Genomic DNA, 109,380 nt, shown 5'->3' on the forward strand with positions numbered 1-109,380 from the left:
ACAGTTTCATCTTCGTCTAATGAGTTACCAACGAGTTCTAGTAGCCAAAGTAGCAATTCTTCTGAAACGACCACTACTTCTATGAATCCTGGAGTAACTGAAAGTAGCACTAGTTCTAGTAGTGAAAATAGACCAAACACCAGTACAACAAATAGTTCAGTGATCACTACACCAAGTACCGCACCTAGTATGAATCAGGAATCATCCCGAGAAAAAGAGCCAGAACTACCCAGTATAAATCCACCAACAGGAGCGAACTCAAACGTTCCAGCTTATCCAGCGCCAACAGTTCAAGCAACCGAAGTTCTACGACAAGAAGCTCCTACGGCTTTTGGTACTACGAGCACATTGAAACTATCCGAGGAATTAAAAATCAGCGAAGTAGCACCATCTGATTTAAAGGGGTATGAGTTACCGCTACTTTCAAGTTTTAGCAATAAAAATCAAGCTGCACTTATTTATGCAGCTATCCAGCAGTTAGGGGTTGAACAATCAAAAGACATGACGATCGAGCAGTTAATTACACAGTTGTATCGTGATCTGTTTGCTATTGAAATCATTGAGCAGGCTGAAAAAGCTGAAGAAATACCGAGCGGTAGTTTATTGTACAAACAAGAAAAAAACGACGTGCTTTTGCAAGGGATTTATCTAGGTCAAAATTATTATCTAACACTGATAGAAAGTGAGGTCGAAGATGATACGGGAGCTTTGAGCAGCCAACAGCAATTATCAGTTGAATCGCTTGAATCGCTTGAATCAGGTAGTGATTATCTAGCTCAGCCTATCCCGACCAGTGAATTGACAGATTATGGCAAACAACTATTAGCGGAATATCCAGCATCGATCAACTTTACAGAAAATGAGGCAGCTAAAAAATTTATTGCTACGATCGCAATGGATGCTCAAAAATTAGGTCAAGAATATGACGTGTTTGCTTCGGTAATGATTGCTCAAGCTTTATTAGAAAGTGGTTCTGGAACAAGTAGCTTATCTTTAGCACCAAATTATAATTTGTTTGGGATAAAAGGCACTTATCAAGGGCAATCAGTCTCAATGTCTACACAAGAAGATCGCGGAAATGGCGAACTCTATTCAATCCAGTCAGCTTTCCGTCGTTATCCTAATTATGTGGCTTCATTAGGGGATTATGTTGAACTTCTACGGGGCGGAATCAGCGGCAATGCTAATTATTATGAAAATACTTGGCGTTCAGTAGCTAAAAATTATTTGAAAGCTACGCAGGCATTAACAGGAAGTTATGCAACTGACAGTTCTTACGGGAAAAAATTGAGTTCAATCATTGCATTGTATCATTTGACTCAATATGATCGACCAAAAGAAACACAATCGTCAGGTGTTTTTATTAAAGGGAAAGCAGAGATTCCATCAGAATATCGGACATTGATGCGCTACCCAGATTATAACGGTATCAATTACAATTCCTCAGGGTCATATCCTATCGGACAATGCACATGGTATGCCTACAATCGAGTCAAACAATTAGGCAAAAGTGTGGATGACTATATGGGAAATGGTGGCGAGTGGGGAGTTAAAGGAAAACTTTTAGGTTATCAAACGAGCCAAGAACCGCAAGCCGGTTGGTTGATTTCATTTAATCCTGGTACGGCTGGTTCTGACCCGCGTTATGGGCATGTAGCCTTTGTTGAAGCCGTTCGGCCAGAAGGAATCTTAATCTCAGAAGGCAATGTGTATGGCGGTACGATAATTTCTTATCGAGTAATCGCTTCTGATTTAGCTCGCTCGCATTTAGTTACGTATATCAAAGCGAAATAAAGGAGTTTCTTAGAAATGGCTGTCACGAGCAAAAAGATGAATCAAAAAAAAGCTAGTTATTTACTCGTGATCCTATTCATGTTAGTCGTATTCATAATCACGTTGTTTATAAGTAGGCAAATGAATAAGCAGTATAGCATCCATTCGATTTCAGGTGAATCGATGATTCCTACCTTAATGGATGGCGAAAAAGTTTTGATTAAAAAATGTGTGCAGGTTAAACGTTACGATATGATCGCTTTTTCGTTGGCTAAGGAAAAAGGACTTTTTGTTAAACGGGTGATCGGATTGCCTGGTGATGCGTTGATTATCCAAAATAATCGTTTGATATTGAACTTGGGAGAACCGGCTGATTTTGAAACGGTCAGCGAATTTCAATTAACGCCAACGATTGCTGCAGAATTTCAACCACTGAATCAAATTCCTGAAGATGTTTATTTTGTAGTCGGAGATCATTTAGCTGTCTCTAAAGATAGTCGAACGTTTGGCTTCGTCCAGAAGAAAGCTATCAAAGGGAAAGTTCAGGCCAATTTCGCTAAATTTTAAAATCTTCCATTCATAGTAAAGGAGCGAAAAATAGTTGACACTTACAAACGTTATCAGTGTAGCCTTGATTTGTTTCGTTCTTTTTATCGGAGCCTATCGAATACTAGTCTTGATCAAATTGAAAAAAATTTCAGCAGCTGCAGTATCTTCACCTACTTTTCAGCGAAAATTAGATTATGTCAAACACAAACAACAAAAAAGACATGTTTCAGCATTATTACTGATTAGTATTTGTTTAGCTTTGGGAATGATAGTTGCTACGTATAATTTATTTCAGCTGCAAGTTCAATTGAATGATCTAACAAAGCAGATAAAAAGCACACAAAAAAATTTATCATTGGTAAAAAAAGAGCAACAAAAAATCAGCTATAAGTTTCCAATCAAAAACTATCCAGAATCAGGTGTCGGATTGGCTAAATATGATTGGAACGGCTTATTTGCTGCCGATAATCGGCAGCAGTACACTACAGAACACGAAATTTCTAATTCATTGAGTGCGTATTTTGGCTTACCAACTACGTTGATCGTACTAGATATTCCAACACAAACATTGAATATTGCATTAGCTGGTGAATGGGTCAACGCTGAAAATGAACGGCAGATCAAATCAAATCTTTCAGCGTTCGCGAAAGAAGCAGAAGCGATTGCGCAATTAACGCAAATCACTTTTCAGTTAAACGTAAGTGATGGCAAGAAGCAAAGTCAAAAGTATCGTTGTTTATTTTCACGTGAAAATAGTGACGAACAATTTTTAATAGTCCAAGAAGAATAAAAGAAAGAAGGGAAAGAAATGGTCGCGCAACAAAAAAAGAATGGCTGGTTTTTTAATAAAAACATTATCGATGAAATCAATTCTATTCCAGAAGAGAAAGTAGGTGGCGATATAAACCTAAAGTCAGCACCAACATTAAAAATGGTCTCTGATAATACGGTTGGAGATTTATCCAATTTTTCCACAACAGAGCCGCTGCCGGAAGAGGTCAAGGAATTGAAACGTCTGATCTTTGAAAAAGAACAGACATTGCAAAAATACAAAAAAGAAATGGAAGAAAAACAAGACCGTTTAACCAAAGAAAATGAAAACTATCGTCAGTCTGTTTTACAAATCGGTGATGAGAAGGCAGAGCAACGGCGCAAGATCCAAGAGTTGGAAAATGAGGTTCAACGTAGCCGCGAAGAGATTGACAAACTAAGAGAAGCACAAGAGTTGAATCAATTACGCCAACAGCTAAAACTAGTAGAAGAGGAAAATAAAAATTTGAAAGATTCTGTTGCACATTTAGCTACCGTAGAAGAAGAATTAGAAGCGATCCATGAACAACATCAAGCACTAGTAGCCCAGCAAAAAGCTGAAGAAATCCAGCGCTTAGAAAAAGTTCGTCAATTAGAACGTCAAATCGCAGAGTTATTGGAAGAGCTAAATGAAAAAGATGAACAATATACACAGTTAGATAAAGAAATCGTAGAAAAAGATCAAGCAATCGATAAAATGGCTGAAAAACAGGAAGCTAATGAATCACAAAAACAAATCTTACAAGAATTGAACCAACAAGTTTCGACACTATTGGCGGAAAATGAGCAACTGAAACAAGAAGCTATCGAAAATCAGCAAGAGATCGGTGAAGTATTGATTTCAGCGAGAAAACAAGCCAATCGAATGATTGAAAAATCAAAGGTTGATGCGTATCGAATCATCGAAGACGCAAAAAAAGAGTTGGTCTTAATCAATGAACAAGCAAAAGAAATTTCTGAAGAAGTTAATGAGTCTCGCAGTTCGATCTTGTCATTATTTGAAGAAATGCAGACGCGAACTGAAATGCTTTCAAAAACAAAAATGGCAACGACTGTATTTTCGACAGATAGTTCTGCTAATGACAGTTTGTAAGTGGACAGAGCATCCAAAATATTTGGATGCTTTTTTATTTTGTCTAAATAGATGAGCGCTTTTTTGCAAGCGTTTTTATTGTGCTGTATCTATGAGGCGCTTATAGTAGTTATATGGAAATAAGCTACTCGTTTTCTTTGGATCAAGAATATCAGGAAGAAGGTGTTCGTTATGGTAAAGACGATTGAACGAGAATCAATGGTGATTCACGGCTGGATCACTACTTTGGATACATCAGACTCTGCTGAGGGACTGATAGGGATCAGTCAGCAAAAAATGCGGGCAAAAGAGGAATACGCCTCAAAAATAGAAGAAGATTTGTTTGTTGTGAATGCATTGATCGATGGGGACCAATGTTATTTGATCGGAAATAAAGATTTGAATAAAACCCGTCCTTCAGAAATTTTATTGCCGGCTGGAACGTATGCATATTTTGATTTGGATTATCAGGATCAAGTAGAATTAGATCAGGAAATCAGCAACTGCTACGGTGAGTTGATGCAAGATGAGACCGTCAAGTTGTTGGGTAATTATAATTTAGAAGAATATACCGCAGTTGGAAAACTTACGCTCTATCTGCCAGTGCAAAAAAAATAGATTAAAAAAAAGCTGCCAATCCGATCGGATTGACAGCTTTTTAAATAATAAGATTGTTTTAGTTGTTGCCAAAGAACTCTGCGGCAATTTCTTGCCCTTGATCAATTTTTTTCCATTGTTCATCCACGGTTAGATTATTTCCGCTATCGCAAGAAGCAAAACCGCATTGGTGAGATAAGAAAAGGCGTTCTTTTGGAATGATCGTGCTAGCCTTTTCTAAGTAATGTAAGACTCGGTCAGCATCATCTAATGTATTGGTTTTACTTGATAATAATCCCAACACTACTTCTACTTGATCTTTTTCCGCTAAAACATTCAAAGCGGATAATTCACCGGCACGTTCATCATCCCATTCTAAGAAGAAGCGATCATAGTGTTGTTCGCCTAAGAATTTTTCAGCGATTGCTTGATAGGTTCCACCAGAGGCATGGCGTGATTCGTAATTTCCACGACAATTATGGGTCCAAATTTTCAATCCAATCTCATGACCAAAGTCGATGATTTCATTATTTACTGTCACAAATTCTTGTGCCAATCCAACAAGGTCAACATTTCCTTCAGCGAAAAAGCTGTCTTTATTGCTTGAATCAAATAGTTCCCACAAACAATCATCAAATTGCACGATTTCGCCGCCAGCAGCTTTGTATTCAGTCAAGAATTCTTTATACGCGTTGATCAAACCCGCTTTTAATTCTTCTTTTGTTTTGTAGACTTGATCTTCTCCATATAACCCGTTGAAGACAGAAAGTTCTGTAAAGGCATGAGCAACACTCCAAACAGTTGTTTTAACATCATTGCCTTGGTCTTGTGCTTTAACTTCTTTAAAAATATCGATGAAATGATGTTTTTTACCGGATAAAGGAGCAACGATCCGAATACCGATATCTTTGCGGGTTTCAAAATGATCGCCATCAAAATCTTTGAAACTGTAACCGTGGTCTGCGATAAAACGCTCGATTCCTGCAAGTCCCCAAATAAAATCCAGATGCCACATTGATTTTGAAAACTCGCCATCTGTCAGCACATCGATTTTATGATCGATTTGATCTTGGATGATTTGTGCGATGGCTTTCGTTTCAACTTCTTGATACCCTTCAAAGTCCTTGTAGAAAGGATAAGTGATATCATCACGATCTTGGATTTGATCTTTATAATCCAATAAATTTTGTGGACGTAATAGTGAACCGACTAACTGAAATTTTGATTTTGTCATTGAAGAATTCCCCCTACCAATTTTGTGCACTTATCGTATCAAAAATTGAGTATAATAAATAATACGTATTATCTTTAATTAACTATAGGTATTACCTATTAATAGGAGGGACTTTCTTGCGCATCCAACAATTGCAGTATTTAGAAAAAATTGCTGAGACTGGTTCAATGAATGAAGCAGCTAAACAATTATTTATTTCACAGCCTAGTTTGACACAAGCAATCAAAGAATTAGAAACAGAATATCAGATCCAACTTTTTTATCGCAGTAAAACCGGGATGACCTTGACGAATGAAGGGCGAGAATTTATCAACTATACTCGGGGGATTTTAGATCAAGTAAATCTATTGAATGCGAAGTTCAAAAACACAACGATTCGCAAACAGATTTTTAGTGTTTCCGCCCAACATTATGCCTTTGTTGTTCATGCCTTCGTAGAGTTAGTAAAAAAAGTCGGTGGAGAAGAGTATGATTTTACTTTGCGGGAGACTATCACTGAAAATGCGTTGAATGATGTCCAAACTTTCAAGAGTGAAGTCGGGATCATTTATTTGAATTCGTTCAACGAAATGGTTCTGAAACGCTTGATCAATGAAAAGGAATTAGAATTTATTCCGCTTTTTGAAGCCCAGCCGCATGTCTTTGTAGGGCGAAATAATCCATTGACTCAGAAGAAAAAAATTACTTTGGAGGATTTAACTGATTATACTTATTTGTCTTATGAACAGGGGGATACGAATTCTTTTTATTTTTCAGAAGAGATATTGAGTACGATGCATCATAAAAAACAGATCAAAATCAGTGACCGCGCCACGATCTTTAATTTAATGGTGGGACTAGACGGGTATACGATCAGTTCAGGAATCATCAGTAGTGAATTAAACGATGAAAAAATCGTAGCGATTCCACTAGCAGTCGATGATCGGATGACATTAGGTTATTTGAAGCAGAAAAAAATTGCCTTAAGTCCGGTGGGACAAGAATATATTGAATTATTAAAACAACATATCCGAAATTACGGATTTGAGATTTTTGAATAGAACGACGAAACGTAGCTACTTTTTCTAAAGTATATTTCTAGAGTTTTTTAATAAGTTTAATCAATAAAGTCAAGAAATCCTTTTTTCTTTAGCAGCCAGGTTAAAACGATGGCCTGAGCAAAGTAAATAACTCTTTTCATCGAACACTTCTCAGTAGACGTCATGTTCTTTAAGCATCAAAAAATGATCATAGCAAGCAATTACCAGGTCATTTTTTCGTGAACGTTTTCAATAACTCTTGCAATCTTTTTTAGAACATGTAACACTAGTTTTAAGGATGGAGTAAAAGCATAATGATCATTTAAGGAGAAAAAAATTGAAAAAGTTAATAGGTATTGGTTTGATCGGGCTTTTTTTACTGACCGGCTGTGGGGGTAAAGGAACAATAAGCAGTGAAGAAAAACCGACGACTTCGACGGAAAGTCAAAAAAATACACACGTAAAAATCAAATTTTCAGCTGTTGGCGATAATTTGATTCATGATTATATCTATGATCACTTGAGGCAAGCAGATGGTAGCTATCGTTTTGATGAGCTCTATGAGCCGACGCGTTATCTAGATCAAGATCGTGATATTTCCTATATCAATTTAGAAACACTTTGTGCGGGGGAAGAATTAGGTTTGTCAGGTTATCCTTCGTTTAATGGACCAACTCAAGTATTGGATTCGTTACATCAAGCTGGTTTTAATTGGTTATCAGCAGCTAGTAATCACAGTTTTGACCGTGGTGAAGAAGGTATTATCAAACAATTAGATTATCTTGAAAAATATCCCAATATTGCTGTGACGGGTTCACAAAAATCGGCAGATGCACCACGATTTAAAGTGAAAGAAATCGATGCGGTTAAAGTCGGATTGACGACATATACGTATGGATTAAATGGTCTGACTTTGCCGGAAGGAAAAGACTATTTAGTAAACCTGATCGATGAAGATCAAATCAAAAAGGATATGGATGTATTGAACCAAAATAGTGATATCCAAATTGTCAGCATGCATTGGGGTGAGGAGTACCAGTTCGTACCGAATGAAGAACAACTACGGATCGCACAGCTGCTAAGTGATTGTGGGGTAGATGTAATTGTCGGCGGCCATCCTCATGTGATCCAACCAATGGATTATTTAACAGGGACATCTGGCAATCAAACATTAGTGATATATTCACTGGGAAATTTTATTTCTTCTCAGGCCGAAAATGATCAAATGCTGGGTGGGATGGGACGTTGGACCCTTGATTATGATCAAAATAGCCAAGCTGTGACATTCGATCAAGTTGAGTTCTGGCCAACAGTTACCTACATTGGGGATAATTATCAAACATATAAAACCTATGCTTTAAAAGATTATACTAATGAACTTGGGGAGCAACACATGATCCATCTGAACCAAGGGCAAGATTTATCAAGAGATTATTTCATAGGGCGAACAAAACAAATTATGAATACCAAAGTACCTATCGTGTATTAAGGATGATTATTAAAGCGATAAAAAGAAGCTAGAACAAAAATAAGTGCAACTTTTGTTCTAGCTTCTTTTTTATTTTTGATTTGAATCGGAATTTGTGTTGATCGTACCTTTTCGTTCAGGGCTTTTCCAAGTTCCTGATCCTAGTCCGAGAATCGTTTTGACGGCGGGCACAAAAGTCGTAACGATGGTCAAGGCGTTCATGATCCAATAAAAAACCATGTACAGAGGAGCGAAAAAGAGGTATTTGATTTTCCTGCCACGGTCATCTACGATCAGCGAAGCAATCAATTGGATCGTACCTGAGATCATTTCAAAACAAACAAATAGCAAGGCCATCGTCAGCATATGATAGATCCGCTCGCCGTTTCCAGTGATCAAAAATCGTCCCAGTGTAAAGATGAAGATCACCGAAGAAATCCAAAAGAAAAAGGACCAGACGATACTAAAGGTTTGATCGACGAACATGACGGTATGCCCAATATTCCGAAACGGATGGAAAATAATTTTTTTGAAATTTGTCAGCCAAACTTCTGTCCCGCCTTTGGCCCAGCGTTTTCGTTGACGATAAAGCATCTTTAAGGATTCAGGCACTTCCATGAAAAACATGATCTGTGGGGCAAAAAGCGAGAGCCAACCATCCATTTGATGATCCCAAGCAATACTGATATCTTCTGTTGCCCGATCTTGCCGGAACAAGCCGACATCGATCAAAGCATCTTTTCGATAGATCGTATTGGCACCACTGTAAGCATAGATACTACCAAGTACACCGATTTGTGTCCGTTTGATGATCCCAACGATACTAGAAAATTCCACTGTTTGCGATTTAGCAATGAGTTTTGAACGATTCAAGACATCCATGTTGGCTGTGATGGCCGATATATTCGTAGAATCCGAGCGTAAGAAGTAATTAACATAACGATTCAAACAATCTGGCTCTGGCACAGTATCGGCATCATTGCTTAAAATCAATTTACCTTTTGCAAAACCTAAGCCGATATTGAAGGCATGGGCTTTACCTTTGTTCTTTTCGATGCGCAATACACGCAGATTTTTGTATTTCTCTTGTAAACGAGCTAAGATTTCTGGGGTACTGTCAGTGGAACCGTCATCGGTAACTAGGACTTCATAATGAACATAATTAATTTTTGTCATCAAGTATTCGATCGTCGTTTCGATGACGATTTCTTCGTTATGAGCAGGCACCATGATCGTAATAAAGGGCTCGATTTCTTCGGGAATCTCATCCCAATCTTTTTGCCGATAGTTGAATAAAAATGTGTAACACAATACACCAATAAACCAAGCAAAACCACCAATGATCGGATAAGTGATCAAAACTAAAAAGCCGATCGTTAGGATTACATCTACGATAGGAATTCCAGTATGAACTAAGGTGATCATAGCTTGACCCCGCCTTCTTTATACAAAGTACGAACGAAGTCAGTAGCTAAATTTTGTTCTTCTTTTACTGAATAGAAACGAACCTCTTTGCGAAATTCTTCTGGACCAAACCGTTGATCGTATTCATCATTCAATAATTTTCGCCGCTTTTCTAAACGTTCTTCATCGTATTGGATATTTTTTTGAAGCAGTGTTTTAAACCGATGATTATTCCAGAAAGTCAATGATACATATAATATAACAAGGAAAACGAAAATAATAGCTAAAAAAATAAAAAGAAAAGATAAAGTTTGCAGTTCTTCTTTGTAAACTAAAAAGTGCTCTCTCTTGGCAATATTAGGAAAGACGAAGGGGAGCGCGATCCAGAAAAAAGGCAACAACACCGCAGCCCATCCTAAAAGAGCTATTGCTGTTTGCCAAATTTTATTTCCATAATTTCCTTTTTGATAGTAACTATCGTAGACTAAATCTTTTTGAGCCTCTTCTCGACTGAGTGTTCGCTTCACTTTCTTGCCTTATTTCTGGTTTTTATTTTTAAAAAATGACTATTAACTTAGTTTAGTGTGCCATTAATATAATGAACATTCAAATAATAACTTCTTAATCTCTATCATCATTTTTATTTATATGTTATTTAAAATTCGCTATTATGCTAATTTCACTCAGGTTAGCTCGGTCTTCTGTTAAGATTATGGTAGACCCTATTTATGAAGAAATTTTAAAAAAAATACATGTTTTATTAGAAGAAACATTATATTAGAAAACGTTATCTCTTGATTTTAATAATAACAATAATATTACTGTTTTATCCAATAATTGAACTGAATAAAAGACCTAGAATCCTTTACTAGATTCTCGGTCTTTTGAAATACTATAAAAAAATTAACGCCAACCTAATTCTGGAGCAATCTCTTTGATGATTGTTTCTAGCATATGGACGTTGTAATCGACCCCTAACGTGTTGGGAAGCGTCAATAGAACCGTGTCTGCTTCTTTGATTGCTTCATCTTCTGCTAACTCTTTGACTAGTTTATCTGGCTCACCCACAAAGGTTTTACCAAAAATCGTCGGGTCTTGGTGATAGGCTAGGTAACCGACTTGATCTTGTTTTGTTTCGGCACCTTGATAGCCAAAAATTTGCCGATCAAAATCGGTAGTGATCGGTTGAATTGAACGAGTTACCAATGTGCGAGGTTCAAAATCATGTCCGGCTTCTTTCCAGGCTTCCTTATAGGCGCGTAGTTGTTTAGCTTGTTGAACATGGAAAGGTTCATTGGATTCATAGGTCACTAATGTAGATGATTGAAGATTCATCCCTTGTTGTGCCGCCCAAATCGCTGTTTGCTGTGAGCCAGCACCCCACCAGATACGTTGCCGTAAACCAGCAGAAAAAGGTTCTAAGCGTAATTTTCCTGGTTTTTGTGGGAACATCGGTTGAGGATTTGGTTCAGCAAATGGATTGCCCTCAATCAAAGCTAAAAATTCTAAGGTTCGATCACGAGCAATTTCTTTGATCTCATCTTCACTGTAGTCATAGCCAAAGTATTTCCAGCCATCCATTACTTGTTCAGGTGAGCCACGACCTACGCCTAGCTGCACACGACCTTGAGTGATGATATCAGTCAATCCGGCATTTTCTGCCATCATATAGGGATTTTCGTAACGCATATCGATAACGCCAGTACCGACTTCGATCTTCTTTGTTTTTGCACCGATCGCGGCTAATAAAGGAAAAGGGGAGCCACTTTGATCCGCAAAATGGTGGACACGATAATAAGCACCATCAATACCGATTTTTTCAGCTTCTACTGCTAAATCAATCGCTTGTAGATACGCATCGCTTGCTGTTTTGACCAATGATCCTTGATCCATCCAATGGCCAAAACTTAAAAAACCAAGATTCTTCATGTAGAAGATCCTCCTTGAAAGTTTTTACTTACTTTTAATAAGTTAAATTGATTGTACTAGATTTATTTAAAAAAGGCGAAGAATTGAGCTTAAAAAAGTGGCTAAGACAAAAAATAGAAATTATTTTTGTCTTAGCCACTTTGCTTAATGAGTATTTACGATTTTTTGGATCTTTTCAGCTAAACGACGAATCAAATTCGGTGCGCTAGTACGAAAATCTTCAATGAATGAACCAGAAAGACTGTCGATCGTACCGACTTCATTATCCATGATATCAAAAAAGGCGAGGGTAGTATCCTCTGTTTTCCAACTAGCTTTCCAATAAGGTCCTTCCAGATAACCGTCCAATATTTGCTGACTATTGTCTCGGACAGCTTGTCGGATGATTTCTTCTTCAGTGATCGGGGTACCTTTTTCTTTGAAATACGTTAATTTTTCTGCCACTTCATACATATTTTCAGGAACTAATGAATACATGTTACAGGACTTCCTTTCTTGAATTATCACCAGGGATAATTCACTTTTGTTATACAAAATTTTAGCAAAGAAAGCAATAAAAATTTCTCTTAGGCATTCCCTCTTTCTGCTGAATGAGAGACGGACAAAGAGTGTTTTCATTGACAGATAATTTTAGCTGTGTTATTTTTCTCGCAATACGAAAACGTTTTAGAATCGATTGGGAGGAAATAGAAATGACAATCAGCAATCATAATGTAACTGAATCTTGCTGTTGTTGTGTGGTGCGTAAAGCAGTACACCAATTTGTCATGCCTATTAACTGCCCAACATTCAGTCGTTTTTAAAACTAGAGAAAAAGATCAATTTCTAGTTTTAGTTTAACGAAGTGTCCAGGTGCTGATTAATAGTCAGCACCTTTTTTTGTTTTGCTAAAAAATTAATTGGAGGAGTTCATTATGATTATAGATTCGATCCAATCAGCGATTGGCCAAACACCTTTATTACGTTTCACAGCGAAAGATTTTGAGGAGATTCCTGAAGGTTCAGCGATTTATGCGAAATTAGAGTATTTGAATCCCGGTGGCAGCATCAAGGATCGCCTAGGTGATTATTTGATCAAAGAAGGCTTAGTAAGTGGAAAAATAAAACACACGACGACGATTATTGAACCGACCGCTGGAAATACGGGGATCGGGGTCGCTCTAGCCGCAGTTGATGCCGGTCTTCCGACGATTTTCGTCGTACCAGAAAAATTTAGTTTAGAAAAACAGGCCTTGATGCGAGCCTTAGGAGCGACGATTATTCACACACCGACGGAAGAGGGAATCACTGGTGCAATAAAAAAAGCTAAGGACATTCATACGGAGTTGACCGACAGCTATTTGCCGTTGCAATTTGAAAACCCAGCGAATCCGGAGGCATACTACCGAACGCTAGGGCCTGAATTAGCAGCAGATCTTGGTGAAAAAATCAGCAGCTTTGTAGCTGGCATCGGCAGTGGCGGGACATTTAGTGGAGTCGCTCGTTACTTATTAGAAAAAAATCCAGCCATTCGATTGATTGGTGTAGAACCAGAAGGCTCGATTCTTAATGGAGGGGAAAGCCATGGGCATGAAATTGAAGGTATCGGAGTGGAATTTATTCCCGAATTTTTGACTGATCTACCGATTACTCAGTATGCGACGATCAGTGATCAAGCAGGATTTACGATGACACGGCGTTTGGCAAAAGAAAAAGGACTCTTAATCGGCAGTTCTTCTGGGGCAGCGATGGTAGCGGCTTTAACAGAAGTTCGTCAGTTACCACGAGGCAGCCAAGTTGTTACGATTTTTCCTGATGCAGGGGATCGCTATCTATCAAAAGATATTTATACACGCGAAGACTATATGACCGCACAGCCATTAAAATAAGAAAGCGAGGATATTTGATGGGTTTAGAATTTATGCCGATTTTTGAAGAATGGGCGTCAGATTATGACAATGAAGTAAATGGAGGCAATCCGGAATACCAAGAAGTCTTTGCGGGCTATTGGCGGATTCTCGAGGAAATCACTACATTATCTGGTGAAATTGTGTTAGAGTTTGGTAGTGGAACAGGCAATCTCACGGAGAAATTACTTGCTGCAGGTAAGACTGTTTATCCGGTGGAACCATCACAAGAAATGCTGAACATTGCGCAACAAAAATCCGCGCTTAAAGACGTTACTTTTTTAGCTGGCGACATGGAAGATTTTCCAGTGCTTCCGGAAAAAATCGATACGATCGTTTCGAATCTCGTTTTTCATCATTTGACAGCTAGTGAAAAAGAACAGGCGATCCGACGGTATAATCAATTGTTGCCGATTGGCGGTAAGATTATTTTTGGTGATACGATGTTTTTATCGAAAAAGGATTATAATGAGATCGTGGCAGCTGAAAAAGCGCATAGCCGAACCGAGTTAGCGGCCGACCTCGAGCGTGAGTATTATCCACTCATCCCTGAGTTAGAAGCCTATTTTAGCACTAGCGGCTTTCAAACAAACTTTCGTCAAATGAATCGCTTTGTTTGGTTAGTCGTTGCAGAAAAATCAACGGAGGTAGAGAAATAAAATGAGAATGAACGTAGAAAGTTTCAATTTGGACCATACGAAAGTAGAAGCACCATATATCCGTGTAGCTGATAAAAAAACCGGCGCAAATGGTGACTTGATCGTAAAATACGATGTTCGTTTCAAACAGCCAAATAAAGAACATATGGAAATGGCATCATTGCATTCATTAGAACATTTAACAGCTGAATTGATCCGTAATCATGCGGACTATATCGTCGATTGGTCACCAATGGGTTGCCAAACAGGTTTTTATTTAACAGTTCTAAATCATGACAACATCGATGAAGTGATGGACGTTTTAGAATTAACCATGAAGGATGTTCTGACAGCGACTGAAGTACCTGCCAGCAATCCTGTTCAATGTGGATGGGCAGCGAGCCATACTTTAGAAGGCGCGCAAGAATTAGCACAAGAATTTTTAGCTAAACGTGCTGAATGGGGCAACGTTTATCCAGCCTAAGCAAACCAAAAGCCGATACTCTAAGTGAGTATCGGCTTTTTATTTACGCTAAACCTGATGTTATAAACCTAATTGTTCTTCTTTGTTCGTCAAAAATTTCGCTAACTCTGCTTCGATATCTACCTCTAAGCGATTAGAAAGTTCCATCAACCACCAGATATTCTCAGCTAATTTTTGTTCCAAAGTATAAGGTGTCTCATCGTAATAACGATCTAGTTTTGTCATCGTTAGCCGATTCAAATTTCCGATATCATTCGAAAGAGCCAGCAGATCTTCTTCAATTGACCATTTACTTTGATGATGTTTTACTTCTAACTCATGATAACGCGAACGAATCGCATTGCTGCGTTCAGCAAGTTCTTTGATGCCCATAAAATCAACTCCTTAAAATATTCTAATACCTAGCAGTATATCTAAGTAAAGAAAAAAAGCCAGTCAATATTGACTGGCTTTAAAGTATACTATTCCCACTCAACTGTTGCTGGTGGCTTGCTCGTAATATCATACACGATACGGTTTACGTGTGCGACTTCATTAACGATGCGGACAGAGATTTTTTGCAAGACATCCCAAGGAATGCGAGCAAAGTCAGCTGTCATGCCGTCGATAGAAGTAACGGCACGGATACCGATTGTGTAATCATACGTACGGCCATCGCCCATAACACCGACTGAACGGATGCCAGGTAAGACAGTGAAGTATTGCCATACATCGCGGTCAAGACCAGCGTTGGCGATTTCTTCGCGTAGGATTGCATCTGATTCACGGACGATTTCTAATTTATCTTCAGTGATTTCACCAAGCACACGGATACCTAATCCAGGACCTGGGAATGGTTGGCGCCAAACGATTGAGTCAGGCATGCCAAGTTGTGTTCCTAATTCGCGGACTTCATCTTTAAATAATGTATTTAAAGGTTCGATTAATTCGAATTGCATATCTTCTGGTAAACCACCAACATTGTGGTGCGATTTGATTGTTTGAGCTGTTTCAGTTCCAGATTCGATTACGTCAGTGTAAAGCGTTCCTTGGGCTAAGAATGAAATTCCTTCTTCACCGGCAAGTTTTGTTGCTTCGTCATCAAAAACATACACGAATTCGTTTCCGATGATTTTACGTTTTTTCTCTGGATCAGAAACGCCGGCAAGTTTGTTTAAGAAACGATCTTTGGCATCGACTTTGATGATGTTTAAGCCGAATTTTCCGCCTAATGCTTCCATTACTTGTTCGCCTTCGTCTTTACGTAATAGACCATGGTCCACGAAGATCGACGTCAATTGATTACCGATTGCTTTTTGTAAAAGCACACCGACAACGCTTGAGTCAACACCGCCAGAAAGGCCAAGTAAGACTTTTTTGTCGCCGACTTGTTCACGGATTTTAGCTACTTGCATGTCGATGAAGTTATCCATCGTCCAGTCGCCTTTACATTGACAAACATCTAGGGCAAAGTGACGCAACAAGTCATTACCGTATTCTGAATGGCGGACTTCTGCGTGGAATTGGATTCCGTAGAAGTTGCGGTTCGTATCTTGGATCGCTGCGATCGGACAATCTTTACTTGTACCAACTTTTTCGAAACCGTCAGGAACTTTAGTAACTAAGTCACCATGGCTCATCCAAACAGTTTGTTCTTTAGGTGTATCAGCAAAAAGAACGGCATTGTCAGAAAGAACTTCTAATGTTGCTTGTCCGTATTCACGATTTTTGGCAGGTTCAACTTTACCACCTAGGTTATAGGTGATCAATTGCATACCATAACAGATACCAAGAACAGGGATTCCTAATTCGAAGATCTCTGGATCGATCGAGAAGGCCCCTTCATCATAGACACTATTTGGTCCACCAGAAAGGATAATTCCTTTAGGATTGATGGCTTTGACTTCTTCAGCAGTGATGCGGTGGCTCATTAGTTCTGAAAAAACACCGAATTCACGGATACGACGAGTGATTAATTGGTTATATTGGCTACCATAATCAAGTACGATAATTTTTTCTACATTTGTTAATTCAGTAGAAATGTTTGTCACAATTATTACCCCTTTTCAAGTTATATTATAAAAGAAAGCAAGCTTTCTTTATAAGCTAGTATTTACGCAAATAAATTTCATCAATGATATGATGCTTTGCCTTGTGCAAGATGATATCAGCTCGGCCTCTGGTTGGCAAGATATACTCTTCCAGATTCTTTAAATTAACATTTTTCCAAACATCTTGTGCCATTGCAAGGGCTTCTTTGCGGTCGCCAATGGCGTAATCATAATAATAATTATCAGGAACTTTGAAAGCTGTGTCTAATAAAGACTCAAAGCGTTCTAAGTACCATCTTTCGATCATTTTTGGTTCTGCATCGACAAATATCGACAAATCAAAAAAGTCGCTGATATAGATTTGTTGGTTTGCCGGCAGCTGCAAGGTATTGATACCTTCCACGATCAAAATATCGGGCGAATCGATCAGTTCGTATTCACCTTCAACGATGTCATATACATCATGGGAATAAGTCGGGATCGGGATATTTTCTTTACCGGATTTGACTTCATTCAAAACATCGATCAAGTTTTCCATGTCGTAACTTTCAGGAAATCCTTTGCGGTCCATGATCCCACGTTCTTCTAAAATCGCATTGGGATACAAAAAACCATCGGTAGTAATCAATTGAACGGTTTGGTGTTTGAACAAACGGCTCAACAATGTCTGTAATAAACGAGCGGTGGTACTTTTTCCGACAGCTACACTACCAGCGATGCCGATAATGAAGGGTGGCATTTTTACATAACGATGTAAAAATAGGCCTTTACTTAATGTCAGAGATTCAAAATCTTTCATGTACAGATGGATCAAGTGACACAATGGAACATAAACATCTGCTACATCTTTCATAGAGATGCGGTCATTCAAACTTTTGATACTATCTAACTCAGCTTGGGTTAACGGGGTGTTTTCCGGGGTATAAAAATCTTGCCAATCATCCCGGGCAATCCGATAATAATTCCCTCTTTCGTTCATAGCAGCCTCCATACTCATATACTAAGTACTCATTTTTAGTTAAAATGAGTTTTTTCATCTCGTCTATCCATTCTGTAGGCAAATTCATCGGACTGATTTTGTGCTTTTTAGCCTATCATAAGAATTTATGAAAAGTGGAACAGATAGTCGTTGATAACTGCGCTTATTCTAACATAAAAAAGTTCTTCAAAGCGTGCTCGCTTCTCAAGAAATCCGAATAATTTCCATTTAAAAAGTACTATCTCTCATTCTATCCGAAAAAAAAGCCAAAAAGCTATCAGAATAGTAGGAGTTTCATCATTTTTTTAGATGAGAGCGGTAAAACTTTTAAGATATTAAGAAATCGGATGAAAGAAATAAAAAGGTCTAGACTAAATTAGAGTAATTAATAAAATTCAATGAGCAGTCTTTCAATTCTATTTAACTGAATGATCGTGACATTTCATGCTATGATAGAGAAGAATTCTTTGCTAAAAAAGAATAGTCGAAAATGATTATAAGCAACTAGAAAGTGGGTTGTAGTGATGAAAAAAATTGTTTTGTTTGGAGATAGCTTATTGACCGGCGCAATGAATGGTGAAACCAGTGATATTCTGGATCGCTATATTCTTGATGAACTCAGTGAGATGGGATTTCCAGGCTACCGTTTAATAAAATTAGGCCACAGAGGCGAGACTTCCTCTGATGGATTGAAAAGAATCGACGAAGCGGTGGAAGCAGAAGGTGATTTTGTGGTAATCTCCTTTGGTACGAATGATTCATTGAAACAAAAAAACAGTGTCGATCTTTTTGGTGAGAACATCGAGCAAATGCTTCGTTCGTTTGATGCGGCTAAGATTATTTTATTGACACCAGGTTATTTGAATACCAAAATCAGAACAGACGGCGACAATGAGCGCCAACAAATTTTTGCCGAAAGAGCAAAACAAGTGGCAGAAGTAATGGGCGTCGATGTGATCGATCTTTATCACCATATGACCGTCTATCCAGAACCAAACGAGTTTGTCCAAGCCGCAGATGGGATTCATCCTTCGATGGAAGGTTACCATTTCTTAGGGGCATTGATCGCTCGTGACATCAAAGAAAAATTATTAGCAGAAGGGTAAAATTATGGCAAACCATTATTATTCAGAAAATCCTGAAACAGCACACGACCTGCATCAATGGTCGTTTGAACTTGCAGGAAAGACATTTCAATTTGTTACCGACAGTGGTGTTTTTTCTCGTGGGACCGTCGATTACGGCTCTCGTGTTTTGATCGAACATTTTGATGCAACGGAATTACCGGAAGGGACGTTATTAGACGTCGGTTGCGGCTACGGCCCAATTGGCTTAGCGTTGGCTTATCAAACTAAACGCCCGGTCGAAATGATCGATGTCAATAATCGAGCGGTTGAATTGGCGCAAGGAAATGCCAAACGTAATGGCATTGAAGCCGATATTCATCAATCGAATATTTATGAAACATTGAATCAAAAAACATATGCAGCGATTATCAGCAATCCGCCGATCCGTGCAGGAAAAAAAGTTGTGCACCAAATTTTAAGCGAAGCAGCACCGCTGTTAAAAATTGGTGGCAGCTTAACGATCGTGATTCAAAAGAAACAAGGTGCACCTAGTGCCAAAAGTAAAATGGAAGATGTCTTCGGTAATGCCGAGATCATCGCCAAAGACAGAGGTTATTATATTATTCGCAGTGTTAAAGAATAAGTCTAGATCCTATCTACTCGATTTTTAGTGGATAGGATCTTTTTATTGCTTAAGATTATTTGTTCATTTTCTAAAAATCCTTTTAATGAAAAAAGCTTTCTTTCTATTTTTGCCTTTGCTACACTTAAAAAAAATGGGGGAAGAAGGGCCAAGATGAAAATTACCATCAAACAAATCGCTGAACTTGCAGGCGTTTCTGTGACGACAGTCTCGCAGATTTTAAATAATAAAGGCAGTCGTTTTAGCGAACAAACACGTAGAAGAGTCATGGAAATCGTAGACGAATACCAATACAAACCCGATTTTTTTGCAGCCAATCTGATCAATCGTCATTCGAAAACCATTGGGATGATCGTGCCAGATGTAACAGATTTCTTCTTTTCCAAAGTGATTGAAGGTGTCGAGCATTACCTAAATCCATTAGGGTATATGATTATTTTATGTAATTCTCGTCATGATATAGAACAAGAGAACCGCTATTTAAATGAACTTTCACATCGTTCAGTCGACGGTATCTTGATGGCTACACCGAATCGATTAGATGCAGATCATGAATTAGGAAGTGAGTTCTATCGTCGTCATCCTATCGTATTGATCGACCGGGGACTAAACGATCGTGACTGGGGTCAATTATTGGTGCAAGAATACGCAGGTGCACAGGAATTATTACGGATGTTAGTAAAAAAAGGTCATCGACATATCGGGATGTTGAAAGAAAGTGCAGGCTATTATCAATTGACGGAACGGGTCAAAGCCTATCAACAAGTTGTTTTTGAATACCAGTTGCCATTTGATGAAAGTTATATTTGTTCGGGCGAACTAACAATTGCAGGTGGTTATCATGCAGCCAAAGAAGTCTTGAAAAACAAAAAAATTACTGCGATTTTTTGTGGGAATGATGAAATGGCAATTGGCTGCTATCAGGCTATTTACGAAGCAGGATTAAAAATTCCAGAAGATATTTCTGTCGTCGGATTTGATGGGTTAGAAGTAAGCCAATATATGGTGCCGCCGTTAACAACAGTCTTTCAACCTAGTTTTGAAATCGGCTTCTCTTCAGCCAAATTCTTAGTAGATGCGATTAATTTCCCTTCTCAGCGAATCCCGAATAAAATATTCCAAACCAAATTAATTATTCGTGAGAGTGTGAAAAATATAAAGTAGGGTTGACAACGGGGTTTATACCCGTTATGATAGCAATGGTAGCGCTAACAGAAAGCGCTTCTCTGGTTAGTAAACTGTTTTACTAAAGTGGTTTACCTTTCGCCATTTTGTTGTATAATAAATTTGAAGCATGGAGGAAAACCTATGAGAATGGTAGATTTGATCGAGAAAAAAAGAGATGGTAAAGCCCTATCAAAGGAAGAAATTAATTTCATTATTGAAGGGTATACAGAAGAAAGCATTCCGGACTATCAAATGAGTGCTTTATTGATGGCTATTTTTTATCAAGATATGACGGATGAAGAAATTTCTCAGCTGACATTAGCTATGGCGAATTCAGGTGAGATCATTGATTTGTCTTCAATTGAAGGAATCAAAGTCGACAAACATTCGACAGGTGGTGTGGGCGATACGACAACGATCGTTTTAGCACCGCTAGTTGCGAGTGTGGGAGTTCCAGTTGCCAAAATGTCTGGACGAGGTTTAGGTTTTACAGGTGGAACGCTTGATAAATTTGAATCGATTCCTGGCTTCAAAATTGAATTATCCGAACAAGAATTTATTGATATCGTAAATAAAAGTAAAGTGGCAGTCATCGGTCAGTCAGGGAATTTAGCCCCTGCTGATAAAAAACTCTATGCCTTGCGAGATGTGACTGCGACTGTCGATTCAATTCCGTTGATCGCTAGTTCGATCATGAGTAAAAAAATCGCGGCTGGCGCAGATGCTATCGTGTTAGATGTAACAACGGGTGATGGCGCCTTCATGAAAGATATTGAAGATGCTAAACGTTTAGCTAGAACGATGGTTAGGATCGGTAAGTTAGCTGGACGTCAAACAATGGCAGTAATTTCAGATATGTCAGAACCATTAGGTGAGGCTATTGGAAACAGCTTGGAGATTGTCGAAGCCATTGATACATTAAAAGGAAACGGTCCTAAAGATTTAACTGAAATGTGTTATGTCCTAGGAAGTCAGATGGTGGTACTTGCTGGCAAAGCAGATTCATTAGAAGACGCACGAAAGATGTTAGAAGAGGCACTTCATTCTGGTAAAGCACTCGAAAAATTCCGTGAGATGGTTAGAGATCAAGGCGGGGACGAAACTGTTATTGATCATACAGACAAGATTTTGACCGCTAAATACGAAATCGAATTACCCGCAAAATCATCGGGGTATGTGACTAAGTTAGTTGCCAATGAAATCGGAATTGCGGCGATGATTTTAGGTGCTGGCCGAAAAACAAAAGAAGATGCTATTGACCATGCAGTCGGGATCAAGTTACACAAAAAAATCGGAGATCAAGTAACAGAAGGTGAATCTTTACTGACAATCTATGCGAATACGCAAGAAGTTAGTGATGTGGAGAAGTTACTTTATGAGAATATTTCAATTGGAAATGTTCCGAAAGAACCCATTTTGATTCATGATGTTATTACAGAATAGGTAATTAAAACTTTTTTATAACAATAAAAAGTATATTATAATAAAACAAAGTGAGGACTTAGCAATGGAAATCAATCGAATGATCGATCACACGCTTTTAAAAGCAGATGCAACGCAAGAAAACGTCATGAAAATAATCGAAGAAGCAAAAAAATATCGTTTCTATTCAGTTTGTATCAATCCTACTTGGGTATCATTAGCAGCCAAAGAATTACAAGGTGAACCAGTAGCAGTTTGTACAGTGATTGGCTTCCCTCTGGGTGCGACAACAACTGAAACAAAAGCATTTGAAGCAGCAAATGCAATTGAAAACGGCGCAGACGAAGTAGATATGGTTATCAATATTGGTGAATTAAAAGCCGGCAATACTGAAAAAGTTCAAAAAGATATCGAAGCAGTAGTTGCGGCGGCGAAAGATAAAGCGTTAGTTAAAGTGATCATCGAAACATCATTACTAACGGATGAAGAAAAAACAACAGCTTGTGAATTAGCAAAAGCAGCGGGTGCAGATTTTGTAAAAACATCCACTGGTTTCTCAACAGGCGGTGCAACTGTAGAAGACGTTCGTCTAATGCGTGCGACAGTTGGACCTGAAATGGGTGTCAAAGCTTCTGGCGGTGTCCATAATGCTAAAGAAGCGGAAGCAATGATCGAAGCTGGTGCTACACGTTTAGGTGCAAGCTCAGGAGTAGCGATCATGAATGGTCTTACAGGTACTGGCTACTAATCCTTAGAAGTAATTAATCAAAGAAGAATCAAAGAGTATGATGAACCAGGAGGACGGCACATGAATAAACAAGAATGGATCGATGTTGCGATCGATGCGCTCGATAAAGCATATGTTCCTTATTCAAAATTTCCAGTTGGCGCATGTCTTGTAACAAAAGACGGGAAAACTTATCAAGGATTGAATATTGAAAATGCTTCTTACGGCTTATCAAATTGTGCTGAACGAACAGCTTTTTTCAAAGCTGTCTCAGAAGGTGAAAGAGAGTTTAGTCATTTAGTGATTGCAGGGCATACACCAGAACCTATTTCTCCATGCGGTGCTTGTCGCCAAGTCATGGCAGAGTTCTGTGACCCATCAATGCCAGTAACCTTAGTTGGTGACGACGGTGTCGTAAAAGAGATGACCGTTGAAGGATTACTGCCATATTCATTTACCGACAAAGATTTATAAACCAAGTTCATTCAGTCATCGCACTGTTGAAAAAAATCATATTTAGGGGGCTTTACAGAAATGAAAAAAGCAAAATTATTTGGCCTAGGTACCGTGGCAATGGCAGCATTGTTAGCTTTAGGAGCTTGTGGCGGGGGCAGCAGTTCAACTGATTCTTCAGGCGGTTCAGGAAAAGAAGATTCAAAACATAGTGTTGCGATCGTAACAGATATTGGCGGCGTGGACGATCGTTCATTCAACCAATCAGCTTGGGAAGGACTTCAAGCTTGGGGTAAAGATCATGATATCAAAAAAGGGAACGGCGGATATAACTATATCCAATCAAATGATGCTTCTGAATATGAACAAAATATTTCACAAGCCGTTACTAATGGATTCAAAACAATTTTTGGGATTGGTTACTTGCTAGCTGATCCAATCTCAGCAGCAGCAGATCAAAATGCAGATACAAACTTCGTTATTATCGATTCAGTGATTGAAGGTAAAGACAATGTTGCTTCAGCAACATTTAAAGACCAAGAAGCAGCTTACTTAGCAGGTGTTGCAGCAGCTGAAACAACTAAGACTGGCAAAGTTGGTTTTATCGGTGGTGAAGAAGGTGCCGTTATCGACCGTTTCCAAGCTGGTTTTGAAAAAGGTGTAGCGGATACTGCTAAAAAATTAGACAAAGATATTTCTGTAGATGTTCAATATGCGGCTTCATTTGGTGACCCAGCTAAAGGTAAAGCCTTAGCTGCTAACATGTACAACAGCGGAGCAGATATTATTTATCATGCATCAGGCGGTACAGGCCAAGGGGTCTTTTCTGAAGCAAAAGCTCGTAACGAAAAAGCAGACGAAGCAGATAAAGTTTGGGTTATCGGTGTAGATAGCGACCAACAAAAAGAAGGTGAATATACTTCTAAAGATGGTAAAGAAAGCAACTTCTGTTTAACATCTTCACTTAAAGGTGTGGGTGCAGCGGTTCAAGATATCTCTACTCGTGCGTTAGAAGATAAATTCCCTGGCGGCGAACACTTAACTTATGGTTTGAAAGACGGCGGTGTATCTCTAACTGACGGATACCTTTCAGACAAAGCAAAAGACGCTGTTAAAGAAGCAAAAGATGCCATTATTGATGGTAGTGTTGAAGTTCCAGAAACTCCTGAAAAATAAATTTTAGGATTGACCATAACCTCATACGTATGAGGTTATGGTTCTCTTTTAAAATTCAATTTTCTTTTTTTAGACAAGTTTCACTTTGAGTGGGATTTGTCTAAGGGAAGAACGCCCTTAGCGTTGTAATACTTCGTCAGATTTAAAAAGCGATAGGATGTGAAAAAAAGTGGCAGAAGAACAAAATGTCATCGAAATGCGAAACATCACCAAGCAGTTTGGCACGTTTAAAGCAAATGACAACATCAACTTACAGATCCGTAAAGGCGAGATTCATGCGCTTTTAGGAGAAAATGGCGCTGGAAAGTCAACATTAATGAATGTTTTGTCAGGTTTGTTACAACCAACTTCTGGTGAGATATTAATGGACGGACAAAAGGTCGATATCTCAAGTCCGACTAGAGCCAATCAATTAGGGATCGGAATGGTCCATCAGCATTTCATGTTGGTTGATGCCTTTACCGTCACAGAAAACATTATCTTAGGTAGTGAGCCAAGTAAAAATGGCATGCTAGATAAAAAGAAAGCAAAAGCAGAGATCGTTCGTTTATCCGAAGAGTATGGGTTAAAAGTTGATCCAGATGCTTACATCCGAGATATTTCGGTTGGGATGCAGCAACGGGTAGAAATTTTGAAAACTTTGTATCGTGGAGCAAATGTCTTGATTTTTGATGAGCCAACTGCCGTATTAACTCCGCAAGAAATCGATGAGTTGATTACGATCATGGGCGGACTGATCAAAGAAGGTAAATCAATTATTTTGATTACCCACAAATTAGATGAAATCAAAAAAGTAGCAGATCGTTGTTCAGTTATCCGCCGGGGACAATATATCGGGACAGTTGATGTAAAAGATGTCAGCTCACAACAATTGGCTGATATGATGGTAGGACGCTCTGTTTCATTTAAAACAGATAAAGTACCAGCTGTTCCAGGTGAAGTGGTTCTTTCAATCAACGATTTAGTCGTAAAAGAAAGCCGCGGACTTGAAGCAGTCAAGCATCTATCATTAGATGTCCATCGTGGTGAAGTAGTCGGAATCGCCGGGATTGACGGTAACGGTCAGACTGAACTGATTCAAGCGTTAACGGGTTTGCGAAAAGTTGAGAGTGGGAAAGTAACTCTTAATGGTAAAGATATTACAGGTAAAGCGCCACGACATATTACTGAAGCGGGTGTCGGCCACGTTCCGGAAGACCGTCATAAATATGGCTTGATTTTACCACTGCCATTATCAGAAAATATCGCTTTGCAATCTTATTACCATGCACCATTCAGTAAGAGCGGGATTTTGAATTATGGAGAGATTGATCGCTATGCTAAACGTTTGATTGAAGAATACGATGTGCGGACAACAAGTGAGAAAGCTCCAGCTGCATCGCTTTCTGGTGGTAACCAACAAAAAGCTATTATTGCACGAGAAGTTGATCGCGATCCAGATTTATTGATCGTTTCACAGCCGACACGTGGGTTAGACGTTGGTGCAATCGAATATATCCATAAACGTCTAGTGGAACAACGTGACAAACAAAAAGGTGTCTTGTTAGTAAGTTTTGAGTTAGATGAAATTTTAAATGTCTCAGATCGGATCGCAGTGATCCATGCTGGTGAGATCGTTGGGATCGTTGATCCAAAAGCAACTTCTGAAAACGAATTGGGTCTATTGATGGCTGGTTATAGTTTAGAAGAAGCGCGCGCAGAATTAGCAAAGGCTGGTGAGACAAATGAATGATCGCTCAGAGCGTATTAGAAATATTTTAGTACCAATTATTTCAGTTGTTTTAGGATTTATTCTTGGAGCCATTTTGATGGCAATTTTTGGATTCAATCCAATCGATGGCTACAATGCGATGTTTAGCTCTGCTTTCCAAAGCACGATGTCGATCGGTGAGATTTTAGTAATCGCAGGTCCACTTATTTTTACAGCGTTGGGTTTTTCCGTAGCCAATTCGGCTGGCTTTTTCAATATCGGGCTTTCCGGTCAAGCGTTGTGTGGTTGGGTCGCAAGTATCTGGGTAGCATTAAGCATGCCAGATGCGCCTAAGATCGTTGTTTTACCATTAGCAATTATTGCTGGCGGATTAGCCGGAGCTGGTGCTGCTGCTATTCCAGGTGTATTACGGGCCTTCTTCGGAACGAGTGAAGTTATCGTTACGATCATGATGAACTATGTGATTCTTTATTTTTCAAATCACATCGTCAACCATGTAATGTCACCAGATGTGATTGCGAATAAAGGGGTAACCAAAGCAGTTGGTTTGAATGCATCATTAAGAGAACCTTGGCTGACTAATTTATTTGGTGGCTCGCGGGTCAATATCGGTATTATTTTAGCGTTAGTTTTCTTAGTCCTTGTTTGGTTCTTGATGAAACGGACAACCTTAGGTTTTGAGATTCGTTCTGTGGGACTTAATCCATTTGCTTCAGAATATGCTGGGATGAGCAGTAAACGTACAATCATTATTTCAATGATTATTTCAGGCATGTTAGCAGGTCTTGGCGGTGTTGTTTATGGATTAGGAACATTTATGAACTACTTTGTTCAAGGCTCTTCTATCAGTATCGGATTTGACGGTATGGCTGTTTCATTACTAGGTAACGGTAGTTCAATCGGTATCTTGTTATCAGCATTGCTATTCAGCGTCTTGAAACTTGGTGGACAAGGAATGCAATTCTCAGGTATCCCGAGCGAATTAGCAAACAGTGTGATTCCGTTGATTATCTTCTTCGTAGCAATCAATTATATTGTTCGTGTAGGACTTGCAAAAGTAATGGGCGGCAAGAAAGAAATTGAAAAAGTTCAAGAAGTAGAAACTGCTCCGAACGAAGAATCAGAAAAAGGGGGCAAAGTCTAATGAATATGGATTTGTTAGCTTCAATTATTGCTCAAACACTCGTATATTCGGCACCACTTATCTTGACCGCTTTGGGCGGCGTATTTTCTGAACGTAGCGGAATCGTAAACGTAGGTTTAGAAGGCATCATGGTTGTCGGTGCTTTTAGTTCAGTTGTTTTCAACTTAGCTTTTGCAGATCAATTTGGTGCGATGACCCCTTGGTTAGGTGTATTAGTCGGTGGTTTAGCAGGGATGGTATTCTCTCTATTACACGCTGTAGCGACAGTCAATTTCCGTGCAGACCATATCATCAGTGGTACGGTAATGAATCTATTAGCGCCGCCATTGACCATTTTCTTGATCAAAGTGATCTACGGTAAAGGACAAACAGATACGATCCAACAACAATTTGGTTATTTTGACTTTCCTGGTTTGAGTAAAATTCCAGTGATTGGCGAATTGTTCTTTAAAAATACAAGTTTGCCTGCCTATTTCGCTATTTTGATTGCAGTACTTTCATGGTTTATTATTTTTAAAACACGTTTTGGTTTACGTCTACGTTCTGTCGGAGAAAATCCGCAAGCGGCTGATACTTTGGGAATCAACGTTTATGCTTTGCGTTATGCAGGTGTTTTATTCTCAGGTTTCTTAGGCGGTATGGGTGGTGCAGTCTTTGCACAATCGATTGCCGGACGTTTTGCAGCAACAACGATCGCCGGACAAGGTTTCATCTCTCTAGCAGCGATGATCTTTGGTAAATGGAATCCATTGGGAGCGATGGGAGCAGCAATTTTCTTCGGTTTTGCACAAAACTTAAGTATTGCCGGTTCCAACTTACCAGTTATTTCACAGATTCCGGATGTGTATTTACAATCAGCACCATATATTTTGACGATTGTCGTATTGGTTCTCTTCTTAGGAAAATCAGCTGCGCCAAAAGCCGATGGTGTCAACTATATCAAAACAAAATAATTCTTTTGTAATTAAAGGGTGGGACTATGGGACAAGTTACTTAGTCACGCCCTTTTTCTTTTAAAAATCAGTAGGGCTGATTGGATTTTTATCAGTGATTGGTTCATTGAATGAATTGTAAAGGCTTTTAGTTCACAGGTTGGAAAGAAGCTTTTATACTTTAAATGGTTAAGTTATGAGTGGAATTCATTTCTACTTATTTGATAGATAAAATAGAAAGAGGGAATTGAAATGTTTAAGCGTATTCACTTAGTTGTCATGGATTCAGTTGGTATTGGAGAAGCACCAGATGCTGAAAAATTTGGCGATGTAGGTTCAGATACTTTGGGTCATATTGCGGAAGAAGCCGGACTGACTATTCCACACTTAGAACAGCTTGGATTAGGAACGATTCGTCCACTAAAAGGCGTGAAGGATGTTGCTGATCATGACGGTTATGCAACTAAATTAGAAGAAATATCAGTAGGGAAAGATACAATGACTGGCCATTGGGAGATTGCTGGATTAAACATCAAAACACCGTTCCGTGTATTTCCAGAAGGATTTCCCCAAGAATTGCTAGATCAAATTTCAGAGTTCTCAGGTCGAGGCATTATCATGGGTGCGAATAAACCTTATTCTGGAACAGAGGTTATCAAAGATTTTGGTGAAGAACAAATGAAGACAGGTGATTTGATCATTTATACTTCCGCAGATCCTGTTTTACAGATTGCAGCCCATGAAGAAGTTATTCCACTAGAAGAATTATATAAAATTTGTCAGTATGTTCGTGATATTACGAAAGACGATCCATATATGATCGGACGAATCATCGCACGTCCGTATCTAGGTGAACCAGGAAACTTTACTCGTACAAGCAATCGCCATGACTATGCCTTGGATCCATTTGGTAAAACCGTTTTAGATTCATTGAAAGACAACGGCAAGGACGTCATTGCTGTTGGTAAAATCAATGATATTTTTAATGGTCAAGGAATGACGGATGCTGTTCGCACGAAGAGTAATATGGATGGTGTCGATAAATTATTAGCTGTTATGAAGGAAGATTTCACGGGGTTAAGTTTTACCAACTTGGTTGATTTTGATGCGCTATTTGGTCATCGTCGCGATGTCGTAGGGTATGCCCATGCGATTGAAGAATTTGATTTACGGATGCCAGAAATTTTAGATGCGATGCAAGAGGATGACTTATTGATGATCACAGCAGACCATGGAAATGATCCAACCTTTACCGGAACGGATCATACTCGTGAGTACGTGCCTTTGTTGGTCTATAGTAAAAAGATGAACGCACAAGGTAAATTACCACAAGGTTATTACTCAGATATCGCAGCTACGATTGCAGAAAACTTCGATGTACCTGCAACAGAGAATGGCGAAAGTTTCTTAAAATTACTAAAATAAATTCAGATAGATAAATCAGGAGGTTTTTATGACAGACTTACAAGGAAAAATTCAACAAACTGCGAGCTATATCCAAGATAAAGGAGTGGCGGATATTGCTTTCGGCTTGATCTTAGGATCTGGTTTAGGTGAACTAGCTGAAGAAATCGAAAATCCAATTGTTATTCCTTATAATGAAATCCCTCATTTCCCTGTATCAACGGTTGTTGGTCATGCTGGTCAATTAGTTTACGGTCAATTAGCTGGAAAAAATGTTTTAGCAATGCAAGGACGTTTCCACTATTATGAAGGGAATCCGATGGAGACCGTCACTTACCCAGTTCGTGTAATGGCCGAGTTAGGCATTCATTCAGTAGTAGTGACAAATGCTGCTGGCGGTGTGAATGAAGGGTTTCAGCCAGGTAATTTGATGTTGATCACAGATCACATCAACTTTATGGGAACAAATCCATTGATTGGACCAAATGATGATGAAATGGGTCCGCGTTTTCCAGATATGAGTGCGGCTTATACGAAAGAGTATCAAGAAAAAGCTCGTGAAGTTGCTAAAGAATTATCAATCGGTTTGCAAGAGGGTGTCTATCTTGGAATGACAGGCCCGACTTATGAAACGCCTGCAGAAATTAGAATGGCGCGCACAATCGGTGCTGATGCGGTTGGAATGTCGACAGTACCAGAAGTTATCGTTGCTGCTCATAGCGGAATGAAGGTATTAGGGATTTCTTGTATCACGAATTTGGCTGCAGGGATGCAAGCGAATTTGAATCATGCTGAAGTAGTTGAAACAACTGAACGAGTAAAAGAAGACTTTAAAACATTAGTGAAAGAAACATTAGCAGTTCTATAATCAGTTAACAAAAAATATACTATATTGGAGGAGTAAAATGAGCGTTCATATCGAAGCGAAACAAGGCGAGATTGCTGATAAAATTTTATTGCCAGGAGATCCACTACGGGCAAAATTCATTGCGGAGAATTTCTTAGAAGATGCCGTTTGTTATAATAATGTTCGAGGGATGCTAGGGTATACGGGAACATATAAAGGCGAACGTGTCTCTGTTCAAGGAACAGGAATGGGCATGCCATCAGCAGGAATTTATGCACAAGAATTGATTCAATCATATGGTGTGAAAAAACTGATTCGTGTGGGAACATGCGGTGCTTTATCTAAAGCGGTCCATGTTCGTGACTTGATTATTGCGCAAGGTGCGGTAACAAGTTCTTCAATGGTCGAAAAACATTTCCCAGGTTTTCACTTTGCTCCAATCGCTGATTTTGATTTGATGATGAAGGCCTACGATGTAGCTAAAGAAAAAGGCTTTACGACTCATGTGGGTAATGTATTATCAGAAGATACATTCTACAAAGATGATTTAGCAGCGACTTTCAACTTAGCTGAATATGGTGTTTTGGGCGTTGAAATGGAAGCCGCGATCTTGTATTATTTAGGAGCAAAATTCAATGTTCAAACATTAGGGATCATGACCGTTAGTGATCATCTGGTGACGGGAGAAGATACAACGTCAGAAGAGCGACAAAATACATTCAAAGACATGATGTACGTCGGTCTAGAAACATTGATTGGCTAGAAAAATCAGCTGGTCTCCAATTTTGGAGATCAGTTTTTTTGTTGAAACGAGAGCAATTTTCTGAACAAGAGCCTTCCAATAACCGTGTTTTAGTGAGGTCCGCTATAATAAATGTAATGAAGCGAGTATTAAGAGGAGGTCAAAGATGAAGAGCGTTGTACGAAAACGAATGGTCGGGAATATTCCTTTGCTTGAAGTAGTCGAAGAAGACAAAATCTATGAGCCATTACCATTGATCATTTATTATCATGGTTGGCAAACTGCGAAAGAGTTAGTATTAACCCAAGGACGTAAATTAGCGGCAAAACATTTTCGGGTTTTATTGCCCGATGCTGCAAATCATGGGGAACGTAAGACAAAGACTTCAGAAATTCCTTCACTGACTTTTTGGGATAGTATCCAAACAAACCTTTATGAATTTGGTTTTTTGGTCGATTATTTTGAGAACCTGGGTCTAGTAATGGGAAAAATTGGTGTGGGTGGTATTTCGATGGGCGGAATCACTACGTGCATGTTACTGACACAACATCCTGAGATCGATGTTGCTGCGTGTGTGATGGGATCACCGGCGCCAATCAAGTATCGTGAACGAATCTGTGGACATGCCAGAGAATTAGGTTTCTATTTACCTGAAGATTATCGGTATCTTACCTCATGGTTGGAGAAGTATGATTTATCGTTAACACCTGAAAAAGTAGCCGATCGGTCATTATTTTTTTGGCATGGCACAGAAGATGAGAAAGTTCCCTATGCTCATACCGCTGATTTTATCAAAGACAACCCGCAATTGCCGCTGACTTTTATCAGCGCGCCGGAACGTCATTTTGTTCAAATCGCAACGATGGATCGAATTGCTGAGTTTTTTGCAGATAACTTAGCAAAAGTTGAGGGAAAGTAGTTTCTTTCTAGAAAAATTTGACTTAATATATGAGGATAGTAGAAACAAGGAGGAATTTTTAATGGAAAATTTTGATTTTCATGTAACCACAGACATTCGTTTTGGGAAAGACCGATTGGCTGAGTTGCCAGAAGTTTTGAACCAATTTGGTAAAAAAGTGTTGATCGTATACGGTGGAGGCAGCATCAAAAAAATTGGTTTATACGATAAAGTGATGGAACAACTAAAAGCGAATGGCAACGAGGTTTTTGAACTTGCTGGAGTTGAGCCTAATCCACGTGTTGAAACTGTTCGTCGCGGCGCAGAAATCTGTCGTAAAGAAAATATCGATGTTTTATTAGCAGTCGGGGGAGGATCAACGATTGATTGCGCCAAAGTAGTGGCAGCAGCGGCTAAATTTGATGGCGATGCTTGGGATCTTGTTTTACAACGTCGCGGCTATCAAGGCGGCGCATTACCATTAGTAACGATTTTGACGTTAGCAGCAACAGGTAGTGAAATGAATAGCGGTGCCGTGATCTCAAATCTTGAGACCCATCAAAAATTAGGAACGGGCAGCAAAGCGATGTTACCAAAAGTTTCTTTCTTAGATCCTCAAAATACATTCAGTGTGAATAAATACCAAACAGCTGCAGGTTCTGCCGATATCATGAGTCACTTGATCGAAAATTATTTTAAACGGACTGAAGGAGCTGATATCCAAGATTCTGTTTCTGAAGGTTTGATGCGTTCGGTCATCAAAAATTGTCCGATTGCATTAAAAGATCCGACTGATTATGATGCACGGGCAAACTTGATGTGGGCAAGCACATTAGCTTTGAATGGGTTAACTGGAAACGGTAAGCCTGGTGCTTGGTCTTGCCATCCAATGGAACATGAATTAAGTGCTTTTTATGATATCACTCACGGTGTTGGCTTAGCAATTTTGACTCCTCGTTGGATGGAGTATAGCTTGAACGATGAGACTGTTGATAAATTTGCTCATTTTGCTTGGAACGTTTGGAATGTCGAAGAAAAAGTACCAATGTTAGCTGCGCGAATTGGGATTCAAAAATTATACGATTACTTCAAGGCTTGTGGGATTCCAATGACATTGCCAGAAGTGGGGATCGACGAAGAAAAATTTGAAGAGATGGCAAAACAAGCAGTTGCTCACAGTACAATCAAAACTGATGCCTTTGTTCCTTTAGATGAATCAGCGGTCAAAGAAATCTATACAGCTTGTTTAACAGAAAGCAATTTCGAATAATAAAAATGGTGACTCTAAATGAGTCACCATTTTTTATTCATGATTGGGCATAATAAAGTGCAAAATACGAGCTAATGTTTTTTGAAGTATCGTTGTTACTTTTGGTCGAGACAATAGATAGAGAATCAAAAAAGTCCCGGCGACTAATAAAATGAGGTGCAATAATGGATTTTTGACAGCCTCAGTAAGTTCGACTAATGGAGCGACAAGGTAAACATGGAGTAAATAGATCGTTAATGTTTTTTGTCCCCAAGAAGTAAAAAAATGTGGTCTGGGAGCTGCCAAACTGATAAAGACAAAAACAAAAGCAAAACCAACAAGATATAGTAAAATATTATCTAAAATATTTTGATATAATGGTAACTTAAATAGTAAGAATGACCGATCACGCCATAAAATTTCAGGTGGTAGATCGCTTTGGACCCAGACGTACGCTACGATCAAGCCCAGGATAATGGTCCCGATGCTGATAATTTTACGCCAACGCCAATGGTAGATTTTTTCCAGTAGTGAACGGTCGGTAAAATAGCCAGCTAAGAAGTAGGGCAAAAAGCCTAGTGTCCGTGCCATCGCCATATAAGTACCGAATTCAGTTAAAAAACCAGAAAAAATTCCAACGATAAAACTCAAAATTAAAATCCGTCGTACTTTGACTAGGTCAGGCAGTAATAATCGCCAGATGAACATACAATACAAATACCAGAGTGTCCATCCAGGACTTAAAATCATAAAGGCATCGATCTTACCGATCGCCAGCATAATCAACGATAAAATCAAATTCAATAATAAGTAGGGGACTAAAAAGGTCTCGACAGCAGTTGCTCGGCCTTTGGCTAAATTCTTGGAAAAGTAACCTGAAATGAAAATAAAAACAGGCATATGGAACAGATAGATGAATACATAAATAAATGCACCGACCTTGTTATCTAAACGAAAATATTCTAGGGCATGTCCTAAGACGACAAGTAGAATCAAAATCCCGCGAATATTGTCGTACAGGTATTCGCGCTTCGGTTGTGTGATTGTGGACACCTCCTTTAGATTCCGTTATGCTTAAGTAGTAGAGACGATGTTCTACTCGTCTATTGTAGCACGAAACGAAAAATTCCTTGGTTCTTTTTATCGGAATTATTTAAAGGAACTGTTTTTTAGAACATATCCCGCAGCCAATTAAAAGAAGGAGCAATGCGATGCGTTATTCAGCGAAACTAGTTAAAAATGTCTTTAAAGTCATCAATATGAAAAAGTTGGTAGGCGCAACTATGGTGGATCCTCCCAAACGTCGGCGATTGATCAGTCGTCAATTATCGCAAGCAGATATGCCGCATAAAATAGCTGAAATCGATGGACATCAATTGATTACGTTGTTCCCAGCCCATCCAACCAAAAGGCATATTTTTTATTTGCATGGTGGTGGCTACGCGCTAGAAGCTTCTCCATTCCATAAAGAGATTCAAGAAAGATTCGTAAAGCGTTATAATCTAAAAGTCAGTTATTTTGATTATCCATTGGCACCTGAAAATACGGCTGAAACAACGGTCCCGCTAACGGAACAGGCCTTTAAAAAATTGACTTATCTCTATCCGGATGACCATTTTTATTTGTTTGGTGATTCTGCCGGGGGCGGCTTGGCGATGAGCTTGGCGCAGCATCTGCGCAATATTGATCTGCCTAAACGGCCAAAACGAATTGCGCTGGCTTCGCCGTGGTTAGATGCTTCATTAAGTGATCCACGTTCACAGGAACTTCAAGAAAAAGATGTATTATTAGAAAAAGATCTCTTGGCTGAAGCTGGAGAAAATTACGCAGGAAAGCTATCTTTGACAGATCCAATGGTTTCACCGATCTATGGCAACTTTGATCAATTAGGAAAATTGTTTGTCGTCGCTGGGACCGACGAAATCTTATATCCTGATGTATTGCGGCTACAGGAGCGAATCAAACGAAGTAGCGGGACTACGATGCAGTTAGAAGTTGTCGCGGGTATGATGCATGATTTTGTCGTCTATCCATTGAAAGAATCCTTGCCGTATGTGGATCAAATTGGGGAATTTTACCAATAATAATGGATTGGCTAAATGCGTTGGTCACTGTTTTTAGAATAAAAGGGGGTAAAAGGTTGGAACCTAAAACACGTAGTCGTGCTCCATGGCAACAAAAGGTGATTCAACTATTACCTGTCGTTGGTTTAGCGGCATTTATCATATTACTTATCTATATCAGACGTTCAGGTCTGTTTAGCTCGATTGCGGATCTACAACAATTTATTCGTAATTTCGGTAGTTTTGCGGTAGTAGCATTCATTATCGTTCAAGTAATTCAACCTGTCGTTCCATTTTTGCCGGGCGGTTTTGCAACGATTGTTGGAATGCTGATGTTTGGAAACATTCCTGGTATTTTATATAGCTATATAGGACTTGTGATAGGCGAAGTTGGCTTATTTTTATTGGTCCGGCGCTATGGTCCGCGCTTTGCTCGCTTAGTTTTATCACAAAAGAATTTTGAAAAATTTGAAACGACTTTGCAAGATCATACGCAAGATATCAAACGACTACTGATCGTTTGTTTTATCTTTCCGTTTTTGCCGGATGACTTGACCTGTCTAGTAGCAGGAATGACCGATTTGCCGTTTAAAGATTATTTGCGGATCGTACTGATTTTTAAATTATGGTCCGTTGCTTCATATGGTTTTGTTTGTTTATTTGTCTTAAAGAAAACATTTGCAAGTATTTGATTGAATCGGTAAGCTGATAGTATTCTATCAGCTTTTTTTATTTCTAATTAGGAGGAATAGTATGATCCGTTATGGAATTTTAAGTACCGCTCAAGTTGTTCCCCGTTTTGTTGCCGGAGTCAAAGAAAGTCAGGAAGGGGTAGTAACTGCAATTGCTTCTAGAAAGCTGGAAAAAGCACAAGCGATGGCTATGGAGTTAGATATTCCCCAAGCATTTGGCAGTTATGAAGAGCTTTGTCAAAGTGACGCTGTTGATATCGTTTATATCGCTGTTTATAACCAAGGTCATTATGCCACAGCCAAACAAGCTTTAGTAAATGGTAAGCACGTGTTACTAGAAAAGCCGTTTACGATGACAGTGGCGCAAGCGAAAGAGCTTTATACTTTAGCAAAAGAACGTCGACTTTTTCTGATGGAAGCTCAAAAAGCGCTGTTTCTTCCGATCACAAACCAAGTCCGCCAAGTGATCGAACAAGGGGGAATCGGCCGAATTCGTTGGGTAGATTCAGTTACTTCCTATCCAGATATTGATCACATCAAATGGTTTCGTGATTTGGAGTCGGGCGGAGGTGTTTTGCGTGGAGCAGGAACCTATCCGCTCGAGTATTTGCAATATGTATTGGCTTCATCAGTAGAAGAAGCTCGGGGAACATTAATTTTTGTTCCTAATCAATCCGATGCCCAAGCACAGGTCACGTTAACTTTTCCTGATAAGGTGCTCGCTACGATATTCATGACCGTTGATTTGAATTTAGAAAACAAATTAGTGATCTACGGTGAACAGGGTAAGATCGTTGTACCAAATTTTTGGAAAACAGATAGAGCTGAAATTTACTATATAGATGGCAGAAAAGAGCTGTTAGAGAGTAAACAAACGAGTGAATTCGTTTTTGAAATCGAACACGTCAATGACTGTTTAAAGAAAGAGCTGCTCGAAAGTCCAATCGTTACAAAAGCACTGACGATCAAAACTGTTGAACTGATTGAAAAGATTTATCAAAACAATCAGAAATGATTGGTAAAAGCAGGATAGATGTGCTATAGTTTGTCTCATGCGACGAGTCGAGTGGATCAGTTTTTTTAGATCCTTCGATACCAGAGGCACATGACGTAAGTCACCTGTCGGATTTCAGGCGTGTCGGGAAGAAGCTTAGTGGACGAAGAACCTTCCTATCATTTTGGTACTGGTGAAAAAAACCTCTTAGAATTTATTCTAAGAGGTTTTTTGTATTTAAAAAGTAAAAAAAAACTGACGTAAATTCTTTACGTCAGTTTGAATATTTAAATGAAGACTGTTTTGTATAATGCAATTGCAAGAATTGAAGCGATGATCGGTGCTAAAACTGGTACCCAAGAATAGCTCCATTGTGAATCGCCTTTATTTTTTAATGGTAATAATGCATGCATGATACGAGGACCTAAATCACGAGCAGGATTCAAACCAGGTCCAGTTGGTCCGCCAAATGATGCAACCAATGTCCATACTAAGAAACCTAATGCTAAGTGAGCAGTTCCTAAATTGTTTTGGAAGAATGGCGCTTTAGTGATCCCTAGGGCACCAAAGAATAAAATAAATGATCCAAAGAATTCATTTACAAAACCATTGAATTTAGAACCAACACTATTGATTGTTGAGAATGTTCCTAAGACATGTAATTTGTTTTCAGTTTGGTCATAATAAGGTTTGTAGCAAGCTACAACAACTAATTGACCAACCATTGCGCCAAGAATTTGAACGATGATATAAGGAAGAACCTCAGACCAAGGGAATAAGCCACTTACTGCTAAACCAATTGTAAACGCTGGGTTAATGTGGTTTCCGCTGATACCACCAAAAATCATTGCAGGAATCATAACCCCACACCCATAACCTACAGCAATCAACATCCAGTCACTACCGTAACCTTTTGTACCTCTCAAATCAACATTGGCAACCGCACCGTTTCCTAACATTACTAACAAAGCAGTTCCCAAGAACTCAGCTACCAACCGAGTTGTCAGTGAATAATCCATAAAAACCTCCTAAAATATTTGATACTGAAAATAAAAATGAAAATTTCATTTTATATCTTAATACCATTTTTGTAAATTAGCAAATGTTAACATCAAAAAAGCGGATAATTTCTCTAGATTATGCTAATAACAAATGTTAATCACATAATTTAAGAAAAAATTTACTTTAAAATTTATTTTCTTGATAAAAAAACTCGCTTTAAAAGCGAGTTGCGAATCAATCAGTTAATCAAAACTAGATGTCTGAAATTGGGATTGTTCTCGATCAATTTATGAGCACCGTAAAAGTTCTTAGCGGAGAACCCATTTAATTGCGCTGTCAAAATCGATTTCAATTGTTTTTTCTCCCATAGATAAATCAAAAGTTCCATAATTTTACGGGAATAATTAATTCCTTCTTCTGACGCAAACGATTCTTCAAGAAAATCTTCACAGTAAAAATTCTGATAGTCAGAGACATTGGCCTTTTTCTTCTTATTAATAAAATGCAGCAATAAAATGGTCGCTGTTTCTTCAAAATCAGCCAAATGCTCAAAACTTTTTTCTTTTTCGGTGTCTAAGTTGATCACGTAATCAACAGAAGAAAAGCCTGCATTTTTAATATCTCTTGCTAAATGGTTTGATTGTGATAGAACTAGATCAGCGCCCATGTTTTTGATCCAGATCTCTGAATTATTTTTATTGATCGTAGCAACGACATTTAAACCAGCCCATTTTGCTAATTGAATAATGCTTGCACCGAGGCCGTCAGAAGTATTCAAAATCAACAAGGTACCGGAGTTCTTTTTCGGTTTAGGAGCTAGTCCTAATTGTTTGAAAACGACTTCAAAAGCTAAGAAAAAACTATACGAAAAAGCGGCTGCTTCATCCGTAGGAAAATCAGTTGGCAGCTTAACTACGGAACGTCTATCGACGATTTGGAAGTTGCTATAACTCCCATATTTGCCAACTTTATTAACAAACAAAACACGGTCGCCAACATTCAAGCGAGAATCACTGCTGCCCATACGAGTAATGATTCCAACACCGCCGAAACCTAAAACATAAGGTTTCTTTGGACCTTTGATCGTTTGTCGGATCTGTGTATCTAACGTGCTGATAGAGATAGCTGAAATTTTTATCATTAAATCATGTTCACGTAATTTAGGTAACATGACTTTATATTGTTCGAATTTTTGATCTTCTTTCAAACGAAATTTTTTTTCAAATCCGATAGCGTCTGAAATCATTTGTTTCACCCTCCTCAGAAAATAAATTTCTGAATCGCTATTAAATCCACATAGCTACTTATAATATACTTGATTTAACAATCAGAGGGAAATAATTTCTTTAAAAATACTCAACAATCTGATAAAACTTTATTTTTATAGCTATTTAGTAAGTAGACGACTTTTATTTATCTCGCTCTGCAAAGAAGCCACTTAACTTGTAGCGAATCACTAAGACAGATAAACTAAATAGGGAAATCGATTAGCAGGAGGAAATCAATGTTTACTGAAAAAAGTTTTGAAGTCTTTGAAATTGAAGGATTAGAACCTAGAATGGCGGCTATTCGGCAAGAAATCCAGCCTATTTTTCAACAATTAGATGAAGCTTTTCAACAAGTCTTAGAACCCTTAGTGGATGAAAAATTATTTATCCACATTGCGCAACATCGCCGACGCTCAGTTTATCCACCGGAAAATACGTGGTCAGCGCTAAGTCGCCAAAAAAGAGGGTATAAGATGGAACCTCATTTTCAATTAGGTATTTGGCCAGAGTATGTTTTTATGTGGTTATCTTGCATCGATCAGCCAAAAGATGAGAGGCTCATTGCACAACAATGTTTGGATAATCCCGCATATTTTGCTCAACTATCGAAAGATTTTGTTTTGTCAGGGGATCATACAAAACTACAAACGGAAGAGTTGTCCCCAGAAAACTTAGAAAAAATGTTGATAAGGTTTCGGGATGTGAAAAAAGGAGAATTTCAAATAGGGAGAGTCATCAAAAAAGAGGAACCATTGTGGAAAAATCCAGAAGCTGCAAAACAGTATATGATCGATACTTATCAACAATTGGCGCCACTATATAAGTTGATCACCGTTTAGAACTTAACTAATAAAGAATTAAATGGAATGATAATTTGAAATATTCTGATAAAAACAAGAGTAATATACTAAATACTCTTGTTTTTTTTGAATATTCTGGTTTAATTTTTATTAATAATATTTATTCATTTGAAGGGCTTTGAAGCATTTAAAGGAAAATATCTATTTATGTACTAAAGTTATTTAAACTTAAATGAATACGCAGTTATTGAAAGCGCTTTATAAAAATGTCCACATTAGTGGACACAAGAAAAAATATTTTCGACTTAAAAGAATGTATATTAATGACAAGGAGGTTGACCAAATGCAGCTAAGCAAACGAGAAAAGCAATTGATCGAATTATTTATCAAACATGGAATGACTCTCACTGCACAAGAACTAGCTGAATTTGCCAATGTTTCTACGAAAACAGTTTATCGTACAGTCAAAAAAATCAATGAAGCCTCTGATATGGGTGACATTATTTTAGCTGAAGCAGGAAAAGGTTTTCGTTTAGATTATGATAAATATCTAGAGGCAAGTGTCACAAGAAAAGGCGAAGAAATCATTCAGGGACCATTAGAAAGAAGAAATCGAATTCTTTTGATTCTGTTATTTAAATCTCCTAAGAAAATATTGATCCAAGAATTATTTGCAGAATATTATCTTAGTTCAACAGTAATCAAAAATGATTTGATCCGGATGAGTGAGTTTCTAGCCGACTACCAGCTGACCTTGGTTCGAAAAGAACAACGTATTGCAATTGAAGGATCAGAAAAGCATATTCGTAAAGCTGTGAATTATCTGATCGATGCAAACCGAGTTTGGGAAGAAGATTTTTCGACACAACATGAAAAAATTAGTTCTTATGATATCAATTTTATTACGTCGCTTTTAGAATTTATTGAACGAAAATTGCAAAATGGGATCGCTTATCCTTACAACAGCAATATTTTTTCTCATATCTACATCTTAGTCAAACGAGTCAGAGAGGGAGAGATTCATCCAGATACTCGTGCGGAGTTACTAGATCCTGATGAAGAAGAATTGATCGTTGAATATGATCAGCTTTATCAGATTTCACGGATGGTAATGACTAAGTTGAATCACTATTTAAATATTATTTTACCTGAGAGCGAAACATTCTTTCTATTTCAATATTTGATTTCTTCGCGCATGGAAAACGAGCAAATCAAATTGAATCGAAAATCAGAAATTGCGCTTGAAATCACTGATTTTTTTGCTAAAGAGATGAGCTGCTTGATGGGAATGAAAGTCGATAAAAAGGTTAATCGACAAGATTTATATAATCATATCGAACCACTTTTGTACCGTTTGAAAAATGAGATCATCGTCAAAAACGATTTATTGAGTGATATCAAATTGGAATATCCAGATATTTTCCAACAAGTAAAACAAGTCGGTCAGATAGTTACTAAAAAGTATGGCTTGAACACGATATCAGAAGATGAACTAGGATTTTTAACACTATACTTCGTTAAATACCGCGAAATGATCCACAATCAAAAACGGGTGTTGATCATGTGCAGCAGCGGTGTCGGTACTTCAGAACTACTAAAAGTAAAAGTACGTAAGGCATTTCCAGAATTAGAGATCGTTGATGTATTATCCGCGAGAAAATTCTCTAAGGCGCCTGAAAAATATAAAAATATCGATTTGATCTTAACGACAGTCAATTTAACGATCAAAATGATGACCCCTACAATTTTAGTGAATTCAGTGTTTACAAAACAAGATGAAAAACGAGTAAAGCAAATGTTAGGAGAGATGTAAAATGACACCTGAAAGAATGATGGACGACTTTAGTATCGCTGATGTGATCACTGAAGATTTGATCCAATTAGAAATGGAAGCGGAAACAAAAGAAGCGGCTATTTATGAATTGACACAGCTTTTAAAAGTTCATGGAGATATCAGTGATGAACAAGATTTTGCTGCCGATGTATTTTTACGCGAATCAGAAGGTTTGACTGGAATCGGGAATAGTATTGCCATTCCACATGGGAAATCTGATAGCGTAATCAAAACATCGTTAGTCGTAGGGAAAACAAAAAAACCGATTGAATGGGAATCTTTAGATGACCAACCAGTCCGAGTGATCATTCTTTTCGCCGTTCGAAATACGGATGCGAATACAATGCATATCAAATTATTGCAAAAAGTTGCAATGTTGTTAGCGGATGATGATTTTATCGAAAACATGGTTCATGCTCAAACGAAAGCAGAAGTAATTGAATTATTATCAAAAGACCCAATGGAAGATGAAGAATAGAAAACGATAGAAAATGGAGGAAAATAAAATGAAAATTGTCGGAGTAGCTGCATGTACCTCAGGGATCGCCCATACGTATATTGCAAAACAAAAATTGGAGAAGGCAGCTAAAGCACTTGGTCATACCGTTCATATTGAAACACAAGGAACGATTGGAACAGAAGATGAATTAACAATGGCAGAAATCAAAGCAGCTGACGTCGTGATTATCGCAGCGGATATCAAAATTGGAGGAAGAGATCGCTTTATTGGAAAAAAGGTTGTAGAAATTCCGACTAGTATGGTAATCAAAGCGCCAAAAGGTTTGATCAATAAAATCGAAGAAGAAGTAGCAAAGGTTTAGTTGGTAAAAATTTGAATACAAATCAAAGGAGATGAATGTAATGTTTAAGAAGCTACAATTGAAAAAACATGCCTTGACGGCAATCTCGTACATGTTACCAGTTGTTGTTACGGCAGGCTTGCTGATTGCGATTGGAAATTTAACAGGTGGCGCAGTGATTGAAGATTATAAAGCTGCATACTCAATTCCAGATGCATTAGTGTCGCTCGGTGTTTTAGGCATGGGACTATTGGCACCAGTGATTTCAGCAGCGATTGCCTATTCAATTGCAGACCGCCCTGGTATTGGACCCGGCTTATTCATGGGACTGATTGCAAATGCGATCGGTGCTGGATTCCTTGGAGGAATGTTAGGTGGTTACTTAGTTGGTTTCTTCGTACTTTTCCTAGTCAAAAATTTAAAAGTTCCAACATGGGCTCAAGGTTTGATGCCGATGATGATCGTACCGCTTTTATCTACTTTAATTATTGGATTATTGATGTTCTTTGTTATCGGGGTACCAATTGTTTGGGCAACAGAAGCGTTAACTAGTTTCTTAGAAGGATTACAAGGTTCCGGGAACTTCTTATTTGGAGCAATCGTTGGCGGGATGGCTGCCTTTGACTTTGGCGGACCCATCAATAAAGTTGCGTCACTATTTGCTGACGGCTTGTTATTAGAAGGCGTTCAAGGCCCAGAAGCTGTAAAAGTTTTGGCTTCAATGGTTCCACCATTCGGTGTAACAATTTCATGGGCTTTATCAAAATTGTTCCGTAAACCTAAATATTCGAAAGAAGAAGAAGACAATATCAAAATCGCTTTTCCAATGGGACTTTGTATGATCACAGAAGGCGTGATTCCCATTGCAGCAGTTGACCCTATTCGCTTGATTGTTTCATGTACGACAGGTGCAGCAATCGGTGGCGGCTTGAGTATGTTATGGGGAGTAGGTTCACCGGTTCCTTCAGGAGGAGTCTTCATTATTCCAGCGATGACTGATCCGTTAAGATTTACACTTGCTTTAGTAATTGGTTCAGTAATCACAGGTGTCTTATTATTTGCACTGAAAAAAGCACCTGTAGAAAATGATATTCCTGATGAAGAAGAAGAGGAAGAAGTAGATTTTTCATCGATCAAATTATCTTAAATTGATTTAAGCGGCTATCTTTTCTAGCACTAAGAAGATAGCCGATTTAAAAATAAAACTGACTTTTCTTTAAGTAAAGAAATTCCTGATTCTAAAGAAGGAGACCTTTAAATGTATGTTTCAATGAAGGAAATGTTGCAAAAAGCCAATCGTGAGAAGTACGCAGTCATGGCGATCAATTGTTTTAATCTTGAGACTGCCAAAGCAGTGATTGAAGCAGCAGAGGAGATGCGTTCGCCAATCATCATTGATTTATTGCAAGACCATTTGCAAGAACACTTGGATATTCGCTATGTGACCAAGCCAATCATTCGAATGGCCAATGATGCGAAAGTAGAAGTAGCGATCAATTTAGACCATGGCCAGGATGTAGCGTTTGTTAAACAGTGTTTACACGAAGGTTTTTCAAGTGTCATGATGGATGCTTCGATGTATCCGTTAGAAGAAAACATTCGAATCACTAAAAACATGGTTGAGCTGGCTCAGATTTATAATGCAAGCGTAGAAGCAGAAGTTGGGGATATGGGGGCTGTCGCTGGTGATCATTTCACGAATGATGAAATGTATACTGATCCAGATGATGCCATTCGTTTTATCCAAGAAACAGGCGTTGATTGTCTGGCCTTATCTTATGGCTCTAGTCATGGGAATTATCCAGAAGGGTATGTACCAGATTTTCGCTTTGATATCGTTGAAAAAATCAAGGCGGCAACTGATTTGCCTTTAGTGTTACATGGCGGATCTGGAGCAGGAGAAAAAAATATTATCCGTTCGATTGAATTAGGTATCAATAAAATCAATGTTGGTTCAGATTTTATGAAAGCCCAAAAAGCTGAAATTCAAAAATTATTAACTGATGATCCAAATGTAGATTATCCAACATTGATCCATCAAACAATAGCAGCAGGAAAAGAAGTTGTAAAACAGTATATAGAACTTTCAGGTTCTAAAAATAAATCTTAGAGGAGATAACGCCAAATGTTAATTAATATGAAGCAAATGTTAGAAATCGCAAAGGAAAATAAATTCGCTGTAGGAGCGTTTAACGTAGCAGATAGTAATTTTTTACGAGTAGTCATCGAAGCAGCCGAAGAAAATGACGCACCAGCGATCATTGCAGTTCATCCAACGGAATTGGATTTTACCAAAGATGAGTTCTTCCAGTATGCTGTCTCACGCGCAAAGAATAGTTCAGTTCCATTCGTCATCCATATGGATCATGGTGATAGTTTAGCTAGTATCATGCGTGCCATTCATTGCGGCTTTAGTTCTGTCATGATTGACGGGTCATTATTACCGTTCGAAGAAAACATCGCCATTACTAAAGAAATCGTCGATGTTTGTCACAAAATTGGAGTTTCTGTCGAGGGTGAATTAGGAACAATTGGAAATACCGGTACTTCAGTCGAGGGCGGTGTATCTGAAGTAATCTATACACGACCAGAAGATGCTGAAGAATTTATTGAAAAAACAGGAATCGACACATTAGCTGTTGCGATCGGTACAGCACATGGTATCTATCCTAAAGATGTTAAACCAGAATTAAAAATGGATGTTTTAGAAGAAATCAAGAGTAAAGTAGATATTCCATTAGTTTTACACGGCGGGTCAGCTAATCCAGATGAAGAAATTGCTAAAGCAGTTCAAATCGGTATCCAAAAAGTAAATATCTCGTCAGATTACAAATACGCATTTTACAAAAAATGTCGTGAAATTCTTTCAACTACTGAGTTATGGGATCCAAATGCCATCTATCCTGAATGTATCGATGCAGCTAAAGCAGTCGTGAAACAAAAAATGGAGTTATTCAACTCAATCGGCCAAGCGGAAATCTTCCGTAAAGAAAATATCCAACCTTGGAGATCTGAACAAAATTAAGCGACAGGACCAAGGGGAATTTCCCCTCGGTCTTTTTTTAAAACAAAAAAGGAATAGCCGAAATTAGGAGGAAAATTATGTTATATGGTGGTATCGAGGCAGGTGGTACAAAATTTATTTGCGCAGTGGCTGATGATCAGCAAACTATTTTAGAAAAAGTCAGCATTCCAACGACTACGCCACAAGCAACATTTGAAGAAGTATTTGCTTTTTTTGATCGCTATCCGATCGATGCATTAGGAATAGGTTCATTTGGACCAATCGGCATTCAGCCAAATCATAAAAACTATGGGCATATTCTATCGACCCCGAAAGAAGGCTGGGCCAATACAGATTTTTTAGGGAAAATGAAGCAACGTTATCACGTTCCGACAGCTTGGACAACTGATGTGAATGCGGCAGCTTATGGTGAAATAAAAAAGGGTGCAGCCAAGCAAAAAAGTAGCTGTATTTATCTAACGGTTGGAACGGGTATCGGCGGGGGCGTCGTTGTAAATGATGAGGTCTTTGAAGGAATCAGTCATCCAGAAATGGGCCATCTTTTTGTAAAACGTGACCCTAAAGATACGTATCAAGGAACCTGTCCTTATCATAAAGATTGTTTGGAAGGCTTAGCTGCAGGCCCCTCTTTAGAAGCACGGACAGGTATTCGTGGCGAAGACTTACCGTTGGACCACCCAATTTGGGATCTGCAAGCCAATTATTTAGCTCAAGCACTGATGTCTTATACATTGATCTTAGCACCAGAAGTCATCGTTTTAGGTGGTGGTGTTATGAATCAAGATCACCTACTAAAAAAAATCCAACAACAATTTACTGAGTTGATGGCAGGTTATATGGAAACACCCAAGGTTGAAGAGTATATCGTACGGTGGGGATTACCAAATGCAAGCGGCTTGATTGGAACGCTATTATTAGCACAAAAAGAATTAGAAAAATAAAAAAGTCTTTCGTAATGAAAGACTTTTTTTATTTATTCAGCTAAATACATTTGGATCGCGTCGACAGCTTGTTTATATCCGCCAGCGGATTCAAAAGAAGTTTTGATTTTTTTTAAGTTTATCAAATAGTTAGGATCAATTTGAACTTCTTCAACTGCCGCCTGTAATTCAGCACTTCCGACTGTTTGATAGTCTAAACAAATCCCTGCATTCAATTCTGTCAGCCGTTTTGCAAGTGCGGGTTGGTCAGAACCCATTGGCAAAGAAACAAAAGGAACTTCATTTAAAATCAGGTCATTCATGCTGTTCAGCCCATTATGAGTGATTGCGACATCTGCATATTTCAGGACTTCGTTTTGCGGTACATAATCGCGAATAATAAAGTTTTCGGGAACAGTTAGTTCATCTAAACCGACTTTATGAGCAGCCATAACAACTAAATATTCGGAATGACCGAAAGCGTTAAAAACTTTTTGATAAATTTCTTTGGCGAAATCACCAAAAATCGTTCCAAATGAAATGTATAAAACATTACTAGCCGATTTGATCTGCTCAATTGGAAAATCAGTTAAGTCTTCTAATCGATCGTAGACATCTGCTCCTACCAATACATATTTGTCATCAAAGAAATCGCGTTCTTCAGCAGGTATGAAATGGTCTGAAGTAAAGACGATATTTAAGTCTTCTTCATTCATGATCAAATCAAAAAAATGTTCAGGCATCGTTAGATTAAATTGCTGTTCAATTTTTTTGGCTTCTTGCAAATAGGCTTCATCTAAAGTGTTGAATTTACCTGCGATCTTCGTTTGATTGGGCTGCATGAATTTCTTCATCCCCATAAATACCGCCAGCATAGAAATTGCAGGTAACATCAAATAGTCGGCGATTTGTTTACTAAAGGACATAGCGATGGAGTGGATAATGCAATCAAATGAGTCGTTTTCGATTTGATCCAAAATGTCTTGGATGATATCTGCTCCATGATCGATCAAAACGTTGAATCCATTTTTAAAAATATTCAGATCATAGTGGTATGGACGATATTCTGCACCAGTAGCTTCAATTTTTTCGCGAAATTCCTCACTCGAAAAATAAACGACTTCAATACCGCGATCGGTTAATTCATTGATTAATCCTAGAGAAGGATTTACGTGTCCATGAGTTGTTACATTTAGAAATAAAACTTTCGTCATTTGTCTCGCTTCTTTCATCTTCATCATTGTAAGGTAACCTTATTAATTGATATGGTAAGGTACCCTGATTAAAAAGTCAAACAAAAATAAGAGTATGGTCACGATCGGCCATACTCTGGGTCAAAACTATCGATAAATATATTTTGTGAAAGTCAGTCTTTTGCCTAATAGAACGCCTAAATAGCCTGACGCAACTGCTTTGATGATCCCCGGTAAAATAAATGGAATCATTCCAGCAGAAAAAGCTGCTTGCCAAGGAAGACCACCACTGACTTTTAGCCATAAAGAACCAAAGATCAAGGTGATAAAAGCGCCGATAAGATTAGCAGTGATCGACCAAAAATAATTAAACGCAGACTTTTCTAATAACCAACCGGTAAAATACGCTTGAAAAATAAAACCAATCAAAAAACCGCCTGTCGGGCCAAAAAAGTTAGCAAACCCGCCAGCACCACCAGCTAATACAGGAAGTCCGATCATTCCCATCAATAGATAGATCAAAACAGCCATAGTTCCTGTTTTTTTACCTAAGATGGTAACCGCAAAACCAACAGCAAAAGTTTGCAAGGTCAAGGGGATAGCTCCTAAAGGAATGGTAAATTGTGACAAAATACTGATGACGGCAGCAAAAACTCCAGCTAAGACAATTTCTCGACTTGATAATTTCAATAGACTCACTCTTTCGTTAACTATTTTTTATTTTAGGTTAACGGAATTATAAAACAAAGAGTATTAGAAGTAAAGCACTTTGACAGCTGCATGATTAATTAGTCATTTTTTGTCTTAAACTCTTTATTGTAAAACTAGAAAGCGTTTTATATACTTGGGTTAAGAGCTATTAGGGAAGGAGGAAAACTATTAAAGGCAAATTATCAGTTATGGAGTTTGAACAGTCTTAGGTTATCTAAGGCAGTATTTTTCTTAAAACGGGTAGGCTGTTTTAAGTATTTTATTCGTTTTGAGTGGCTATTTTTGAACTAGAAACTAAAACAAGGATGGAAATATCATTGAAAAATAAATCTTTAGCGAAGGTCGGACTAGTTGCGGTTATTGTATTATTGAGTATCAGTGCGTACTTTATTCCACCGATACGATTAAAAGTCACGCAAGTTCTAGCATTATTTAGTTCCATGAGTGTCGAAAATATTGCAGAGTATCTGCGTTCTTTTGGTGTTTGGGCAATCTTGATTTCTTTTTTATTAATGATGTTCCAATCGGTCATTGCTCCGCTGCCAGCTTTTTTGATTACCTTTGCCAATGCTGCAGTTTTTGGCTGGTGGCAAGGGTCATTGCTTTCTTGGACGAGTGCTATGGCGGGTTCGTTGGTGTGTTTTTATATTGCACGGATCGCCGGTAGAGATTTGGTTGAACGTTTGAATAAAAATTTTTCATTGGAATCGTTAGATAATTACTTTGATCGGTATGGGAAACATACGATTTTGATTTGCCGATTACTGCCTTTTATTTCATTTGATTTTGTTAGTTATGCTGCGGGGTTAACAGCGATCAAACCGATTCCTTTTTTGATCGCAACAGGAATCGGACAATTACCAGCGACGATCGTCTATTCTTATGTGGGCAGTAATTTATCCGGAAATACGAAAACAGTTCTTTTTGGTTTGTTGAGTATGTTTGCTTTATTTATTGCCGTTTATATTTTTAAACAGCTTTATCAAAGTAGACAAATAAAAAAAGACGTCCGTCAGTAATAGAACTGACGGACGTCTTTTTATTGCTGATTTTGCTCGATGTAATGTTCATAAAGAGTATCCAAAAATCGGATCTCTGTTACATTTCGATAAGGCAACACATAAAAATTGGTTACCTGAAAAATTGCTAAGATGGTCCAAAAGAAGAATGAAGCGCGTAAAATCAAAAATTCTAATTTATAGCCATGCATGATTTGTCGGCTGAGTAATATAGCATCCGATGCACTCAATGTTGAATCTTTTTCTAATAGGTAATTCGCCATGGCGTAAGAAGCTGATTTTACGATTCCTGGGATAACCAATAGTAATGTCCAAAAGAATGTATAGATTGCAATTAAGACATTAGCTTTCAATACGCGATTTTTTTGTGCTTTGATGAAATAAGCAAAAATTTTGAGACCATCTGCTTGATTGCCCCGCAATGTATGGATCGCACACCATTGGAAGGTGGCAGTAGCTAAAGAAGCAATCAAAAACATTGCTACGATCGCCAATAACATAATCAAGAACCAGAAGAAATGAGCAAATGGAGAATAGCTATAACCATAATTATAATAATCATAAGAAGAGTAAGCAGGTCCAAAGATACTTGCGAACCAATAGCTAGTTCCTTGGCTGATATACTTAATAAATGCGATCCGAAAAATAAGGTTAACGACCCATTGAGCAATGAGCCATAAAATAATCGTTTTAAACCATTCGCCATAACGGCCAGATAATTTTTCTTGAGCAACTTTTTTTATTTCTGCACGGGTGATATTTAATCCAGCTGTTGGTTCCAACTTCAATTCAAAAGAATCATCCGTTTGAAATTGACTTGTATCAGTTGTTTCATGATTTCGTGTTTCTTATTCCAAATCACACCCACATGCTGGACAAAATTTAGCCCCAGCTCTTAATTCTGTCCCACAATTTGGACAATAATTCATGTTTTTCACTCTTTTCCTTCGATAGATAGCTTTAGTATCTCATTTTCAGAAAATAATTACCATCATTATCAAAAGATTTTTAGCGAGTCAAAACTAGAACAAAAAACACTCAAATCCTTGGTAACAAGGACTTGAGTGTTTGTAAGAAGTCTTACATTAATTTGTTGTAGAATTCAACGACTAGAGATTCGTCGATTTCTGGGTTGAATTCATCACGTTCTGGTAAACGAGATAAAGAACCTTCTAATTTGTCAGCGTCAAAGCTTACGAAAGCAGGACGACCAACAGCAGATTCAACAGCTTCTTTAACTGTGATCATGTTTTTAGATTTTTCGCGGATACCAATTACTTGGCCAACTTCTACTTCGTAAGAAGCGATATCAACACGTTTGCCATCGACAGTTACGTGACCATGGTTAACTAATTGACGAGCTTGACGACGAGTTGAAGCTAAACCTAAACGGTAAACAACGTTATCTAAACGACGTTCTAGTAAGATCATGAAGTTAACACCGTGTTTACCTTCTTTGATTTTGCTAGCGCGTACGAATAAGTTACGGAATTGACGTTCGTTTAATCCGTAGATAAAACGTAATTTTTGTTTTTCTGACATTTGCAAGCCGTATTCTGATTTTTTACCACGGCTGTTTGGTCCATGTTGACCTGGAGCGTATGGACGACGTGCTAATTCTTTCCCTGTTCCTGATAATGAGATACCAAGACGACGAGATTGTTTCCATGATGGTCCTGTATAACGTGACATTAAAAATTCCTCCAATAAATTGTATTTGGAGTAAAATAATCCGTTTGAAAAATTCATATCCGTGTAGTTCGTTCTTCAATCTTCGCCTTCGCAGCCGCGGTTACGCAATTGAACCAATACTGGCAACGAACTGGGGACGGGCTATTACTCTTCTGCTGCATTATTTTACACAGATGTCAGTATAACGGACAAAGGGAAGGTAAGTCAAGTTAAGCTATTGCAATTCTTAAATAAATATGATAAATGATCCATATATAGGTAATGCGGTACTTTCTACTTAAAAAAAATGATAGAATAAAAGAAAATAAAGCAAATTTTGCAAATTCCTTGAAACTTATCTATATTCCTAAAGGAAGAAAACGTTACTGCACGTTTTTGCTTATTCAATTCGTACCAACAAATACATATAAATGGAGAGATAGATTTTGGAAAGAAAATTGATCGCACTAGATATTGATGGCACCTTGTTGAGCAGTCAGAGAAAACCTTTGGATAGTACAATCAAAGCTTTAAAAGCGTTACGTGAAGCAGGACATTTAGTGATCATCGCGACTGGACGCTCACGTTTATTGGCAGGCGAAGTGATCCATCAATTAGGCTGTACGAATTATATCATTTGTAATGGTTCAGCTGCGTTTCTCGATCATGAACAAGTTTATAAACATACGCTTGACCGTGAAGCGTTGACGCGAATGATTGCTTTTGCAGGTGAACGAAAAATAGACGTCATGCTCTTTGGTTTAGATTCATTCGCACGTGTGACTGATTATAATGGCGGAAAAGTCAATGAAGCTATGGCTTCATTTGGCCAAGCGGCTCCAGATTATCAAAAAGATTATTTTGGGCAACATGAAGTGTATCAAGCATGTGTCTATTATGATAAGTCGATGGATCAAGAATTTGAAGCAGCCTTTCCAGAATTTCGAATCGTGCGTTGGCATGAAAATAGTGTTGATATCATCCCAGATCCAGGCTCAAAAGCCCAAACTATTTTAGCTTTAGCAAAAAAAGTCGGTATCAAACCTGAAAACATCATTACTTTTGGAGATGGAAACAACGATATCGAGATGTTAAATCTTGCGGGAACTGGCGTAGCAATGGGAAATGCCGCAGATCATGTTAAAGATGCTGCCAATATTGTGACTGACACCAATGATCAAGACGGGATTTATAAAGCCTTACGTCAATTAGAATTAGTCCATTAAAAAATGATTGAGATAAACATTAATAAGGCTCAAGTAATTGCAGTAAGAGTACAGATGTTTTTTCGCAAAAAGAAGCTGGACCAAAGTATTTTCTACTTTTGGTTCAGCTTCTTTTTCTATTTAAATAGAAACAACTAGTCTAATGATGCTAGCTATTTTGTATCTAAAGCTAATCTAGGAGTCATTTTTACATATAAGAAACTCAAACAAAATCCGACGAATGTTGGGACGACCCAGCCTAGGCCAAGCGAAGCGAAAGGTAGGTAGTGGTGATAGAAAGTCAATAAAGCATTAACGATCGGTTGTGTAGCCACCACTTGTGGTGCATTGGCCAACATGTCCAAAACAGCAGGAACCAGAGTAAAGGCGATCGTCATTTGGTAAACGAATGGATTTTTATCAAAATATTTTGCAGTTAATGATAGTAAGATCAAGGCTAATGACAAAGGATATAGCAGCATCAAGACGGGTAATGACCATTGGATGATCCGATCAAGTCCAGCATTAGCAACTACAAATGAAACGAAGGTCGTTAAACGCAACCAATTTTTATAGCTGACACGTGGAAATAATTTATGGAAATCTTGAGCGAAGGATACAACTAAGCCCATGGCTGTTGTAAATACGCCTAATGTTACTAATACTCCAAGAAAAACAGAACCAAAGTCAGATAAATAATAATGAACGATTTGGGCTAAGGCCGTTCCGCCATTATCTGAAAGTTGGAAGTGATTTAAACTCATTGCTCCCACTAGTACTAAACCAAAATAGATAACGACTTCTAACAAAACACTGAAAAGACCAGCTTGAGCAGTGATTTTAGCTTCATTTTTTTGAAAACCCATAGCTTTGACGGCATGAACGACAGTGACGCTAAAAGCTAATAATGCAACAGCATCAACAGTGTTATACCCTTGCAAAACACCATTAGTTAAAGGATGGTGTGCGTAATCTGTAGTAGCTGCATGATTTAGATTACCCATGGGATGGAAAAAAGAAATTAAGAAAACGACGGCTAATAAGACTAAGAAGATCGTGTTCAAATATTTTCCTACATAGGTCATTAATTTATTTTGGTGTAAAGTTAAAAAGTATGCGAGTGCAAAGAAAGCGGCAGTAAATAAAAACATTCCTAGACTCCAATATTTTTCAGCTAAAAATGGTTTAAAACCAATTTCAAAAGCAGTTGCGGCTGTTCTCGGAGTCCCAAAAAAAGGCCCGATCGTCAAATGAACTAAGATCAAAAAGACGGCCGCATATTTTTTGCCGACAGGACGAGCAAGATCATAAAGCCCATCACTTTTAGTAACGACGACGGCTAAGATAGCTAAAAATGGAAATAGCGCACCCGAGATAGCAAAGCCTAAAGCAGCGACAAACCAATGATTGCCGGCCAATTGTCCTAGATGGACGGGAAAGATCAAATTACCTGAGCCAAAAAACATACCAAAGATCAAAGAACTTAAAACGAATAATTGCTTCCAAGAGATTTTTTTTGTAGATTCCATCATAATTGTTTCCCCCTAATAGTCATGGTGATTTTTTCACCTTATGGGTCATATGATTAATCTACAAAGGCTGATTAATCATACGACCTGCTGTGTATATTGAATAAGATTCGAATGTCGCAAATATCAGTATCCATAAAAATCCCCCCTTTAAATAAAAAAAGAACCCTTTTTCCAATTGATTGGAAAAAGGGTTCTTGAATGAACGGTGCCACCTTTTGTTTTACTTGTTCACAGACGATGAAAGCGATCTGCTAGCCCGATAATGGAGGCCGCCACAATGTTCTACTTATCGACATTGACTCAGGAATGATGTTCAAAATAGTTGGGATTGCTGCTTCTCACCATTGACAGCTCTCTGAGAATCCATACCTATTTTTACTGTTTCCGTCTACGTTTTAACTATTTATTGTTTATTATCATAGCAAAAAATTAATAAATTGCAATAATTTTCTTTAATTTTTTTAAGAATTAAATTTAAACTTTTTTTGGACTTGCGACGCAATCTTTTATTTTTAAGCAAAAACAACTATAATAAAGCCAGACGTTTAACTAGAGAAGGGGAAAAAAAGTGCGCTTACTATTTATTGGGGATGTTGTGGGTTCATTAGGCCGACAAGTGTTGACAGATTATTTGCCGCGATTAAAACAAAAGTATCATCCGCAGGTTACGATCGTTAATGGAGAGAACGCGGCGGCAGGCCGTGGAATCACTGAAAAAATTTATAAAAAATTTCTACAAGACGGTGTGGATGTCGTCACGATGGGAAACCACACCTGGGATAATAAAGCGATTTTTGATTTTATTCCGGATGCCAAAAAAATGATCCGTCCAGCCAATTTTCCGGCCGGCACACCTGGACAGGGCATTGTTTATGTAAAAGTAAATGCGATCGAATTAGCGGTGATCAATTTACAAGCCCGTTCATTCATGGTCGATTTAGATGATCCATTTCGTGTAGGCGATCAATTGATCGCCGAAGCTCAAAAACGAACACCTTATATTTTTGTCGATTTTCATGGAGAAACGACTAGTGAGAAGCAAGCAATGGGTTGGTTTGCTGATGGCCGCGTATCGGCAGTTGTCGGAACGCATACCCATGTCCAAACCAATGACGCACGGATTTTACCCAAAGGAACAGCCTATCTGACAGATGTTGGTATGACAGGGCCTTATGATGGGATTTTAGGAATGAAGAGAGGTCCGATCATTGAAAAATTCTTAACGGCTTTGCCACATCGCTTTGAAGTGATTGATGAAGGTCGTGGAATCTTGTCTGCTTGTGTGATTGATTTAGACAAAGACGGTCACGCGAAGAAAATCGAAACGATTGTGATCAATGATGATCGACCATTTAGAGAATAGGAGTATCAAATGAATTTAGCAAATGAAGCCGCCGTTGAAGCGGCTTTAACACATTTAACGGCATTATTAAGCGAAAATGAAGCGATCGTTCGCTATCAGCAGCTTCAAAAACGTATCGATGAAAACGATACTTTAAAGGAATTAGAAGAAGGAATCAAAACAGCGCAAAAAGCGGCCGTTCAGTTTGCTCATTATGACAAACCAGAAGCAGAAAAAGCGGCGTTGAAAGAAGCTGATCGTTTGACCCAAGAATTGAATCAACACCCACTAGTAACTGCCTATCGAGAACAGCTGATTGAAGCCAATGATTTATTACAATATTTGACTACCATGATTCAAAAGGAAGTCAATGAAGCATTGGAAAATGATGCTTGATCCGTTATACCCATTAAGAATTAGGAGGAGCACGAATGCCTCAAAAAACTAAAAACACGCCAATGATGGAACAATACTTGGCGATCAAAGAACAATATAAAGATGCCTTTTTATTTTATCGTTTAGGCGATTTTTATGAACTATTCAACGAAGATGCGATCAAAGTTTCACAATTATTGGAGCTGACTTTGACGAGTCGAAATCGTAATGCAGATGATCCAATCCCTATGTGTGGTGTACCGCATCATTCTGCTCAAGGGTACATCGATACTTTAGTAGAACAAGGCTATAAAGTAGCAATCTGCGAACAAATGGAAGACCCGAAACAAGCTAAGGGAATGGTCAAACGTGAAGTTGTCCAATTGATCACGCCGGGCACCTTGATGGAAGGTAAAGGGATTGAAGCGAAAGCCAATAATTTTTTAACTGCTGTTGTGTATGACAATAATAAATTTGGTTTTGCTTATGTCGATCTATCAACAGGTGAATTAAAGACCGCCTTATTACAAGATGAAGAAGCGGTCATGAATGAAGCGACCGCTTTACAAACAAAAGAAATTGTCTTGGGCAGTGAGATTCCTGAAAATTTACAAAAAAATCTAGCTGAACGTTTAGGTCTAGTATTCTCAACGCAAGAAACAATTGAAGATAATGCAGAGTTCAGTTTTTTAACAGCAGACATCAAAGAAGCACTAGAAAAAGAAGCGACTGGGAAACTGTTGACGTATTTATCTGTGACACAAAAACGTAGTCTAGGTCATATCCAAAAAGCAGAGGAATATCAAACCGAACATTTCTTGAAATTGGATTATTTTTCTAAGACTAATCTAGAATTGACACGATCCATTCGAACAGGTAAAAAACAAGGGACATTGCTGTGGCTGCTGGATGAAACTAAGACGGCGATGGGTGGACGTTTATTAAAACAATGGATCGATCGTCCATTGATCCAAAAACGGCAAATTCATGCTCGCCAAGCGATGGTCGCATCATTATTGAATGCTTATTTTGAACGCATGGATCTAAACGAATCATTGACTAAAGTCTATGATTTAGAACGTTTAGCTGGGCGGGTGGCGTTTGGAAGTGTTAATGGACGTGATTTGATCCAGTTAAAAACATCTCTGATCCAAGTCCCGCAAATCCGGCAATTACTAATGGGGATCAACCAAGGAGAATGGAACGATTTATTGGTCGATATGGAACCAATGGATGATTTAGTATCGTTGATCGAAAAAGCAATCAATGAGGATACGCCATTACAGATCACCGAAGGAAATGTCATCAAAGATGGCTATGATGAGCAACTCGATCAATACCGCGAAGCGATGCGAAATGGGAAAACTTGGTTAGCTGAATTAGAAGCACGGGAACGTGAAGCAACTGGGATCAAAACATTGAAAATTGGCTACAACCGTGTTTTTGGGTATTACATCGAAATTACAAAATCCAATCTTGCACATCTCGAAGAAGAAAAATATGAGCGCAAACAAACGCTAGCAAATGCTGAACGGTTTATTACTCCCGAGTTAAAAAAATTAGAGACATTGATTCTAGAAGCTGAAGAAAAATCAGTTGCTCTAGAGTATGACTTGTTCTTAGGTGTACGTAACCAAGTAAAAAAAGCAATTACTCGTTTACAAAAACTAGCTAAAAGTTTAAGTGCAACCGACGTCTTGCAAAGCTTTGCAACCGTCAGCGAACGGTATCAGTATGTGCGTCCAACCATGGAAAGCGGAACACATAATCTTCAGATCACAGAAGGCCGTCACCCGGTAGTCGAGAAGGTTTTGGGTCATCAAGAATATATTCCGAATAGTGTCCATATGAATCCAGAAGAGATGTTATTACTGATCACTGGTCCTAATATGTCAGGTAAAAGTACGTATATGCGTCAATTGGCGTTGACGGTCATCATGGCTCAAATGGGTTGTTTTGTTCCAGCTGAAAGTGCAGAACTGCCAATTTTTGATCAAATATTTACGCGAATCGGAGCTAGCGATGATTTGATTGCGGGGCAGTCGACCTTTATGGTGGAAATGATGGAAGCAAATCAAGCCTTGCGTCATGCGACACCGAATAGCTTGATTTTATTTGATGAGCTCGGACGCGGAACGGCTACCTATGATGGGATGGCTTTGGCTCAAGCAATCATCGAATATATCCATAAACATGTTAAAGCAAAAACATTGTTCTCGACGCATTACCATGAACTGACTGTGCTGGAAGAAAATTTACCGCAGTTAAAAAATGTTCACGTCGGTGCTGTGGAACAAAATGGCGAAGTGGTTTTTTTACACAAGTTGATGGATGGTCCGGCAGATAAAAGTTACGGGATCCACGTGGCTAAAATCGCTGGGATGCCGACCGAATTATTGTCTCGAGCCGCAACGATCTTAGCTGCTTTAGAAGCAGATGCACCAGTGCAAAAAAATGTAGAGGTTTCAGAAGATACCGAACAATTATCATTGTTCAATGAAGTATCGACAGCCGAACTAGGTGTCGTTGATCGATTGAAAAAAGCCAATCTTTTAGAAATGAATCCTATGGAAGCTTTAAACTTCTTATACGAGTTACAAAAGCAAATCTAATTTTTGCTCTTCGCCTAGTTTAAATCAGCGAAGAGCAATTGATTTATTCATAGAAAGGAGCAGTTTGATGGGGAAAATCCAAGAATTATCTGAACGTTTAGCTAATCAGATCGCTGCGGGTGAGGTCGTAGAGCGGCCGGCCTCCGTCGTGAAAGAATTGGTGGAAAATGCGATCGATGCGAAAGCGACCCAAATCGATATTTTGATTGAAGAAGCGGGTCTTAAAAAAATTCAGATCGTCGATAACGGTGAGGGAATCAGTCAAGAAGATGTAACCAATGCCTTTAAGCGCCATGCGACGAGCAAAATCCATAATCGTGATGATCTATTTCGTATTCGAACACTGGGCTTTCGCGGAGAAGCTTTGCCATCGATTGCTTCTGTTTCAGAACTGACTTTAGAAACAGCTACCGCTGATGAATCTCAAGGGTCGTATCTTTTCTTAAAAGGTGGAAAAATAGAAGAGCAACGAGCAACTGCTCTACGGACAGGAACGAAGATCACCGTTGAAAATTTATTCTTTAATACGCCTGCGCGCTTAAAATATGTCAAATCACTGCAAACAGAATTATCCAACATTGGTGATATTGTCAATCGGATGGCTTTAAGTCATCCGAAAATCGCTTTTCGTTTAGTACATGATGGGCACAAGATGATGACTACGAGCGGCAGTGGGGAATTGAAGCAAACGGTTGCTGGTATTTATGGTGTGGCGACTGCTAAGAAAATGCTCAAAGTTGAAGCAAATGATTTAGATTTTGAACTGCAAGGCTATGTATCTTTACCAGAAGTCACACGAGCAAGCCGCAACTATTTGTCCGTAATCATCAATGGTCGTTATATCAAAAACTATGCGTTGAATAAAGCCATCATCCAAGGGTATCAATCAAAACTGATGGTGGGCCGTTTTCCAATCGCCGTCTTAGAAATCACGATGGACCCGTTGTTAGTCGATGTGAATGTCCATCCAACAAAACAAGAGGTGCGATTATCTAAAGAAAAAGAATTGATGGACTTGATCAGTCGAGCAATCGCAGAAAGCCTGCGTCAAATCAATTTGATTCCTGATGTGGGTGAAAATCCTAGTTTTAAGCGTAAAGTTGAAAAGATTCACACGGAACAATTGGATTTACCATTAGAAGAGCAGCCGAAGAAAAAAAGTGATCTAAACTATGACCCGAAGACTGGTATTTTTTATGTAGAACCAAAGACTGTAGAAAAAGCATCTTTTGAAGCAGAAATTCCGCTAAAAGAAGAATCACCGATCACGGAATTGAATGTTCCTTTACCAACAGAACCAGAAAGAGCAACCCTTATCGAAGAAAAGACAGCCGAGTTATCAGAAGAAATAGCTGAAGAACCAGTGATCGATGAAAGTAGTTCAAGTGATCATCCGGAATTTGATTTGAGTACGCAATCAGGCGAAAAAATCGTTGAGCAAGCAATCAATAAATTAGAAAATGAACAACCACAAGCCCGTTTTCCGATGTTAGAATATTTTGGTCAAATGCATGGAACCTATTTATTCGCTCAAAGTAAAGACGGCCTATACATTATTGATCAGCACGCCGCTCAGGAACGAATCAAGTACGAATATTTTCGTGAAAAAATTGGTGATGTTTCAGATGATCTACAAGAATTATTGGTGCCGTTTGTACTAGACTATCCCAATAACGATGCTATAAAGTTAAGGGAACAAACAGAATTGTTGCAAGAGGTCGGAATTTATTTAGAAGAATTCGGTCCGAATAGTTTTATTGTCCGTGCCCATCCTACATGGTATCCATCAGGGCAAGAAGAAAGTATCATTCGTGAGATGATCGATATGTTATTGATCACGGGCTCAGTCAGTGTGAAAAAATTTCGTGAAGCAACGGCGATCATGATGAGCTGTAAACGTTCGATCAAGGCGAATCATCATTTGAATGAAGCACAAGCACGGGTGCTGTTGACGGATTTGGCAACGTGTGAAAATCCATTTAATTGTCCGCATGGGCGGCCAGTATTGATCCACTTTAGTAATAGCGATATGGAACACATGTTTAAACGAATTCAAGACCCGCATTAGGATAATTAAAGGAGTAAAGTGATGGCAGTTATTTTAGCTTCACAGTCACCAAGAAGAAAAGAATTGCTGAGTTGGCTGGTTTCAGATTTTTCAGTTCAGCCTGCAGATATCGATGAAGAAGTAAAAGATCGATACGCACCGAAAGAATATGTGATGGAAATGGCTCGCCAAAAAGCAGCAGTGATTGCAAAGAAACATCCCGAAGACTTAGTGATCGCGAGTGATACGATCGTTGTATGGCATAATCAGATATTAGGAAAACCCAAAAGTCGTGAAGAAGCTTTTAACATGCTAAGTGGGATGAGCGGTGAGACTCACTTGGTCTATACTTCTGTTGTGATCCGCAGAGCGGATCAAATCGTCGAGCAATTGACCTTTGCAAAAGTAACTTTTTATCATTTAAGTAAAGCAGAAATTAATCATTACTTAGACAGTGAAGATTATAAAGATAAAGCAGGTGCTTATGGCATTCAAAATGGTGCAGGTGTTTTTGTAGAAAAAATCGAAGGTGATTACTACAGTATCGTAGGCTTTCCGGTTGGAACAGTTAATCAAATGTTAAAAAAATTCAATTAACAACGAACAGCTTCGGCTGTTCGTTTTTTTTAGTTCAACTGCTATTGAATGAAGGGAAAATTAATCAATTATTTGAGCAGATTCTTCGTGTCTTTTTTTTGAGGAGCGTATGCTTAATGTGTATAAAATTTGATTGAAAGCAGGGGTCATGATGGAAAAAGAAGAATTAAAGCAAAAACTTTCACCGATGGAATATGCTGTAACGCAAGAGAATGCTACGGAACGTCCCTTTTCTGGAAAATATGATGATTTTTATCAAAAAGGGATCTATGTAGATATCGTTAGTGGTGAGCCATTGTTCTCCTCTAATGATAAATATGATGCTGGTTGCGGTTGGCCGGCTTTTAGTCGTCCGATTCAAAAACGTGGTGTCGCTGAAAAGGCTGATTTTTCACACGGGATGCATCGCGTGGAGGTTCGCAGCAAAGAAGCCGACTCGCATCTGGGACATGTTTTTAATGACGGACCGCAAGACCAAGGCGGATTACGCTATTGTATCAATTCAGCAGCATTGAAATTTGTTCCCTTTGATGAGATGGATGATCAAGGTTACGGAGAATATAAAACGATCGTTAAGTAAGCTGTGTCAAAGTTTCGACACAGCTTTTTTTCAGAAAATGTATGAAACAATGACAAATTTTGGTGTAGATAGCTCTTTTTTTTCGCTATACTAAAACCATCATACATTTAGAGAAGGCGATTTTTTATGAAAATGTTTAAGGAGTTAAGTTTATTATTACTTTATTCTGTTGTCGGTGAAGGATTACGGCTGTTTTTAGGTCTGCCAGTACCGGGGAGTATTATTGGAATTCTTTTATTATTTCTTTCTTTCCAAACAAAGTTGTTGAAACCTTCTGATATTGAAGAGACAGCCAACTTTTTATTAAATAATTTAACGATTTTATTTGTGCCTGCGGGTGTTGGCTTGATGCAATACTATGGTGCGATCAAATATACTTGGCCGATCTTACTTGGAGCGGTTGTGTTATGTTCGTTGGTTTCTTTAGTCGCTGTTGGGAAAACCGCAGAATTGGTTGAAAAGTTCAGTATCAAGAGCCATGAAGAAAAAGAAGTCTTGTTAGAAACAGTTGAAAAGATTCGAGGTGAAGTCGATGATTTCAGCGCTGGCGAGTAATCCGCTTTTCGGTCTAGCATTAACATTAGTGATCTATGCAGTGATGACGAAATTATTAAGTAAAGTAAATATCCCCTTTATCAATCCACTGATTGCCAGCGTCATTTTGATTATCATTTTATTGAAGGTCAGCGGCATCAGTTATAAAGCATACAACATGGGGGGCAATATTTTCACGATGATGATCACCCCAGCAACAGTAGCGTTAGCCTTACCGCTTTATCAAAATTTTGATAAATTGAAAAAATATTTTTTACCAGTGATCTTGGGAACTTTAGTCGGTGTCGTATTAAATTGTTTATTGAGTGTCGGCATCGGTCGTTTGTTCTCTTTAAAAGAAGGAATCGTGGTTTCGTTATTGCCTAAATCTGTAACGACCGCTATCTCAGTCGATCTTTCTAGTCAAATGGGCGGTATCTCACCAGTAACTTTGGCAATCGTCGTTTCGACGGGTATTTTTGGCGCATTAGTCGGAACAAAAGTTTTTCAATTGTTCAGAATCGAAAGCCCAGTTGCCCAAGGAATCGCATTAGGAAGTACCTCTCATGCGATTGGAACAGGTCGAGCAATTGAAATCGGTGAACTGGAAGGGATTCTATCTGGTTTATGTATTTGTGTAAATGGGTTAGTGACGGTTGCTTTGTTGCCGACATTATTTCACTTGTTTGAAAGTATTTAATATCAACTCCTAGTACTCTTTTGTTAAAATGAAGTACGAAGGAGTTTTTTTTATGTATATAAACGCACGTGAATTACAACATTACGAAAAAGATATTTATTTAGGTGTTCGTTTAATGGAAGTAATGGATGATGGTGAGATGTATAAACGCAGTGAATTAGCTGAAGCATTAAATTTAGATAGTCGTAGTGTCCAACGCTTGTTGGAGGAGCTCGATAAAAGTTATCAGCGTTTTACAGAAACGGATCTGTCATTAGTTGCAAAAAATAATAACACTTATCGTTTGGTCATTGCTGGACAAGTCATGGAAGAAAATCAATTTTTAGTGGATTTGATCCGTCATTCATTGACTTATCGTTTGCTGCATTTGCTGATTACTGGGACAGCACGGACGATCAAAGAATTAAGTGAGCAATTGTATCGCAGTGAATCTACGATCCGGCGAAAGTTGAAGGATTTAGCCAATGAATTAGCGCCGCTTGATTTAACGATTGAAAGAGGAAGCGTCTTTTTTGCGGCAGAAGAATCCGTTGTTAGGATGTATCTATCTGTTTATTACTGGCGGATTTTTCGGGGCAAGGATTGGCCATTTGCGCCGTTACAACATGACTTGGTCAAAAACATCAGTCGTAGGATCCAGCAATTTTTTCAAGTGGCTTTGAATCCTTTGAAGGAGCAACGATTGGAGTATTTGGTCGCCGCACATCTTTTAAGAGAAGTTCAAAATCATGAGTTGGAAAAAAATGAACAGGTCCAACGAACATTGATCAATGATCCGTTGTTTAAGGATTTTTCTAGGCAGTTACTACCAGTATTACCAAGTTATTTCCATGAACAAGACTCAGTCGGAAATTTATTTTTGAACCTCTTGACACGCGAAGAATACTATCATGTTCCGCTGATGACAAAAAAAATCCAGTATCTGTTAGCAAAAGAACCTTTTTCGGTCATGGATGAAGTCTCTGCAATGGCGCTGCTTTTGGAAAAGAAAATCAATAACGAAGCTACTTGGAAAAAATTACAAAGCTTACAAGCCGAAAATTATTTGATCAGCGGCCATTTATACCATCGGCTTTTTCCGATGATTCGTTTTAACATCAATGGCAAAGCTTTTTGGACGATGATCACGCAGCAACAACCAAAATTAGTGGCTTTTGTAAGTGAAATTTTAGCAGATCAAGGTGGAAGTGAATCAATTTTATTCGGTCGCTACCTATCAGTATTACGACGGTTGCCTGAATTGACTGTTCGCCCCGTTGTCCGGATTTTTTTACAGACAGATCTGCCTGAATTTGAAGAAACAATCTTACGGGAAGATGTGCATCAATTTTTAGCCAATGATTACCAAGTTGTTTTTGAAGAAAATCCTACAGAAAGCGACCTCTGTTTAACTACGAGTTTATCGTATCAAGATGAAGAAGTGCCCACGTTAATGATCGCACAGGAATTGCGAATGTCGGATTATCTAGCGTTGATCCAGTTATTGCAAGGATTCGGCGGTAAGAGTTTTTAACCGCCGGCTTTTGTGCTAAAATAATGAGAACATATGTGCTTGTGCACTTGGTTTTATTTACATAAGCTAGAAAAAGATGATACAAGTTTATCGTAAGAAAGGAACAGCTATGTACGAATATATTACAGGTCGTTTGACATATATCAGTCCAAGTTATGTTGTTTTGGATGTGAATGGGATCGGCTATCAAATCGCGTTAGGAAATCCTTATCGTTACAGTAGTAAAATGGAGCAGTCAGTCACGATCTATGTGCAGCAGATCGTTCGAGAAGATGCCCATTTATTGTATGGTTTTGAATCACTTGCAGAAAAAGAATTATTTTTACGTCTGCTTTCAGTTTCAGGTATCGGACCTAAAAGTGGTTTAGCTATTATGGCTAACGAGGATCATCAAGGTTTGATCCAAGCAATCGAAGCGGGAGACGTGACTTATTTGACGAAATTCCCGGGCGTGGGTAAGAAGACTGCTCAACAAATGGTCTTAGACTTAAAAGGCAAGTTGACTGAATTGATGGACGATCCAATGTCCTTGTTTTATGAAGGCCCTGACAGCAATGACAAAGCGTTATCAGAAGCAATGGAAGCCTTGCAAGCATTAGGTTATAGCCCAAAAGAAATCAAAAAAGTCGAAAAAGCCTTGGCGAAAGAATCGTTGGAAAATACCGACGATTATTTACGAGCTGCGTTAAAATTAATGATGAAAAAGTAGGAGGATTCGATAGATGGATGAAGAACGTTTGCTTTCGCCTGATGCGGATGACAGCGATAAAAGTTTAGAGAAATCATTACGTCCTCGCTATTTGGCACAATATATTGGACAAGACAAAGTAAAACAAGAACTGTCGATTTATATCGAAGCTGCTAAAAATCGGGAAGAAGCGTTAGATCATGTGCTGCTTTATGGGCCGCCGGGTCTTGGTAAAACAACGATGGCAATGGTGATTGCGAATGAAATGGATGTCCAAATCCGTTCAACTAGCGGTCCAGCAATCGAACGTCCGGGTGATTTAGTCGCCATTTTAAATGAATTGGAACCTGGCGATGTTTTATTTATCGATGAGATTCATCGCTTGCCACGAGTTGCCGAAGAGACCTTATATTCAGCGATGGAAGATTATTATGTCGATATTATGGTGGGACAAGGTCCGACAGCACATCCAGTTCACTTTCCATTACCGCCGTTTACTTTAGTAGGGGCAACGACTCGAGCAGGGATGCTGTCAGCACCTTTGCGTGATCGTTTTGGGATCATTTCGCATATGGAATATTATGAAGAAGACGATTTACGAGAAATCGTTTTACGTTCGGCAGATATTTTTCAAACAGAAATTGTCGAGGAAGGCGCGATTGAAGTTGCCCGCCGTTCACGTGGCACACCACGAATCGCCAATCGTTTGTTGAAACGGATTCGTGACTTTGCACAAGTCCAATCAGATGGAGTGATCGATCAAGTAGTCGCTGATCAAGCCTTAGGATTATTACAAGTCGATGAAGCTGGGTTAGATTATGTCGATCAAAAATTATTAAAAACAATGATCGAACTGTATCATGGTGGACCGATCGGTTTGAGTACATTGGCGGTCAATATCGGAGAGGAACGCGAGACGGTCGAAGATATGTATGAGCCGTATCTGATCCAAAAAGGGTTTATCAAACGGACACCGCGAGGGCGAGTGGCAACACCGTTAGCCTATGAACATTTTAATTATCCATATCAATCATAGAGGGTGAAACGATGGCGGAAGGAAAGACGACCAAAAATACTTTGGTTCAAGCATTAGTCGAGCTATGCCAAGAAAAAAATTATGATAAGATCACTGTTCAAGATATCAGTCAGAAGGTCCGCTTGAACCGCCAAACATTTTATTACCACTTCAAAGACAAAAATGATCTGCTCCACTATGCGTATTATCAAAAGGGGTTGGATTATTTAACTTCAGACGAATTGAAATTAGTGAATTGGGAAGAGTCTGTCTTATTGATGTTGAAAGAAATGCAAGAATACCATCAGTTTTATCTGAATACTGTAACCGCAGAACCTGAAGTATTGACTAAAGAATTTATCGAATTAGCAAAGCAATTATTTGTTCGCTTGTTTGATGATGTCGATCAAGAAGGAGCATTGTCTTCAATCGATAAAGAATTCTATGCGCGCTTCTTAGCTTATGGTTGTGGTGGTATTTTGATCGATTGGTTGTTGGCAGATGCCGAGCAACCGCCGATCACGATTGCCGCTCAATTGTTTCGTTTTGCTAAAGATATCGAATTTTTTGCTTATCGCTTATATGAAAAAGACCAACACGAGAGTTAAAACTCTTGTGTTAGCCCATTAACGATATAACTGATTGGTTTTTGTTCACTGAAAGCAATCGCATTTTTAGCAACGATCGCCGCCATTTGATTTCGCGCCTCTACGCTGGCATTACCGATATGCGGTGTTAAAATCACATTGTCTAAGTCTTGGAGCCCAGTACTGACAGCTGGTTCAAACTCATACACATCCAAAGCAGCGCCAGCGATTTTTTTGTCTTTCAATGCTTGAAGCAAATCGATCTCATCGATAAGTGGCCCGCGAGCCGCATTGATCAATAAAGCGGTATCTTTCATCGTCTCAAATGTTTCAGTAGTTAATAAGTGTCGCGTTTTTTCAGTCAGCGGTGCATGCAAAGTCAGAACATCGGCTTGTTGGATCACCTCTGTTTGAGAATAATAAGTGGCATTTAATTGCTCTTCGGTTGTTTGATCTAATTGATGCCGCTGTGTATAAATAATCTTCATACCAAATGCTTGCATCATCTTAGCAACAGTCTGACCAATCTGGCCCATTCCAATGATTCCCAAGGTTTTGTCTTTCAATTCATGACCTAAAAAGAATAAGGGTGCCCAGCCATCAAAGCCATCGCCGTGCATCAGCCGATCTCCTTCAACGATGCGACGAGACAAAGCAATGATCAGTCCGGCGGTTAATTCGGCAGTCGCATGAGTGGAGACAATCGGTGTGTTAGTGACATAGATTTGTTTTTCTTTTGCATAAGCCGCGTCGATATTGTTGAAGCCAGCACCAAAGTTGGCAATCAATTTTAAATTTGGTGCTGCATCGATGACTTCTTGATCGACTTGAGTCGATAACGGACAAATCAAGATTTCGCAATCGGCAATCTCTTTGATCAACTCGGCTTTTGAAATCAAGCCTTGTCCGTTAAAGACCGAAAAATCTAATTTTTTATCCTCTAATAAGGCAGTACCCAACTCAGGAAGTTGAGCGGAAAGATAAATTTTACTCATTGATATCCCTCATTTCATTTCGTTAAATTGACTATAGCACAGGAGGCAGAACATGAAAAAGATTCTATTTGTTTGTATGGGAAATATTTGCCGTTCACCAATGGCAGAAGCGATCTTTCGTGATGCGTTAGCTGAGGAACAATTAACTGATTTTAAAGTGGATTCAGCTGCTACGAGCCAATGGGAAATCGGGAATCCGCCACATCACGGAACGAAAAAAATATTGAAACAACATCATATTTCATCGGAAGGCATGCAAGCGCGCCAAGTAACGACAGAAGACTTTTATGCTGCTGATTTTATTATCGGGATGGATCAAGAAAATGTTTCTGATTTAATCCAAAGAGCTCCAGAAGAAACGAAGAAAAAAATCTATTTGTATCTTGATCGGGTTCCTGGATATGAAGGAAAAAGTATTCCCGATCCGTGGTACACGGGAGATTTTAAAGAGACATATGACTTAATCGAAAAAGGATTACCAAATTGGTTAAATTTTTTTGAAAATGATTAGAATTCTTGTCTTTTTTTAGAAATTTAAGTAAAATCAAACTACGCTCTTGATAGGAGGAAACTGGATGACTAAAAACGAGAAACCCAGAAAGAATTTAATCAAGTTATTTTCAAATTCATCGTATCGCTTCATCTCGGATTTTTTGAATGATTCTGGTGACAAACGTGCTCAAGAGCAAGCAAATGAGAATATTTTTCTTAAACTAAAGATGGCTGCTCTACAAAATAGTTTAGTCGTTATTCAAGTTCAAGATGAAAAAAATGAAGATAAATTTCGGACTATTTCTGGTTGGTTGCCAAAAGTCGTCAATAATGATTCGATCGTTATACGAACACAAGATAACCAATTAGTCATGCTGACGATCGATCGGATCAAAAAGGTGACGACCTTATCACCAAGTGGTGATCAAGAAAGCATTTCACGATAAATTTAATACATTTACGAGTGTGAAAACTTTTGGTATACTCGGAATGTACTAAAAAAAGAATAATACTTTCACAAAGGGGAGCCCACGGGCTGAGATTGAGTTTACTCTAAACCCTAGTACCTGTTTCGGTTATTCGAGCGTAGGAATTGTGATGAAGTAATACTGTTACTTCTCCTTTGTGGACTGTATGTTCAAAAAGGAGGAGTTTTTTTATGAGTAAAACAAGAATCATGATCGAAGGAACGATCGTTGCAGCATTAGCATTTATGCTGTCATTGATCCCAACATCGATCGGCAGCAGCTTCACTATTTCTTTAGGAATGATCCCCATGGTGTTGTTTGCATTAAGACGGGGCGTAAAACCCGGGTTGCTATCTGCATTTATTTGGGGGATTTTACACTTTCCTGCCGGCGATGTATATTTTTTAAGTGTGGTCCAAGTGTTGATTGAATATCCGATTGCCTTTACATTTGCGGGCTTTGCAGGTCTATATGCCAAAAAAGTTCAACAAGCATTGGTCGATCAAGATATCAAAACAGCTCGAAAGAATATTATCTATGGAACATTTACAGGAACTGGCGCTCGTTTTTTCTGGCATTTTATCGCTGGAGTAGTTTTTTGGGGTAGTTATGCTTTGTGGGGAATGAATCCATGGATCTTTTCATTAGTGATGAATGGACTTAGTGGTTTAGCAACTGCTGTAGTGACAGCTATCGTTGCTGTAGTGATCGTTGAAAAAGTGCCGCAATTGTATTTGCCCAAAGGAAGTAAATTAATCGAAAAACATAGTCATTAGAAAAAAGCAGTTGCTATCTAGCAACTGCTTTTTTAGCGAAAAGAAAAGGCAGGATCATCGTGATCCACATCTAATGACCAACGTTGTTTTGCTGTATCGTAAGTGATTTCTCCCACTTGCTGTTCTTTTTTATAATTTTGAGTATTACGGCGCCATCCCTTTTCATCTGAAAGATAAATCGGGATGTGATACATTCTATTTTTCAGTTCCGTTTGAGTCAAACAAAACAGAGCACCTTCTTGTAAAATTGGATATAATTCTTTTAAAATTTCACCGTCTAAGGGGGCTACTGAAGAGCCCTTTCGGAAAAATGAACGGCGGTCATTGATCTTTTCTAAAACGATTCGTGTCAGTTTTCGCGCGAGTATCCGATAAAATTCATCTAAATAGCGATAGTAGACCCGCATTGTCTCATTACCTAAATTAAAATAAACAAAATTATTTTGTAGTTTATAAAAGAAAGGTGAATGGAGATGCGTTCGCATATGACCAAAATAAAGAAGTTCAGATATTTCTAATGGAGTAAGTTCCTTCAGCATTGCGGGATCATTAAAATCAATCCACTTGTTGCTCTTAGAATAATTAAAAGTTTTTGTGTTAAAAAAATTGTGAATCTGTTCTGGACTATCGATGATTTTCAGTCCTGTATGCGGATCGTATTCGCCTGCTTCAGCCACAGGATCTAATAATAACAAATGATTCGGCTGATGGACGATCCCGTTCACAAAATCGTTGGGTGATAGGCCTTTTGATAGTACAGCATTACTTGTAGAATCAATATAAGCAAATATTGTATCTGGCACTCATCCTCACCCTTTCTCATTCTTGTCACAATTATTTTAACTTAATAATAAAAAAAAAGCTCGTATCTTTTATTTTAAAATTAGATTACAATTCCCTTAAAAACCGCAACATTCAGGTACATTTTTAGCATTTATAATCATTTTAATAAATAACAGTTCGTTAATCTTATTATTTCTTTTTTTTAATTTTTCTTTAGTAACTGAAAGTAGATTCACTACTAAATATAGAATATGATATGATAGTGGCGAAACTGTGGGGGGCTCATAATGAAGAAGAAACGCAATTGGTTGGTCAATATTTTTCTATTTTTATTATTGTTAGTAGGTCTAGCGCTGATTTTCAATAACCAGATCAAATACTTTTTGATGCAACATAATGGTGAACGTTATGCGGTAGCAAAATTGGATCGCACGGAGATCGACAAAAATATGAAAAAAGAGGCTTCGTTTGATTTTGATGCTGTGCAGCCGGCTAGTACCGAGGCAGTCTTACAAGCGCAATTAAGTAATAAACAATTACCAGTGATTGGTGGGATCGCTATTCCGGCGGTTGAAATCAATTTGCCGATTTTTAAAGGGTTGTCGAATGAATCCTTACTTTATGGTGCAGGGACCTTGGCGGCTGATCAAAAAATGGGTGAAGGAAATTATGCTTTAGCGAGTCATCGAGCGGATCGTCCGGGGCTTTTATTTACACCGTTAGATGGTATCAAAGAAAATGATTTGATTTATTTAACCGATCTGAATAATATCTATACGTATAAAACGACTCTTAAAGTTCGGGTTCAGCCTACCGAGGTCAAATATCTCGATGTTGATCCAGACAAGAAGCAAGTTACTTTGATTACTTGTGGGGAGATCGAAGGAATCACCCGGATCATCGTTCAAGGAGAGTTGATCGCCGTCACACCAGTCAACAATGCGACAGATACGATGAGAAATGCTTTCCAAATGGAACAACGAACGTATTAATTCCTACTCCAAGGCTTGCCTTGGAGTTTTTTACTGTCTTAAATTTCTGCTATACTAAAAGCAGACAATTATACAAGGAGCAAGTAGCGATGCTGAAAAAAACATATGTGTCAGAACTATCTACTACATGGAAAGAGTTTCAACAGGCGCACTTACTTTTCCCGTTCTTTTCTTCTCACCAACAAGCACGAACACATTATGTGGCGGCAGCTAAAAATGGTCGAGGGTATCGAGTGATCGATGGAACGAATCAGCTGTGGTTCGTTAAAAATGAAAAAGCGGACGGATGGCAGATCATCAATTTGTTGAGTTCTGCTGATAGCAGTTGGGAACGAGTGATCGATTTACTAGAAAAATCCGCACGTCAACAATTCAAGCAGTGGCTTGCTTTAAGTTTTGAAGCTAATCCTGTTTTGGATCATTGGCTAGTTTCTAAAGGTTATCGATGGATTGAAGGCCAGTGGCAAAAAAAAATGGTTTATCACACGGGGTTAATTTTAGGGGGCGGAGGTGCTAGAGGTGCCTACCAAATCGGTGTTTGGCAAGCATTACTGGAAAAAAAGATTCAATTTGAGTTGATCACTGGGACTTCTGTCGGAGGATTGAACGGCGCTCTGATTGCTCAAGGTGACTATCACCAAGCAGTATCATTATGGGAAGAGATTGAAACCGATAAAATATTAGAAGTGACTTTTAATGAGGTAGAGGAAATTGATTTTTCAGCTCAGGTACAACAATTACGGACATTTTTGCGAACGTCGTTGAAACAACGCGGTGTGTCATCAAAACCGCTTAAACACTTATTGAGTGAACATTTAGTGCCGCAAAAAATAAAAAACGGCATCCCTTTTTATAGTGTGACAACCAAAATACCTGCTTTCCAAGAGGTAGTCGTTTGTTTGAATCACTGCTCTTCTGGGGAAATCATCGATTGGTTGATGGCATCAGCCGCTTTTTTCCCAGTGATGGCTATGGCTAAAATCGGAACGGAATACTATGTTGATGGTGGTTATCGTAATAATCTGCCAGTCGATGTGGCATTGAACCATCAAAATTTGACTGAATTGATTATTGTAGATGTTCATGGCCCTGGTTATGATAAAAAATATCACTTGCCAGAAAATGTAGCAGAATTAAAATTGGCCAGCTCTTGGAGTCTAGGTGATTTATTTTTATTTCAGCAGTCCCGCTCGGCAAAAAACCGGTTACTAGGCTATTTAGAAACAAAAAAAGCTTTAGGTGATCTGCAAGGCACACGTTATTCCTTTGATGCTCAAGCAGATTTTGAGACATTGACTAAAGCCTTTATTCGATATAGTCAAAAAAAAATACCCCTTGAACTAGAAGAATTAAGTCTTAAATTACAAAAATTTTTCCATCAGTCTTTTCCTATCGAATTGATGAGTCAATTTTTCTTAGAATTCTTTGCCTATTGGACCCGAGTCTCACCGTTGAAGAGCTATACTTTATCTGAATTTATTCAAAACGTCATCCAGCAATTTAAATTGCCGGAACCGATCGTTACAACCGATTATTCTGTACAGGAACAAATAGAAGGCTTTATTGAAAATAATAATGTATTCTCAGTGTATCGACATGTCGTACAACTAGCGCAACAACCGAAGGACTTTCCGAGAACGTATCGTCGGTGGCCGATCCAAACGTTGTTGGCACTATTTATCAATTATTTACAGGAGGAAATCTAATGGCAGATTTTAATTATGAAATCGTAGAAGAGATCGCAGTATTATCAGAAAATCCGAAAGGCTGGCGTAAAGAATTAAATTTGGTCAGCTGGAATGAACGTCCGCCAAAATTCGATTTGCGTGATTGGGCACCGGGACATGAAAAAATGGGTAAAGGTGTTACCTTTAGCAATGAAGAGTTTGCCGCATTAAAAGAAGCTTTAGCAAAAATGTAAAGCCTTGATTCTTATTATCGAGAAAGGAAATAATCTGAATGAAAAGTATGACAGGATATGGTCAAGCCAATCAAATAAATGAAGCCTATGAATTAACGATCGAATTAAAAAGTGTCAACAATCGGTTTCTCGATTTACAGATTCGGATGCCGAAAGAATTAAATCCTTATGAAGCAGATTTGCGGAAAATCGCGAAAGAAAAGGCCCAACGTGGTCGAGTCGATGTTTTCGTCAATCTGACTCCTTTAAAAAGTGGCAATAAAAAAGTTCAAATTCATTGGGAATTGATCGAACAATTAGTTTCTGAATTGCAAACTGGAGGGAAAGAACGTTTTGGCATTGTGGATTTCCCTGTGGAACAAGTATTGGTCAAAGCGATGGAACAAAGTGATTTCGTGACTTTGGTCGATCAACAATTAGAAACAGAAACATTAAAAGAATTGTTCCAAACGACTGCAATCGAAGCGTTCACTCAATTAGCTAAAAGTCGCGCGCTTGAAGGGGAGGGCATTCAAAAAGTATTGTTAGAATATGGTCAAAAAGTCCAGTCGTTAGTCATGGAACTACAGAGTTTTGTAGCAGAATATGAAGCTGATTTTCAACAAAGGTATCAAGCAAAACTAGAAGAATACTTAGGGACAACCGTTGATCAAGATCGTTTGCTGACTGAACTGGCGATCTTACTGGAGCGTGGGGATATCCATGAAGAATTGGATCGTTTGATGATCCATCTGGAAAAAATGGCTAGTCTTTTACAAGCAACTGGTCCGGTAGGTAGAGAATTGGATTTTCTATTGCAAGAAATGAATCGTGAAGTTAATACGATCGGCTCAAAATCCAGTCCGATCCGTATCAAAGATATCGTGGTACAATTAAAAACGATTTTGGAAAAAATTCGCGAACAAATCCAAAATGTCGAATAAAATAGCGAAATTTTATAAGAATTAATGAGCAGCTTAGCGAAGCCACTTGAAATATTCGGAAAAAAAGTGCACAATAGGCGTTAGCTAAAAAGAGCATGAAAGGGCGTTAGTATGTCTGAACGAGGACTGTTGATTGTATTGTCGGGACCTTCCGGAGTTGGAAAAGGAACGGTCAGAAAAGCCATTTTTGAAAGAGACGATAATGAGTTTCAATACTCTGTCTCAATGACCACACGCAAAATGCGAGCGGGTGAAGTGGACGGCGTCGATTATTATTTCCGCAGCAAAGAAGAATTTGAGGCGATGATCGAAGCAGGTGAAATGTTGGAGTATGCCGAGTATGTCGGAAATTATTATGGCACACCATTAACTTATGTAAATAAAACATTAGATGAGGGCAAAGATGTCTTTTTAGAAATCGAAGTCCAAGGCGCACAACAAGTAAAGGATAAGGTGCCAGATGGCGTCTTTATTTTCTTAACACCGCCAGATCTTGCGGAATTAAAAGCACGAATCGTAGGTCGAGGCACTGACAGCCCCGAAGTGATTGATGAACGTATGCGTGTTGCACGCCAAGAAATTGAAATGATGGCTCTTTATGATTATGCCGTTGTGAATGATCAAGTACCAAAAGCCGTTGATCGAATCAAGGATATTATCGTCAGCGAACATTACCGCGTTGACCGAGTGATTGGCAAATATATTAAAATGTTAAAGGAGATATAAGCTTATGATGTTAAAACCTTCAATTGATACATTGTTAGACCACGTAAATTCAAAATATTCATTAGTTATCTTAGCGAGCAAACGTGCCCATGAATTAGATGCAGGTGCGCAACCAACTTTAGATTCATTTGAATCAGTAAAAAGTGTGGGTCAAGCGTTAGAAGAAATTGATTCAGGAACCGTGATCAGTGATCCACATCCTGAAATTAAACGTGAACGTTTAAAAATGGAAGAAGAAGAACGCAGCATGCAACGTGAACGTGAGCAACGTGATCTAGAAGCGCGTATCCGCAGTGAAAAAAACTAAGCGTGAAACGCGCTGATTAAGTGTAAGTGGGATTGTACCAATACTTTTGGCACAGTCCCTTCTTTTTTGTGAGAAAAAAGTAAACGAAAACATAGGACTAAAGGTAAAAGTTTTATTTACATAGGTGATTCATTAGCTCTAGATGAACAAAATTTAGTACAATAAATGAGGAATGGAGGCGGAAAGAATGAAATTAGCACAAGTGATCGTAGATGTCCCTGCGATGCAAACGGATCAGCCATTCAGTTATTTGATCCCGCCTCAATTGACCGTCGAAGTCGGCATGCGGGTGGAAGTCGGTTTTGGTTCTCGACATGTCCAAGGATTTGTGATCGGGTTTGAAGATGCTCCAGAACCATTACCAACGAATTTAAAGCCCATCATTCGTGTACTGGATTTGGCACCTGTATTGAATCAAGAATTATTAGCTTTGGCTGATTATATGAAAGACACGACGTTTGCTTTTAAAGTGACTTGTTTGCAAACGATGTTGCCGAGTGTAATGAAGGCAGATTATCAAAAACGATTGTATCTTTTAATAGATGATCCAGTGATCCAAGCAAAATATTTTGGTACAGCTGAATCGATCACTTGGGAAGAAGCAGAAGCCAAAGGGTGGTTGAAAGAATTAGCACGCTTGCGAGAGCAAGGGATCATTGAACTTCGTTATGAAGTACATACAAAAAATAAAATCAAAACTGAACGCTATATTAAACGAACATTTCCACCAGAATGTCTAACAGAATTAAAGGCATCATTGCGAAAGAATTCGCCTAAACAAGAACAGCTGCTTGACTATTTAGCAGCATTAGCAGATGAAGAATTAGTTGCTGTCAAACAGCTGAAAGCCGAAGAGTTTACCTTAGCTAATTTAAATCAAGCAGAAAAAAAAGGCTGGTTGACCTTTTTAGCGATTGAAAAATATCGGGACCCTTATGCTGAAAGAAAGATTGAACAAACAGCAGCATTGCAGTTGAATGATGAACAGCAAGCAGCTTATGAAGCAATTAGTAAAGCTAGCGCAGACAATGAGCATAAAGTATTTTTATTGGAAGGCGTAACTGGTAGCGGTAAAACAGAAGTTTATCTGCAAGTGATCCAAGACGTTTTAGCAAAAAAACAGACAGCGATGATGTTGGTACCGGAAATTTCTTTAACCCCTCAGATGGCGACCCGCTTTAAGGCGCGCTTTGGCAGTGAGGTCGCCGTTTTACATAGTGGTTTATCTCAAGGAGAAAAATATGATGAATGGCGTAAATTAGAACGTGGCGAAGCACATGTAGTGGTCGGTGCTCGTTCGGCTATTTTTGCTCCTTTAGAAAACCTAGGTGTGGTCATTATCGATGAAGAACATGAAACAAGTTATAAACAAGATGAATCACCACGTTATCATGCAAGAGATCTAGCTATTTGGCGTGGCAAATACCATAATTGTCCGATCGTACTAGGCAGCGCGACTCCTTCGTTAGAGTCACGTGCACGGGGTCAAAAAGGTGTTTATCAACTAATGAAATTGACGCAGCGTGCTAATCGTAATGCGACATTGCCGACTGTTGAGATCGTCGATATGCGAGAAGAAATGCAACGTCGTCTAAATTCATCTTTTTCAGAAAGTCTCGAAGAAAAAATTCGTGATCGATTAGCTAAAGGTGAGCAAAGCGTCTTATTATTGAATCGTCGCGGGTATTCATCATTTGTAATGTGCCGTGACTGTGGTTTCGTTTTGCCGTGTCCAAACTGTGATATCTCACTGACGTTACATATGGATACGAAGACGATGCGTTGCCATTATTGCGGTCATGAAGAAGCTATTCCGCATCGTTGTCCGAATTGCGGAAAAGATAAGATCCGCTATTTTGGGACAGGGACAGAAAAAGTTCAAGAAGAATTAGCGCAATTGATTCCCGAGGCCCGGGTCTTGCGGATGGATGTCGATACTACTCGACGTAAGGGTGCTCACGAAAAAATATTAACGGCTTTTGGGGATCATGAAGCAGATATTTTATTAGGCACTCAAATGATCGCAAAAGGTTTAGATTTTGAAAATGTGACACTGGTCGGTGTTCTGAATGCCGATACGGCTTTGAATCTGCCTGATTTTCGTTCGAGTGAGCGTACATTTCAATTACTGACTCAAGTGAGTGGTCGAGCAGGACGCGGAGATAAAGCCGGTGAAGTAGTGATCCAAACATTCAATCCGGAACACTATACGATCAAGTTAGCACAACATCATGACTATGAAAATTTCTTCCAAAAAGAAATGCGGATTCGTCACCAAACAGATTATCCGCCGTATTATTACACGGTCAAAGTGACTATCTCTCATCAAGAAGAAATGCGCGCAGCTCAAAAAGCCTTCCAATTGGCGGAACAAATCCGGCATCAATTGAGCCCGCAGAGTATTCTGTTAGGACCAACGCCAGGCGCGATCTTACGGGTCAAAAATCGTTATTATTATCAGTTGATCATTAAATATAAACATGAGCCACGCTTGCAAAAGACATTAGAAGATATTTTACAAGTCAGTCAGAAAGATCAGCGTCAAGGTCTATTGATCGCGATCGATAATGAACCGATGTATTTTATCTAAAAATATAGAAATAAAGCAAAGAAAGAAGGAACGTCATGCGTTACCCTATTATTCTCCATCCAGACGAACGTTTGCATAAAGTGACTGAACCGATCGAATATGTGACTGATGAGATCGTTACGTTACTAGATGATATGTATGAAACAATGATCGCTCATGATGGCATCGGGATTGCTGCCCCTCAGATCGGCAAAAATCTTAGAATCGCTGTAATTGAAGTGGAGGAAAATGATCGTTTTGATTTGATCAATCCAGAAATCATTGATCGAAAAGGAACTAGTATCGATGTTGAAGGCTGCCTTTCAATCCCTGAAACTTATGGAACTGTAAAACGAGCAGATGAAGTGACGGTTCGTTATTATGATCGTGAAGGGTCAGAAATGGAAGTTACGGCATATGGTTATTTAGCCCGAGCATTTCAACACGAAATCGATCATTTGGACGGCAAATTATTTATTGATCAAATCATCGAAAAAATTGCCCCTGAAGATTTAGAACGTTATATGGAGGAACATGTTGATGACTAAAATTGTATTTATGGGAACACCAGCCTTTTCAGTCCCGATTCTAGAAAGTTTGATCGAAGCAGGCTATGATATCGCAGCCGTGGTGACTCAACCAGATCGTCCAGTCGGCCGAAAAAAAATTATCACACCGACGCCTGTCAAAGAAGCAGCAGTCAAACATGATTTATTGGTTTTACAACCAGAAAAAATCAGTGGTTCGCCGGAAATGGAAAAAATTAAAGAACTAGCACCAGATCTATTGATCACAGCAGCTTTTGGACAATTTTTACCAGAAAAGTTATTACAAGTTCCTAAATTAGGTGCCATCAATGTCCATGCATCGTTACTACCTAAATATCGTGGCGGTGCCCCTGTTCATTATTCCATTATGGAAGGTGATTCAGAAACTGGTGTGACGATCATGGAAATGATCAAAAAAATGGATGCGGGCGGTATCTTCAGTCAGAAAAAAATTGCGATTACTAAACAAGACGATGTCGGTACGATGTTCGAAAAATTAAGTGTTGTAGGACGCGATTTATTACTTGAGACATTACCTAAAATCATTTCAGGTGAATTAAAACCCGTTCCACAGAACGAAGCAGAAGTTACTTTTTCACCAAATATCAGTCGTGAGCAAGAAGCGATTGACTGGAATAAAACAGCGGAAGCCGTGGACAATCAAGTACGCGGCATGCATCCTTGGCCGGTCGCTTTTACAACATTTGAAGGCGCACGCTGGAAAATTTATCATGTGACGCCATTAGATGAACAAACGACTGAATTGCCTGGGACGATTATCGCGCGGACTAAAAAAGCCTTACACATCGCATGTGGTCAAGGGACTGTTTTAGCCATCGATGAATTACAACCTGCCGGCAAAGCAAAACAAACAGTCCAAGCTTTTTTAAATGGTAGTGGACAAGCAATCACAGAAGGACAGCGGGTGGGATAAATGGCAAAAATACCTAAGAAATTATTACATTCTGTTCGTTTTACAGCATTAGAAGCGATTGAACGGATCAATCGCGGCGGGGCTTATTCTAATTTATTGTTGAATGAATTGATCCAGAAAAATAAAGTCGACGGCAAAGACACGGCGTTACTGACAGAGCTAGTCTACGGTACGATCAGCCGTCAGTTATTATTAGCCTATGAAATCGAACCATTCATTAAAAATGCTAAAAAAGTTGATCCGTGGGTCAAAAGTCTATTGCAACTTTCTGTTTATCAAATGCTGTATTTAGATCGTGTACCTGATCATGCAATTATCAATGAAGCTGTTGAAATCGCAAAAGCAAAAGGCAATCCGGGTACAGGGAAATTTGTTAATGGAGTACTGCGCTCGATTCAAAGAAAAGGTGTGCCATCAGTAGCACTGATTAAAGATCCAATCGAACGTTTAGCAACAGAGATCAGCATGCCTGTTTTTCTAACTGAAAAATTTGTAGCCGAAATCGGTGAAGCTGAAACACGTAAATTAGGCTTGTCATTGCTTGAACCAAGCCGAGTGAGTGCACGAGTAGATGTTCGCTTTTTAACCCGTGATGAAGCCATTGAAGCTTTAGCTGAAGATGGGATCGAAGCGCGCGAAAGTGAGCTTTCACCATACGGTATCGTTGCAGATCGTGGTTTTTTAGCAGGTAGCGAATTATTTCAAAATGGTTGGCTAACGATTCAAGATGAAAGTTCGATGCTAGTGGCTCAAGCGTTACAGATCGAACCTGGTCAAAAGGTATTAGATGCTTGTGCGGCTCCAGGTGGGAAAACAACGCATATCGCAGCTTTATTACAAGATAGCGGCTCAGTCACTGCACTCGATATTCATGAACATAAGTTGAAACTCGTTCAAGAAAATGCGGAACGTTTGCGCGTAACTGATCGAATCGTAACCAAAGAACTGGATGCACGAAAGGCAGCAGAAACATTCGAATCAGAAAGCTTTGACCGTATTTTAGTCGATGCACCTTGCTCAGGTTTAGGGTTGATGCGTCGCAAACCAGATATCAAATATCAAAAACGAGCAGAAGACTTTATGCAATTATCAAAAATTCAACTGGATATTTTAAATAGTTGCGCACCTACTTTGAAAAAAGGTGGGATTATGGTATACAGTACTTGTACTGTTGCACCGGAAGAGAACCAACAAGTAATCGAAAAGTTCTTAAACGAACACGCTGATTTTGAAAAAATTGATTTGTCATTAGATTCAAAAGTACAGCAAGCGATTCAAGATCAAATGCTGATCCTATATCCAGAGATGTTTATGACTGATGGATTCTTTATTTGTGCAATGCAAAAAAATTAGATAAATGAGGTGGACGAAAAGATGGAGATTCAATTTCAATCAGACATCGGCAAACGGCGTAATATGAACCAAGATTATACGAATGTTTTTACAAATCAATCAGGAATGGACCTAGCAATCCTTGCTGATGGGATGGGTGGTCATTTAGCTGGTGATGTTGCTAGTAAAATGGCGGTAGATGGTTTAGGCGCCGCTTGGTCAACCTCAACTATCTCGCAGCCAGATAAGGCTTCTGAATGGTTTGAACAAGAGATTCAAAAAGTAAACGAGGCCATTTATCAAGAGGGAACGACACATCCTGAGATGCAAGGAATGGGAACGACGATCGTTAGTACCGCTTTATTAAACGAAAAGTTCGTATTAGCACACGTTGGAGATAGTCGTGCTTATTTGATTCATGAAGATCAACTTCGTCAATTAACAGACGATCATTCATTGGTCAATGAATTGCTGAAATCAGGCGAGATCACAGCAGAAATGGCTGCGGTCCATCCACAAAAAAATGTTTTGACCCGCTCTGTAGGAATCGCCGGAACCATCAAGACTGATATTTCTGAACACGAATGCCAATCAAATGATTATTTGTTATTATGTTCCGATGGATTGACCAATATGGTCAGCGAAGAAGCTATTCTAACGATAGTAGCTAGCGATCAAAGTTTAGAAGATAAAACGAAGCAGTTGATCAATGCTGCCAACGAGGCTGGCGGAGCAGACAATATTACGGTATTATTGATTCATTTTGAAGGGGAGGCTCGTCCATGATCGAAATAGGCAAATTGGTCAATGGACGTTATAAAGTGATTGCCAGTATCGGTAGCGGTGGTATGGCAAACGTCTTCTTGGCTCACGATCTGATTTTGGATCGTGATGTTGCCATCAAAATATTACGATTTAATTTTCAGAATGATAAAACAGCCATTCGTCGATTTCAGCGTGAGGCATTAGCCGCAACTGAATTAGTCCATCCGAATATCGTCGGTGTTTATGACGTGGATGAAGAAAGTGGCATGCAATATCTAGTAATGGAATATGTGAAGGGGATGGATTTGAAACGCTATATCCAAAGCCAAGCACACATTCCGTATGAAAAAATTGTAGATATCATGGAACAAATTTTATCTGCTGTTAATTTGGCTCATGCACATGGGATCATCCATCGTGACTTGAAGCCGCAAAATATTTTGATGGATGAAGCGGGAGTAGTTAAAATCGCAGATTTCGGAATTGCGATTGCTTTATCAGAGACATCACTGACTCAAACGAATTCTATGTTAGGCTCGGTCCATTATTTATCTCCTGAACAAGCACGAGGAAGTATGGCAACCAAACAATCAGATATTTATGCTCTAGGAATCATTTTATATGAGATGATCACAGGCAATGTCCCCTTTGATGGAGAATCAGCCGTAACGATCGCATTGAAACATTTTCAAGATGAGATTCCATCCGTTAAAGGATTTGATCCAGCTGTACCTCAAGCGTTGGAAAATGTAGTGATGCATGCAACAGCCAAAGATCCCGCTGATCGTTATAAAACAGCTGGTGAGATGGCTGCAGATCTTAGTACTGCTTTAACAGCACTTCGCGTAAATGAATTGCCGTGGCATCCTTCTGCGATGTTAGACGAAACAAAAGTATTAACGCCTATTCAACCAGTTGATGAAGTAGCGATTGAAGCGCCTAAAGAAGCACCGATAAAGACAGAAGAACCAATCAACCCAAAACCGAAAAAGAAAAAACGAAGAAAACGTTGGTTGTTTATTTTTCTAATATTGTTAGCAGCGATTGTCGGAACGGTAGCATATTTCATGACCGGTTCGGCTGAAGTGTCGGTACCCCAAGTAGATAATATGACGGAAACTTCTGCACGTAGTGCGTTAAAAGCAGCTGGTTTGACTGTAGAAAGTACAGCGGACGAAGTTCCTAGTGATACGATTGAAAAGGGACATGTAGTGAAAACAAATCCAGCAGCCGGAACGATGATCAAAAAAAATCGTAGTGTTCGTCTTTATATCAGTTCAGGGACTGAAAAAGTTTCTTTAAAAGATTATCAAGGTGAAGCGATCGATGATGCTCAAGAAGATTTACAAAAGATTGGCTTTTTACTAAAAAATATCCAAATTAAAAAAGTAAATAGCGAAACTGTCCCTGAGGATCAAATTATTAGTCAAGATCCTGGAAAAGATTCTAAAGTTGATCCTAAAAAAGATACAATCACATTTGAAGTTTCCTCAGGTCCTGAGACTGTCGAAATTGATGATTACTCTGGAATGACCTATGAAGACGCTAGAGAGAGTCTTTTACAAATCGGAATCGTAGATGGTCAAATCAATCGTGTAGATGCTTCTGATGAGACCGTACCAGCTGGAGAAGTCATCAGTCAAAATCCAGTCAGTGGTACAGCATTGACTTCAAAAGATACGATCACTTTAAAAGTCAGTACCGGCAGCAGTTATGTAAAACTAGATGATCTTTCTGGTCAAGACAAATCAGATGCGGAAACGACTTTAACCAATTTGGGGTTGAAATATACTGAGCAGGAAGAATTTTCAGACGATGTAGCAGAAGGAAAAGTCATTCGAACAGACCCTGGTGCAAGTACGTCCTCAGTAAAGGTTGGCGACACGGTAACCGTATATGTGTCTAAAGGCCCAGAATCAAAAGAAACAACTTTCAATGTTACGATTTCAGCTAGTTTTACTGGATCTGAAGATACACAAGACACGATCACTGTAGCGGTGAAGGATGCAAAAAAACAAAGTTTGACTCAAGTATTGAATTTTAAACTAGACAAGAATACCTCTTCAACAAAACAAACAGTTTCTATAACCACAAAAGACAGTCAAAGTGCGACGATTGAAATTCAGCGTAATGGCGATGAAGTTGTTACAAAAGAAGTTCAAAGTGCGGAGACAATCACTGTTCCATAAGCGTAACCTTTCCTAATCTTTTAGGAAAGGTTTTTTAGGTCATTTGTACTGAAATGCATTTTGAAGTATGCTACAATAAAAGAGATATTAAAGGAGATGAGCCTGATCGAAGGACAAATTCGTAAAGCCCTAAGTGGTTTCTACTATGTGGCAAGTGAAGGAGAAATCCATCAGACCCGAGCACGTGGGAATTTTCGCAAAAAAAAATTAACCCCTTTAGTTGGTGATGACGTTGTATTCAGCAGCGAAGAAAATAGCGAGGGATATATTTTAGAATTATTACCTCGAAAAAATGAACTAGTCCGTCCACCTGTTGCCAATGTCGATCAAGGTGTGATTGTTACTAGTTTGATCGAACCTAACTTTTCGTATAATTTGTTGGATCGCTTTTTAGTGACGTTAGAAAATAAAAATATTCAACCAATCATCTATCTGTCAAAAACAGATCTAGTCGCAGATCAATCATTAGTAGCGGAAATCCGTGCAGTTTATGAATCTTTAGGATATCCAGTGATCGATGGTGAACAAGATAAACAGAAATTAACCGCATTATTCGCAGATAAACTAACGGTATTCATGGGACAATCCGGTGCTGGGAAATCAACCTTGTTAAATGAAGTCTCTCCAGGATTAAATTTAGTGACGGGGGAAATTTCAGATGCGTTAGGTCGAGGACGACATACGACGCGACATGTGGAATTATTGGATTTGTTTGATGGCTTAGTCGCTGATACGCCAGGATTTAGTTCGATTGATTTTCTTGAGATAGCCGCCGATGAATTGCCTAAAGAATTTCCCGAGTTTCGTGCAGCAGCTCCAGCATGCCGTTTCAGAGAATGCCGTCATGTGAAAGAACCTGGTTGTGAAGTGAAACAACAAGTTGAAACGGGTGAAATTGCTCAAACGCGGTATGATAATTACTTGCAGTTTTTGCAAGAAATCGAGAATCGACGTCCAATTTATAAGAAAAATAAGTGATTTAAATTAGTTTATAATTGTTTGTTTTATAAAGAGAAATCTATCAAAAAAGGAGTAAAAATGATGAAAATAGCCCCATCAATTTTGAGTGCAGATTTTGCGCGTTTAGGTGAAGAAGTAAAAATGGTTGAAGCAGCGGGTGTCGACTACATCCATATTGATGTGATGGATGGAAATTTTGTGCCAAATATTTCTTTCGGACAAGTCGTAGTAAGTGCGTTACGTCCTGTGACAAAATTACCGTTGGACGTTCATTTGATGATTGCTGATCCAGAAAATTACATCAATGATTTTGTAAAAGCAGGAGCGGATATCATTATGGCTCATGTAGAAGCAACGCCTCATATCCATCGAGTAGTTCAAATGATCAAAGCAGCAGGTGTAAAACCAGGGGTTGTTTTGAATCCAGGTACCCCAATAGAAGCGATTAAATATGTTTTAGCTGACGTTGATCAAGTATTAGTCATGACGGTGAATCCTGGGTTTGGTGGACAGTCATTTATCGAAGGTACTGTAGAAAAAATTGCTGAACTAGATCGTTTACGTAAAGAAAAAGGCTATCATTATGAGATCGAGGTTGATGGCGGCATCCAGCCGGAAACTGCCAAGAAATGTGCAGAAGCCGGAGCAGATGTATTTGTAGCAGGTTCTTACATTTACGGCGCTGATAAACCAGAAGAAAAAATTGCTGCTTTAAGAGCGGTATTAAATTAATGAATGTTTTACTTGTGGCAGGCGGTGACTCGAGTCACTGGCCTGCTTTTTCAAAATCGTATGATAAAATCATTGGCATTGATCGAGGAAATCTTTTTCTTTTGCGCCAAGGAATCGTTCCAGATTTAGCAGTTGGTGATTTTGATTCATTAGATACGCTTGAAAAAGAAGAAGTATTCAACCAAGTATCAGAAATTTTATCTGCTCCCGCTGAGAAAGATGATACAGATACTCAGCTTGCTTTAGTCACAGCATTTGAACGCTTTCCAGAAGCAAATATTACGATCATTGGTGCGACAGGTGGACGTCTAGATCACCTGCTGGCCAATCTTTGGTTAGGAGTAGAGCCCCGTTTTTCAGCATTTTTATCACAGATCAGACTGGAAGACCAAGGGAATAGTGTTCGCTACTTAGCTCCTGGTCAGCATGTAATCGAAAAAGAAATCGAGATGAATTATTTGGCTTTTTGTTGTTTGACACCAGTTGAAAAGCTAACATTAAAAAATGTCAAATATGAATTGTTTGAAACGGATTTTTTACAGCCGACAAGTTTAGCAAGCAATGAATTTTTAACAGGAGAAGCCGCTGTTTCTTTTTCTAACGGAATTGTTGCAGTCATCCAGAGTCGAGATGTTTAAAAGAGAGTGAGATAAAAGTCGTTTTACTTTTATCTCACTCTCTTATTTTTAGAGATCCTAAAATTCTTTAAAATCATGGCTCCGCGCTTTTTAATCTGTTCAATTAGTGGTAAAATTTATCGTATATTATAGCGTTCAGAGGTGCTTAAGTGAGAAAGTTTAATCCGAATAAAAACATTATTATTATCTTAATTGTTGTTATAATTGTCGTAGCAACAGTCTCCATCACTGCAGCAAATCGTGCAAAAGACAGTGATACAAATATTGTTCAATCTGCGATCAATGATTCGATTGGAGTCGTTGATAAAGTAATTACAGCACCAGGACGTTGGCTTAGTAATGGAGTAGAATCGATCTCCGATTTAGTTAATACCTATGATGAAAATCAAAAATTAAAAGCCGAAGTTGATCAATACGATGAAACCAAACAAAAAACAAAGAACCAGGAAAAAGAAATTGAGCAATTGAAAGCTCAACTTGAATTAAATCAAACGCTGACTAGCTATGACAAGGTGACCGCAAATGTAATTACGCGTTCGCCAGATACATGGCAAGATATGCTGATCGTCGATAAAGGCAGTAGCGATGGAATTGAAGGTAATATGGCTGTAATGTCTCAAAAGGGTTTAATTGGCCGAGTGATGGAAGTGAATGCTCACTCTTCTAAAGTTCAATTATTGACATCAGATACAAAAACAAGCAATCATTTTCCGATAAAGATTACTTCAGCTAGTGGGAATTCTTTCGGCGTCTTGAATAAATACGATACGAAAGCGCAACAATTGATTGCTTCAGAGATTACTGGCAGTCAAGACATCAAGGAAGGTGACGTTGTTCAAACTTCTGGATTAGGTGGGAATTCACCTGCTGATTTAGCGATCGGCACGGTGGTAAAAGTAAAACCAGACAGCTATGGATTAAATCGGGAGGTTTATATCAAGCCTTACGCACAAATGTATGATATTTCAGTTGTGACGATTATCCAAAGAATGGCAGGGTCTACAGAATGATCAGACGAACTACTTTAAAACGTATCGCACCTGTCCTTCTGATGCTCTTATTGCTGCTAGATGCCCATGCAACAAAGTTTATGATGGCTGTTACTAATAATGCCTATGTCGCCAATGCACACCTCGCTTTATTAGTTTTATTGATTATTACTCGGGTCATCAATGAGCGTTTTATGCTGGTTACTGCTTTAGTGCTAGGAGTTTTATATGATTTGTATTATATAGGAGTCATCGGTATTTACGCGGTAATTTTTCCCGTACTTGTTTTATTGTTTTATCTTTTCCAAAAAGTAATTCAGCAAAATGTGTTAACGATGTTTTTTACATTAGTAATCAGTGTGACGATTTTTGAATTTGCTAGTTTATTATTGCAGTCTGTCTTCGGATTAACCGGTATCAGTAGCGACTTTTTTGTGCCCCGTTACTTAGGTCCGACACTACTGTTTAATATCATAATGTTTGTAATTTTAATCTTCCCGCTAGAAAAAATTTTAATCGGACCAGCTGAATAAACTGCTGTCTATTATGAGAAAAAGAACTAAATTTGTAGTTTGATAAAAACAGAAGAAAATTTCTTCTGTTTTTTTATTTGCTCATTTGTAACTAGAAAATAGCAAAATGAAATGTTTTTGTAACAATGCTATTATCTGGATGACATACAGCTGTGGTAAACTCATCAATGTGTTAGAAAAAAGTCTAATAAAATTCAAAAATAAAACTAAGAGTAGTCGGAGGACATAAGAGTGAAAAAAAGTTTGTTATCAGCATTAATGGTATGTTCAGTAACATTAAGCGCATTAGCAGCTCCAGCCGCAGCTTCTGCCGATGAATTTGATAGTAAGATCGCTGACCAAGATGCGAAAATTTCAAGTTTGCAAAATCAACAAACAGATGCACAGTCTCAAATCAGTGCATTAGAAAATGAAGTTGCTGCAATTAATGATCAAGCACAAAGTTTATTAAATAATCAAGCATCATTGAGACAAAAATCTCAAGATTTAGAAAACCAAATTAATGCATTGCAAAAACGTATCGAAAAACGTTCAGAAGCGATCAAAGAACAAGCACGTAACGTCCAAGTCAAACAATCATCGACCAATGTTATTGACGTAGTGTTGAATGCTGAATCATTCAGCGATGCTGTTGGCCGTGTTCAAGCAATGTCTACAATTGTGAAAGCAAATAATGACTTAGTTGAACAACAAAAAGCGGACAAAGCAGAAGTTGAACAAAAACAAGCTGAAAATAAAAAGCAACAAGAAGCAATCGTTGCTAATCAAGCTGCATTAGAAAGCCAAAAAGGCGATTTAATCACTAAACAAGCAGATTTAAATGTTCAAACGACTACTTTAGCAGCAGAACAAGCAACTGCTGAAAACGAAAAAGCTGACTTGCAAGCAAAACAAGAAGCTGCAATCAAAGAACAAGAACGTGTACAAGAAGAAGCACGTCAAGCGGCTGAGGCCCAAGCCCAAGCTGCTGCTCAAAAAGCAGAAGCAGATCGTCAAGCCCAAGCTGAGGCAGATGCTAAAGCCCAAGAAGAAGCAGCTGCAAGCGCATCTTCAACAGAAGCTTCAACTGAATCAAGTACAACAACAGAAAGTTCTACGACAGTAGAAACTTCTACTTCTACAGAAGCAACAACAGAAAGTTCTGCGACAGTAGAATCTTCTTCAACAGAAGCACCAGCTACAAGCACGACAGATTCATCAACTACGACTGAATCTTCAACTGTAGCGACTGAAGATAGTTCTCAAGCGGCTGAAGCAACTCCGCCAGCAAGTAGCACTAATACTTCAACAAGTACTAATAATCAAGGTTCAACTTCAACAGGTAACAGTAGCCAAGGATCTACTTCATCATCAAGTAATCAAACAGCTACTACACCTTCAACATCAACTCCTTCAACTCCGACTCCAGCACCATCTGGAAATGGATCTGCAGTAGTTGCAGAAGCAATGAAATATATTGGTACTCCATATGTTTGGGGCGGAAAAACTCCTTCAGGATTTGACTGCTCAGGCTTTACAGCTTATGTATATCGTCAAGCAACTGGCCGTGAAATTGGTGGCTGGACAGTTCCTCAAGAATCAGCTGGAACACGTATCTCAGTTAGCGAAGCTCAAGCAGGTGATTTATACTTCTGGGGTTCTCCTGGCGGATCATATCACGTAGCGATTGCTATGGGTGGCGGACAATACATCCATGCACCTCAACCAGGTGAATCAGTTAAAGTTGGATCTACAGCTTACTATGCACCAAGCTTTGCAGTTCGTATGTAATCAATCTAAATAGTATGATATGACCGGTGCGAATAACGTACCGGTTTTTTTGTTGGCGAATTTTGTTAGAGAAGACTACTTTTGACTGAAATAATTATAGATAAGATATCTGGAGGATAGAAAATGCAAAAGCAAATAAAAAATGGCAATTTATATTTAGGAATCGCCGTAGTGATGATGATCGTATTATTTATCAGTTCATCAATGACCTATCAACAACAAAGTCAAGTTTCAACGATTCAGAAATATTTATCAGAAGAACCATTTAAAGCTACTTTAAGCCGAATTTCTTTTGATTATGCAGGGACAGAAATAAGTATTAAAGCTGCCGGTTATGTAAAATTTATCGAATTTTTTATTCGCAAAGCTGCTCATTTTATAACTTATTTTATTATGGGAGGCAGTTTATTTTTAGGCTTATTGCCAAAATTGAAACAAAGCTCATTACTTTTAACGCTCTTTTTTGCTTGGCTTGCAGCAACGGGATATGCAGCGACCGATGAATTTCATCAAATGTTGACTGGCGGACGTTCACCATTATTTCAAGATGTTATGCTTGATTCATGTGGGGCCTTGACAGCTTGTCTGCTTATTATTATCTATCGCTTGATCCGCAAGAAGAAATAGCGGTTTTTTCCTTGACGTAATGAATATTCAGATGGAAAATAAAGGAAGAGCATAGTATTTTAAGGAGTGTATAAGGATGTCTGGACATAGTAAATGGAACAATATCCAAGGAAGAAAAAATGCGCAAGATGCAAAAAGAGGAAAAATTTTCCAAAAGATCTCTCGTGAAATTTATATGGCAGCAAAGGCTGGTGGGCCGGATACGAGTACTAATCCTGCTTTGCGCTTAGTGATAGATAAAGCAAAATCAGCTAATATGCCGAATGATAATGTCGATAGAGCAATCAAAAAGGCAACCTCAGCAGGTGAAGGTGAGCATTATGATGAAATTACTTATGAAGGTTATGGACCTGGTGGAGTAGCTATTTTAGTCCATGCATTAACAGATAACCGCAACCGCACAGCAACCAATGTACGCGTAGCATTTACGCGCAATGGAGGCAGTCTGGGTGAAACAGGGTCAGTTAACTATATGTTTGATCGAAAAGGATATATCGCTATCGAGCGTGAAGGATTAACAGTTGATGAAGATACGATGTTTGAAGACGTATTAGAAGCCGGGGCAGAAGATATGGAAATTTCTTCAGAAGTATTTGAAATCTATACTGCCGCAGAAGATTTTACTAGTGTTCGTGATCAATTAGAAGCAGATGGCTTTACGTTGGCTCAAGCAGAGTTAACGATGATTCCTCAAACGACGGTTGTGTTAGCTGAAGAGCAGCGAGAAAAATTAAATCAACTGGTTGAGAAACTGGAAGATGATGATGACGTTTCAGAAGTATTTACTTCAGTTGAATAAATAAAAAAACCAGCGATCATTCGCTGGTTTTTATTTGGTTAAAAGACGACTACCGGAGTACCGACTTCAACCATATCATAAAGTTTTGCCATGACATCTGGTGGGGTGTTGACACAACCGTGAGATCCACGTGTTTTCCAAAGGTCACCACCATAAGCTGGTTGCCAGTCGGAATCGTGCAGACCTACGCCGCCCCAATCGATTGGCATCCAATATTTCACTGGACTTGCATAATCAGAACCGTCGTCATTTTTTCCTCTCAGTGTTTCATTTGTCTTTTTCTCCCACACATAATCAACACCAGTTGGAGTAGGAGATTTTGGTTTACCACTTACGATGTCTGTTTCTAATGCAACATTACCGTCTTTGTAGTACCACATGTGTTGATTTTCTAAATCGACTTCAATGTATGTCTTATCGACTAAAGCTTTATCAGCTGTTGTAGCACCAGTCACGATCGGTGAGCGGGTAAAATCTTTGCCTTCTAATATTTGTTTAGTTAGTGCTTCAACTTCACTTGCAGTATTGATCGTCCAACTGTAAGTACCTGCCGGAACAGAAACTTTACCGCGTTTTGTACTATTGAATTCAGTAGGGTTGGTGCTTGTATTGTATTTGTCGCCTAAGCTTTTCACATAAGCAGTTACTTTTTCTTGATCAAGAGACATTGTTCCATTATCATCGATCAACCAATCATTGATATCTGAACTTGGGATGTCAAACGTATTGCCATTGATACTGTACGTTGCTTTGATTTTAGCAACGGCATTCATTTTATCAAGTGTTTTCTTCAAGCTAGCATCATCTTTAGTGATCGTTGGTTTTGCTAAGTAGTCATCAAATTCAATCGTTTGTTCACCGTTTTTGGCCGCTTCTTTAAAGGCAGCAACAGCAGCATCAACGTCGATCGTATTTCCTTGTTTTTCTGGGGTGATTTCAAACCCGCTATCGGTACGAGTGACTTTGGCATTTTCAGTTGCTGTTCTGGTTTTGTTTGTCTCGGTCAATTCTGCTTTAACAGCATCAATAACAGCATTTAATTTTGTTTCATCTAAAGTTGAACCATCTACGTCTTGTTTATCTGACGCAGAAACTAATTGCATTCCCCAGCTAAAAGGATTTTGCTCTTTTTGAACTTTAGTCAATGCAGAAGTATATGAATTTTTCCAACCTAAATCTTCACGATTGATCTCTTTCCAATCTTTTCCATCCACTTTGATAAGGAAAGGTGACTTGGATAATTCACGTGTGATTTTTCGATTGGCTTCACTGATGGTCAAATTATCGATTTTTACACCGTTGACTTCGGTATTTGGAAGAAACCTTTTAGTATAATATGTACTACGAACACCATATCCGCCTGCCAGAACTACTAATAAACCTAAGACAACAATAATACCGATTTTTTTCCGGCTGTGAGAATTTCTGTTTTCTTGTCTTGTCATCGAAATAACTCCTCGTTGTTTCTTTATGTATTTGGTTTTTTATTAACGTATGGAGAAAATTAGAGACAAATGGCTCCATATTTTAATACTACACCGATTATAAATATACCACAGATAGGAAGAAATACGAGTGATTGGTCTTGAAACGTAATCAAATATTAAAAAAACCACAAAGAATAAAATATTCTTTGTGGCTAGAAAAGTTTTGATTATTTACCTTCAGCTTCAAGATCAGCAAAAGCTTTAGTCATTACTTCTTTAAGTTCTTTAGCAGAAGCATCCATACGATCTTTTTCAGAGTCAGTTAATGGGATTTCAATGATGTTTTGGATCCCTTTAGCATTGATGACTGCTGGAGCACCGATATAGATGTCTTGTTGGCCATATTGACCTTCTAAGTATACAGATAATGGGAATACTGCACTTTCATCGTTTAAGATCGCACGAGTGATACGAGCTAGAGCAACTGCGATACCGTAGAAAGTAGCGCCTTTTTTCTCGATAATTTCGTATGCAGCATCACGAACGCCGAAGAATAGGTTAACTAATGCTTCTTCATCAACTTCTGGATTATCTTTAACCCATTCGTAAATTTGTAAGCCAGCAACGTTAGCGTGTGACCAAACTGGGAATTCTGAATCTCCGTGTTCACCTAAGATATAAGCATGGACGTTACGAGCATCAACGTCAACTAATTCTGCAATTGCTTGACGGAAACGAGCTGTATCTAATGAAGTACCTGAACCGATAACGCGTTCTTTAGGGAAACCTGAGAATTTCCAAGTAGAGTAAGTTAAGATATCTACTGGGTTAGCGGCAACTAAGAAGATTCCGTCGAAACCAGAAGCAACAACTTGTTCTACGATACTTTTGTTAATGCGTAAGTTTTTACCAACTAAATCTAAACGAGTTTCACCTGGTTTTTGTGGAGCGCCAGCTGTGATGACAACTAAGTCAGCATCGTGACAGTCTTCGTATGAAGCTGAATAGATTTTTTTAGGTGAAGTGAAGGCTAATGCGTGAGATAAGTCGATCGCATCTCCTTGTGTGCGGTTGCTATCGATATCAATAATGCCGATTTCTTGAGCGATATTTTGATTGACTAATGCAAAGGCATAACTTGAGCCTACTGCGCCGTCTCCAACTAAGATTACTTTTTGATGGGTTTTACTAGCTGCTGATGCAGTCATGTGTACCAATCCCTTCTTCTATTTGTTTTTCCATTGGAATCATAACATTAGTTAATGAAATTTGTCACGTGTTTTACTCATTAATAATACAGTTTTTTTACCTGTTTCTTTAGTAAGCGTTTTATGTGTTGATGTTCTAAGGACTGCTATGCTTAAGTTTTTATAAAAATAACACATTTTTTATACTGGCACAGAGCACTGAAAACGGTCACTACAGCAAAGTTTGTGTTATACTATGTAAAGAAATTTTAGAACTGGGTAGTCAGACGACTATCCAGCATTTTGTCATGCCGATGGAAAATGACGATTTCTTTACATAAAAGATAGACTATTAAGAAAAAATGAGGCGGAAAAATACATGAAGATGATTGTTGGACTGGGAAATCCAGGTAAAAAATATGAAAATACAAAACACAATATAGGCTTTATGGTCGTGGATCGTTTAGCAGCTGAACAAGGAGTAACTTTTAAGAAAAATCCCTTTGAAGCGGAAGTTGCAGATTATTTTGTGAATGGCGAAAAAATTTTATTAGTTAAACCAACGACTTTTATGAATGAATCAGGACGTGCGGTCGGTCCTTTGATGACTTATTTTGGGGTTGAGCTAACTGAATTAGTCGTGGTAGCCGATGATTTAGATATGGGGATGGGTAAATTACGTTTACGTCAAAAAGGCAGTGCGGGCGGCCATAATGGATTAAAAAGTATTATTTCACATATTGGAACACAAGAATTCAATCGGATAAAAATCGGTATCGGTCGACCAAACGGTAAAACAGTCGTTAACCATGTGCTGAGCACATTTAATCAAGAGGAAGCAGTCGTTATTGCAGATAGTGTTGCGCGAGCAGCAGAAGCAGTCGATGATTTCGTTGCAGAAAATGATTTTTTAAATACAATGAATCGCTTTAATTAAAAATGTATAACAAATTAGATGAGGAGTACTCGAATGAATTTGATTGATTTTATTAATCAGTTGCCGCTAGTAAAAGAGTGGCAAGAATATTTAACGAAAAAAGCTAAACGCCAGTTAGTGATCGGGCTCTCTGGTTCAGCGAAAGCATTAGTAATGGCTGCGACTCATCAAAAGAGTCAAAAGCAGACGGTGATCGTTGTCCCGAATCTTTATTATAGTAATCAATTAGCAGAAGAATTACGCCAAATCGAAGAAGATGTTCATCTTTTTCCAGTTGATGAGGTCTTATCTGCTGAGATGGCTTTTGCTTCACCGGAAGCTCGGACAGAACGAGTAGCGACTTTACAAGCCTTATCACAAGGCGAAAAGGGTATTTATGTCGTACCTGCTGCAGCGTTGAGAAGATACCTTCCAACACCTGAAGTTTGGCAAGCTAATCAATTACACTGGAAAATCGGGAGTGAAATTGATTTAGAAAACTTAGCTCAACGCTTGGTTTTAATGGGTTACGAGCGTCAATCGATGGTTGGCAAACCGGGAGAATTCAGTATGCGTGGCAGTATCATCGATATTTATCCCTTAACGACTGAGTACCCTGTGCGAGTGGAATTATTTGATGTGGAGATCGATTCTTTGCGCTATTTTGAACCGGAGACTCAGCGTTCAGTTGAAAACTTAACCGAGGTTTGGGTCACACCGACAACTGATCTTGTTTTTGCTGCCGAAGAATTGACGCAAGGAGTCGCTAAAGTCAATCAATTGTTGCAAAATCGCTTAGCGGTTACCCAAGATAAAGAAAGCTATAACTTTTTAATTGATTATTTTGGTCAATTGATTGCTGCTTGGGAAGAAGGCATCCCGACTGAAGATGCTAAGTATTATACGGATCTACTTTACAATAAAAAAACTTCTTTACTGGATCATGTAGCTGAAGATGCCTTGCTTTTTGTAGATGATTATCCCCGTCTGATGGAAACATACCGGGAAATGGAACGTGAAGAAGCTGAATGGCACACGCAAAAATTAGAGGAATTGCGTGTTTTTTCAGAGCAGTCTTTTGGAATGAATATTCCTGATCTAATCAAGAAAGCGCCATTTGCTACAACTTTCTTTTCGCTATTTCAAAAAGGCATGGGCAATTTGCGCTTTGAAGCAATCCATAATTTTCAATACCGTTCAATGCAACAATTTTTTGGTCAAATGCCCTTATTGAAGACCGAAGTCGATCGATGGGAAAAACAAGAGCAAACTGTTTTATTTGTCGTTTCAGATCAGGAACGCCAAGAAAAACTGATGCAAGAATTTCGAGATGTGGCGATTCAAGCTGTACAGACAACACCAGACAAATTGCTCATCGGCACCACACAGGTTGTTATTGGCCATTTAACTAGCGGTTTTGAGTTGCCGCAAGATAAATTGGTTGTCGTTACTGAACGAGAAATTTTTCAGAAGGTCACTAAGAAAAGAGCCCGTCGTCAAACGATTTCGAATGCGGAACGTTTGAAAAGCTACAATGAATTAAAACCGGGCGATTACGTCGTCCATGCCAATCATGGGATCGGTAGATATGTCGGGATGGAAACAATCGAAATCGACGGAGTACACCAAGATTACATGTCGATCATCTACCAAAAAGATGACAAATTATTTATTCCGGTCACACAATTAAATTTGATTCAAAAATATGTCTCTTCAGAGGCTAAACCACCGAAAATCAATAAACTAGGTGGCAGTGAGTGGACAAAAACTAAAAGTAAAGTATCGAAAAGAATCGAAGACATTGCCGATGATTTGATTGAGCTTTATGCGAAGCGTGAAGCAGAACGCGGCTATGCATTTGGTCCTGATGATGAGTATCAAAAGGAATTTGAGAATGCTTTCCCCTATAGCGAGACCGATGACCAATTGCGAAGTACAGCCGAAATCAAACATGATATGGAAAAAGACCGTCCGATGGATCGTTTATTAGTCGGAGATGTCGGTTTTGGTAAAACGGAAGTAGCTTTGCGCGCAGCTTTTAAGGCGATTAAAGAAAATAAACAAGTAGCTTTTTTAGTTCCAACAACGATTTTAGCGCAACAACATTATGAAACAATGACGGAACGTTTTGAGAATTTCCCCGTCAATGTTGATGTATTGAGTCGTTTTCGAACAAAGAAACAACAAAATGAAACGATTGAAAAAATTCGTACTGGTCAAGTAGATATTGTTGTAGGAACTCATCGTTTACTATCAAAAGATTTACAATTCGCTGATTTGGGATTGTTGGTTATCGATGAGGAACAACGATTTGGCGTAAAGCATAAAGAGCGGTTGAAACAATTACGCTCTCAAGTCGATGTCTTGACGCTGACGGCGACACCGATACCTCGAACATTGCACATGTCGATGCTAGGTGTACGTGATCTTTCCGTAATCGAAACGCCGCCAGAAAATCGTTACCCGATCCAAACATATGTGATGGAAACAAATCCAGGTGCGATTCGTGAAGCAATCGAACGTGAAATGGCTCGCGGAGGACAAGCGTTTTATTTATATAATCGAGTTGAAACGATTGAGCGGAAAGTGGAAGAGCTTCAATTGTTAGTCCCGGACGCAAAGGTTGGTTTTGCGCATGGTCAAATGACCGAAGTCCAATTAGAAAATACGCTGATGGATTTCATTGAAGGACAATACGATATTTTAGTAACAACGACGATCATTGAAACCGGGGTCGATATTCCAAACGTTAATACATTGTTCGTGGAAAATGCCGATTACATGGGTTTGTCGACATTGTATCAATTACGTGGACGGGTAGGACGAAGTAATCGAATCGCCTATGCTTATTTCATGTATGAACCGCAAAAAATCTTGAATGAAGTTAGTGAAAAAAGACTGCAAGCAATCAAAGATTTCACTGAACTAGGTTCTGGGTTTAAAATCGCGATGCGTGACTTATCGATTCGCGGTGCCGGAAATTTATTAGGAGCACAGCAACATGGATTTATTGACGCTGTTGGGTTCGATATGTATTCACAAATGCTTTCTGAAGCAGTTGATCGCAAGCAAGGGAAGAATAATCAAATTGAACGGACTTCAGTTGAGATCAATTTGGGAATTGATGCCTATATTCCAGGAACGTACATTGAAGATGAACGACAAAAAATTGAAATCTATAAACGAATTCGCGAGTTGGAAAGCACCGAAATGCTGGATGAAGTGGAAGCAGACTTAGTCGATCGTTTTGGTGACTACCCGGATGAAGTCGCTAACTTGTTGAACATCGGCCAGATTAAAATGGATGGTGATCGTGCATTAGTCGAAAGTATCCATAAACGTCAGCAACAAATTATTTTGACGTTGAGTAAAGTCGGTACTAAAGCGTATAAAGTGGAACAATTATTTGAAGCGTTGAGCGCAACGAAAATGAAAGCAACGCTTGGTGTGGAAAAAGAAAAAATGGTTATTAAACTTACAGTCGGTAAAACGATGGATGAAGCAGTATGGCTACGCGAAATCAGTCTTTTCGTTCGGGCATTGCGAGAGCAAAAATACAAAGAATAGGTGGTGGAGGCACTGGCGAATAAAGAAATGAAAGTCATGATGCAAGGTGCCTTCATCCTGACAGCAGCTTCATTTGTGGCGAAATTATTAAGCGCAGTCTATCGGGTTCCCTATCAAAACTTTGCTGGGGACGAAGGATTTTATGTCTATCAGCAAGTCTATCCGATTTATGGAATCGCGATGACTTTGGCCTTATCAGGTTTGCCGCAATTTATTTCGAAATATGTGGCAGAACAAAAAGAAATTAAAGAACAAGGACAAGCATTAGAGCGATTATTTCCTTTGATCAGCGGTTTTGGTTTGATTTTGTGGGGATTGTGTTTTTTCACCGCACAGCCGCTGGCGGATTGGATGGGAGACGGGAGATTAGCACCGTTGATTCGAGTTGTTTCTTTCACCTTTGTGATCATGCCTTTTTTATCGATCACACGCGGAGAATTTCAAGGAAAATTATTGATGGTCCCAACCGCCGTTTCGCAAGTTGTCGAACAGCTGATTCGAGTCGATGTTATCATCGTGGCAGCTTGGTCATTTAAACAATTTGGCTGGAATGTTTATCACACTGGGACTGTGGCAATGTCTGGAGCAGTGGTCGGCGGAGTAGCAGCAGTGATCGTTTTGTGGTATTACCGCCACCAAATTTTAGGCACAAGTCTATTACGGCGCAAGCTTAGGTTAGGAGATGAAGCATGGGCTTTAGGCAAGCGATTAGTACTTGAAGGCGGGCTGATGACCATCTATAGCGGCTTGCTGATTTTATTTCAATTAATCGATTCGTTTACAGTAAAAAAAGCATTAGTTGATTATGGCTTAAGTGAACACGGTGCAAAATTAGCCAAAGGGGTTTATGACCGAGGCCAACCATTGGTTCAACTTGGTTTAGTTGTGGCTCTAGCTTTAAGTTCCAGTTTTCTCCCTTTGATGACTCGCTATTTAGTCAATCGTGACCGCAAAATGTTTATTAAGACAAGTCGAATTTTTTTACGTTTGACTTCGGCTATTGCTGCAGCGGCTTCATTAGGTTTGGCCTTGCTTTTACCGTACGTCAATTATGCGCTGTTCAAAGATTATAAGGGAAACCTCACGTTATTGTTGTTTGTGTTTGCGATTTTTTTGATGGCGATGGTTCAAGCGTATCAGAGCATCGCTCAAAGTCAGAATCAGTATCGCAGTTCACTACAAGCAGCTGGAGCAGGTTTAGTTTTAAAGATCGTCACTACAGGCGGCTTGACCAAACAATTTGGAACCGTCGGAGCCAGTCTTTCTACTTTGATAGGTTTGGCGATAGCACTATTCATTTTGCATCTGACTAGTGAACGTGAGACAAGAAATTACGGAAATGAGTGTCGCTTCAATCAGAAATTACTTCTGTGTTTAATTGGTATGGTTGTCGTCCTTTTATGTTACTATGGCGGTATTAGTTTGATATTTGGGGTCGTCCACAAGAGGAGTATCGCTTTGATTGCTGCCATCTTAGGGGGGGCGATTGGCGGCAGTACTTTTATAATATTAGCGATTCAAATACGATTATTAACAATTCGCGAATGGCTGATGTTGCCGTTCGGGATTAAACTATTAAGAATAAATTGGAAAAGAGGATAATTTATGCGTTTAGATAAATTCTTAAAAATTTCACGGATCATCAAACGGCGGAGTGTTGCTAAAGAAGTGGCAGATAAAGGCCGTATCCAAGTGAATGGAAAACTAGCGAAATCATCGACGGATGTTAAAATCGGTGATCAATTGCGAATCCAATTCGGAAATAAAATTTTAGAGGTTGGAATCGATGAGCTGCATGAATCAACAAAAAAAGAAGATGCAGCGAAAATGTACCACATTATTAATGAGACTCGTGTGGAAAATAACGGAAATTAAAGATAATTCAAATAGACAATTATACCGTGAATTGGTATAATAGTAAAGAATTTCATGGTAAGGAGCGAGCGGGAATGAATGAAAACGAGACGCCGAAAATTGCAGCGTTAGATACTCCGTATGCAAAAGAGCAGTATCGTAAATTTCAAAAACAGCATCGTCAATTGATTTTTAAACGTCGACGGTTAGCAGCCCTTTTTGCTGTCGCAGCATTTGTTGCCATTGTCATGGGAGTTCAAATTTTTAATGAGCAACGTCATTTGAGCGAGTTGAACGACATCAAAGTAAAAACAGTCGCTGAATCTGCCAAGGTAGATGATCAAGTCGTAGGTTTAAAAAAGGACGTTAAAATGCTAAAAGATGATAACTATGTAGCAAAATTAGCTCGTAGTCGATTCTACTATTCAAAAGACGGCGAATTAGTATTTGTATTGCCGGATGAAACAAAAACGCCAAGCAAAGACACTCAGTCAGCTGACGAAGTAATAAAGTCCGAAACTGCGAATTAAAATATTCAGCAGTTTTAAGATAAAAAATGGAAAAAACTAGGAGGAACATTTTTTTTATGTCAATCGAAGTAGGAGCTAAGCTGCAAGGAAAAGTATCAGGAATTACAAATTTTGGTGCCTTTATCGACTTGGGAGAGGGCAAAACGGGCTTAGTCCATATCAGTGAAATATCTAATGGTTTCGTGAAGGATATTCATGATGTGTTGACTGTCGGTGATGAAGTAACAGTAAAAGTCACTTCTGTAGGAGACGATGGAAAAGTAGGTCTTTCGATTCGTAAAGCACAAGACCAACCTCAACCAGAAAAGAAACCTTTTAAACGGGAATTTCGCGATAACAATCGTCCAAAACCTGCGCCTAAAGGAAAGCCCCAAAATAATAGCGGCAAACAAGACTTCGATTCATTGATGAGTTCCTTTTTGAAGGATAGCGATGATCGTTTGTCATCGATCAAACGCAATACTGAAGGTAAACGCGGAGGCCGTGGCGGTCGTCGTAATTAGAAAAAAAGCTGGAATCCTAAAAGATTTCAGCTTTTTTTAGCTAGAAATTTAAGAACAAAACGTAAGGAGTCGAAAATGGAACAGGCTTTTTTATATCAGAATCCAGAATTGAGAACGAGCCAAAAAATATTGTTAGCTGTTTCGACCGGAGTGGATTCAATGGTTTTGTTACACTTGTTAGAAAAAATGGGAAGCTCGATCGGCGTTGCGCACATCGATCATCAATTGCGAGAAGAATCAAAGGCGGAAGCAGCTTTTTTAGAACAATATTGTAAAGAACATAACATTCCTTTTTATCTAAAAGTATGGCAAACACCAACCAAAAAAAATATGGAAGCAAAGGCTCGCAAACTGCGGTATGAATTTTTTTCAACGATTATGGAAAGAGAAGGATATAACCTTTTATTGACAGCCCATCATGGAAACGACCAAGTAGAAACTCTTCTGATGCGTTTGGTACGTGGTGGTTCTCTTGCAGGACATGCGGGGATTTCCAGAGTGCAACCTTTCGCTACGGGCAAACTGATTCGTCCATTATTAACCTTTTCGAAGGAACAAATCTATGCTTATGCAAATGAGCAACACCTAACATATTTTGAAGATGCAACTAATCATTCCACTGATTATTTTCGAAATCGAATCCGTTTGAATGTCGTCCCGGAACTAAAAAAAGAAAATCCGCAACTACTAGAACATGCCAATCAGTTCCACCAACAACTAACTTGGGCAGATCAATTGATCCAAAAGAGTCTAAAAGAAAATTTAAACAACGTTGAAACTGATGGGGCTTGCTGGTCATTTACTCAATCAGTGTTGCCTGTTGAGACTGGGGAACGTTATTATTTTTTAACTACTTTGTTCCAACAAATTACAGAAGCCCAAGAGCTAGTAGTCTCACAACGACAACTATTTTCCTTATTAGAACAATTAGAAAAAGCAAGCAGTCAATGGCGATTTGATCTAGGAGACGCTTGGCAATTTGTCCGCCGATATGATACCTATTTTATTGAGAAAAAAGTAGAAATCACTGACCAAGAAAAGTATTCCCTTAATGAAAATGAACATTGTCAATTATCAGATGGGTCAATAATCAGCGTAAGAAAAAATAGCCAATATAAACCTAGTGAGGAGTTTCGAATCCCTTTACCGGTCACGGTGAAATTTCCGTTAATGATTCGTCATCGCAAGGCTGGTGATCGTATTCGTTTGACCCAAGGTTTAACCAAACGTGTAAACCGTTATTTTATTGATAAAAAGATCCCGACGGCAGAACGAGATGCCGCTTGGATTGTTGAAGATGCCTCGGGCGAGATCTTGGCAATCTTATCATTTGTTAATTCCTATTTGAGTATTACTACTGAAACTGATAGAATACACTACATACTTGACTATACGCTTAACAAAGCGAACTGAAAGGAGTTTCTATATGCTAGAAAAAGATATTGAAAAAATCTTGATCACTAGAGAAGATATTCAAAGCCGTTGTGTCGAATTAGGTGCACAGCTAACTACAGATTATATGGATAAAAATCCCTTGGTGGTTGGTATTTTAAAAGGAGCAGTTCCTTTTATGGCGGATATTATTCGCGAAATCGATACTCATTTAGAGTTGGATTTCATGGATGTATCGAGCTACGGGAACCAAACGGTCTCTTCTGGTGAAGTAAAAATCATCAAAGACTTAGATACAAATGTTGAAGGACGCGACTTATTGATTGTCGAGGATATCATTGATAGCGGTCGAACATTGGGCTACTTAGTTGATTTGTTCAAATATCGTAAAGCAAAATCAGTGAAAATCGTCACATTATTAGATAAACCAGAAGGTCGTGTGGTCGATATCCAAGCAGATTATATCGGATTTGATGTACCAAATGAATTCGTAGTCGGTTATGGATTGGATTACGCGGAAGCGTATCGTAACTTGCCTTACGTAGGCGTATTAAAGCCAAAAATTTATCAATCAAATTAGTGACCGAAAAAAACTCAGTGTGATATACTTAAAAGGTCAGAATTGATAAAACTTTTAACAAGCTAATCAGCTAACAAGCGTGAGGAGGACGTAGATGAATAAAAACAATAAGGGAGTAAAAAATGCTCTCTATTATATTCTCGTCATCTTAGCGATGGTCATGGTTGTGTATTTCCTATTTGGAGACAACAAATCAGCATCGCCAGATATCGAGTATTCGACTTTTACTGAACAAATGCAAGAAGGCAAGATCAAAAATGTGAAGATCCAGCCAGCCGGTGGTGTTTATAAAATCACTGGTGAGTATAAAGAAAAACAAGAAGTTGCTAACTCTGGCGGCTTAAGTATCATTGGTTCAACTGATACAAAAACGACACATTTTTCAACGATCGTTTTACCAAACGATACAACGTTAAGCCAAGTTACTGACTTAGCAAAAGAAAATAGTGTTAAAACAACGATTGATGAAGAATCAAGCAGCGGTATGTGGGTTACATTATTAATGAGCTTCTTACCGATCTTGATTATGATTTTCTTCTTCTATATGATCCTTGGTCAACAAGGCGGCGGCGGTGGCGGTAACGGCCGTGTAATGAACTTTGGTAAATCAAAAGCCAAAGAAGCTGACAAAAAAGCCAACCGTGTTCGCTTCTCTGATGTAGCGGGTGCAGAAGAAGAAAAACAAGAATTAGTTGAAGTAGTAGAATTCTTAAAAGATCCACGTCGTTTTGTTGAGCTAGGCGCTCGTATCCCAGCTGGTGTTTTATTAGAGGGACCTCCCGGAACTGGTAAAACCTTATTAGCAAAAGCTGTTGCTGGTGAAGCTGGCGTGCCATTCTACTCAATCTCAGGTTCAGACTTCGTAGAAATGTTCGTTGGTGTCGGAGCGTCTCGTGTTCGTGACCTATTCGAAACAGCGAAGAAAAATGCACCAGCTATCATCTTCATCGATGAAATCGATGCAGTTGGTCGTCAACGTGGTGCTGGTATGGGCGGCGGTCATGATGAACGTGAACAAACCCTAAACCAATTACTAGTAGAGATGGATGGTTTTGATGGTAACGAAGGTGTCATCGTCGTTGCTGCAACTAACCGTTCAGATGTATTAGATCCAGCGTTATTACGTCCCGGACGTTTTGACCGTCAAATCTTAGTCGGTCGTCCAGACGTTAAAGGCCGTGAAGCAATCTTACGTGTACATGCTCGTAACAAGCCTTTAGCAGATGATGTTGATTTGAAAGTCGTTGCGCAACAAACACCAGGTTTTGCTGGTGCCGATTTAGAAAATGTCTTGAATGAAGCTGCTTTAGTAGCCGCTCGTCGTAACAAGAAAAAAATCGATGCTTCTGACGTTGATGAAGCAGAAGATCGTGTGATTGCCGGACCTGCTAAGAAAGACCGTGTTATCAGTAAAACTGAACGTGAAACTGTGGCTTACCATGAAGCTGGTCACACGATCATCGGAATGGTCTTGAACCGTGCACGTGTTGTTCATAAAGTAACGATTATCCCTCGTGGACGTGCTGGCGGATACATGATCGCTTTACCAAAAGAAGATCAAATGTTGATGTCTAGAGATGATATGTTCGAACAAATCGTTGGATTACTTGGTGGGCGTACGGCGGAAGAAATCGTCTTTAACGTTCAAACAACCGGTGCTTCAAATGACTTTGAACAAGCAACTGCTTTAGCCCGCAGCATGGTGACTGAATATGGTATGAGTGATAAACTTGGACCAGTTCAATATGAAGGCAATCATCAAGTCTTTGTAGGCCGTGACTATGGACAAACAAAAGCTTACTCTGAACAAGTGGCCTTTGAGATCGATCAAGAAGTTCGTAAGATCTTGATGGAAGCTCATCAAAAAGCCCATGAAATCATTGAAACACATCGCGAACAACATAAATTGATCGCTGAAAAACTTCTAGAGTTTGAAACGCTAGATGCTAAAGCAATAAAATCATTGTTTGAAACTGGTGAAATGCCTGGTGGTGCCAATAGCGCTTATCCAAGTGAAAAAGCTCAAGCTCAAACTTTTGAAGAAGCAAAACGTGCTTTGGAAGAAAAAGATGCTGAGAAACAAGCAGAAGATAAGGCTACTGAACACAAATCATCAGAAGATAAAATTGAACCAGACGATACAACAGACAGATAAAATAAAAAGCGGCTATCTTCGGATAAGCCGCTTTTTATTTTATGCTAGCTATTAGTTGGTTGTTTCAAATAAGGCGAGTAAAATAGGGTCAAAGGGGCTGTGTGAAATGAAACGGAGTGAAAAAGCACATTTAATGATGGATCAAATCAGTCAAGCTTATGGTGATGAAAAGGTAAAATGTATTCCAGAGATACAAGAGCTTCTATTAAGTAATGCCAAGATATTAGAACAATCTGAAGACTGTGGTTTAGTAGCAACTAGAATTTGTAAAGGACTATCACTCTACGCACTATCCCATACCCATGACTTTCCCAAAGCATTAGCTGAATTGCATACTCAGTTAAAGAGTGAAGCCGTAAAGTATGATGCAACAGCAATGACCGCATTACTATTACCGATCTGGTTTTAACTAGCAGGCGCATATCGCCTGTTTTTTATTTGGAATTCGAAACGTAAACTTTCCCCAAACACATACAGAGAAGTTGAAAAAAAATGAAACACCTAGTATGATGCAATCACGAGTAAAAAAGTTTGAATGAATGAGGAGCAAATAAATGAGTGATTATTTAGTTAAAGCATTAGCCTATGAAGGCTTTGTACGTGCATATGCAGTCGATGCAACAGAAACAATTTCAGAAGCCCAACGCCGACATGATACATGGAATACAGCGTCAGCCGCTTTAGGTCGTACGATGATTGGTGCCGTGATGTTAGGTGCAACCTTAAAAGGGGAAGACAAAATGACCGTTAAAGTTGAGGGGGATGGACCTGCCGGAGCCATTGTCGTTGATAGTAATGGTAAAGGCGATGTCAAAGGATACATTAAAAATCCTCACATCAGTTTACCGTTGAATGAGGTTGGAAAAATCGATGTCCGCGGCGCAGTTGGTACTTCTGGGATGTTCACTGTCATCAAAGATTTAGGTTTAAAAGAGCCTTTCTCTGGTCAAACACCGATTGTCTCAGGAGAACTGGGGGAAGATTTTACATATTACTTAGCTGTCTCAGAGCAAATTCCTTCAGCAGTTGGGGTTTCAGTCTTGGTAGATACCGATGATACGATCAAAACAGCAGGTGGTTTTATGATTCAGATCATGCCAGGGGCAAGCGATGAGATCATTGACCAAATCGAATTACGATTGAAAGAAACAGCGCGTATTTCTACTTTATTAGATGAGGGTCAAACGCCGGAAGAAATTTTGAAAAATTTATTGGCTACCGATGATGTGGAGTTTTTAGAAACGCTGCCGGTACAATTTAAGTGTGATTGTTCAAAAGAAAAATTTGCCTCAGCGATCATCACTTTAGGTGCGGAACAAATCCAAGAACTAATCGATCAAGATCATGGTGCCGAAGCAGTCTGTGCTTTTTGTAATAACAAATACCAATATAGCGAAGCGGATCTAGCTGAATTGAAACAAGAAATTTTGGGGGAATAATAGTGAAACCTTTAAACGGCACTTGGAAAATCGGCAACGTCGAAATACCTAATCGAGTCGTCGTTGCACCAATGGCGGGGATTTCGAACGCTGCCTTTCGTGTAACGGTCAAAGAATTTGGTGCAGGACTCGTTGTTTGCGAAATGATCAGCGACCAAGGAATTCATTTTAGAAACAAAAAGACCTTGGAGATGCTGTATATTGATGAAAGTGAACATCCGTTGAGCGTTCAAATTTTTGGTGGGAACAAAGACTCGCTAGTTGAAGCCGCTCAGTTTGTTCAAGAGAATACCAAAGCGGCGATCATCGATATCAATATGGGGTGTCCGGTCAATAAAGTTATTAAGGCTGAAGCTGGTGCGAAATGGTTGTTAGATCCCGATAAAGTTTATGAAATGGTGCAGGCTGTTTCCTCAGCAGTGGATATCCCGGTCACAGTTAAAATGCGGACAGGATGGGACGAACAACATGTTTTTGCAGTTGAGAATGCTTTAGCAGCCGAAAGTGCTGGAGCCTCTGCTATCGGAATGCATGGCCGTACGCGTGTACAGATGTATGAAGGTCAAGCTAATTGGGCTGTTTTAAAACAAGTAGCAAATAAGCTGACTATTCCGTTTATGGGGAATGGCGATGTACGGACCCCGGAAGATGCAAAACGAATGATCGAAGAAGTGGGCGCTGATGCGGTCATGATCGGCCGAGCCGCACTTGGAAATCCGTGGATGATCCATCAGACACAACATTACTTGGAAACAGGTGAATTGATCCCTGAACCAAGTGCCCGAGAAAAAATCGCAACTGCTAAGCTGCATTTTGAACGTTTGATTGATTTAAAAGGTGAAATGGTCGCTTGTCGTGAATTTCGGCAACATGCAAGTTACTATTTGAAAGGAATTCCTCGTTCTGCCAAAACAAAGGTAGCAATCAATCAAACAGAAGAAAAACAAGTAGTCCTAGATTTACTTGACCAATTGGTTGAAAAGACGGAAGCACGAGAAAAAATTAGTTGATCTTCAAGCCGAATGAGGAATTCGGCTTGATTTTTTGTGGATTCATTGGCATTATAAGTAAGAGTAATTACATACTGAGGAGGAACATTCGTGACTGAAGAACAAACAAATTTGACAGAAATGAACGATCAAATGCGTGTTCGCCGCGAAAAAATGGAAAATCTTCGTACAGAAGGTATCGATCCATTCGGCGCTCGTTTTGAACGAACTGCAAATTCAAAAGAATTGCATGAAACATATGATGCAGATACAAAAGAAGAACTTCATGAAAAACAATTAACAGCCAGTGTTGCTGGACGAGTAATGACTAAACGTGGAAAAGGTAAAGTAGGATTTGCCCACTTGCAAGACCGTGAAGGCCAAATCCAAATCTATGTCCGTAAAGATGAAGTAGGGGAAGAACCTTATGCGATCTTTAAAAAAGGTGATCTAGGTGACTTCTTTGGAGTAACCGGTGAAATCATGAAGACAGATACAGGTGAAGTATCAATCAAAGCCAAAGAAATCACATTGCTATCAAAAGCATTACGTCCTTTGCCTGAAAAATATCATGGTTTAACAAATGTAGAACAACGTTATCGTCAACGTTACTTAGACTTGATTAGTAACCGTGAAAGCTTTGATCGTTTTACTAAACGCAGTCAAATCATCAGTCAAATTCGTCGCTATTTAGATGGACTAGGCTATATTGAAGTAGAAACACCTGTATTGCATAATGAAGCAGGCGGTGCATCTGCACGTCCATTTATCACACATCACAATGCATTAGATATGGATTTGTATCTACGTATCGCGCTTGAGTTGCATTTGAAACGTCTAATCGTTGGCGGAATGGAAAAAGTATATGAAATCGGACGTGTCTTCCGTAACGAAGGTATCGACACTACGCATAATCCAGAATTCACTATGATGGAAGTTTATACCGCATATCAAGATTACCTAGATGTAATGAACTTAACTGAAGGAATCATTCGTGATGTGGCTCAAAACGTTTTAGGCGAAACAACATTGTCTTACGATGGTCAAATGATCAATTTAGGTTCTGATTTCAAACGAATTCATATGGTCGATGCCATCAAAGAACAAACAGGTGTCGATTTCTGGAAAGAAATGTCTATAGAAGAAGCTCGTACATTAGCGAAAGAACACAATGTTGAAATTAATGATAATATGGAAGTTGGTCATATCATCAATGAATTCTTCGAAACATTTGTAGAAGAAACATTAGAACAACCAACATTTGTTTTTGGACACCCAGTAGAAGTTTCTCCGCTTGCGAAGAAAAATGCTGAAGATGGACGATTTACTGACCGCTTTGAATTGTTTATCGTGGGACGCGAGTTCGCTAATGCCTTTACTGAATTGAATGACCCAATCGATCAGCGCGAGCGTTTTGAAGCGCAAGAAAAAGAACGTGAGCAAGGTAACGATGAAGCGCATGGCGTAGATGAAGATTTCCTAGAAGCGTTAGAATATGGTATGCCGCCAACAGGTGGTTTAGGAATCGGAATCGATCGATTAGTAATGTTATTGACAGATGTACAGTCAATTCGTGATGTTTTATTGTTCCCAACAATGAGATAACTATAAATTTTAGACGTTCAGCAGAGCTGAACGTCTATTTTTTTATCTTAGTCGAATGTATTATTAGAAAATGATGTAAAACAGAAACGTAAAAAAACCAACTTGAAATTTTGAAAAGGGAATTTTCAAATAATTTACATGTTATTTACGAACGTTCTAATAAAATGCGAATAAGAATAATCAGTAATGAAAAAAACTTCGAAAAAAAGCATATTTTTTATTGACCCAATGCGATTATGTTGGTATATTATGTAATGTTCCAAGGCGAGCTAATCTCGCTAAAAAAAACTTAAAAAAAGTTGTTGACATACGACGGAATTTAAGTTATTCTAACAAAGTCGCATCAAGCAGTAATGACAATTTCGAAAAACTTCTTCAAAAAAAGTTTTAAAAAGTTGTTGACATTAACTTTTAAATCTGTTAAGATATAAAAGTTGCTGAAACAAAGCAACAAACAATGTAGACCTTTGAAAACTGAACGAATAAAACAAACCAAATGTGTAGAGCGTTTCTTTTAATAGAAACAAACAAAACATAGCAAGCAATATGCTAGCAAGTCAATTTTTAAATTTAAAATTGAGCTTAACAATCGCAAGATTGTTTCAAACACTTTTTATGAGAGTTTGATCCTGGCTCAGGACGAACGCTGGCGGCGTGCCTAATACATGCAAGTCGAACGCTTTTTCTTTCACCGGA

At 38.8% G+C, this 109,380-nt stretch carries 107 protein-coding genes, 1 rRNA gene and 1 riboswitch (1 of these 109 cut by a window edge); of the genes, 87 read left to right on the forward strand and 21 right to left on the reverse strand.

Annotated elements, in window-relative coordinates; genetic code table 11:
• From ACKTSC_RS06375 to ACKTSC_RS06395, 5 genes are all read left to right on the forward strand, one after another.
• Nucleotides 1-1,794, forward strand: the 3' portion of a protein-coding gene (locus tag ACKTSC_RS06375; protein WP_407857151.1) for a glucosaminidase domain-containing protein. 327 nt of this gene lie to the left of the window's left edge; 1,794 of the gene's 2,121 nt are visible here — the last part of the coding sequence; the start codon falls outside the window, past its left edge; it ends in the stop codon at nucleotides 1,792-1,794.
• Between the two features lie 36 nt (nucleotides 1,795-1,830).
• Nucleotides 1,831-2,340, forward strand: coding sequence for a signal peptidase I (lepB, locus tag ACKTSC_RS06380; RefSeq protein WP_407857152.1), 510 nt, complete (start codon nucleotides 1,831-1,833; stop codon nucleotides 2,338-2,340).
• A gap of 34 nt (nucleotides 2,341-2,374) precedes the next feature.
• Nucleotides 2,375-3,112: a hypothetical protein gene (locus ACKTSC_RS06385; RefSeq protein WP_407857153.1), complete on the forward strand. Its 738-nt coding sequence runs from the start codon at nucleotides 2,375-2,377 to the stop codon at nucleotides 3,110-3,112.
• Between the two features lie 18 nt (nucleotides 3,113-3,130).
• Nucleotides 3,131-4,225, forward strand: a complete 1,095-nt coding sequence (locus ACKTSC_RS06390) for a coiled-coil domain-containing protein (protein WP_407857154.1) — start codon at nucleotides 3,131-3,133, stop codon at nucleotides 4,223-4,225.
• Nucleotides 4,226-4,396: 171 nt separating this feature from the next.
• Entirely contained in the window at nucleotides 4,397-4,822 is a 426-nt protein-coding gene (locus ACKTSC_RS06395; protein ID WP_332581523.1) for an effector binding domain-containing protein, read from the forward strand.
• A gap of 58 nt (nucleotides 4,823-4,880) precedes the next feature.
• Here ACKTSC_RS06395 and ACKTSC_RS06400 read toward each other — a convergent pair whose 3' ends face one another.
• The gene (locus ACKTSC_RS06400; RefSeq protein ID WP_407855840.1) at nucleotides 4,881-6,035 is read right to left on the reverse strand and encodes a cobalamin-independent methionine synthase II family protein; all 1,155 of its coding nucleotides are present in this window, start codon (nucleotides 6,033-6,035) and stop codon (nucleotides 4,881-4,883) included.
• 116 nt (nucleotides 6,036-6,151) lie between these two features.
• On the opposite strand from ACKTSC_RS06400, the gene ACKTSC_RS06405 reads away from it, so the two are divergent.
• Nucleotides 6,152-7,075, forward strand: a complete 924-nt coding sequence (locus tag ACKTSC_RS06405; protein ID WP_332581525.1) for a LysR family transcriptional regulator — start codon at nucleotides 6,152-6,154, stop codon at nucleotides 7,073-7,075.
• A 316-nt stretch (nucleotides 7,076-7,391) separates the two neighbouring features.
• Nucleotides 7,392-8,543, forward strand: coding sequence for a CapA family protein (locus ACKTSC_RS06410; RefSeq protein WP_407857155.1), 1,152 nt, complete (start codon nucleotides 7,392-7,394; stop codon nucleotides 8,541-8,543).
• A 69-nt stretch (nucleotides 8,544-8,612) separates the two neighbouring features.
• On the opposite strand, the gene ACKTSC_RS06415 is transcribed toward ACKTSC_RS06410, so the two are convergent.
• The 4 genes from ACKTSC_RS06415 to ACKTSC_RS06430 form a co-directional block, all read right to left on the reverse strand.
• On the reverse strand, nucleotides 8,613-9,947 hold the full coding sequence (locus ACKTSC_RS06415; protein WP_407857156.1) for a glycosyltransferase family 2 protein: 1,335 nt from the start codon (nucleotides 9,945-9,947) through the stop codon (nucleotides 8,613-8,615).
• On the reverse strand, nucleotides 9,944-10,453 hold the full coding sequence (locus ACKTSC_RS06420) for a cell division protein (RefSeq protein ID WP_407857157.1): 510 nt from the start codon (nucleotides 10,451-10,453) through the stop codon (nucleotides 9,944-9,946). The genes ACKTSC_RS06415 and ACKTSC_RS06420 overlap by 4 nt, the downstream gene beginning before the upstream one ends.
• A 376-nt stretch (nucleotides 10,454-10,829) precedes the next feature.
• Entirely contained in the window at nucleotides 10,830-11,855 is a 1,026-nt protein-coding gene (locus ACKTSC_RS06425) for an LLM class flavin-dependent oxidoreductase (protein ID WP_407857158.1), read from the reverse strand.
• Between the two features lie 144 nt (nucleotides 11,856-11,999).
• Nucleotides 12,000-12,332 carry a hypothetical protein gene (locus ACKTSC_RS06430; protein ID WP_332581530.1) on the reverse strand — a complete coding sequence of 111 codons (333 nt, stop codon included), beginning with the start codon at nucleotides 12,330-12,332 and terminating at the stop codon, nucleotides 12,000-12,002.
• A gap of 437 nt (nucleotides 12,333-12,769) precedes the next feature.
• On the opposite strand from ACKTSC_RS06430, the gene ACKTSC_RS06435 reads away from it, so the two are divergent.
• The 3 genes from ACKTSC_RS06435 to ACKTSC_RS06445 are packed head-to-tail and all read left to right on the forward strand — an operon-like array spanning nucleotide 12,770 to nucleotide 14,863.
• A complete protein-coding gene (locus ACKTSC_RS06435; RefSeq protein ID WP_407857159.1) occupies nucleotides 12,770-13,723 on the forward strand; it encodes a PLP-dependent cysteine synthase family protein in 954 nt (317 codons plus the stop codon).
• Nucleotides 13,724-13,740: 17 nt separating this feature from the next.
• On the forward strand, nucleotides 13,741-14,400 hold the full coding sequence (locus tag ACKTSC_RS06440; protein WP_332581532.1) for a class I SAM-dependent methyltransferase: 660 nt from the start codon (nucleotides 13,741-13,743) through the stop codon (nucleotides 14,398-14,400).
• 1 nt (nucleotide 14,401) lies between these two features.
• On the forward strand, nucleotides 14,402-14,863 hold the full coding sequence (locus tag ACKTSC_RS06445; protein ID WP_071857988.1) for an S-ribosylhomocysteine lyase: 462 nt from the start codon (nucleotides 14,402-14,404) through the stop codon (nucleotides 14,861-14,863).
• A gap of 60 nt (nucleotides 14,864-14,923) precedes the next feature.
• On the opposite strand, the gene ACKTSC_RS06450 is transcribed toward ACKTSC_RS06445, so the two are convergent.
• The 3 genes from ACKTSC_RS06450 to coaA form a co-directional block, all read right to left on the reverse strand.
• Entirely contained in the window at nucleotides 14,924-15,235 is a 312-nt protein-coding gene (locus tag ACKTSC_RS06450) for a nucleoside triphosphate pyrophosphohydrolase family protein (RefSeq protein WP_407857160.1), read from the reverse strand.
• Between the two features lie 89 nt (nucleotides 15,236-15,324).
• Entirely contained in the window at nucleotides 15,325-16,893 is a 1,569-nt protein-coding gene (gene guaA / locus ACKTSC_RS06455) for a glutamine-hydrolyzing GMP synthase (RefSeq protein ID WP_407855848.1), read from the reverse strand.
• Between the two features lie 55 nt (nucleotides 16,894-16,948).
• Nucleotides 16,949-17,872, reverse strand: coding sequence for a type I pantothenate kinase (gene coaA / locus ACKTSC_RS06460; protein ID WP_332580237.1), 924 nt, complete (start codon nucleotides 17,870-17,872; stop codon nucleotides 16,949-16,951).
• A 524-nt stretch (nucleotides 17,873-18,396) separates the two neighbouring features.
• Between coaA and ACKTSC_RS06465 the strand changes: the two genes are divergently transcribed.
• The 15 genes from ACKTSC_RS06465 to ACKTSC_RS06535 all read left to right on the forward strand — a co-directional run bounded on the left by ACKTSC_RS06465 (nucleotide 18,397) and on the right by ACKTSC_RS06535 (nucleotide 33,475).
• A complete protein-coding gene (locus ACKTSC_RS06465; RefSeq protein ID WP_407857161.1) occupies nucleotides 18,397-18,978 on the forward strand; it encodes an SGNH/GDSL hydrolase family protein in 582 nt (193 codons plus the stop codon).
• 4 nt (nucleotides 18,979-18,982) lie between these two features.
• Nucleotides 18,983-19,582, forward strand: a complete 600-nt coding sequence (locus tag ACKTSC_RS06470) for a class I SAM-dependent methyltransferase (RefSeq protein ID WP_407857162.1) — start codon at nucleotides 18,983-18,985, stop codon at nucleotides 19,580-19,582.
• 153 nt (nucleotides 19,583-19,735) lie between these two features.
• A complete protein-coding gene (locus tag ACKTSC_RS06475) occupies nucleotides 19,736-20,746 on the forward strand; it encodes a LacI family DNA-binding transcriptional regulator (RefSeq protein WP_407857163.1) in 1,011 nt (336 codons plus the stop codon).
• A 144-nt stretch (nucleotides 20,747-20,890) separates the two neighbouring features.
• The gene (locus ACKTSC_RS06480; RefSeq protein WP_332580233.1) at nucleotides 20,891-22,192 is read left to right on the forward strand and encodes a pyrimidine-nucleoside phosphorylase; all 1,302 of its coding nucleotides are present in this window, start codon (nucleotides 20,891-20,893) and stop codon (nucleotides 22,190-22,192) included.
• Nucleotides 22,193-22,256: 64 nt separating this feature from the next.
• The gene (gene deoC / locus ACKTSC_RS06485) at nucleotides 22,257-22,919 is read left to right on the forward strand and encodes a deoxyribose-phosphate aldolase (RefSeq protein ID WP_332580232.1); all 663 of its coding nucleotides are present in this window, start codon (nucleotides 22,257-22,259) and stop codon (nucleotides 22,917-22,919) included.
• Between the two features lie 60 nt (nucleotides 22,920-22,979).
• The gene (locus ACKTSC_RS06490) at nucleotides 22,980-23,372 is read left to right on the forward strand and encodes a cytidine deaminase (protein WP_332580231.1); all 393 of its coding nucleotides are present in this window, start codon (nucleotides 22,980-22,982) and stop codon (nucleotides 23,370-23,372) included.
• A 60-nt stretch (nucleotides 23,373-23,432) separates the two neighbouring features.
• Nucleotides 23,433-24,527, forward strand: a complete 1,095-nt coding sequence (locus ACKTSC_RS06495; protein ID WP_407857164.1) for a BMP family lipoprotein — start codon at nucleotides 23,433-23,435, stop codon at nucleotides 24,525-24,527.
• Nucleotides 24,528-24,723: 196 nt separating this feature from the next.
• Complete coding sequence (locus ACKTSC_RS06500; RefSeq protein ID WP_407857200.1) at nucleotides 24,724-26,259, forward strand: ABC transporter ATP-binding protein; 1,536 nt, start codon at nucleotides 24,724-24,726, stop codon at nucleotides 26,257-26,259.
• Nucleotides 26,252-27,382, forward strand: a complete 1,131-nt coding sequence (locus ACKTSC_RS06505; protein ID WP_332654150.1) for an ABC transporter permease — start codon at nucleotides 26,252-26,254, stop codon at nucleotides 27,380-27,382. Before ACKTSC_RS06500 ends, ACKTSC_RS06505 begins: the two co-directional genes overlap by 8 nt.
• Nucleotides 27,382-28,335 carry an ABC transporter permease gene (locus ACKTSC_RS06510; RefSeq protein ID WP_071858001.1) on the forward strand — a complete coding sequence of 318 codons (954 nt, stop codon included), beginning with the start codon at nucleotides 27,382-27,384 and terminating at the stop codon, nucleotides 28,333-28,335. The genes ACKTSC_RS06505 and ACKTSC_RS06510 overlap by 1 nt, the downstream gene beginning before the upstream one ends.
• 231 nt (nucleotides 28,336-28,566) lie before the next feature.
• Nucleotides 28,567-29,739 (forward strand): phosphopentomutase, encoded by a 1,173-nt coding sequence (gene deoB / locus ACKTSC_RS06515; protein ID WP_332580226.1) that lies wholly within the window; start codon nucleotides 28,567-28,569, stop codon nucleotides 29,737-29,739.
• A 28-nt stretch (nucleotides 29,740-29,767) separates the two neighbouring features.
• A complete protein-coding gene (locus tag ACKTSC_RS06520) occupies nucleotides 29,768-30,586 on the forward strand; it encodes a purine-nucleoside phosphorylase (protein WP_332580225.1) in 819 nt (272 codons plus the stop codon).
• Nucleotides 30,587-30,623: 37 nt separating this feature from the next.
• Nucleotides 30,624-31,328: a purine-nucleoside phosphorylase gene (gene deoD / locus ACKTSC_RS06525; protein ID WP_332580224.1), complete on the forward strand. Its 705-nt coding sequence runs from the start codon at nucleotides 30,624-30,626 to the stop codon at nucleotides 31,326-31,328.
• Between the two features lie 145 nt (nucleotides 31,329-31,473).
• On the forward strand, nucleotides 31,474-32,226 hold the full coding sequence (locus ACKTSC_RS06530; protein WP_407857165.1) for an alpha/beta fold hydrolase: 753 nt from the start codon (nucleotides 31,474-31,476) through the stop codon (nucleotides 32,224-32,226).
• Nucleotides 32,227-32,287: 61 nt separating this feature from the next.
• Nucleotides 32,288-33,475, forward strand: coding sequence for an iron-containing alcohol dehydrogenase (locus ACKTSC_RS06535; RefSeq protein WP_407855853.1), 1,188 nt, complete (start codon nucleotides 32,288-32,290; stop codon nucleotides 33,473-33,475).
• A gap of 33 nt (nucleotides 33,476-33,508) precedes the next feature.
• Here the strand turns inward: ACKTSC_RS06535 and ACKTSC_RS06540 are convergent, their stop codons facing one another.
• Nucleotides 33,509-34,507: an acyltransferase family protein gene (locus ACKTSC_RS06540; RefSeq protein WP_407857166.1), complete on the reverse strand. Its 999-nt coding sequence runs from the start codon at nucleotides 34,505-34,507 to the stop codon at nucleotides 33,509-33,511.
• A 158-nt stretch (nucleotides 34,508-34,665) separates the two neighbouring features.
• Between ACKTSC_RS06540 and ACKTSC_RS06545 the strand changes: the two genes are divergently transcribed.
• The 3 genes from ACKTSC_RS06545 (at nucleotide 34,666) to ACKTSC_RS06555 (ending at nucleotide 37,224) form a co-directional block, all read left to right on the forward strand.
• Nucleotides 34,666-35,538, forward strand: a complete 873-nt coding sequence (locus tag ACKTSC_RS06545; RefSeq protein WP_407857167.1) for an alpha/beta hydrolase fold domain-containing protein — start codon at nucleotides 34,666-34,668, stop codon at nucleotides 35,536-35,538.
• A gap of 56 nt (nucleotides 35,539-35,594) precedes the next feature.
• Nucleotides 35,595-36,209, forward strand: a complete 615-nt coding sequence (locus tag ACKTSC_RS06550) for a TVP38/TMEM64 family protein (protein WP_407857168.1) — start codon at nucleotides 35,595-35,597, stop codon at nucleotides 36,207-36,209.
• 61 nt (nucleotides 36,210-36,270) lie between these two features.
• A complete protein-coding gene (locus ACKTSC_RS06555) occupies nucleotides 36,271-37,224 on the forward strand; it encodes a Gfo/Idh/MocA family protein (protein ID WP_407857169.1) in 954 nt (317 codons plus the stop codon).
• A gap of 266 nt (nucleotides 37,225-37,490) precedes the next feature.
• On the opposite strand, the gene ACKTSC_RS06560 is transcribed toward ACKTSC_RS06555, so the two are convergent.
• On the reverse strand, nucleotides 37,491-38,222 hold the full coding sequence (locus ACKTSC_RS06560; protein WP_332580218.1) for an MIP/aquaporin family protein: 732 nt from the start codon (nucleotides 38,220-38,222) through the stop codon (nucleotides 37,491-37,493).
• Between the two features lie 221 nt (nucleotides 38,223-38,443).
• The gene (locus tag ACKTSC_RS06565) at nucleotides 38,444-39,451 is read right to left on the reverse strand and encodes an alcohol dehydrogenase catalytic domain-containing protein (protein ID WP_407855857.1); all 1,008 of its coding nucleotides are present in this window, start codon (nucleotides 39,449-39,451) and stop codon (nucleotides 38,444-38,446) included.
• 258 nt (nucleotides 39,452-39,709) lie between these two features.
• Between ACKTSC_RS06565 and ACKTSC_RS06570 the strand changes: the two genes are divergently transcribed.
• The 8 genes from ACKTSC_RS06570 to ACKTSC_RS06605 all read left to right on the forward strand — a co-directional run bounded on the left by ACKTSC_RS06570 (nucleotide 39,710) and on the right by ACKTSC_RS06605 (nucleotide 46,873).
• Nucleotides 39,710-40,312 (forward strand): DUF1054 domain-containing protein, encoded by a 603-nt coding sequence (locus ACKTSC_RS06570; RefSeq protein WP_332580216.1) that lies wholly within the window; start codon nucleotides 39,710-39,712, stop codon nucleotides 40,310-40,312.
• Between the two features lie 304 nt (nucleotides 40,313-40,616).
• A complete protein-coding gene (locus ACKTSC_RS06575) occupies nucleotides 40,617-42,086 on the forward strand; it encodes a BglG family transcription antiterminator (RefSeq protein WP_332580215.1) in 1,470 nt (489 codons plus the stop codon).
• 1 nt (nucleotide 42,087) lies between these two features.
• Nucleotides 42,088-42,585 carry a PTS sugar transporter subunit IIA gene (locus ACKTSC_RS06580; RefSeq protein ID WP_332580214.1) on the forward strand — a complete coding sequence of 166 codons (498 nt, stop codon included), beginning with the start codon at nucleotides 42,088-42,090 and terminating at the stop codon, nucleotides 42,583-42,585.
• 28 nt (nucleotides 42,586-42,613) lie between these two features.
• Nucleotides 42,614-42,928, forward strand: coding sequence for a PTS fructose transporter subunit IIB (locus ACKTSC_RS06585; protein WP_071858019.1), 315 nt, complete (start codon nucleotides 42,614-42,616; stop codon nucleotides 42,926-42,928).
• Between the two features lie 40 nt (nucleotides 42,929-42,968).
• Nucleotides 42,969-44,054 (forward strand): PTS fructose transporter subunit IIC, encoded by a 1,086-nt coding sequence (locus tag ACKTSC_RS06590; RefSeq protein WP_407855860.1) that lies wholly within the window; start codon nucleotides 42,969-42,971, stop codon nucleotides 44,052-44,054.
• 111 nt (nucleotides 44,055-44,165) lie between these two features.
• Nucleotides 44,166-45,017, forward strand: coding sequence for a class II fructose-bisphosphate aldolase (locus tag ACKTSC_RS06595; protein ID WP_332580212.1), 852 nt, complete (start codon nucleotides 44,166-44,168; stop codon nucleotides 45,015-45,017).
• 15 nt (nucleotides 45,018-45,032) lie between these two features.
• Nucleotides 45,033-45,932: a ketose-bisphosphate aldolase gene (locus tag ACKTSC_RS06600; protein ID WP_407855862.1), complete on the forward strand. Its 900-nt coding sequence runs from the start codon at nucleotides 45,033-45,035 to the stop codon at nucleotides 45,930-45,932.
• A gap of 77 nt (nucleotides 45,933-46,009) precedes the next feature.
• Nucleotides 46,010-46,873 carry an ROK family protein gene (locus ACKTSC_RS06605; RefSeq protein ID WP_332580210.1) on the forward strand — a complete coding sequence of 288 codons (864 nt, stop codon included), beginning with the start codon at nucleotides 46,010-46,012 and terminating at the stop codon, nucleotides 46,871-46,873.
• A gap of 32 nt (nucleotides 46,874-46,905) precedes the next feature.
• On the opposite strand, the gene ACKTSC_RS06610 is transcribed toward ACKTSC_RS06605, so the two are convergent.
• Together ACKTSC_RS06610 and ACKTSC_RS06615 are read right to left on the reverse strand one after the other, a co-directional pair.
• Nucleotides 46,906-48,066 (reverse strand): macrolide family glycosyltransferase, encoded by a 1,161-nt coding sequence (locus ACKTSC_RS06610; RefSeq protein WP_407857170.1) that lies wholly within the window; start codon nucleotides 48,064-48,066, stop codon nucleotides 46,906-46,908.
• 126 nt (nucleotides 48,067-48,192) lie between these two features.
• Entirely contained in the window at nucleotides 48,193-48,735 is a 543-nt protein-coding gene (locus ACKTSC_RS06615) for a biotin transporter BioY (RefSeq protein WP_407855865.1), read from the reverse strand.
• A 332-nt stretch (nucleotides 48,736-49,067) separates the two neighbouring features.
• Here ACKTSC_RS06615 and ACKTSC_RS06620 point away from each other — a divergent pair, with 332 nt between their 5' ends.
• Nucleotides 49,068-49,775 carry a TVP38/TMEM64 family protein gene (locus tag ACKTSC_RS06620; RefSeq protein WP_407857201.1) on the forward strand — a complete coding sequence of 236 codons (708 nt, stop codon included), beginning with the start codon at nucleotides 49,068-49,070 and terminating at the stop codon, nucleotides 49,773-49,775.
• 20 nt (nucleotides 49,776-49,795) lie between these two features.
• On the opposite strand, the gene ACKTSC_RS06625 is transcribed toward ACKTSC_RS06620, so the two are convergent.
• The 3 genes from ACKTSC_RS06625 to rpsD form a co-directional block, all read right to left on the reverse strand.
• Complete coding sequence (locus ACKTSC_RS06625) at nucleotides 49,796-50,563, reverse strand: DUF975 family protein (RefSeq protein WP_407857171.1); 768 nt, start codon at nucleotides 50,561-50,563, stop codon at nucleotides 49,796-49,798.
• Nucleotides 50,564-50,623: 60 nt separating this feature from the next.
• A complete protein-coding gene (locus tag ACKTSC_RS06630; RefSeq protein WP_407857202.1) occupies nucleotides 50,624-50,704 on the reverse strand; it encodes a zinc-ribbon domain-containing protein in 81 nt (26 codons plus the stop codon).
• A gap of 151 nt (nucleotides 50,705-50,855) precedes the next feature.
• Entirely contained in the window at nucleotides 50,856-51,467 is a 612-nt protein-coding gene (rpsD, locus tag ACKTSC_RS06635) for a 30S ribosomal protein S4 (protein ID WP_332580206.1), read from the reverse strand.
• A gap of 425 nt (nucleotides 51,468-51,892) precedes the next feature.
• Between rpsD and ACKTSC_RS06640 the strand changes: the two genes are divergently transcribed.
• Nucleotides 51,893-52,672 carry an HAD family hydrolase gene (locus tag ACKTSC_RS06640; RefSeq protein ID WP_332580205.1) on the forward strand — a complete coding sequence of 260 codons (780 nt, stop codon included), beginning with the start codon at nucleotides 51,893-51,895 and terminating at the stop codon, nucleotides 52,670-52,672.
• A 152-nt stretch (nucleotides 52,673-52,824) separates the two neighbouring features.
• Here the strand turns inward: ACKTSC_RS06640 and brnQ are convergent, their stop codons facing one another.
• Complete coding sequence (gene brnQ / locus ACKTSC_RS06645) at nucleotides 52,825-54,180, reverse strand: branched-chain amino acid transport system II carrier protein (RefSeq protein ID WP_407855900.1); 1,356 nt, start codon at nucleotides 54,178-54,180, stop codon at nucleotides 52,825-52,827.
• 571 nt (nucleotides 54,181-54,751) lie between these two features.
• Here brnQ and ACKTSC_RS06650 point away from each other — a divergent pair.
• The 12 genes from ACKTSC_RS06650 to ACKTSC_RS06705 all read left to right on the forward strand — a co-directional run bounded on the left by ACKTSC_RS06650 (nucleotide 54,752) and on the right by ACKTSC_RS06705 (nucleotide 66,794).
• A complete protein-coding gene (locus ACKTSC_RS06650; RefSeq protein WP_407857172.1) occupies nucleotides 54,752-55,546 on the forward strand; it encodes a TIGR00282 family metallophosphoesterase in 795 nt (264 codons plus the stop codon).
• 9 nt (nucleotides 55,547-55,555) lie between these two features.
• A complete protein-coding gene (locus tag ACKTSC_RS06655; protein WP_407857173.1) occupies nucleotides 55,556-55,921 on the forward strand; it encodes a YlbF family regulator in 366 nt (121 codons plus the stop codon).
• A gap of 35 nt (nucleotides 55,922-55,956) precedes the next feature.
• Entirely contained in the window at nucleotides 55,957-58,512 is a 2,556-nt protein-coding gene (mutS, locus tag ACKTSC_RS06660) for a DNA mismatch repair protein MutS (RefSeq protein ID WP_407857174.1), read from the forward strand.
• 67 nt (nucleotides 58,513-58,579) lie between these two features.
• Entirely contained in the window at nucleotides 58,580-60,580 is a 2,001-nt protein-coding gene (gene mutL, locus ACKTSC_RS06665) for a DNA mismatch repair endonuclease MutL (RefSeq protein WP_407857175.1), read from the forward strand.
• A 21-nt stretch (nucleotides 60,581-60,601) separates the two neighbouring features.
• Complete coding sequence (locus tag ACKTSC_RS06670; RefSeq protein ID WP_407857176.1) at nucleotides 60,602-61,156, forward strand: Maf family protein; 555 nt, start codon at nucleotides 60,602-60,604, stop codon at nucleotides 61,154-61,156.
• A gap of 148 nt (nucleotides 61,157-61,304) precedes the next feature.
• Nucleotides 61,305-61,736, forward strand: a complete 432-nt coding sequence (msrB, locus tag ACKTSC_RS06675; protein WP_407855869.1) for a peptide-methionine (R)-S-oxide reductase MsrB — start codon at nucleotides 61,305-61,307, stop codon at nucleotides 61,734-61,736.
• A 126-nt stretch (nucleotides 61,737-61,862) separates the two neighbouring features.
• Nucleotides 61,863-62,291, forward strand: coding sequence for a CidA/LrgA family protein (locus tag ACKTSC_RS06680; protein WP_332580198.1), 429 nt, complete (start codon nucleotides 61,863-61,865; stop codon nucleotides 62,289-62,291).
• Nucleotides 62,272-62,970: an LrgB family protein gene (locus ACKTSC_RS06685; protein WP_407855901.1), complete on the forward strand. Its 699-nt coding sequence runs from the start codon at nucleotides 62,272-62,274 to the stop codon at nucleotides 62,968-62,970. Before ACKTSC_RS06680 ends, ACKTSC_RS06685 begins: the two co-directional genes overlap by 20 nt.
• A gap of 52 nt (nucleotides 62,971-63,022) precedes the next feature.
• Nucleotides 63,023-64,483 (forward strand): helix-turn-helix domain-containing protein, encoded by a 1,461-nt coding sequence (locus tag ACKTSC_RS06690; protein WP_332580196.1) that lies wholly within the window; start codon nucleotides 63,023-63,025, stop codon nucleotides 64,481-64,483.
• Nucleotides 64,484-64,592: 109 nt separating this feature from the next.
• Entirely contained in the window at nucleotides 64,593-65,192 is a 600-nt protein-coding gene (gene ruvA, locus ACKTSC_RS06695) for a Holliday junction branch migration protein RuvA (RefSeq protein ID WP_332580195.1), read from the forward strand.
• 13 nt (nucleotides 65,193-65,205) lie between these two features.
• Nucleotides 65,206-66,207 carry a Holliday junction branch migration DNA helicase RuvB gene (ruvB, locus tag ACKTSC_RS06700; protein WP_407855870.1) on the forward strand — a complete coding sequence of 334 codons (1,002 nt, stop codon included), beginning with the start codon at nucleotides 65,206-65,208 and terminating at the stop codon, nucleotides 66,205-66,207.
• Nucleotides 66,208-66,218: 11 nt separating this feature from the next.
• Nucleotides 66,219-66,794 (forward strand): TetR/AcrR family transcriptional regulator, encoded by a 576-nt coding sequence (locus tag ACKTSC_RS06705; protein WP_332580193.1) that lies wholly within the window; start codon nucleotides 66,219-66,221, stop codon nucleotides 66,792-66,794.
• Here the strand turns inward: ACKTSC_RS06705 and ACKTSC_RS06710 are convergent.
• Nucleotides 66,791-67,768 carry a 2-hydroxyacid dehydrogenase family protein gene (locus tag ACKTSC_RS06710; protein ID WP_407857177.1) on the reverse strand — a complete coding sequence of 326 codons (978 nt, stop codon included), beginning with the start codon at nucleotides 67,766-67,768 and terminating at the stop codon, nucleotides 66,791-66,793. The two genes, ACKTSC_RS06705 and ACKTSC_RS06710, sit on opposite strands and share 4 nt — an antisense overlap.
• Before the next feature lie 52 nt (nucleotides 67,769-67,820).
• Here ACKTSC_RS06710 and ACKTSC_RS06715 point away from each other — a divergent pair, with 52 nt between their 5' ends.
• The 3 genes from ACKTSC_RS06715 to thiT all read left to right on the forward strand — a co-directional run bounded on the left by ACKTSC_RS06715 (nucleotide 67,821) and on the right by thiT (nucleotide 69,503).
• On the forward strand, nucleotides 67,821-68,279 hold the full coding sequence (locus ACKTSC_RS06715; protein WP_407857178.1) for a low molecular weight protein-tyrosine-phosphatase: 459 nt from the start codon (nucleotides 67,821-67,823) through the stop codon (nucleotides 68,277-68,279).
• A 64-nt stretch (nucleotides 68,280-68,343) separates the two neighbouring features.
• Nucleotides 68,344-68,706, forward strand: coding sequence for a hypothetical protein (locus tag ACKTSC_RS06720; protein ID WP_332580190.1), 363 nt, complete (start codon nucleotides 68,344-68,346; stop codon nucleotides 68,704-68,706).
• 64 nt (nucleotides 68,707-68,770) lie between these two features.
• Nucleotides 68,771-68,869, forward strand: a riboswitch (TPP riboswitch).
• Nucleotides 68,870-68,918: 49 nt separating this feature from the next.
• A complete protein-coding gene (gene thiT, locus ACKTSC_RS06725; protein WP_407857179.1) occupies nucleotides 68,919-69,503 on the forward strand; it encodes an energy-coupled thiamine transporter ThiT in 585 nt (194 codons plus the stop codon).
• Nucleotides 69,504-69,535: 32 nt separating this feature from the next.
• On the opposite strand, the gene ACKTSC_RS06730 is transcribed toward thiT, so the two are convergent.
• The gene (locus ACKTSC_RS06730; RefSeq protein WP_332580188.1) at nucleotides 69,536-70,306 is read right to left on the reverse strand and encodes a hypothetical protein; all 771 of its coding nucleotides are present in this window, start codon (nucleotides 70,304-70,306) and stop codon (nucleotides 69,536-69,538) included.
• A 267-nt stretch (nucleotides 70,307-70,573) separates the two neighbouring features.
• Here ACKTSC_RS06730 and ACKTSC_RS06735 point away from each other — a divergent pair, with 267 nt between their 5' ends.
• The 20 genes from ACKTSC_RS06735 to ACKTSC_RS06830 all read left to right on the forward strand — a co-directional run bounded on the left by ACKTSC_RS06735 (nucleotide 70,574) and on the right by ACKTSC_RS06830 (nucleotide 90,540).
• A complete protein-coding gene (locus ACKTSC_RS06735) occupies nucleotides 70,574-71,278 on the forward strand; it encodes a class A sortase (protein ID WP_407857180.1) in 705 nt (234 codons plus the stop codon).
• 89 nt (nucleotides 71,279-71,367) lie between these two features.
• A complete protein-coding gene (locus ACKTSC_RS06740; RefSeq protein WP_407857181.1) occupies nucleotides 71,368-72,984 on the forward strand; it encodes a patatin-like phospholipase family protein in 1,617 nt (538 codons plus the stop codon).
• A complete protein-coding gene (locus ACKTSC_RS06745) occupies nucleotides 72,984-73,199 on the forward strand; it encodes a YdbC family protein (protein ID WP_407857182.1) in 216 nt (71 codons plus the stop codon). The genes ACKTSC_RS06740 and ACKTSC_RS06745 overlap by 1 nt, the downstream gene beginning before the upstream one ends.
• A 38-nt stretch (nucleotides 73,200-73,237) precedes the next feature.
• A complete protein-coding gene (locus tag ACKTSC_RS06750; RefSeq protein WP_407857183.1) occupies nucleotides 73,238-74,122 on the forward strand; it encodes a YicC/YloC family endoribonuclease in 885 nt (294 codons plus the stop codon).
• 111 nt (nucleotides 74,123-74,233) lie between these two features.
• On the forward strand, nucleotides 74,234-74,848 hold the full coding sequence (gmk, locus tag ACKTSC_RS06755; protein ID WP_332580183.1) for a guanylate kinase: 615 nt from the start codon (nucleotides 74,234-74,236) through the stop codon (nucleotides 74,846-74,848).
• Nucleotides 74,849-74,852: 4 nt separating this feature from the next.
• Nucleotides 74,853-75,155 (forward strand): DNA-directed RNA polymerase subunit omega, encoded by a 303-nt coding sequence (rpoZ, locus tag ACKTSC_RS06760; RefSeq protein WP_407857184.1) that lies wholly within the window; start codon nucleotides 74,853-74,855, stop codon nucleotides 75,153-75,155.
• 187 nt (nucleotides 75,156-75,342) lie between these two features.
• Nucleotides 75,343-77,745: a primosomal protein N' gene (priA, locus tag ACKTSC_RS06765; protein ID WP_407857185.1), complete on the forward strand. Its 2,403-nt coding sequence runs from the start codon at nucleotides 75,343-75,345 to the stop codon at nucleotides 77,743-77,745.
• Between the two features lie 35 nt (nucleotides 77,746-77,780).
• Complete coding sequence (def, locus tag ACKTSC_RS06770) at nucleotides 77,781-78,272, forward strand: peptide deformylase (protein WP_332580181.1); 492 nt, start codon at nucleotides 77,781-77,783, stop codon at nucleotides 78,270-78,272.
• On the forward strand, nucleotides 78,265-79,206 hold the full coding sequence (gene fmt, locus ACKTSC_RS06775) for a methionyl-tRNA formyltransferase (protein WP_407857186.1): 942 nt from the start codon (nucleotides 78,265-78,267) through the stop codon (nucleotides 79,204-79,206). Before def ends, fmt begins: the two co-directional genes overlap by 8 nt.
• The gene (rsmB, locus tag ACKTSC_RS06780) at nucleotides 79,207-80,559 is read left to right on the forward strand and encodes a 16S rRNA (cytosine(967)-C(5))-methyltransferase RsmB (RefSeq protein ID WP_407857187.1); all 1,353 of its coding nucleotides are present in this window, start codon (nucleotides 79,207-79,209) and stop codon (nucleotides 80,557-80,559) included.
• Nucleotides 80,560-80,580: 21 nt separating this feature from the next.
• On the forward strand, nucleotides 80,581-81,324 hold the full coding sequence (locus ACKTSC_RS06785) for a Stp1/IreP family PP2C-type Ser/Thr phosphatase (RefSeq protein ID WP_407857188.1): 744 nt from the start codon (nucleotides 80,581-80,583) through the stop codon (nucleotides 81,322-81,324).
• Nucleotides 81,321-83,492, forward strand: coding sequence for a Stk1 family PASTA domain-containing Ser/Thr kinase (pknB, locus tag ACKTSC_RS06790; RefSeq protein WP_407857189.1), 2,172 nt, complete (start codon nucleotides 81,321-81,323; stop codon nucleotides 83,490-83,492). Before ACKTSC_RS06785 ends, pknB begins: the two co-directional genes overlap by 4 nt.
• A 96-nt stretch (nucleotides 83,493-83,588) precedes the next feature.
• A complete protein-coding gene (rsgA, locus tag ACKTSC_RS06795; RefSeq protein WP_332580176.1) occupies nucleotides 83,589-84,470 on the forward strand; it encodes a ribosome small subunit-dependent GTPase A in 882 nt (293 codons plus the stop codon).
• A 63-nt stretch (nucleotides 84,471-84,533) separates the two neighbouring features.
• Nucleotides 84,534-85,184 carry a ribulose-phosphate 3-epimerase gene (rpe, locus tag ACKTSC_RS06800; protein ID WP_407857203.1) on the forward strand — a complete coding sequence of 217 codons (651 nt, stop codon included), beginning with the start codon at nucleotides 84,534-84,536 and terminating at the stop codon, nucleotides 85,182-85,184.
• The gene (locus ACKTSC_RS06805; RefSeq protein WP_407855886.1) at nucleotides 85,184-85,822 is read left to right on the forward strand and encodes a thiamine diphosphokinase; all 639 of its coding nucleotides are present in this window, start codon (nucleotides 85,184-85,186) and stop codon (nucleotides 85,820-85,822) included. Before rpe ends, ACKTSC_RS06805 begins: the two co-directional genes overlap by 1 nt.
• 149 nt (nucleotides 85,823-85,971) lie before the next feature.
• The gene (mreC, locus tag ACKTSC_RS06810) at nucleotides 85,972-86,832 is read left to right on the forward strand and encodes a rod shape-determining protein MreC (RefSeq protein ID WP_332580173.1); all 861 of its coding nucleotides are present in this window, start codon (nucleotides 85,972-85,974) and stop codon (nucleotides 86,830-86,832) included.
• On the forward strand, nucleotides 86,829-87,344 hold the full coding sequence (gene mreD, locus ACKTSC_RS06815; protein ID WP_407857190.1) for a rod shape-determining protein MreD: 516 nt from the start codon (nucleotides 86,829-86,831) through the stop codon (nucleotides 87,342-87,344). Before mreC ends, mreD begins: the two co-directional genes overlap by 4 nt.
• 231 nt (nucleotides 87,345-87,575) lie before the next feature.
• Nucleotides 87,576-89,114, forward strand: a complete 1,539-nt coding sequence (locus ACKTSC_RS06820) for a C40 family peptidase (protein ID WP_407857191.1) — start codon at nucleotides 87,576-87,578, stop codon at nucleotides 89,112-89,114.
• Nucleotides 89,115-89,237: 123 nt separating this feature from the next.
• Nucleotides 89,238-89,741 (forward strand): VanZ family protein, encoded by a 504-nt coding sequence (locus ACKTSC_RS06825; RefSeq protein ID WP_407857192.1) that lies wholly within the window; start codon nucleotides 89,238-89,240, stop codon nucleotides 89,739-89,741.
• Nucleotides 89,742-89,817: 76 nt separating this feature from the next.
• Nucleotides 89,818-90,540 (forward strand): YebC/PmpR family DNA-binding transcriptional regulator, encoded by a 723-nt coding sequence (locus ACKTSC_RS06830; protein ID WP_407857193.1) that lies wholly within the window; start codon nucleotides 89,818-89,820, stop codon nucleotides 90,538-90,540.
• Nucleotides 90,541-90,578: 38 nt separating this feature from the next.
• Here ACKTSC_RS06830 and ACKTSC_RS06835 read toward each other — a convergent pair whose 3' ends face one another.
• Nucleotides 90,579-91,985 (reverse strand): L,D-transpeptidase family protein, encoded by a 1,407-nt coding sequence (locus ACKTSC_RS06835; protein WP_407857194.1) that lies wholly within the window; start codon nucleotides 91,983-91,985, stop codon nucleotides 90,579-90,581.
• 209 nt (nucleotides 91,986-92,194) lie between these two features.
• Nucleotides 92,195-93,175, reverse strand: coding sequence for an L-lactate dehydrogenase (locus ACKTSC_RS06840; RefSeq protein ID WP_071858067.1), 981 nt, complete (start codon nucleotides 93,173-93,175; stop codon nucleotides 92,195-92,197).
• A gap of 358 nt (nucleotides 93,176-93,533) precedes the next feature.
• Here ACKTSC_RS06840 and pth point away from each other — a divergent pair, with 358 nt between their 5' ends.
• From pth to ACKTSC_RS06910, 14 genes are all read left to right on the forward strand, one after another.
• Nucleotides 93,534-94,091: an aminoacyl-tRNA hydrolase gene (gene pth / locus ACKTSC_RS06845; RefSeq protein ID WP_407857195.1), complete on the forward strand. Its 558-nt coding sequence runs from the start codon at nucleotides 93,534-93,536 to the stop codon at nucleotides 94,089-94,091.
• Nucleotides 94,092-94,124: 33 nt separating this feature from the next.
• The gene (gene mfd, locus ACKTSC_RS06850; protein ID WP_407857196.1) at nucleotides 94,125-97,637 is read left to right on the forward strand and encodes a transcription-repair coupling factor; all 3,513 of its coding nucleotides are present in this window, start codon (nucleotides 94,125-94,127) and stop codon (nucleotides 97,635-97,637) included.
• Nucleotides 97,638-97,676: 39 nt separating this feature from the next.
• Nucleotides 97,677-99,239: a putative polysaccharide biosynthesis protein gene (locus ACKTSC_RS06855; RefSeq protein ID WP_407857204.1), complete on the forward strand. Its 1,563-nt coding sequence runs from the start codon at nucleotides 97,677-97,679 to the stop codon at nucleotides 99,237-99,239.
• A gap of 3 nt (nucleotides 99,240-99,242) precedes the next feature.
• Complete coding sequence (locus ACKTSC_RS06860) at nucleotides 99,243-99,512, forward strand: RNA-binding S4 domain-containing protein (protein WP_407855892.1); 270 nt, start codon at nucleotides 99,243-99,245, stop codon at nucleotides 99,510-99,512.
• A 74-nt stretch (nucleotides 99,513-99,586) separates the two neighbouring features.
• Nucleotides 99,587-100,021 (forward strand): FtsB family cell division protein, encoded by a 435-nt coding sequence (locus ACKTSC_RS06865; protein ID WP_332580163.1) that lies wholly within the window; start codon nucleotides 99,587-99,589, stop codon nucleotides 100,019-100,021.
• Between the two features lie 56 nt (nucleotides 100,022-100,077).
• Complete coding sequence (locus ACKTSC_RS06870; protein WP_332580162.1) at nucleotides 100,078-100,524, forward strand: S1 domain-containing RNA-binding protein; 447 nt, start codon at nucleotides 100,078-100,080, stop codon at nucleotides 100,522-100,524.
• A gap of 75 nt (nucleotides 100,525-100,599) precedes the next feature.
• A complete protein-coding gene (gene tilS / locus ACKTSC_RS06875) occupies nucleotides 100,600-101,937 on the forward strand; it encodes a tRNA lysidine(34) synthetase TilS (protein WP_407857197.1) in 1,338 nt (445 codons plus the stop codon).
• Between the two features lie 13 nt (nucleotides 101,938-101,950).
• A complete protein-coding gene (gene hpt, locus ACKTSC_RS06880) occupies nucleotides 101,951-102,496 on the forward strand; it encodes a hypoxanthine phosphoribosyltransferase (protein WP_332580160.1) in 546 nt (181 codons plus the stop codon).
• 94 nt (nucleotides 102,497-102,590) lie between these two features.
• Nucleotides 102,591-104,651, forward strand: coding sequence for an ATP-dependent zinc metalloprotease FtsH (gene ftsH, locus ACKTSC_RS06885; RefSeq protein ID WP_407857198.1), 2,061 nt, complete (start codon nucleotides 102,591-102,593; stop codon nucleotides 104,649-104,651).
• Nucleotides 104,652-104,757: 106 nt separating this feature from the next.
• Entirely contained in the window at nucleotides 104,758-105,060 is a 303-nt protein-coding gene (locus ACKTSC_RS06890) for a bacteriocin immunity family protein (RefSeq protein ID WP_407857199.1), read from the forward strand.
• Nucleotides 105,061-105,205: 145 nt separating this feature from the next.
• Entirely contained in the window at nucleotides 105,206-106,090 is an 885-nt protein-coding gene (gene hslO, locus ACKTSC_RS06895; RefSeq protein WP_332580157.1) for an Hsp33 family molecular chaperone HslO, read from the forward strand.
• A 2-nt stretch (nucleotides 106,091-106,092) separates the two neighbouring features.
• Complete coding sequence (gene dusB, locus ACKTSC_RS06900; protein ID WP_332580156.1) at nucleotides 106,093-107,100, forward strand: tRNA dihydrouridine synthase DusB; 1,008 nt, start codon at nucleotides 106,093-106,095, stop codon at nucleotides 107,098-107,100.
• 120 nt (nucleotides 107,101-107,220) lie between these two features.
• Complete coding sequence (lysS, locus tag ACKTSC_RS06905; protein WP_407857205.1) at nucleotides 107,221-108,684, forward strand: lysine--tRNA ligase; 1,464 nt, start codon at nucleotides 107,221-107,223, stop codon at nucleotides 108,682-108,684.
• Between the two features lie 611 nt (nucleotides 108,685-109,295).
• Nucleotides 109,296-109,380: ribosomal RNA gene (locus ACKTSC_RS06910) — 16S ribosomal RNA — on the forward strand; the annotation flags it as partial.

Source organism: Enterococcus hailinensis, from assembly GCF_045862035.1.
Classification (GTDB): domain Bacteria; phylum Bacillota; class Bacilli; order Lactobacillales; family Enterococcaceae; genus Enterococcus_A; species Enterococcus_A hailinensis.

What these genes read in the sequence shown, in the direction of transcription:
- lepB (WP_407857152.1), top strand. Translation starts at nt 1,831, where the DNA reads ATGAATCAAAAAAAAGCTAGTTATTTACTCGTGATCCTATTCATGTTA.
- ACKTSC_RS06390 (WP_407857154.1), top strand. Translation starts at nt 3,131, where the DNA reads ATGGTCGCGCAACAAAAAAAGAATGGCTGGTTTTTTAATAAAAACATT.
- ACKTSC_RS06395 (WP_332581523.1), top strand. Translation starts at nt 4,397, where the DNA reads ATGGTAAAGACGATTGAACGAGAATCAATGGTGATTCACGGCTGGATC.
- ACKTSC_RS06400 (WP_407855840.1), bottom strand. Translation starts at nt 6,035, where the DNA reads ATGACAAAATCAAAATTTCAGTTAGTCGGTTCACTATTACGTCCACAA.
- ACKTSC_RS06415 (WP_407857156.1), bottom strand. Translation starts at nt 9,947, where the DNA reads ATGATCACCTTAGTTCATACTGGAATTCCTATCGTAGATGTAATCCTA.
- ACKTSC_RS06425 (WP_407857158.1), bottom strand. Translation starts at nt 11,855, where the DNA reads ATGAAGAATCTTGGTTTTTTAAGTTTTGGCCATTGGATGGATCAAGGA.
- ACKTSC_RS06430 (WP_332581530.1), bottom strand. Translation starts at nt 12,332, where the DNA reads ATGTATTCATTAGTTCCTGAAAATATGTATGAAGTGGCAGAAAAATTA.
- ACKTSC_RS06435 (WP_407857159.1), top strand. Translation starts at nt 12,770, where the DNA reads ATGATTATAGATTCGATCCAATCAGCGATTGGCCAAACACCTTTATTA.
- ACKTSC_RS06440 (WP_332581532.1), top strand. Translation starts at nt 13,741, where the DNA reads ATGGGTTTAGAATTTATGCCGATTTTTGAAGAATGGGCGTCAGATTAT.
- ACKTSC_RS06445 (WP_071857988.1), top strand. Translation starts at nt 14,402, where the DNA reads ATGAGAATGAACGTAGAAAGTTTCAATTTGGACCATACGAAAGTAGAA.
- ACKTSC_RS06450 (WP_407857160.1), bottom strand. Translation starts at nt 15,235, where the DNA reads ATGGGCATCAAAGAACTTGCTGAACGCAGCAATGCGATTCGTTCGCGT.
- coaA (WP_332580237.1), bottom strand. Translation starts at nt 17,872, where the DNA reads ATGAACGAAAGAGGGAATTATTATCGGATTGCCCGGGATGATTGGCAA.
- ACKTSC_RS06465 (WP_407857161.1), top strand. Translation starts at nt 18,397, where the DNA reads ATGAAAAAAATTGTTTTGTTTGGAGATAGCTTATTGACCGGCGCAATG.
- ACKTSC_RS06470 (WP_407857162.1), top strand. Translation starts at nt 18,983, where the DNA reads ATGGCAAACCATTATTATTCAGAAAATCCTGAAACAGCACACGACCTG.
- ACKTSC_RS06475 (WP_407857163.1), top strand. Translation starts at nt 19,736, where the DNA reads ATGAAAATTACCATCAAACAAATCGCTGAACTTGCAGGCGTTTCTGTG.
- ACKTSC_RS06480 (WP_332580233.1), top strand. Translation starts at nt 20,891, where the DNA reads ATGAGAATGGTAGATTTGATCGAGAAAAAAAGAGATGGTAAAGCCCTA.
- deoC (WP_332580232.1), top strand. Translation starts at nt 22,257, where the DNA reads ATGGAAATCAATCGAATGATCGATCACACGCTTTTAAAAGCAGATGCA.
- ACKTSC_RS06490 (WP_332580231.1), top strand. Translation starts at nt 22,980, where the DNA reads ATGAATAAACAAGAATGGATCGATGTTGCGATCGATGCGCTCGATAAA.
- ACKTSC_RS06495 (WP_407857164.1), top strand. Translation starts at nt 23,433, where the DNA reads ATGAAAAAAGCAAAATTATTTGGCCTAGGTACCGTGGCAATGGCAGCA.
- ACKTSC_RS06500 (WP_407857200.1), top strand. Translation starts at nt 24,724, where the DNA reads ATGCGAAACATCACCAAGCAGTTTGGCACGTTTAAAGCAAATGACAAC.
- ACKTSC_RS06505 (WP_332654150.1), top strand. Translation starts at nt 26,252, where the DNA reads ATGAATGATCGCTCAGAGCGTATTAGAAATATTTTAGTACCAATTATT.
- ACKTSC_RS06510 (WP_071858001.1), top strand. Translation starts at nt 27,382, where the DNA reads ATGAATATGGATTTGTTAGCTTCAATTATTGCTCAAACACTCGTATAT.
- deoB (WP_332580226.1), top strand. Translation starts at nt 28,567, where the DNA reads ATGTTTAAGCGTATTCACTTAGTTGTCATGGATTCAGTTGGTATTGGA.
- ACKTSC_RS06520 (WP_332580225.1), top strand. Translation starts at nt 29,768, where the DNA reads ATGACAGACTTACAAGGAAAAATTCAACAAACTGCGAGCTATATCCAA.
- deoD (WP_332580224.1), top strand. Translation starts at nt 30,624, where the DNA reads ATGAGCGTTCATATCGAAGCGAAACAAGGCGAGATTGCTGATAAAATT.
- ACKTSC_RS06530 (WP_407857165.1), top strand. Translation starts at nt 31,474, where the DNA reads ATGAAGAGCGTTGTACGAAAACGAATGGTCGGGAATATTCCTTTGCTT.
- ACKTSC_RS06535 (WP_407855853.1), top strand. Translation starts at nt 32,288, where the DNA reads ATGGAAAATTTTGATTTTCATGTAACCACAGACATTCGTTTTGGGAAA.
- ACKTSC_RS06545 (WP_407857167.1), top strand. Translation starts at nt 34,666, where the DNA reads ATGCGTTATTCAGCGAAACTAGTTAAAAATGTCTTTAAAGTCATCAAT.
- ACKTSC_RS06555 (WP_407857169.1), top strand. Translation starts at nt 36,271, where the DNA reads ATGATCCGTTATGGAATTTTAAGTACCGCTCAAGTTGTTCCCCGTTTT.
- ACKTSC_RS06560 (WP_332580218.1), bottom strand. Translation starts at nt 38,222, where the DNA reads ATGGATTATTCACTGACAACTCGGTTGGTAGCTGAGTTCTTGGGAACT.
- ACKTSC_RS06565 (WP_407855857.1), bottom strand. Translation starts at nt 39,451, where the DNA reads ATGATTTCAGACGCTATCGGATTTGAAAAAAAATTTCGTTTGAAAGAA.
- ACKTSC_RS06570 (WP_332580216.1), top strand. Translation starts at nt 39,710, where the DNA reads ATGTTTACTGAAAAAAGTTTTGAAGTCTTTGAAATTGAAGGATTAGAA.
- ACKTSC_RS06575 (WP_332580215.1), top strand. Translation starts at nt 40,617, where the DNA reads ATGCAGCTAAGCAAACGAGAAAAGCAATTGATCGAATTATTTATCAAA.
- ACKTSC_RS06580 (WP_332580214.1), top strand. Translation starts at nt 42,088, where the DNA reads ATGACACCTGAAAGAATGATGGACGACTTTAGTATCGCTGATGTGATC.
- ACKTSC_RS06585 (WP_071858019.1), top strand. Translation starts at nt 42,614, where the DNA reads ATGAAAATTGTCGGAGTAGCTGCATGTACCTCAGGGATCGCCCATACG.
- ACKTSC_RS06590 (WP_407855860.1), top strand. Translation starts at nt 42,969, where the DNA reads ATGTTTAAGAAGCTACAATTGAAAAAACATGCCTTGACGGCAATCTCG.
- ACKTSC_RS06595 (WP_332580212.1), top strand. Translation starts at nt 44,166, where the DNA reads ATGTATGTTTCAATGAAGGAAATGTTGCAAAAAGCCAATCGTGAGAAG.
- ACKTSC_RS06600 (WP_407855862.1), top strand. Translation starts at nt 45,033, where the DNA reads ATGTTAATTAATATGAAGCAAATGTTAGAAATCGCAAAGGAAAATAAA.
- ACKTSC_RS06605 (WP_332580210.1), top strand. Translation starts at nt 46,010, where the DNA reads ATGTTATATGGTGGTATCGAGGCAGGTGGTACAAAATTTATTTGCGCA.
- ACKTSC_RS06610 (WP_407857170.1), bottom strand. Translation starts at nt 48,066, where the DNA reads ATGACGAAAGTTTTATTTCTAAATGTAACAACTCATGGACACGTAAAT.
- ACKTSC_RS06630 (WP_407857202.1), bottom strand. Translation starts at nt 50,704, where the DNA reads ATGAATTATTGTCCAAATTGTGGGACAGAATTAAGAGCTGGGGCTAAA.
- rpsD (WP_332580206.1), bottom strand. Translation starts at nt 51,467, where the DNA reads ATGTCACGTTATACAGGACCATCATGGAAACAATCTCGTCGTCTTGGT.
- brnQ (WP_407855900.1), bottom strand. Translation starts at nt 54,180, where the DNA reads ATGGAATCTACAAAAAAAATCTCTTGGAAGCAATTATTCGTTTTAAGT.
- ACKTSC_RS06655 (WP_407857173.1), top strand. Translation starts at nt 55,556, where the DNA reads ATGAATTTAGCAAATGAAGCCGCCGTTGAAGCGGCTTTAACACATTTA.
- mutS (WP_407857174.1), top strand. Translation starts at nt 55,957, where the DNA reads ATGCCTCAAAAAACTAAAAACACGCCAATGATGGAACAATACTTGGCG.
- mutL (WP_407857175.1), top strand. Translation starts at nt 58,580, where the DNA reads ATGGGGAAAATCCAAGAATTATCTGAACGTTTAGCTAATCAGATCGCT.
- ACKTSC_RS06670 (WP_407857176.1), top strand. Translation starts at nt 60,602, where the DNA reads ATGGCAGTTATTTTAGCTTCACAGTCACCAAGAAGAAAAGAATTGCTG.
- msrB (WP_407855869.1), top strand. Translation starts at nt 61,305, where the DNA reads ATGATGGAAAAAGAAGAATTAAAGCAAAAACTTTCACCGATGGAATAT.
- ACKTSC_RS06680 (WP_332580198.1), top strand. Translation starts at nt 61,863, where the DNA reads ATGAAAATGTTTAAGGAGTTAAGTTTATTATTACTTTATTCTGTTGTC.
- ACKTSC_RS06690 (WP_332580196.1), top strand. Translation starts at nt 63,023, where the DNA reads ATGTATATAAACGCACGTGAATTACAACATTACGAAAAAGATATTTAT.
- ruvA (WP_332580195.1), top strand. Translation starts at nt 64,593, where the DNA reads ATGTACGAATATATTACAGGTCGTTTGACATATATCAGTCCAAGTTAT.
- ruvB (WP_407855870.1), top strand. Translation starts at nt 65,206, where the DNA reads ATGGATGAAGAACGTTTGCTTTCGCCTGATGCGGATGACAGCGATAAA.
- ACKTSC_RS06705 (WP_332580193.1), top strand. Translation starts at nt 66,219, where the DNA reads ATGGCGGAAGGAAAGACGACCAAAAATACTTTGGTTCAAGCATTAGTC.
- ACKTSC_RS06710 (WP_407857177.1), bottom strand. Translation starts at nt 67,768, where the DNA reads ATGAGTAAAATTTATCTTTCCGCTCAACTTCCTGAGTTGGGTACTGCC.
- ACKTSC_RS06715 (WP_407857178.1), top strand. Translation starts at nt 67,821, where the DNA reads ATGAAAAAGATTCTATTTGTTTGTATGGGAAATATTTGCCGTTCACCA.
- ACKTSC_RS06720 (WP_332580190.1), top strand. Translation starts at nt 68,344, where the DNA reads ATGACTAAAAACGAGAAACCCAGAAAGAATTTAATCAAGTTATTTTCA.
- thiT (WP_407857179.1), top strand. Translation starts at nt 68,919, where the DNA reads ATGAGTAAAACAAGAATCATGATCGAAGGAACGATCGTTGCAGCATTA.
- ACKTSC_RS06735 (WP_407857180.1), top strand. Translation starts at nt 70,574, where the DNA reads ATGAAGAAGAAACGCAATTGGTTGGTCAATATTTTTCTATTTTTATTA.
- ACKTSC_RS06740 (WP_407857181.1), top strand. Translation starts at nt 71,368, where the DNA reads ATGCTGAAAAAAACATATGTGTCAGAACTATCTACTACATGGAAAGAG.
- ACKTSC_RS06745 (WP_407857182.1), top strand. Translation starts at nt 72,984, where the DNA reads ATGGCAGATTTTAATTATGAAATCGTAGAAGAGATCGCAGTATTATCA.
- ACKTSC_RS06750 (WP_407857183.1), top strand. Translation starts at nt 73,238, where the DNA reads ATGAAAAGTATGACAGGATATGGTCAAGCCAATCAAATAAATGAAGCC.
- gmk (WP_332580183.1), top strand. Translation starts at nt 74,234, where the DNA reads ATGTCTGAACGAGGACTGTTGATTGTATTGTCGGGACCTTCCGGAGTT.
- rpoZ (WP_407857184.1), top strand. Translation starts at nt 74,853, where the DNA reads ATGATGTTAAAACCTTCAATTGATACATTGTTAGACCACGTAAATTCA.
- priA (WP_407857185.1), top strand. Translation starts at nt 75,343, where the DNA reads ATGAAATTAGCACAAGTGATCGTAGATGTCCCTGCGATGCAAACGGAT.
- def (WP_332580181.1), top strand. Translation starts at nt 77,781, where the DNA reads ATGCGTTACCCTATTATTCTCCATCCAGACGAACGTTTGCATAAAGTG.
- fmt (WP_407857186.1), top strand. Translation starts at nt 78,265, where the DNA reads ATGACTAAAATTGTATTTATGGGAACACCAGCCTTTTCAGTCCCGATT.
- rsmB (WP_407857187.1), top strand. Translation starts at nt 79,207, where the DNA reads ATGGCAAAAATACCTAAGAAATTATTACATTCTGTTCGTTTTACAGCA.
- ACKTSC_RS06785 (WP_407857188.1), top strand. Translation starts at nt 80,581, where the DNA reads ATGGAGATTCAATTTCAATCAGACATCGGCAAACGGCGTAATATGAAC.
- pknB (WP_407857189.1), top strand. Translation starts at nt 81,321, where the DNA reads ATGATCGAAATAGGCAAATTGGTCAATGGACGTTATAAAGTGATTGCC.
- rsgA (WP_332580176.1), top strand. Translation starts at nt 83,589, where the DNA reads ATGAGCCTGATCGAAGGACAAATTCGTAAAGCCCTAAGTGGTTTCTAC.
- rpe (WP_407857203.1), top strand. Translation starts at nt 84,534, where the DNA reads ATGAAAATAGCCCCATCAATTTTGAGTGCAGATTTTGCGCGTTTAGGT.
- ACKTSC_RS06805 (WP_407855886.1), top strand. Translation starts at nt 85,184, where the DNA reads ATGAATGTTTTACTTGTGGCAGGCGGTGACTCGAGTCACTGGCCTGCT.
- mreD (WP_407857190.1), top strand. Translation starts at nt 86,829, where the DNA reads ATGATCAGACGAACTACTTTAAAACGTATCGCACCTGTCCTTCTGATG.
- ACKTSC_RS06825 (WP_407857192.1), top strand. Translation starts at nt 89,238, where the DNA reads ATGCAAAAGCAAATAAAAAATGGCAATTTATATTTAGGAATCGCCGTA.
- ACKTSC_RS06830 (WP_407857193.1), top strand. Translation starts at nt 89,818, where the DNA reads ATGTCTGGACATAGTAAATGGAACAATATCCAAGGAAGAAAAAATGCG.
- ACKTSC_RS06835 (WP_407857194.1), bottom strand. Translation starts at nt 91,985, where the DNA reads ATGACAAGACAAGAAAACAGAAATTCTCACAGCCGGAAAAAAATCGGT.
- ACKTSC_RS06840 (WP_071858067.1), bottom strand. Translation starts at nt 93,175, where the DNA reads ATGACTGCATCAGCAGCTAGTAAAACCCATCAAAAAGTAATCTTAGTT.
- pth (WP_407857195.1), top strand. Translation starts at nt 93,534, where the DNA reads ATGAAGATGATTGTTGGACTGGGAAATCCAGGTAAAAAATATGAAAAT.
- mfd (WP_407857196.1), top strand. Translation starts at nt 94,125, where the DNA reads ATGAATTTGATTGATTTTATTAATCAGTTGCCGCTAGTAAAAGAGTGG.
- ACKTSC_RS06855 (WP_407857204.1), top strand. Translation starts at nt 97,677, where the DNA reads ATGCAAGGTGCCTTCATCCTGACAGCAGCTTCATTTGTGGCGAAATTA.
- ACKTSC_RS06860 (WP_407855892.1), top strand. Translation starts at nt 99,243, where the DNA reads ATGCGTTTAGATAAATTCTTAAAAATTTCACGGATCATCAAACGGCGG.
- ACKTSC_RS06865 (WP_332580163.1), top strand. Translation starts at nt 99,587, where the DNA reads ATGAATGAAAACGAGACGCCGAAAATTGCAGCGTTAGATACTCCGTAT.
- ACKTSC_RS06870 (WP_332580162.1), top strand. Translation starts at nt 100,078, where the DNA reads ATGTCAATCGAAGTAGGAGCTAAGCTGCAAGGAAAAGTATCAGGAATT.
- tilS (WP_407857197.1), top strand. Translation starts at nt 100,600, where the DNA reads ATGGAACAGGCTTTTTTATATCAGAATCCAGAATTGAGAACGAGCCAA.
- hpt (WP_332580160.1), top strand. Translation starts at nt 101,951, where the DNA reads ATGCTAGAAAAAGATATTGAAAAAATCTTGATCACTAGAGAAGATATT.
- ftsH (WP_407857198.1), top strand. Translation starts at nt 102,591, where the DNA reads ATGAATAAAAACAATAAGGGAGTAAAAAATGCTCTCTATTATATTCTC.
- ACKTSC_RS06890 (WP_407857199.1), top strand. Translation starts at nt 104,758, where the DNA reads ATGAAACGGAGTGAAAAAGCACATTTAATGATGGATCAAATCAGTCAA.
- hslO (WP_332580157.1), top strand. Translation starts at nt 105,206, where the DNA reads ATGAGTGATTATTTAGTTAAAGCATTAGCCTATGAAGGCTTTGTACGT.
- lysS (WP_407857205.1), top strand. Translation starts at nt 107,221, where the DNA reads ATGAACGATCAAATGCGTGTTCGCCGCGAAAAAATGGAAAATCTTCGT.